Below are 112,773 nucleotides of genomic sequence, written 5' to 3'. Positions count from 1 at the left end.
CTCAGCGCGTGGTGTTCGCGGCCGGGGACTCGCCCGTCGCCGTGGCGGCGGAGGTCGAGGCACTCGGCGGTTCCAAGGTCATGCTGATCGCGTCGGACCGCGAGAAGGAGCTGGCCGACCCGATCGCCAAGGAGATCCCGGTCGTACTGCGTCACGAGGAGGTCGTGATGCACGTACCGGTCGAGGTCGCGGCGCGCGCCCTCCGGGTGGCGGCAGACGCGGGAGCGGACGTCCTGGTCAGCGTCGGGGGCGGCTCGACCACGGGTCTGGCCAAGGCGGTGGCGTTGACCACCGGGCTGCCGATCGTCGCGGTACCCACCACCTACGCCGGCTCCGAGGCGACCAATGTGTGGGGTCTGACCGAGGGGGAGACCAAGACCACCGGCGTGGACGACAAGGTGCTGCCCGCGTCGGTCGTCTACGACGCCGCTCTGCTGACCACGCTGCCCGGCGAGATGACGGTGGCCAGCGGCCTGAACGCGATGGCGCACTGCGTGGACTCGATGTGGGGCCCGCGTGCCGACCCGATCGACCGGGCGCTGGCACAGGAGGGCATCCGCGCGCTGGCGACCGGCCTGCCCGCGGTGGCCGACGACTCGACCAGCGTCGAGGGCATCGAGCAGACGCTCTACGGCGCCTACCTCGCCGCTGTCGCGTTCGCCTCGGCCGGCTCCGGGATGCATCACAAGATCTGCCACGTCCTCGGCGGCATGTTCAACCTCCCCCATGCCCAGACCCACGCGGTCGTGCTGCCCTACGTGCTGGCCTTCAACGCCCCGCACGCCCCCGAGGCGGAGACCCGCATCGCCCAGGCCTTCGGCTCACGGAAGGCGAGCGCCGGCCTCGCCGCCCTGCGCGAGGTGCTGGACGCGCCGAGGGCGTTGCGCGACTACGGCATGCCGCAGGAGGGCATCGCCAAGGCGCTGGGGCCGGTCATGAAGGCGATCCCGGCCAACAATCCCACCCCCGTCACCTACGCGAACCTGACCCTGCTGCTGGAGGCGGCGTGGGCCGGCGACCCGATCAACTGAAGGAAGAGGCCGTCATGCCTACCTACGTCAACCCCGGTTCGGCCCAGCCCGGTACCCACGGCGCGATCTACCGCGAGGTGTCGCCGGAGCAGCAGGCGGTCGAGGAGCGGCTCGTCGACAACGTCGTTGCTTCCTTCGACCTCTGCGAGGACCCGCGGCTGCAGGAACTCATGACCTCCCTGGTCAAGCATGTGCACTCCTTCATCCGCGAAGTCCGGCTGACCGAGGAGGAGTGGGGGACGGCGATCGACTTCCTCACCAAGGCCGGGCACATCACCGACGAGGTCCGCCAGGAGTTCATCCTGCTTTCCGACACCCTCGGCGCGAGCATGCAGACCATCAACGTCAACAACCAGGCCTACAAGGGCGCCACCGAGGCGACCGTCTTCGGGCCGTTCTTCGTCGAGGACTCCCCCGCGATCGAACTGGGCGAGGACCTGGCCTTCGGCGCCCCCGGCGAGCCCTGCTGGGTCGAGGGCACCGTCACCGACACCGACGGCACCCCGCTCGCCGGCGCGCGGATCGAGGTCTGGGAGGCCGACGAGGACGGGCTCTACGACGTGCAGTACGAGGCCGGCAAGCGCGCAGGCCGGGCACACCTGTTCTCCGCGGCCGACGGGGGTTACCGCTTCTGGGGCCTCACTCCGACGCCGTACCCCATCCCGAACGACGGACCCGTCGGCAAGATGCTCGACGCGGTCGGCCGATCACCGCTGCGCGCCGCCCACCTGCACTTCATGGTGTCCCACGCGGGGGCACGCACGCTGGTGACGCACATCTTCCCCGAGGGCGACCCGATCGGCCGCAAGGACACCGTCTTCGGCGTGAAGGACTCACTGATCAAGCGGTTCGAGCGGCAGCCCGCCGGTACGCCGACGCCCGACGGCCGCGTCATCGACGGCACGTGGAGTCGGGTGCGCTTCGACATCGTCCTCGCCCCTACGGGCGTATGACACATCGTCCTCGCCCCTACGGGCGTATGTCAGGCCCTGCCTCCCCGGTCGGGGAGACAGGGCCTGCCGTCTTTCACACTGACGACCGGCACTTCGCGTCGCCCGGGGCCAGCAGGCCGTCCACCACCAGTCCGGCCAGGGCATCCGCCCTGGCGAGACGTTCCGCCTGCGACAGGTGCTCGGGACGGCCCAGGCGCCGGGCGAAAGGCTCCTGCACCAGTCCGGCCACGGGAGCGATGATGGCGAAGAACAGGACGTCCATCGGGACCCGTGTCATGCGCCCGGACGCCATCAGCCTCTCGATACTGGGCACGACGAAGGCCAGCGTCGGCTCGATGTAACGCAGGTAGAGGTAGTCCAGCCGCTCGGTGTCCCGTCCGGATTCGTCCGCCATCAGCAAGGCCAGGTGCGGTTCGCCGATGTTGACGCGGTAGAACTCCCTGACGAACTGCCGCATCACGTCCTCGTCGCCGCTCCCGGGAGCGGCGGGTGCCATGCGCGTGAGCTGAGCCCCGAGCGCGGCGTCCACCACGGCACGCCAGAAGGCGGCCTTGGACCCGTAGCGGTCGTTGATGAAGGTATGGCTGACCCCGAGACGGCGCGCGAGTTCCCGCGCCGAGGCACGGTCGTAGCCCAGCTCCGAGAACGCCTCCAGGCCCCGCAGCAGGACGTCCCGATCTGCGGGCACCGCTACGGAATCCGCGCCGGGGCGCCCCGCGCGGCGAGTGGTACTCGACCTGCCTCCCACGCGTCCTCCTCAGTCGGCCGTAGGGCGTGCTCGCCTGTCTGACCAGCGTAGCTGCCCACATCGACGCATCTGAGCACGGGTTGACACCTGCCCGGCAGCAGATAAACTGACAGCTGTCGGATATTGCAGGGGGTCGTTCATACGGCACACCCCTGGACATGACCCACACCATCGGGCAGCCATCTACCGACCACCCCACCTCCCCGCACAACAGGTTCCCAAACACCTGATCGCATCCATCGAGAGTACGAAACCGTTTCGTTCACAAAAGGGTTCTGTGCACCGTGCGGAACCTCCGCGCAAGGAGCCACCATGCGTAAGACCACCATCGGCGCGGCGGCCATCGCCTCCGCGCTGATTGCCTCACTCACCCTCGCCTCAGGAGGACCGGCCACTGCGACGACCGCGGCCGGCTCGACCGCAGCACACCGCACCGCCTTCACGAAGGGGCTGACTCAGACAGACCTCCCAGTCCTCATCGACCCCGCTGCAGACCTCAGCTACCACCCCGGCCAGTCCAACGAGTCCTGGTACGTGACAGCGCACGTGACCGCCGGAGGCCACCGGTACGGGTTCCTGGCCCACTACCTGAACTCCAATTTCGGCGAGCAGGGAGGCGCCATCTCCAGGGTGTCGATCGTCAACGAGGACACCGGCTGGTACACGAAGTCGGAGATCCCCCTCCCCGCCGGGACAGGCCTTTCCGACAAGCAGGGCGTGGACATCCACACCGACAACATCACCTGGACCGGCGACGCCAAGGAGCAGAAGCTGCGCGCCAAGGTCCCCGAGGGGATCATCGACGTCACGCTGCGCCCCCGCGGAAGCACCCTCTACAACATGGGAACGGGATACTTCCCCATGTTCGGCGACGCGAAGTACGGGAACTACGAGTACGCCCTGCCCACCGTGGACACCTCCGGGACCCTGACCCTGGGCGGCCACACCGAGAAGGTCCGCGGGCAATCCTGGGTGGACCGCCAATGGGGACCCCTCCCCAACCTCACCGCAGGCGAGGGCTCCTGGTCCTGGATGAACCTCAACCTGTCCAACGGCGACAAGATCAGCGTCTGGAACCAGAAGCGCGGCGACAAGAAGAACAACTTCGCGACCATCCTGAAGCCCGACGGCACCCAGACCATTGCCGAGGCGACCCTCACACCCGACGAGTCCACCCTCTGGACCAGCCCGACCACCGGCAAGAAGTACCCCACCCGCTGGAAGGTCACCATCCCCGGCGAGGACGCCAAGCTGAACGTCACCGTCTACGCCGAGAACCAGGAACTGACGGTCCCCGCACCCGGCTACGAAGGCAGCGCCGCCGTCACCGGCACCTACGACCACCGCCCGGTCACCGGCAACACCTACATCGAACTCACCAACGGACAGTAGCCCGCCAGGGCCTCTCAACATCGGCGAACGCTGTGGACGACCCCGGTCGTCCACAGCGTTCGCCTGTGCTTCGCGGGAAGGCGCATCGCGTCGCGACCACGAGGCCGGTGGCGGCACCGGCCCCGCGGTCAGGTCGGCAGCAACCCCGTCGCGCAGAGGCCCGCGCTCCGTCCCAGTCGACTGACCGCCAAAGGAAATCAAGATCTCACGTGATCCCGCTGTCCTGGACGAGTTCGACCATCCCCGGGGCGTCTTCACCGGTGCCCAGGAAGAAGACCCCACCCCCTGAGGCACGGTCGTGAAAAGGCACCGGCACTCCGCTCGCCTCGCGACGTTCGACCTCTTCAGATCGATAGCTCGTCGTCGAGAATCTGGACGAGCTGGACCATCATGTTGCCCCGAGAAGGCGAGGCCGATGGTGAACTCAGCCCTCCCCGGTAGGTCGAGTCCTCGCCGCCTATCCTCCCGTTCACGAACCGGGGCCCAACGCCGAGTTCGTCAGTCACCAACGCATCCCGGCAGCGAGGTCCGGGACCGCGTACGCGACCTGGATGACGGCGCCGGTCGGCGGGCCGAACAGACACTCCGTGCGGGTTGTCCCCGCTCGGCTCCGGTGGTGCGGGTGGTGATCGACGGCGGCCGTCTCCGCTATGTCGGCGGGCGGGTGAAGCCGGTGGCGCCACCGTCCACCGGGAGCGCCGCGCCGGTGATGTAACCGGCTTCGGACGAGGCCAGGAAGAGCACGGCGTCGGCAAGCTCGTCCGGTTCGCCTTGTCGGAGCATGGGGGTGCTGGCCCTGACCCGCTCCCGGAAGGCCTCGGCTCCGCTGGACGGAAAGCCCGTCGTGCGGGCGGCGATGTCGGTGTTCATGCCGCCCGGAATGAGGATGTTGACCCGGATTCCCTCGCCGCTGACTTCGGCGGCGAGGATGCGTGTCAGGTGCTCCAGCGCGGCCTTGCTTGCTCCGTAGGCGGCGATTCCCGCGCTGGCCCTTCGGCCGGCTGCCGAGCCGCAGAAGACGACGGCCCCGCCTGGTGCGAGCAAGGGCCTCAGACCCTGCACGAGGAAGAACGAGCCCTTGACGTTGGTGTCGAACACCGTGTCCCAGGTCGCTTCGTCCATGTCGTCGAGGGGCTTGACGCCCCCCTGCCCGGCGTTGAGGAAGGCGGCATCGACGTGATCGACCCGCGCGGCGACCTCCGTGACCGCGGCTTTGATGCCGGCCGACGATGAAAGATCGGCTGCCACGGCGATCGTGCCGTCGCCGATCAGATCGCTCGCGGTCTTCAGCTGGTCCGGGTCCAGCGCGATGATGATCACGCGCGCGCCCTCGCGTGCGAACGCCCGTGCGACTGCCAGGCCCAGCCCCCTGCTGCCGCCGGTGACGAGGCAGGTCTTCCCGAGGAAACGCTGACGCCGGTCCTCGACGGCCAGGTCGTGGGTTCCGGCGTCAGTCGTGTCCTTCATGGCCTTCCTTCGTGGGGGTCAGGAGTGGCGGCTCAGGCGTCGATCTCGATGCCGCCGAACGGAGCTCCGCCGTTCAGGACACGCTCCTCCGGCGGAATGGGCGCGAGGCTCACGCGTACGTCGATGCAGGTCGGTCGGCGTGCCGCGAGGGCGGCCTCGATCGCCGGGCGGAGCTGGTCGAGTTGTGTGACGTCGACTCCGTCCGCACCGAGAGCTCGTGCCACCCCGCTGTAGGAGCCGTTCTCCAGGCGGTTGTTGGTGACACGGTCCTGTCCGTAGAAGAACTGCTGCGTGTGCAGTGTGGCGCCCCAGGCCTGGTTGTTGAGGACGATCACGACGACCGGGAGTCCCGCCCGGACGAGGGAGTCGAATTCGGCCAGGCTGTAGCCGACAGCACCGTCACCGGTGACCAGGATCGTCGCCTTGTCCTGGGCGGCGTACTGCGCTCCCAGGGCCACACCGAGGTTGCTCCCCATCGCGCTGAGGTAGCCGTGCCCGAGGTAGTGGGCCAGCGGGGCGAGGGCGATCGTCTCGGAAAGCCACAGCTCGGTCAGGGCGCCGTCGACGAGCACGGTGGCCTGGTCGGGGACACTCTCGGCGATCGTGCGGACCGCGAGGTACGGGTGGATCGCGTCGTCCTCGTGCTCCTCGGTCTCGGCGGCGAGTGCCGAGCGCCGGGTGGCCGAGACGTCCCGCAGGGTCGCCAGCCAGTCACCGCGCCCAGAGGGCACGGGGCTGTCGCCCAGGCGCTCGTTCAGCAGACCGACCGTGCCGATCGGATCGGCCTGAATACCGAGTTCCACATCCTGCAGACGGCCCAGTTCACGACCGTCGGGGTCGATCTGGAAGATCCGCGCGCTCTTCGGGAGCAGTCGGCCGGTGCCGAACTGTGTCGTCATCCCGAAGCGCAGCCCGAGCAGAAGGACCAGGTCGGGCCGCTCGTCCTCGGGGACGGTGGCCAGGGTCTGGACGAGACCGACGTGCTGCTCGGAGCCAACGATCGCGCCGAGCCCCTCCCAGTCGGCGAAGAGGGGCACTCCGGTACGGGCGGCGAACTCGTGCAGCTGCGCCCGTGCCTCGGCAGTGACGAAGGACTTGCCGACCAGCGCGATCGGCCGCTGGGCGGTGCCGATCGCCTCGATGATCCGGTCGACACCGCCGGCGGGGGCGATGCCAGTGCCGTCGATCTCGACGCGGTAGTCCTCGAACTCGTCGATGTCGACCGTCTGGCGCAGGACGTCCCAGGGGATGTCGAGGAGCACCGGTCCCTTGGGCTCCGACTGCGCGGTGCGGATCGCCTGGGCGACCAGGCGAGGGATCAGCTCGGTACGGGTGACGCGGTGAGCGAACTTGGTCACCGGGGCAGCCATGGCGACCTGGTTGAATCCGGCCTGCTGGTCGTTGACCTCGTCCGTCTCGAGAGGACCGGAGCCTGCGATGTAGAGCACGGGGGTGCGGTCCAGATAGGCGTTGGCGATCGAGGTCAGCACGTTGGTGAAACCGCCACCGGCCGTGACGACGGCGACCCCCAGGTCCCCGGTGACCCGTGCATAGCCCTCGGCCGCGTGACCGGCGTTCATCTCGTGGCGCACGTCGACGACCCGGAGCTTGGCGTCCTTGGCCTCCTGAAGAACGGGGTCGATGTGTGCTCCGGGCAGGCCGAAGGCGACGTTGACTCCGGCTCGCTGCAAAGTTCGCACGACGAGCCCACTACCGGTTGCGGGTGCCATTCGATGATCCGCCCTTCGGACGTACTCAGGTTTCGACAAAATCGCTGAGGACACGCCCGCATCTCGGGCCGTCCGCGCCGAATTCTCGGATGTGGCCAGGGTGACGACAACGGCTGTGTTCATTGGATGGCCAATGCCTTGTTCGGTATCGAAGATCAAGACATTGCCAAACGGGCTGTTCACAGAAGCGATGTCAGGTTTCCGGCTTCCCGAGCACGGCCGACTGAAGCCGGACGCCTCAGCCGAACGTCGTGTACTGCTCGTCGACATGTCGTTCCAGGCATTGGCAGCTCAGCCGGTCGCACATCCGCTTGGACGACCGGTCAGTACTGGGACACTGCCGCGAGGACGGTGTGATGCGGCGGCTTCAGCCCTTCCGCGGCGATCGCCTCGTTTCGACCAGACTCCGGCCATGCGTCGCTACCCGTCCAGCCGGCCAGCACGGCCGCCAGGCCGAAATCGAGACCGCGGCGGTCCGCAGCCATGGCAGGGGCACCCGGTCATCAACCGGTCCGCGGGCTACGTCTCGCGCTCGACGATCCGGCGTTGAACCTCGGCGAAGCCTTCGCCCAAGGCCTCCAGTTGCTGTGGGGTGAGGGCATCGATCACCAGTTCGCGGACCAGGCGGGCGTGACCGGATGCCGCGCGGCCCATGACCTCCATGCCGAGCGGAGTGATGGTGGCGATCACTCCGCGGTCGTCAGTGGAGCTGGCTCTGCGACTGACCAGGCCCTCTCTCTCCAGCTGCACGATCTGGTAGGTCAGGCCGCTCTTGGTGAGCCCCAACGCTTCGGCAAGCGCCAGCATCCGCATCGACAGGTCGGGGATGTCGGCGAGGCGGGTCAAGATGCCGTACTGCACGTGGGAGAGCCCGGCATCGGTGCGCAACTGCTGGTCGAGCACACGGCTGAGCAGGGTGCTGGCGGTGATGAACGTGCGCCACGCCTGATGCTCGCGCTGGTTCAGCCACTTGGAGCCACCATCGCCTCCGATGCCCAATACCGCGATCGGCTGTCCGGCCCCAGGAGGCGCATGTGCCTCCCGGGGCTGGTTCACACCGAGGCCGAGACGGCGACCTCGGGGTCGTACTCGTAGATCCAGCCGTTCGCCCTGAGCGGGTCGGCCTGCGAGTACGCCAGGTCGCGGGCCTCCTGCTCAGGGCCGTCCGGAAGGTGGTTGATGTGGGACCTTCCGTGCGACACCTCCTGCAGGCGTGCCGTGCGGCGTCGACGGAGTTCTTCGTAGCGCCCCAGCGCCGCGAACGGGTTGTCCGGGGCCTCCGCGAGACATAGGGCCAGGACGGCGCCGTCCTCGATCGCCTGGGCAGCACCCTGGGCGAAGAACGGGAACATCGGGTGGGCCGCGTCGCCCAACAAAGTCGCGTTGCCGCAGTTCCAGTGGTCGAGAGGCTCGCGGTCGAGCAACGCCCAGCGCCCTGGCGTGTCGGCCGACCTGATCAACTCCACCAGACGCGGATCCCAGCCGTCGAACTCATCGAGCAGTTCCTCGAGCGTCGCGGTGGCCGTCCACGACTCGACACTGCTCGCCCCGGCCGGTGCGAAGGCGACGAGGTTGACGTACTCCTCGCCGGAGACCGGGTAGTGCACGAGGTGGTGGTCAGGGCCGATCCAGAGGGTCTGGGCGGGCCGTCTGGCGAACTCGGGTGCCTTCTCCGCCGGCACAAGGGCCCGGAAGGCGCAGATGCCCGACTCCCTGGCCTGAGTCGGGCCGACGATGGCGCCACGCACGCGTGAGTGGACTCCGTCGGCTCCGATGAGGATGTCCGGGCGCACGGTTTCGCCGTCCTCGAACCGCAGAACCGCTTGGTCGCCTTCGAACTCGACCGAGACGCAGCGCCTGCCAAGATGAAGCGAGTGCTCGGGGACAGCCGACCTCAGGGCGGCCAGCAGGTCGGCGCGGTGGGCGGTATAGGTGTGCTCGCCGTACAGGCGTTTGCACCCGTCCCGAAGATTCTCCGCGGAGAGGACGGCACCGTTCTCCCAGCGCCGGAACTCCCAGCCGATCTCCATCTGCACCGCCCGCTCGACGAACCGGTCCAGCACGCCGAGACGCCGGAGCAGGCGGGCGGCGTTGGGTGCGATCACCAGGCCGGCGCCGACCTCGGTCAGAGCGGCGGCCTGCTCGTAGACGTCACTGTGGAAGCCCTTGTCGCGGAGGAAGGCCGCGGCAGCGAGGCCTCCGATGCCGCCACCGAGGATCGCGATCCTGGGGCCTGCTTCCGTACTCATCATGCTCTTTCACTCCCGTGGGCCTCTGGCGAGGGGTAACTGACTGCCTGCAAGAGTTCGGCAAAGTACGCACTGAAAGAACTGGTTCATCCATCCAACGAACATAGAAGGTAGAGTGGCCGGGGCCGTACATGATGAAGGAGAGGCTCATGCCTCGCGCGAACGAGCCAGGACGCACCGTCAGCTCCCGACTCTGGGATCTGCTGTTCGCCTTTGACCCCGACAACACCGAGCTGACCCTCGCCGACCTGGTCAGGCGCACCGGCATGCCGCACGCCACCGCCAGGCGCCTCGCCCTCGAACTCGTGGAGGCAGGCGCTCTGGAGCGCACCAGCGACAATCGCTTCGCGATCGGTCTTGCACTGTGGCGCCTCGGGACCCTCGCCCCACGCACCGAGACGCTGCGCAGCGCCGCCCAGCCGTTCGTGGAGGACCTGTACACGGCACTTCGCCAGCATGTGCAGTTGGCTGTTCTCCAAGGCGACCAGGCCGTGATCATCGAGCGGCTCTCGGCGGTCAACGCAGTCGGTCTGACCTCGCAGGTCGGCGGCCTTCTGCCCTTGCACTGCTCAGGCGTCGGCAAGGTGCTTCTGAGCCACAGCAGTCCGGCCTTCATCGATGAGGTGCTGGCGGGCAGGCTGCGGCGCTTCACTCCAAAGACGATCGTGGACCCGACCGAACTCCGTGACGAACTGGCGTCCTGTCGCTCGACCGGAACGGTGGTCGTCAAGGAAGAGCTGAGCGAAGGGGCCGAGTCGGTCGCGACGCGCATCGTCGACGGCCGTGGCAAGGTCGTCGCGGCTCTCTCCGTCGTGGTGGCCGCGGGCTCGATCAAGCTGCAAGCGGCCGTTCCGTCGCTGGTCGCGAGCGGACTGGGATTGTCAAGGAGTCTTGGCTGGCGGCCGGGCATCCCTATTCGCACCTCGTGACTTCTCGCACGGCGAGGAAAGCGGCACGTCATGCCGACGTCTGCCGCCTGGAGACCTGCATGTGGCCGAGTCGCCAGCCTTCGTCGGTCGAGAATCACACCCTGATGGCCGCAGCCTTCACCGGGAACGGCGGCAGTTCGGGCAGGCGCCGGATGTGCATCTTCTGGAATCACGTCATGATGCCCGTCCGCCTCGCTCCGGACAGGTCACCTCGCTGGTCTGCGCCTGGACCATGGCTTCCATGGACACCTTGTAGCCAAGGAAACGCTCCCGTTCATGGACATTCCCGACCGGGCCGCGAACGATCACGCAGTCGGGGAGCATGAGTTCACGCCTTTCCTCGTCGCCGTTCGTGATCGCGACGAGCCACGCGGTCTCCGCCTCGGCGACCGTGGCCGGTATGTGAATGTCGTTCCCGCTCGTCTCCGGGCGTGTCGCGGTCACTGTTCGACTCCTGTCCGAGCGTGTGTGTTGATCCTTGTCTCCTGTACGCCGTGGCCCGCCGCAACAGCTCGTTGTGAGGTGTCGCAGCGGGCGCTCCAGCTGTCTTGACCGGCCCGTCGGTTCCCGCGCCGACGCGTTCGTCAGTGGTCAGCCGTCGAGGGTGTGTGGGTCGTCGTCGAGATGGGCCTGGTCCACGCCGCCGGGCCCGCCCACGAGGGTGAGTGCGGCCGCCACCAGAGCGGCCACGCCACCGAGGACGAACGCCAGGGAGTAGCTGCTGCTGAGGGCGTGGAAAGCGACGTCCTTGAGCGGGTTGAAGGGGATGACGTGACCGTCCGGCGAAGTGATGCTGCCCGGCACCGAGTTGGCGCCGAGCGGGCCCGAGCCCACGGCGTGCACCGCCGCCTCCAGCTGCGGCTTCTGATCCGCGGGAGCATGGGCCGGAGCGGCCTGGAAAGCCGCGTAGGCCTTGCTCAGGGTCGGATTGTCCGCCAGGTTGCGGGAGATCTCCTTGGCGGCCTGGCTCAGTGCGACAGCGCCCATGATCGCGGGGCCGAGCGCGAACCCGAGGTCCCGGAACGTGCTCGTGGCACCGCTTGCCATGCCGGCGAGGTGGTTGGGCAACGTGTTGACCGCGACCGCGCTGATGGCGGCGAAGGCCAGTGCCGAGCCGACGCCGGCGAGGATCAGCGGCCCGAAGATGGAGGACAGTGCCCGGTTGCTGGTCGGAATGGCGGCGAACCACAGCCCACTGGCGCCGATGAGGGTCAGGCCAGTGAAGAGCACCCACCGGGGGTTGTACCGCTCGAGCAGCTTGGAGGTGAGGGGCAGCTGCACGAGGCCGATGCCTCCGAAGAAGAGGTAGGCGACGGAGGCCTTCAGCGGGCTGATTCCCTGGATGATGGTGAGGCGGATACTGGTCGAGTACATGATCGCGAGGAAGCCGAACATCCCGATCACGGTGACCACCGAGTTCACGGCGAACGCCCGGTTCTTGAACACGCTCAGGAGAAGGAGCGGAGCGTCCGCGCGGTTCTCCACGAAGACGAACAGCCCGAGGAGCACGGCCGCGGCGAGGAAAGCGATGATGATCTGCGGGCTCGCCCAGCCGCTCTCGGAGCCCTGGATCACGGCGTACAGCAGAGCGAACAGACCGAGTGCGGAAGTGATCTGCCCCGGCCAGTCGAGGGATCGGCCCTCGGGCGAGGAGGAGTTGCGGGCGATGGCCAGCGACAGGATCGCGCTCACCGCGGCGATGACGAGGACACCGACGTAGGCCCAGCGCCAGTTCGCGTTCCCGGCCCAGCCGCTGTGGATCTTGGTGGAGAGGCCTGCCAGCAGCGGACCGAGGAAGCCGCCGATCGACAGCGCGGCAGCCCAGATCGCCACGCCACGTGCGCGGGTGGCGGTGGTGTGCGTGCCGGCCGCCACCATGGCGAGGCTCGTCGGGAAGATGGCCGCGGCCCCGATGCCACTGAGGAGTTGGGCAACAATCAGCAACGTCACCCGGGTGTCACTCGTGTATCCCGAACCCGGCACCAGGACCGCGAGGGTCGAGCCGAGCGCGATGAACGCGGCGCCCCCGACGAGCAGACGCTTACGGCCGAACAGGTCACCGAACACGCCGAAGCCCAGCTCCAGCGCCGCCACGGGAAGCATGAAGGCGTCGGTGATCCACGTCAGTTGGGCCGAGGAGGGCGCGAGATCCTGCTGGATCAGCCCGTTGATGAGTGATGGGACGGCGAGGGCCATCTGTGCGAGGCAGACGGCGAGAACCACCGCGACCAGGGTGCCCGAGGTCAGGGTGTATCTGCCGCCCTCTCCCTCTGCCGCCTTGGGCGACTCGATCTGAACCATGGACGACTCCTTGGCGCAAAGCGCTGCTGTCGGAACCGGCGTCCGCTGCCGGAACCTTTGTGGGTGCTTTTGTCGCGGTCATCCCGGCAACACCGCTGCCGTGCCGCCCCTGAGCCTTGCGGAGTACCTCCGCGCCGCCCTTCCACCTGACCCGATTCAGGACGCTCGGCGCGGTGGCCGACCGTCGAGCAGCGTCAAGGTAGGAATGACCCCCGCCCAGCTCAACGGTCATGTTCATTAGACGAACAATCCGCCGCTGTTCCGCCGTCTCGAAGCGCACCATCCCTGGAGGACGGCCTTGTCGCGGCCGCCCGGAAGCACCGGAAGGAGCAGTGACCCATGACTGGGAAGCTGACGGGCAGGACCGCCGTCGTGACCGGGGGCAGTACGGGCATCGGGCAGGAGATCGCCCGCAGGCTCGCGGCGGAGGGAGCGGACATCGCGGTCGCGGACATCGATCCGGCCGACGAGACGCGGGACCTCGTCGCGGAGACCGGTCAGCGATTCTTCAGCGACAAGGTCGACGTCTCGGACGAGGACGCGATCCACGGGTTCGCCGCCCGGGTCCGACGTGAGCTCGGCGCCGCCGACATCCTGGTGAACAACGCGGCGGTCGTCCTGCTGGCCGATTTCGACCACGTGACCTTCGACGAATGGCGTCGCACCTTCGCCGTCAACGTGGACGGCCCCTTCCTGGCCTCCAGGGCGTTCCTGCCCGACCTGAAGGAGTCCGGGTCGGGACGGATCATCAACATCACGTCCTCGAGCTACTGGACTCCGCCGCCTCCGTTCGTCTCCTATGTCTCCGCCAAGGGCGCGCTGAACGGGTTCACCTCTGTCCTGGCCGCCAACCTCGCCGCTCACGACATCACCGTCAACGGCGTCGCGGCGAGCCTGGTCCGCACGGCCACGGCGGCGGAGAAGACGAGCGAGTTCTTCTTCGAGCAGACCGTGCAAATGCAGAACATCAAGCGTGTGCAGATGCCGGCCGACGTCTCGGGCGTCGTGGCGTTCCTCGCCTCCGACGACGCCTCGTTCATCACGGGACAGATCATTGTCGCGGACGGCGGAAGCACGCGGCGCTGAGTAGGTGATCTTGGATGCACTCCTCGTGTTTCATCCCAGGATGCGCCGTTCTACTCCGTTCGCTTCGCGGGCCTGATGCATGCACCTGGGCCTGGCCGGCGGCACCCGGTACTCCAGGAGACATGGCTGAGCGTCGTCACTATCCCAGCGATTTATCCGATGCCCGCTGGGAGTTGGTCGAACCGATCCTGCCCGCCTGGCGGGCCGAACGCCGCGGCCGTGGACCGCGTCCAGGAGACTGCGCAGGTCATGGTTTGGCGGGCGGCCGATGTCCAGATAGTGCCAGGGGATCCCGGTGCGGTTCATGTAGGGGATCCAGCCTCTCCCCGCCGCGCACCACACCGTCGACGACATCACCGACGCCATCAAATTCCTGCTCAACGAAACCCCGGAGTAGCACTGTGAACCAGCCCACCGTCGGCATCCTCCACCCCGGCAGCATGGGCGCCGCAGTCGCAGCGTGCGCCGCGACCAACTCCACCGCGGTCCTGTGGAGCACGGACGGGCGCAGCCCGGCCAGCAGGGCCCGGGCAGAGCGGTTCGGCCTGGAGCCGGTGCCCACGCTGCATGAGCTGTTGGACCGCTGCGACGTCGTGATCAGCCTGTGCCCGCCGGCCGCGGCCGAGGACCTGGCCCGCGAAGTCGCCGAGCACGCGTACGCAGGCCTGTACCTGGAAGCGAACGCCATCAACCCCGAACGCGCCGTACGCATCGCCGGGCTGCTCGGACCGATGACGACCGTCGTCGACGGTGGCGTCGTCGGCGCCCCACCCGTAAAGGGCGAGACACCGACGCTGTACCTGTCCGGCGCGGCCGGCGCGACCGAGCGAGTCGAGGCACTCTTCGCCGGGACCGCGGTCCGTACGAAGGTGTTGGGCACCGGCATCGGGCAGGCGTCTGCTCTGAAACTCGCGTACGCAAGCTTCCAGAAGACCTCGCGCGTGCTGGTGGCGCTCGCGATCGGGTTGGCGCGCGAGCACGGCGTGGACCAGGAGCTCATCGACGTCGCCTCCCGGCGCACAACCTCGCACCTCGCCGAACCCGAGTACATCGTCATGACGGCGGCACGCGCCTGGAGATGGGGACCGGAACTTGAGGAAGCCGCCGACATGCTTGCGGCTGCTGGCCTCCCCTCGGAGATGCTGCGCGCGGCCGCGTCGACCCTGGCGCGGTGGCACGACGCAAAGGACGACGGCGAGCTCACGCTTACCGACGCCCTCAACCAGCTCGCCAAGCCGTAGCCCATGGTCATGCCGGCGCCGCTCCTGCCTGCTGCACCAGCAACTGGTCGATGAGCCGAGCCGACTCCCGCGGCGACGTCGCCGCAGAGCCCCCGCCAGGTGTGAAGGCCCACACACAGTGAGGCGCTTGGAGGGGGCAGATCAGTGGTCATTGCAATCGGCGCACTGCCGTACGGCAGCCGCGAGGCCATGGCCTGGATGGACTTGCGGCGACCGTCCATAATCAGTCCCCGCAGGTAACAGTCGCTCTTGGCCCACTGTTCCTTGCGCGGCACCGAGGCGAACACATCCGCCACGAATAACGCCAACGTCGCCCGAACACGATTGACTTCATGTGCGTCCACACACTCCGCATGCTCCTGAACACGGTCAACTGACAGACCCGACGGAGTCCTACTAATGGTGTTTGTCGAGCCGTCAGGGCGATGGGGGGAGTGTGTTGGTAGCACCGTCCATCGCGCAGGAGAGGCCAGACGACGGTGACACGGCGGCGGGCGAGGGCGAGGACGGCTTGAGTGTGACGCTCGCCTCGGCGCGCTTGCGGTCGTAATAGCGGCGCGACTCTTCGCGGTAGCGGATGCTGAACAACGCAGAGGTGCAGAAGACGCGCTGGAGGCGCGGTTGTATCGCTGGGGATGTCGCAGATTCCCGCTGATCTTGCCCGAGTCGCGGGGAACGGGCGCGACACCCCCGAAGCCGGCAAGGCGGTCAGGGGTGCCGAAGGCAGCCATGTCGCCGCCGGTGGCAGCTAGGAACTCTGCACCGAGGATGGCACCCAGGCCGGGCATGCTGGTGATCACTTCGAAGCTCTGGTGGTCGCGAAATCGGGCCTCGATGAGCTTGTCGACCTCGGCGATGTGCTGGTTGAGGACCATCACCTCCTTCGCCAGCGTGTGCACCAGCTCGGCGGTCAGCTTCTCCCCAAGAAGGCTCGGGTTCTGGCGCTCGGCGGCCTCGACAGCGGTTTCGGCAAGCCGGTCAGCGCGGGGTGACCTTGCGGTTGCGCAGCCACGTCTCCAGCCGTTTGGCGCCGATCCGGCGGAGGACTGCAGGAGTCTGATAACCCGTCAGCAAGGTCAGCGGGCCTGTGTTGGCGAGGTCTAGGCTCTTTTGGTCGACCTGACCGTGCCGACCAGGCCGCTGGTGGCGGAGAGCAGGATGTCGTACGAGACCGGCTCGCCGCCGACCACGACCGTGGACGCCTGCGGCTGGTAGCCCTCGGCAGAAGCGATGAGTACGTAGCTTCCCGCGCCCGGCGCGTCCACCGCGTAGGCACCGTCCGCGTGGGCCACCATGCGGCTCACCTGCCGCCCGCCCAGCGAGATCAGGGTGATGACCGCCCGCGGCATGGGTGCCGACTCGACGCCGATGACGTGCCCGCTGACCGGGACGCCGGTGGAGGACCGGACGGCGGCCGCAGCCTGGACGCCTGGCCTCGGGAAGCCGGTCGATGGCGCCATGGTGGTCGCGGCCGACGTGCTCGCCGGCGGCTCTCCGACACAGACGGCACCTTCGGCTTCGCCGAGCTGGTGCCCGGTCAGCTGACCCTGGCGGTGACCGCGGCCGGCTACCGGCCGATCGCGCTGCCTGTCGAGATCGCCGCGCAGGGCGTCACCAGGACCGAGCTCGAACTCTCCCTCGGCCTGCACGTGCGGGGCTTGGTCCAAGCCGCGGGCCGGCCGCTGAACGACGCGCGGGTCACGCTCATCGACACGGCGGCAACGTGGTGGCCACCGCGACCACCCGCGAGGACGGCGGCTATGCCTTCACCGACCTCGACGGCGGCGAGTACACGGTCACGGCGGCCGGCTACCCGCCGAAGGCCACCCATCTGACCGTGCACGGCCCGGCGGTGAACAACCCCGGACCCGGTGAAGCCGGGACCGGTGGCGATGGCCTGCCTCCACCGGTCCCGGCTTCACCACGAAAGTCCCTCCGGCTCGGACCCGGCCTCAGCGAGGTCGGGTACCTGAGCGTCCGGGACACTCTGGGAGACGGTACGGTCCCTCAGGACCAGTACAGACGAAGCGGCAAGGACTGCAGATGCCTGACGCTGAGGATGCGCTGGTAGTCGAGCCGCTCCGGTGGGACCGTCAACTCGAAGCGTCGCACCGTGCCCAGCAGCACCTCCAGGGCGACGCGCACCTCCAGGCGGGCGAGGGCGTGTCCCAGGCATGTGTGCGCTCCCCGGCCGAACGCGAAGTGCGAGTGCGGCGAGACACGATCGAGGTCCAGTTCATCGGGCCGTTCGACCAGCTTCGGGTCACGGTTGCCGGCTCCGAAACCCACCAGGAGGCGGGCGCCGGCCGGAATCGGGCTGCCGCCGAGTTCGGTGTCACGGGTCGCGGTCCGGAACAGCCCCTGAACAGGCGATTCCAGGCGCAGTGACTCCTCGACGAACGGCGCCAGCCGCGACGGCTCCCGCCGCAACCGGTCGGCCAGCCGCACATCCTCGGCCAGGAACCTGGTGCTGCTGCTGATGGCATCGGCGGTCGTCACGTTGCCGGCGAACAGCAACTCGATGACGAACCGCATGGCGTCCTCCGCGCCGATCTCAGAGGCTGCGATCGTGTGCAGGATGGTGGTCTCCTGCTCCACGCCGGCCGCGGCCTCCAACGCCGGCGCCAGGAGCGCACCGAACTCCTCACAGGCCCGCGCGAAGCCGACCGGGTCGGGGGCGTCTCCGAGGACGGAAAGCACCTTCTCCGACAGCCGCCGCATCGCAGCGGTGTCCGCTTCCTCGACGCCCAGCACCGTGGCGATGGCAGCGATGGGCAGCTTCACGGCGAAGTCAGCCACGAAATCGACCTCGTCCCGCCCGCGCAGGCCCTCGATCAGCTCCGCGCCCATCGCCCGGATCTCCGGCTCGAAGCGGGCGACCCGGCCGGACGTGAACGCCCTGGCCGCCAACCGCCTGCGCCGGCTGTGTTCCGGCGCATCCGTGTCGACCAGGTAGAACCCGGGCCCCGTCGGCTCACCCCCCGGCTCGGCCGGCGGAAGACCAATGGTGTCGCGCGACGAGAACGTCTCGACGTCACGCAGCACCGTGTCGACGTCCTCGGCCCGAGTGACCATGAAGGCTCCCGCCTCCTCGACGAAGGTCACGCCTCGCTCTCGCAGTTCGGTGTACAGCGGATAAGGGCAGTACGAGGCCTCGGGCTCGACCTGGATATTCCTGTCATGGCTGGACATGGCTTGCTCCCTGTCCGTTCAGCGGCTCACTGACCTGGGGAAGACCTGACCGGCCATGCTGCAGGGACGCCGCTCGCGTCGACAGGAGCGGCACCGTTGAATGAACAACGCCTGTGCCGCCCGACATCGACTTCCAGCCACCCATGCCCGCGAGCTGTGAGCAAGCAGCCGTAACCGCTCCCCTGATGTAATGCTCCATGCCCGGGACGCGTCCCTCGTTCGCCCAGAACCCCGATTGACTGCGGAACCCGGGCGGACCACTTGGGCCGGAACGACGACGTGACCGGCGACCGCATCGCGACGCATGCCCGAGACGCTGTTGCAGAACCTGCGGGACGGCCTGAACCGTGTCGGCCGCGCGGGACCAGAGGCCATTACTCACTCTGGGTGCAGAGCCTTGGTGCGACGTCGTCCGCCCAAGTCTCGGCGCCAAGACCCCACGTCAGTTCGCGGTGCGCTCCATCGGCCGGCCCGTCTCCCAGTTCCAGCTGGTCATGTCGAATGTCTCCACGACAGTACGGAAGGTGTCACGCAACCAGCGGTGCGCCTGGTCATTGTCATGCCGTGGCAGCCAAAGCATCGCTTCTGTCACAGGTGCCAGGTCAACCGGCGGATCAAGGAGCCGAATGTCGACCTGCGCGGCGGCGTACTGCGCCAGATGCTCGGGGAGCAAAGTCAGCAGCGAGGTTCCGCGGATGAGGAAGGGAGCGAGAACGCAGCTGGCCACGATGACCTGGTTGGTCTTGATGCCGAGATTCTCCAGCTGCACGTCGCCGTAGGCGGCTCTGTTGGCGATCGTTGTCGCGAGGAAGGGTCGTGAGGTCAGATCCGAAGGCGCCAACCCCACGTCGAAGTGCGAAGACATCCCGTCGGTCACGGCAACATAGCGATCGCGAAACAGCGCCACGCGTCTGAACCGCTCGGCGCTTGGCAGCGTCTCGAGCGGATGGATGAGCAGATCCACCTCGCGAAGCCACAGCTGATCGGACGCGTCAGAGCTGACCGGGAAGAGCTTCAAGGACACGTGCGGGGCTTCGCGCGAAAGCTGATCGAGGAGCGGGTAGAGGTAGATCAGCGTCACATAGTCGGTCGCCATGATCGAGAACGTCCTGTGCGTCGTCCGGGGGTCGAACGGACGACTGCTGTTGACAACCTGATCGACCTGGGCGAGAGCTTCGCGCAGGGGGCCGAGAATGGACTCGGCGAAGGGTGTCGCCTGCAGTTGTCGACCTTCGCGTACGAGGAGAGGGTCATCGAAGAGGCGACGCAGACGGCCAAGCGTTGAGCTCATGGCCGACTGGCCGACCGACAGGCGCGCGGCAGCCCGAGTCACGTTTCGTTCCGCCAGGAGAGCGTCGAGCGCGACCAGCAGATTCAAGTCGATGCGGCTGAGATCCATAGCCAACCCTTCATCCGTTGTGACGCGCTCGCGTTGGGGCGCGGTGGGCGACCGGTTCATCAACCTTCGGCGCCGACCATTGATGTCGTCAATGACTGGCAGTCAAAAGAATCTGCTGCACTCCGCTTTCGGAGCACGAGGCCTGGGCGGTTAACTCACCCCGGCACCTACTGTGGCTGTGATCACATCGCTGTCCCCGGCCGCATTCGAGCGTTGTCTGAGGAGACCCACTGCCATGAGCGAACCTCGCGTCCAGAGCGATGTCGATCTATTCAGTCCGGACGTCGTTGCCGATCCTTTCCCTGTGCTTGCCGAACTCCGGGAGAAGTCTGCGGCGGTGTACATGTCGAAGTACGAGTTCTGGCTCCTCTCCCGGTATGAAGACGTGCGGGAGGCCACGGGCGATTGGGAAGCATTCACCTCTGCGCGCGGTGTCGCTCTGCGACAGGACTTCAATGACTTCCTCAAGGGCGGCGTTCTGGCCAACGACCCACCGGAACACGACCGCCTGCGAGCAATCCTGTCGGACAAGCTGGCGCCACGAGCACTCAAGGACGTTCGCAACGAGATTCAGGCATACGCCGCAGCCGTGGCCGCCGAACACACTGCGAAGGGGAGCTTCGACGGTTACAAGGACATCGCCGCGGTCTATCCCATCAATGTCATCTCGGACTTGATCGGCCTCCCCGTCGAAGATCGGGAGAAGTTCCATCCAGGAGCAGACGCGACCTTTGCCGGCTTCGGGCCGATCACTCAGTACCTCCAGGAACACTTCCAGGAGATGGTGACCTACCAGCAGTGGATTCCCACCATGGCGGACCGCAGCAAGCTCACCCCGGGAAAATGGGGCGACGTCATGATGGACGCGGTCGACGAAGGCCGAATCGGGCTCGATGACGCAGTGGCGAGCCTTAACGCCTACCTGACCGCGGGCATGGACACGACTGTCAATGCATTGAGCGCGACCTTTGCCCTCTTCGCGGAGCGTCCCGAGATCTGGAGCGCGGTGCGCGAGGACCGGGGATTGCTGCGACAGGTCCTTGAGGAGGTCCTGCGTCTGGAGAGCCCAGTCACCGGATTCTTCAGAATCGCGACGCAGGACATCCAGATCGGCGGGACGCCGATCCCGGCCGGCGGGAGGGTCATGCTGCACTGGGCGGCGGCGAACCGCGACCCGCGGCACTACCCGGATCCGGACACGTTCGACCTCCATCGAAACCCTCTCGACCACCTCGCATTCGGGTATGGAGCTCACGGCTGCCCAGGACGCGGCATTGCGATCCTTGAGATGACGGCGCTCTTCGAGGCGTTCATCCCTCTCGTCGAGGCATTCGAACTCTCCGGGCCAATTGTCCGCGGAAAGAACCCCGTCGTCCGAAGCCTCGATGCAGTCCCGCTGACCGTCAAGGCGAACTAGCCAAGAGGACAAGGAATGAAAATCGAGATCAAACTTCCCACGTGTGAGGGCTACGGGCTGTGCGCCGAGACGGCACCCGAAGTCTATGAGTTGGACGATGAGGGCTACGTGCGTCTCAAGGTTGAAGAACCGATCAGTCCCGAGCTTGAACAACTCGCGGGTGCGGGCGCCCGTGTCTGTCCTGTCGCCGCACTCGCGGTTCGGGACTAATGCGCCGGATCGTCATCGTTGGTGGCTCAATTGCCGCCGTAACCGCTGCTGGGGCGCTTCGGGCCCAAGGCTGGGACGGTGAACTCACCGTCATCTCCAAAGAACATGAAGATCCGTACTCGAGGGTTCCGCTGTCGAAAGGGATACTCGCCGGCACGAGTGATCCGCAGAGTGCCGCGTTGTCCAAGCTACCAGACGACGTGGTGCTGATCCGTGGCGCGTCTGCTACTGGCCTGGACGTCTCCAACCGCACGGTAAGTCTCAGCGATGGACGCGCGGTCGTATTCGACGGCACGGTCATCGCAACCGGATCCCACGCGCGACGATTGGCGCAGCGCGGCCAGCGAGGCGAGTTCGTTCTTCGGACGCTGGCAGATGCCAGAGATATTTGTACGCGCCTTCTCAATGTCAAGTGCGTAATCGTCGTGGGCTCGGGCTTCCTTGCAATGGAGGTGGCTTCGACGCTGATCTCCCGCGGCGTTCGCGTTTCCCTCATTGCCCAGACATTGCCGCAACAGCGACAGCTCGGTGAATGGCTTGCAGGCCTCGTCACCCGCCGGGCAGTGGCCTGTGGCCTCGAGGTCATCGTGTCTCCCAACGGCGCGACCCTGGTCGGGGATCCTGTTCACGGCGTGAGCGTCGATGGGCGAGGCGTCATGAACGCCGACCTCGTCGTTACCGCTGTCGGCGACATACCCGCTGTCGAATGGCTCACGACGTCGCGGCTACCGGTTCAGAACGGACTGGTCGTGGACGAGCGCTGCCGCACCGCAGCCGCATGGGTGACCGCGGCCGGAGACGTGACGGTCCGAAGGAGCACCGACGGTACGTATGCGCGGCTCCCTCACTGGACGAATGCCATCGTGCAAGCGAAGACAGCAGCCTGCAGTCTTCTCGACGCCGACAGCGCGGCCTATGAGGACCAGCACTACTTCTGGACTGAACAGTTCGGCGTCGACCTCAAGATCGCCGGCACGATTCCCAGGTCCGGGGAACCACGGGTCCTGGCCGGCGACCCGCATTCCGGTCCCGCGCTCTTGCAGTGGGCTGACCACGACAGACCGGTAGCCGCCGCCGCACTCAACTACCGCATCCCCGTTGCCAAGTTGCGGAAGCTTGCCACGGAGGGATAGCGGTCGCTGGGCCCTGTCTCTCAGTCCGCTTGTTCTCCCCGACCCTCCCCGAACCCCCAGACGAACATGTGGAAAGCGTGCTGGGGGCAACCCCTCACGAGTTCGATTCTCGTCTCCGTCAGTCCGTCACCGGGCACGATGTCGAAGGGCCCTTGCGGTGGGCCCCTTCGTCGTTGTCCGTCTCATTGGGCGATTAACGCCGGGTTCAGTCCGAGACAGGCCCCTTTGCTGCGCGCCGGGAAGGCCGCGATCCAGGCTCGACCCGGCGGACGAGACGGCCACCAGCCGTCACCGACAAGCGTTGGCACACCTTCACCCTCTCTGCGCCAAGATCCGGACCATACACGGACCAGCTCCCGCCAACGCTCTACAAACCCCGCATTCGCTGAGGCCGGCGCCATACGTACGATGTACCACCAAGCAGACGAAGAACGTTCTTGTTTCATACAGTCCGAAGAAACTTGGGTTCTTCTAGAGCCTCAAGTCGGCTGCCTGGGGGCGCCGTTACCCTCCAGGCAGTCCGACACCGGAGACACTCTGGGTAAGCAACAGACTGCCTCAGGTCGATGGTCAACCTGCACGAGGACTGTCCCCGGACCAGACTCCCTCCCGGGGTGAGGCAGGCGACAACCCTCTGACACGTGTGGTGGCACGACCTAGCGGGACCGCTCAGGCTCTGCAGCACGCTCCGCGGGCGTGGGAACACGCTTCGAGCCCGGCCGCTTTCATCACATGGTCTCCATGACCATCGTGCTGGCGGCCGTGTGCCGAGCAATGCTCAGGACTTGTGGATCAGCCCTGGGAGGGACGCAGAGGGCGTACCTTCCCGAATGATCCTGTGATGGTCACCGAGTAGGCCCGCGTTCGCAGCGCGGGTCGGGAAGGCACGCCCGATGCTCAGCGTAGTGAACGCCGATGGTTCGACCGAGTCCGACTCCCTGATCGACGAGATTGTGCGCGAGGGCGCCCGCCGGATGCTCGCCGCCGCGCTGGAGGCCGAAGTCAACCACTACATAGCCGAGTTGGCCGCCGAGACGGACGCGGCCGGGCGGCGCAGGGTGGTCCGCAACGGCCACCACCGGCCCCGCACCGTGACCACCGCAGCAGGTCCCGTCGAGGTCACGGCCCCGCGCGTGAACGACCAGCGGGTCGATGTGGCCACCGGCGAGCGGATACGGTTCTCCTCCAAGATCCTGCCGCCCTGGTGCCGCACGTCGCCCAAGGTCAGCGAGGTGCTGCCGCTGCTCTACCTGCACGGACTGTCCTCGGGGGACTTCGTGCCCGCTCTGGAGCAGTTCCTCGGCTCGGCGGCCGGCCTGTCGCCGGCCACGGTGACCCGCCTGACCAGTCAGTGGCAGGACGACCACGCCGCCTTCCAGCAGCGCGACCTCGCGGACAACGATTACGTGTACGTGTGGGCGGACGGTGTGCACCCTAAGGTGCGGCTCGGGCAGGCGCACTCCTGTGTCCTGGTGCTGATGGGTGTGCGCCTGGACGGCACCAAGGAACTGATTGCGCCGGCCGAGGGGCTGCGTGAGTCGACCGAGTCGTGGGCCGACCTGCTGCGCGACTGCCGCAGGCGCGGCATGCGCGATCCCGAGCTGGTCGTCGGCGACAGCGCAATGGGGCTGTGGAAGGCCCTGGCCGAGGTGTTCCCGGCTGCCCGCCACCAGCGGTGCTGGGTCCACAAGGCCCGCAATGTCACGAACGCCCTGCCGAAGTCCGCACAGCCAGGCGCGACGAAGGCGATGCAGGAGATCTACAACGCCGAGGACCGCGCGCACGCCGCGAAGGCCATCGAGGCGTTCGCAAAGACCTACGGCGCCAAGTTCCCCAAGGCCATCGCGAAGATCACCGACGACGCCGAGGAACTGCTGGCGTTCTACGACTTCCCGGCCGAGCACTGGATCCACCTGCGGACCACGAACCCGATTGAGTCGACCTTCTCCACGGTCAAGCTCCACACCAAGGTCACCCGCGGCGCCGGCAGCCCGGCCGCAGCCCTCGCGATGGTGTTCAAGCTCGTCGAGTCCGCCCAGGCCCGCTGGCGCGCGGTCACCGGCGCCCACCTCGTCCCGCTCGTCCGCGCCGGCGCCCGCTTCGAACACGGACTGCTGGTGGAACGCGACGAGACCCTCGCAGCCTGAGGAGCACACCCCATCATGACCGCCTTCGACACGTACGGCACGAGCACCCACACCGCCAAGCAGCTTGCCGACCTGCTGGCCGATCGCCTTGGCGCAGTCTTCGTCGAACGGGACAGCGACTACCTGGGCATCTACCTGCTCGCCACCCTCAACGACGCCACTCGCATCCAGGTCCAGCCGAACGCCCTACCCGGCGACGACGGCGACAACGACCTCTACGACGAGCAGCACCCCGAGCTGCCCGTGCTCCTCCTGGTCACCGCCCCGGGTCCAGACCCCGCCCTCCACGACCAACTCGCAGGCATCGAAGGACTCGCCAGACTCACCCCAACGCGAAGCTGAAGTCAGAACTCAACCACAGGCATTGACGATTGCTCGCCTCGTCGCCGGGCGGTGAGCGTGACACTCACCGCCCGGCGCGATGCCCGCGACCGCGTCGGGGATCTGCGCGTGTCGAAGTGCCTGCCTGTCAGTTGTTCCGGGATCCGCCGGTCAAGCTTTCGGCTGTGCGGTGCTCCTGCGTGCCCGGAACCGGCAGCCCCAGATGTGGCTACTCGACCTGGGTACGGTGGGACCTACCAATTCCAGTACCAGTTCTGGTAGTTACCGCCGTTGCAGCCGAGGGTGTAGACGTTACCGGCGTAGTTGCTGTCCAGGCATCGACCGGTTTGGGCGTTTACGATCCGGTCTCCGCTGGTGTACCAGTTCTGGTAGTTGCCGCCGTTGCAGCCGAGCGGGTAGACACTGCCAGCAGTGTTGCTGTCCAGGCAGACGTTCGTGTTTTGGTTCCGGATCCGGAAGCGGCCGGAGCCCACGTTGGATACCACCCAGATCTGGTTGCCGTACCCGGTCGATCCAGCGTCCTTGAGCGCGTAGATGGCCGTCCCGTTGGTGTCGAGGTAGAGGCCGGTCTGTTCGCTGTTGACCCGGTGGATGCCATCACCGATCGCCGACGCGGGGGAAACGGTTAAGGCGATCAGGGCTGTGACAGTGGCGCCGAGCGTCGCGATGGCACGGAGGGTGCGCAGAGGGTGTCTGCCGGACTTGTGACTCATCCTGTACTCCTAGGGGTGAGGAGCTGTGGAAACCCTTCCGCCCGTCCGTGTGCGGCCGGTACTCCCCACCCGGACGAACAGGAGGCCAACGGGACCAGAAACGGGGACCCATCTGCCGACGTAGGCGCTATCGACGGGCGTACAGAGGGCGAACGTAGGGTGCGGGCCCCTGCGTGGTCGTGAGGCACCCATTTGACGATCGCGTGAACTCCTGGCCGTCCCCCGCTGATCGCTCCCGATGCCGTCTACTGGTTCTCCGACGGATCGCACCGGGGTCGCGAAGCTGTCCTCTCCGCCATCGCCGAGACCTTCGCCACCATCCGCGACGACATCTACCAGATCGACGCCCTGGAGTGGATCACCCACAGCAATGGCCGCGCGGTTTGCCGCTACCGGTTCACCTGGACCGGAACCGTCGACGGCCAGCCGCGATCAGGAACCGGCTGCGGCGCCAACGTGCTCGTCAACAACGCCGGAGCCTGGCAGTTGCTTCACGGACACCTCAGCGCATAACCAGGCGGCAGGACCGATCCACAGGAATTGACAATTACTCGACGCCGGCCAGGCGGGCCACCTGTTCCTGCGTGATTCCGGAGGGTTGGCGCCGACGGGGTCTGTCGTGCAACCGACCGCATGCGCACCGCGCCGAGAGCGACAACTTGGCACGGTGCGTTGCTCTGCCGGGTCAGGTCACCCGGCATTGAAGCGGAAGGACCCTGCACGGGCACGGTAGACCTTGTAGGCCGCGCCGCCGGAGACGTCCTCGCGGACGAAGGCGACGCCCCGGGGCGCGGTAACGGGCTTCTCTTGGGTGGGGACCCAGATCTCGGCCTCGGTGTTGTACGGGACGGCCACCGCAAGGGCAATTATGCCGTCTGGGCGGCGGCGCCATTCCGAGAACACCGTGCCGCGCGCAGTGTCGATCGAGGCGCTGACGTGGTCGAGGGTGGCCGGTGCCAAGTCAGTGTCCTCGGTGCCCTTCGGGACCCGGCTGTTCACCGCGGACGAGGGGATGTAAGGGCGGATACGCAGCGTCTCGTAGGCGGTCCAGGTCGGCTTGATGCCGGCCAGGCTCTGGTAGAACCAGGTCGCCACGTTGGAACGATAATGGTGGTCGACCGAGAGCCGGTCGGTCCACTGCTCCCAAAGCGAAGTGGCGCCCTTGGCGATCTGGTAGACGTAGCCGGGGATTCCGGTCTGCGTAACAGCCTTCAACGCGACATCCGTGTAGCCGTACTCGCTGAGGATGTTGAACTCGTAGCGCGAGCCGTACATGTCGTTCTGGATGTGCTGGTCCGCGGCTACGATCCGGTCGGCCAGCAACTTCGCGAGAGCCTTCTTGTTCTCCGCCAGCTTCTTCGTTCCGGAGAGGAAGCGGGGGTCGTCGGACTTCAGGTCCGAACCGGGGACCAGGTCGAAGGCGATGGCGAGTGCGTTCTCGCTGGAGACGCTGCCCTGGGTGAAGTAGCCCAGGGAGGGGTCCCAGTAGTTCGCGATGAACGCCTTGCGGAGCCTGCGTGCCAACTTCGCGTAGTGGGCGGCGCGTTCGGTGCGGCCCAGCTTGTGGCCCACCTCGTCCATGTAGTCGCAGAAGTGGATGTAGAACGCGAGGCTGATCACGGCGTTGCTGCCGGGTGCCTCGGCTCCTGAGTAGGCGCCGAGAGACGCCTCGAACTTGTAGTCGTTGTCGGCGGTGAACAGCGTCTCGTAGTACTTCAGAAGCGTGTCCTGGTGCTCGTACAGCTCGGCGAACAGGGTGCTGTTGCCGTAGTAGGTGTACAGCTCCCTCGGAATGACGAAGTACGCCGAGTCCCAGGCGGGCACAGCCTTCCACGCGGCGTTCCAGCCGGGGGTGTGGTCGTAGCCGTAGCCGCCCTTGGCGATGGGGACGAACATGGGGAGCTGGCCGGTGGAGATCTGTGTGTCGGGGAAGTGGCGCAGGTAGTTGGTGAGTACGGCGTTGACGTCCCAGGTCAGCGACTCGGACTCGGAGCTTGCCATGGCGTCGCCTGTCCAGCCGTTCTTCTCCCGGGAGGGGGTGTCGGTGGGTTTCTGGACGAGGTTGTTCTGTTCGGCCCATTCCAGGTTGCGCTGGAGGCGGTTGAGGAGGGCGTTGTCGGTGGTGAAGGTGCCGGTGCGGGCGAAGCCGGTGCGGGCTACGCCGACGGTCAGTACGTTCGCGTCGCGGTGGAGATCGGGGGCTCGGCCGAGGACGGCCTCAAGGTTCATCACTTCCAGGTAGCGGAAGCCGAAGTGGCTGAACTGCTGTTCCCAAGTCTGCGTCGGCCGCTTGCCGAGGGTGTAGTAGTGCGTCTGGAGGTTGGCGTCGTGCTGGAAGTTCTCCTCCTCGACGGAGAGGGGGGAGCCGGTCGTGCCGTCACCGCTGACGATGCGGTTCCCGCCGCGGATGCGCAGGGTGAGACCCTCCTTGTCGGAGCGTATGCCGGTGAGTTGTAGGTGGACGAGGCCCGTCAGGATCTGGCCGTAGTCCAGGACCCAGGTCCCCGAGCCGGGCGCCGTCTCGGTGATCGAGACCGGGCGCAGCGTCTGGTTGACCAGCACGGGCTCCGCCTCATGGGCGCGCAGGACGGCGGGCTTGAAGCCGTCCGGGATGGTCGTGGCGGGGAGCGCGCCATGGTACTTGGGCGAAGGGTCGGAGCAACTGCCGGGCGGGATCAGGACGGTGGCCGGGCGCCAGTCGCGGCCGGTGCGGTAGCCGGGCGAGCGCCACTCCCCCAGCCGGTCCGCTCGCCGGGCGTCGTACTTCTCGCCCGAGTAGACGGAGTCGAACGTCGTGGGCCCGTCCGTGCTGAGCCAGTCCCGGTCAGTGACGAGTGTGGTGCGGGAGCCGTCGGCGTAGGTAACGACGAGCTTCGCGCGCAGGCGGGGCTGGCCGACGTAGGGGGCGAGTTGCCAGTACCACTCCTGGGGTGTGGTGACGCCGTACCAGCCGCGACCCAGTTCGGCGGCGAGTACGTTCCGCCCGCCTGCCTCCAGTTGGGCGGTGACGTCGAAGGTGTCGTAGAGGACCGTGCGGTCGTAGGTGCTCTGGTCGGTCAGCAGGCGGGGCACGTTGGTGCGGTCCCGGGCCGCACGCCTGCCGTCGACGGTGATCGGGGCGCCGTTGACGGTGAAGGTCACGTTGCCGGCAGCACTCAGGTGCAGACGGGCCTTCGCGATACGGCGGCCTCGGGGCAGGGTGAACGCGCGGCGCAGCACCGGGGCCGGGTTGGCGATCGGCAGCACACTGTTCTTGGACGGGATGTAGGGGTTCTTCGGCGGGAAGGTCAGACCGGCGAGGGTGCCGATGCCGTTCTCGAACGGGTTGGCGCCCGTGGTCAGGTCGACGGAGAAGTCGCGGGCACCGGTTCCGGTCACCTCGACGCTGCGGACGGTGGCGGAAGTGCCGCCGCCGAAGCCGAAGCTTCCGTGGCGGCGGATCTGGTCCCCGGTGAGCGTACGGCTGTCGACCAGGACGCCGTTGACGGTGATGGTCACGGTGAGCCCGCCGACGGCCACCGCCACCGTGTGGTCGCGGGTGGCCCAGGTCTCCTTGGTCAGCCCGGTTGAGGCGGGGAGGGCGACCGTGCCGACCGGGACGCTGCGGGTGCCCGCGGTAGTGGGGTTGGTCTCGCTCTGGGGGTCGTAGTGGTCGACGCCCCCGTTCGGCTCGGACGTGCCGTCGTCTACCCAGGTGTTACCGGCGTAGTGGCTGGTCCGCATCACCAGCTGCATGTCGTCGCCGCTCTGCCGGATGGTCCAGTCGAGGCCCTCGCCCCAGGTCTTGCCGACGGGTTCGGCGCGCAGCAGCAGGGCCAGCCCGCCGGCGGCGTCGGGACCGCCGCGGAAGACGACGGTCGCGGTCAGGTCCTTCCAGTCGTGGTCCTGCGCCTCACGGCCGCCGATCCACCGCGCGCCCGCCCAGTCCTTCTCACCCTTCAGCAAGCCGGTCTCCCATGTCGCCGGTTCGCTCCAGGGGCCGGGTGCGCCCTTCTCGTCCCAGATCCGCACCTGCCAGAAGTACGCCTGCTCCGACCTCAACGCCCCTCCCCCGTAGGCCACTTCGGTGGAGTTCGAACTCGCCACCTTGCCGCTGCGCCAGACGTCCGCCCTGCCCGGCCCGGTGCCGACCTGGATCTCGTACGCGGTCTGCCTGGCCACCGGGGGCAGCCAGCTGAACGCCGGCGCGGTCTCCGTGCCCAGGGGCCGGGTCCGGGAGCTGACCTGCAGCCTCGCGGATACGGCAGCGTGTCCGCCGGACGCCCAGGCGTTCGGCGCGGTGGCCGGCTGGAGCGAGGCCCCGGCTGCCGCGGCCGTCATGATGCCGAGCATGTGTCGGCGGCTCAACGCACTTCTGTTCTCCTCGGCCACGGCTCGTATTCCTTTCGTAAGCGCACCGCGCTGGAACAGGGGTGTCCCTCCCCCGTCAGGTACTGAAACGATTCAATACCTTCCAAGCGGAAAGCTTACGAACAATCTCGACCGGAGCACAACGGTCTGAGTCGGTGGCTCATGCAGCGATACCGCCGTCGGGCAGGTCATCGAAGATCACGACTTCCCGAGTGACGAGGAAGAAGGACAGCGAGGGCCGAAGGAGCGCCCCGTGCTTCTCCGCGCGGTCGGTCAAGGCCTGCTGACAGGCGCGGAAGCCGGTCAGGGCGTCCGCCTCGTCGAACCAGAGGGCGGAGTAGGCGTCGTACGCGGGCTGTTCCGATGCGCTTCCGAAGTACGCGGATGCCGTCCCCGGGAAGGGGCGTGTTCCACTGGTGGCCGCGCAGGTACCGGGCGGGCCCGGACGAGTCGGCGAGCACCTCCTCGTAAGCCCGTCGCAGGCCTTTCCGGAAGGCCTCCGGCGTGATCCCGTCGGCGGCCTTGAGGAAGTGGAGGACCTTCACCCTGCCGTCGCCGGGTCGGGGTGCCTCTGCCTCGCTCTCTTCGACGAGCAGGCTGAGCGCGGACGGCTGGTCGCTGAAGTTGACCGCGTCGGGGCCGATGACCTCGCGCGCGTACGGGTCGAAGGTTCGTCCCATGGAGGCGAGGTCGTCGAAGTACAGCTCGGTCACGGAGTCACGGGGCAGTGTCGCCTGGTAGCCCGTGTCCCCGAGCATGCCGTAGGCGCCGTCCAGGACGTGGTTCTGGACGTACTTGCGCACGGTGAGTCTGTCGGCGAGGGCTATCCCGCCGTGCACCTTCTCGACGTACTCGACGTACTCGGCGTACTCGGCGTACTCGGCGTGCGTAATACCGGGGCGTCGCCGTACGGCGGCCACCAACTTGATCATTTCCTTCTCCTGGCGTGGGCGATGTGCGGGAGTTGTCCGTGGGGTTCAAGGTCAGGGCGCGAGGGTTCCCTTCAGGGCATCCGTGAGGAGGGCGCGGAGGGCTTGGGCGGTGACCGGTCGCGGGTTGGCGTAGGGCCGGGCCTGTGCCTGGGCGATGATCTCGTCGAAGTCGCCCTCGGTGACGCCGAGTTCGGCGAGGGAACGGGGAACACCGAGTCCGGCGGATGCTCGCGCGAGATGCTTCGCCACGTCGTCCGTGGCCAGCGCACGGAGCAGGGCCTGCCCGGCGGCCGGCGCCGCGGGGAGGTTGAAGGCGGCGGTGTACGGAAGGACGACCGCGTGTACGGTGGCGTGCGGGAGGTCGAAGGTGCCGCCGAGGATGTGGCACAGCTTGTGGTGCAGCGACATGGTCGTCGCCCCCAGGCACGCCCCGCACAGCCAGGCTCCGCGCAGCGCGTCGGTGCGGGCCCCCATGTCGGCGGGGTCGGTGGCGATGACCGGTAGGGCGGTGGCCAGCGAGCGCACCCCCTCCTCCGCCATGAGGGACACGATCGGCGAGGCGTCGGGCGCGTACTGGGCTTCCACGGCATGGGCGATGGCGTTGAACCCGCTGGTGACCGACACGTCGGCGGGGAGGCCGACGGTGAGTTCGGGGTCGTAGACCACGCTGCGGGGCAGGACGGCCCGGTCACGACCGGTGCGTTTGCGCCCGTTCTCGGTGAGTCCCCACACGGTGGTCATCTCCGAGCCCGAGTAGGTCGTCGGCACGCTGATCACGGGCAGGCCGGACGTCAGGGCGACCGCCTTGGCCAGACCGACGGTGGAGCCGCCGCCGACGGCCAGGCAGCCGTCCGCGCCGGCCTCGCGCGCGGCGTCGCGGGCCGCTTCGGCCATCTCGACCGGTACGTGCATCCGGGCTTCGGTGAAGAGACCGGCACTCGCTTCGTCCAACAGGGTGGCCGCGTGCTCGGCGAGAGCGCGCTGACCGGGGGTGGACAGCACCAGCAGCCGCCGTAGGCCCAACCACCTTACCTCCAGGGGTAGTTGGCGCAGGCTGCCGGCACCGAAGACCACCCGCATCGGCAGGGCCTCGTAGGCGAAGGTCATCCCGTCGTCTCCGCTTGCGGAGCCAGGACGATGTCGAACTCGGCGTGGGTGAAAGGCACGGTCACGCCAAGGCGTTCGGCGTCCCGCGCGTCGTACGACTCGGTGAAGTCGGTGATCAGACCCCGCTTGACCGCGAAGACGGCGTCCGAATCGACGTAGGGGCTGCCCGCGACGAACACATGCGTGGTGACCGGACGGTGGTGCTCGGCGCTCGCGATGAAATGGACATGGGCGGGCCGGTAGGGGTGCCGGCCGGCGGCTTCGAGCAAGCGGCCGACCGGGCCGTCGGTGGGGATCGGGTAAGGGGAGGGGACGACGGTACGGAACCAGTAACGGCCCTCGCCATCCGTGCGGAACAGCCCGCGTCCGTTGCCCGGCGGCTGTACGTCGGGCTGCTGCACGTCGTAGAAACCGTCCTCCGAGCACTGCCACACGTCGAGTTCGGTGTTCGGCGGCGAGGACGCGGCCGGAGACCACGCAGGGGCGGCCGGTGCCGAGGAGGTCGATGGAGTCGCCGAGTTCGCGGCGGGGCGACTCGGTCATGTGGAAGGGACCGAGGACGGTGCTCGCGGTCCCTTCCACAGACCCGTTCAGGGTCTCGGTGAGGAAATCGCTCGCGGCCTCCCACTCCTCGATCGTGGGTTCGATGTCCCGCACGAAGTCGTGCAGGTGACGGGTCAGGCTCTCCATGACCTGCCGCAGCCGCCGGTCCTTGGTCTCCCGGAAGCTCTCCACCACCGCGTCGGTGGCGGTCTCGACCGTGAAGTCCACTTGGTCTCCCTAACTCTTCGGGGCGGCCCGGGCGGTGAGGTGGTCGGCGAACCAGTCACCGGTCAGCGCGTCGCGTTCGGCGGCGTGGTTGTAGAGGGTGTGCTCACCGTCGGGCCAGATCCGCACCGTGGAGGTCGCTGGGTCGGCCGCGTGGAGGAACGGCTCCTGGTCCTCGTAGGTGGCGAGGGGGTCGCGGCCCCCGTGCAGCAGGAGCAGCGGGCAGCGGATGCGGTCCTTGTCCGGATCGAAGCGCAGACCGTCCATGACCTCGGCCACCCGGCCCAGGTCGTCCGTACCGACCACGGCGGCCATCTGCTCGCGGGCGGTGCGGAATTCAGGGACGGTCGGAACCGCCGGAGCACCGTTGACGACCACCGCGGCGACGCGCGGATCCGCGGCGGCCAGATGGGCGGCGAACAGGCCGCCGAAGCTGACGCCCTGGACGCCGATGGCGCCGCCGAGGCGGGGATCGGCCTCGACCAGGTCGACGAAGCGGGCGAAGCCGTCGGTGACGCGTTCGTCGACGTACAGCCCGTGGCGCAGCCGTGACTCGCCCTGGCCGGGCCCTTCCGCGAGCAGACAGGCCAGGCCGCGCGCGGTGTAGGCGTCGGCGACCGGCAGATACGCCGCGCCCCAGCCGCTGAGCCCGCCCCACACGATCACTGTGGCGCGGGGCGGGCCGGCAGGCAGGCACAGCCACCCGCCGAGGATGCCGTCGCGGTGCGGGATCTCCACGCGCTCCACGTCGGGTACGAGGGCGGCGGTCACGGCCGTGTGCCGGGCGTAGAGCTCCCGCTTCTCCGCGGTGTCGGTCTGGTACGCCATCTGCGCGAACATCAGGGCCGCGGCTGCGTATCGGCGCGCCTGTCGGGCGGTGACGTCGTGGCCGCTCGTCTCGGCGAGGCGGGCACGCTCCAGTTGGGTGTCGGCGAGTATCGCTGCCGCGTCCTGCCACGGGAGTCCGACGCCGGCACCGGTGAGCAGCCGGCGGGCGTCCGCATGGTCCATGCCACAGTCGATGAGCCGGGTGAAGGGCATGGCCCTGTGCTGAGCCGCTATCAGCGGAGGCAGCGCGTCCCCCGCCCCGGGATCCCCGGTCGTCATACGGCGGCTCCGACCGTTCCGGAGAGCGCGGCGTCGAGATCGTCGACCAGCGCGGCCAGGTCCGTGCGGTCGTTCGCCGTACCGAACAGCACGAAGTCGGGACGCGCCAAGTAGGCGACGGCGCCGAGCAGTTGGAGGTACTCCTGGTGCCGGCCGTCGAGGTCGTCGACCGTGTCGAGGGCGACCACGGCGCAGCCCAGGCGCTCCAGCCGGGCGAGCCGCTCGGGGCCGAGGGCGGTGGCGGGGTCCTCGGCGGCGACCAGGGTGAAGCCGTATCCGGTCAGGTCGTCGAACCGTCCGGTGCGTCCGTCGGCCAGACGGATGCGGCCCTGCGGAGTGAGGGTGCCGACCGGCGCGTCCGTACCCTGGCGCAGCACTCCCTGGGTAAGGGACGGGAACGGGGGCGGCGGAGGCACCTTGCCCGCGAAGAACGCCGCGTCCCTGGCGGTCGCGGCCCCGGCGTCGTGCGTGTTGGCTACCTTGCCGAGGCCGATCGCAGCATGGGTGATGGCGGTGACGTGCGGGCGGCGCTCGCTCTCGTAGGTGTCCAGCAGGGTGTCGGGCGCCCGGTCGCCGAGGACGAGGTGGAGTTTCCAGGCGAGGTTGGTGGCGTCCCGCAGGCCGCTGCACGCGCCCTGACCGAGGTAGGGGGGCATGGTGTGGGCGGCGTCACCGGCCAGGAAGACCCTCCCGGTGCGCCAGCGGTTGGCGATGCGCGCCTCGAAGCCGTAGACCAGCTGACGGGTGATCCGTACGTCGTCCGGGCCCAGACCGTGGTACTCGCGCAGGAGCCGCCAGGCGGTCTCCGGGGTGGTCATCTGCTCGCGGGTCTCGCCGGGCAGCAGGGCGAACTCGAAGCGCTGGCGGGTGCTGCCGATGTTGATGGTCATGTGCCCGCGCGCGGGGTCGCAGTACTGGGTGCCGTACGCGAATTCCGGAGGTTGGGGGCGCAGCCACTCGGTGTCGATGTTGACCCACTGCTCGTTGAACCCGAGATCCTCGCGGTCCACGCCGAGCAGTTCCCGTACCCCGCTGCGGCTGCCGTCCGCGGCGATCACATAGCGGGCCCGGACCTCGTCGTGCGGGCCGTCCGCACAGCTTGTCTCGGCGTTCCAGCCGCCCAGGCGGAGGGTGACACCGTCGTCGTCCTGGTCGAGGCCGGTGACCGCCCAGCCCTGGCGGACGTCGACCGAGCGGTAACCGCGCAACCGCTTGTCCATAGCCTGCTCCACGTCCGGCTGGTACATGGAGATGTGATCCGGATATCCCATCGGGCCGGCAGGGTTCGCCGGGATGCGCACGAGCGTCTCGTCCTTGCCGTTGACCCACAGGTACTCGCACGGGGACGAGTCCCGCAGCGCCTCGTCGACGTCAGCCGCCGCCTGGACGGTACGTGCGGTCTCGTCGTCGATGTGGGTGAGCCGGGGCAGCCCGTAGAGAGCCGGCCAGCGCTCACAGACCACCACCCGGTGGCCGAGCCGACCGAGCAGGGACGCCGCGGCAAGTCCGGTCGGACCATAGCCGACAACGGCAATGTCGTAACGCGGAGCCATCGGACACCTCCAGAGACAGCCCCGCGCCGTTGCGAGGGGTCGTGGTGGATGGGAGAGGGGGACGGCTCGACCGTGCGGTGCGTGCCGCAGCTTGGTGTGAATCTAGATTCACAGTTGATGTGAAGCGAGATTCACACAACGGCAACATGGACGTCAAGAGCCCGGTCGATAAACTGCGCGGATGACCGAGTCCCCCACCCGCAGGCCCGCGGCCCTCCGTGAAGGCAGTCGCCGTTCGCAGCAGGACCTCATGCAGGCCGGGTACGCGCTGCTCGAAGAGGGTGGAGTGGACGCGCTGACCGTGGCCGCGGTCGCCGAGCGGGCCGGCATGGCGGTCGGCAGCATCTACCGCCGGTTCGGCGACAAGGAAGGGCTTCTGCTGGCCATCCAGCACGCCTTCACCGAGAATCTCCAGGCCGAGATCACGGAACGCATGTCGATGGAACGGTTGCGTCTCCTGCGCGATCCCGCCGTGGCAATCGCCGAAGCGGTCGGCGCGATCACGGACGCCTTCCGCGCGCACGAGGCCCTGTTGCGCGTCTTCCTGCTGCTCGGCACCCGGCACGAAGCGGTACGGGTCGAGGGCTCGCGCGTCAGCGTCGAGGGCAACCGCCACTTCGCCGACGCACTGCGCCACCTACCCGTCGCACACCCGGATCCCCCGGCCGCGCTGGACTTCGCCTTCCGCCTGGTCTACGCCGCGATCGCGCACCGTATCACCCAGGGCGAGTTCCTTGAGTCCGAGCGTCCACTGCCCTGGACCGAGCTGCGCAGCCACCTTCAGACCGCGATCGTCCGCTACCTGCTCGACACCCCGGAATACCGCTGAGCCCCCGGCCCATCGCTCGTCGCATCAGCAGCGACCCGGCAGGGCCTCGTCGAAGAGGGACTGTGCTCTGGTGGACCACTGGTCGCGAGACCGGCCGGTCAGTCGGGCATGGTCGCCCACGCCTTCTCGACCGCGTCCGCCAGTGCCTCCCCCTTCGCGAAGCCGTAGTACGCGGCGAACTGCAGCACGATCTCGTCCATCTCCTCCTTGGAGAGGTCGCCGGAGTGGAGCGCGGCCCTGACGTGCGTCTGCAAGGGGACGGGCGAATCGTCGAGGGCGACGCTGGCGACGGTGATGATCCGGCGTTCGCGGCGGGCCAGTCCGGGGCGCTGCCAGACGTGCCCGAAGACGAAGCCCAGGATGCCTGCGTGCCGGTACGGCGAGTTCGCGGGCGGTGCGGGCGTGAGGTTGACGTCGATGAACTCCTCGACGCCGCGCTTGAGTCGCTCGTCCCACGCGCCGGGACCGAGCGTGTCGTTGGTCAACTGCGGCCAGGGAGGCGTCTGTTCGCCGCGTTCGCGGTGGATGCGGTCCCACTGGCGGGCGATGGCTCCCTCCAGGTGGGACGCCTTGGGCCAGCCGCAGTACACCGCGAAGTGCAGGACGAGCTCCAGCATGGCCTCCAGGCCGATGTCGCCGCTCGCGAGCGCCGCGTGGACGTGATCCTCGATGGGCTGCGGGGAGTCGGCGGCGGCCACGCACGTCAGCGTGACCCAGCGGCGGTCCCGGCGGCTCAGTCCGGGGCGTGACCAGACCTCGCCGTAGAGGAAGTCACGTGCGGCGCGGCCGAACGGCGTGGCCGGCGAGGGTGGTTCATGGGCGGGCAGGACTTCTGCCAGGGTGCGGACCGCCGGGGTGTCGTCCATGAGGTCTCCTGGGGCGAGGGGGTGGGGCGGCAGCTCATGCGCGGATGAACACGTTCTTGGTCTGGAGGAACTCGTAGAGGCCCTCCTTGCCGCCTTCGCGGCCGTAGCCGCTCTGCTTGTAGCCGCCGAAGGGCGCGCCCGGCGGCTGGCCCGAGGCGCCGTTGACGAGGACGGTGCCCGACTGGAGCTGTGGGACGAGGCGTTGGACCCTGGTCACGTCGTGGGTGTGCATGACGGTTCCGAGGCCGTAGGGGGTGGAGTTGGCCAGTTCGACCGCCTCGTCCTCGTTCTCGAAGGGGATCAGGGACAGGACGGGGCCGAAGACCTCGTGCGTGCCCACCTCGCTGTGCGGGTCGACGTCGGCGAGGACCGTCGGGTCGATGAAGTAGCCGTCGCGGTTGTCCGGGGGCAGCGTCGAGGAGTCGGTCGCGTGGCCGCCGACGACCAACCGGCTGTCCTTGGCCGCGCGTTCGAGCATCCCCAGGATGCGTTCGTGGGCCGTCCTGCCGACGACCGGGCCGAGGGCGGTCGCCTGGTCGAAGGGGTCTCCGACGCGCAGTGCGGCGGCTGCCTCACCGGTGGCGGCGACCACCCTGTCGTACACCTCGCGGTGGACCAGCATGCGGGTGGTGAGGTTGCAGCCCTGGCCGGAGAGGGTGTAGCAGGAGCGGACGGTCTCGGCCACGGCCTCGTCGAGGTCGGCGTCGGGGAAGACGATGTCGGCTGTCTTGCCGCCGAGTTCGAGCAGCACGGGCTTGAGGGTGTGGCGGGCCGCGTCGAGGATCTTCTTCGCGGTCGGGATGCCGCCGGTGAAGGAGATCTTCGCGACGTCGGGGTGGCGGACCAGCCGCTCGCCCGCCTCCGGACCGCCGGGCAGGACGTGCAGCACGCCCGGGGGCAGCCCGGCCTCCAGGGCGATCTCCGCGAACCGGGCCACGGTGAACGGGGCCAGGTCGGGGGACTTGACGACGACGCAGTTCCCGGCGGCGAGCGCGGGGGCGATCTTCATGCCGACCGACATGATCGGGCCGTTCCAGGTGAGGATGACGCCGATCACGCCGTACGGCTCGGGGACGGTGTAGTCGAGACCCGGCACCATGCGCGGGCTGGGCGGGATGGTGGCGCCCTCCAGCTTGTCGGCCCAGCCGGCGTAGTAGCCGAACCAGCCCGCGGACAGGTGGGCCAGTCCCGCCGACACACGGAAGGGGACACCGAGTTCGAGGGTGTTCAGCCGGGCGAGTTCGGGCACGCGCTCCAGCATGAGCTCCTCCACGCGTTGGAGGATGCGGCGGCGCTGGTCCGGGGACATCGCCCGCCACTCGGGGAAGGCGTTCTTCGCCGCCGCGACGGCGACGTCGACCTCCTTCGGTCCGGCGAGCAGGACGGTGCCGTTGGCGCGGGCGGTCGCGGGGTTGATGTGGTCCTGCCGGCCCGCGGACGTGGTGTCGAGCCAGGTGCCGTCGACGAGGGGACCGGTGGTGCCGAGGTCGTGGGTCAGGGACGTGGTCATGTCGGTGCCGCCTTGGGGTCGTCCGGGTGGGGAGGTGGTCAGGGCGCCGGACTCCGGCCCAGCGTCGACAGGGTGTGCGCGGTGAGGTCCGCGAGCGTCCGGGGCCGGGAAGCCCGGGCCGTGTCGGCGACGTCGAGCAGGAGGCCGACGTCCTTGCGCAGCAGCGGCAGGGCCCGGCGCAGCCCGTCGGTGTTGAAGCCGGAAGCGGCGAGGACGGCCGCGGCGCGGCTGCCGCCGGTGCCGTGCGCGAGCACCTGTGCGACCGCGGTGCGGTCCATGCCGAGCCCGTCGGCGAGGGAGAAGGTGTCCAGTGCCAGGCCGACCTGGGCGGTGAACACGAAGTTGTTGAGCAGCTTGGCGAGTTGGCCGCTGCCCAGCGGTCCGAGGTGGATGACCGGGTCGGCGAAGGTGTCGAACACCGGGCGGCAGCGGGCGACGTCCGCCTCCTGTCCACCGGCCATGACCAGGAGTCTGCGTTCGGCGGCTGCCGCGCCTCCGCCGCTGACCGGCGCGTCCACCACCGCGATCTCCCGCTTGGCGGCCTCCTCGGCGACGCGTCGGCAGGTGTCGGGATGGATGGTGGAGTGGAGGGCGACGATCCCGCCGGGAGCCATGCCGTTCAGTACGCCGTCGGGGCGCAGGAGTACGTCCTCGACGTCCGCGTCCGCGACGACGCAGAGGCACACGATGTCGCTGGCTGCCCCCAGTTCGGCCGGTGTGGCCGCCACGGTGGCGGCCGTATCGGCGAAGGCGTCCGTGGACGTACGGCGACGCGCCCACAGCGTCAGGGGGAACGGCTCCTCGGCGATGCGGCGGGCCATCGGTGCGCCCTGGCTGCCCAGTCCGATGAAGCCGACCCGTGTCCCGGGGGTCCCGGTGCCGGTCACAGCCGGGTGACCCAGCCGCCGTCGACGCTGATGGCCTGGCCGTTGATCCACTCGCCGGCCGGGGAGGCGAGCAGCAGCAGCGTGCCGAGCAGGTCTTCGGCAGGCGCGGATTTCTTGCCCGGGATGGCGGCCGTGAGGGCGGCGCGTGCGGGGTGGTCGGCGGGGAGGCTGCGCAGGCCGGGTTCGTTCTCGACCAGGCCCGGGGCGATGGCGTTGACGTTGATGCCGAGTGGGCCGAGTGAGCGGGCGAGGCCGACGGTGATGTTGACCAGGGCGAGTTTGCTGACGCCGTAGATGCCGCCGCCCATGAAGGCGCCTGCGGAGACCTGGTTGATGATGCGTCCGCCGCCGCGCTCGACCATGGACGCCTTGACCGCGCCGACGCAGATCACGGCGCCGAGGACGTTGACGCGCATGACCCGGTCGAACCAGTCGTTGGGCAGGTCCAGGATGTCGACCTGGGGGATCTCGGCCATCAACGCGGCGTTGTTCACCAGGATGTCGATGCCGCCGAAGGCCGCGGTGGTCCTCGCGGCCATGTCGGCGGCGGAGGCGCGGTCGGTGATGTCGGCCTGCACGCCGAGCGCGCGCAGGCCGTCCGCGGCCAGTGTCCCGGCGGCCCGCTCGGCGCCTTCGCCGTCGAGGTCCGCGAGGACGACGGCGGCGCCGGCCTCGGCCAGTGCCCGGCCGTAGACCTGGCCGATGGCGCCGGCGCCGCCGGTGACGACGGCGACCTTGCCGTCCAGGCGGAGCCTGTCGAGTGTGCTGCTCATGAGGCGTCCTTCGTCAGACGGGACAGGTAGGCGTCGACATCGGCACCGTGCTCGCGCAGTTCGTCGGCGGCCTGGGGTGCGGTGAGGATGAGGAAGCGGTCGTGGGTGACTCCCTCGGCGACGAGTTCGCCGACCGAATCGGCGTCCAGGACGGGGAAGTCGGGGCCTCGGGGCGGTGCAGGCTTCCCGTAGAAGCTGATCTGCTCGACGATGTTGGTGGCGACGCCCGCCGGGCACAGGCAGGAGACGCCGATGCCGCGTGGGCGCAGGTAGAGCGCGAGCGCCTCGGACAGGCCTACGACCGCGTGCTTGGTCGCGGTGTACGGCAGGCGGTCGAATCCGTAGGGCAACAGACCTGCCGTGGAAGCGGTGTTGACGACATGGCCCGACCCCTGCTCCAACAGGTGCGGCAGGAACACGAGGTTGCTGCGTACGACACCCAACAGGTTGACGTCCACGACGCGTTGCCACGCGTCCAGCGGGATGTCCTCGACGGGGCCGACGGCCAGGATGCCGACGTTGTTCATGACCAGGTCGAGGCGGCCGAAGCGGTCGAGGGCCAGCTTCCGCACCGCTTGCAGGGCGTCCAGACTGGTCACGTCGCATTCCGCGGCGATGCCCCGGGCACCGAGTTCACCGGCGACGGTGTGCGCCCGCTCGCCGACGAGGTCGGTGACCACGACACGTGCTCCGCGCCGGGCGAAGGCGTGGGCGGCGGCGCGGCCGATCCCGCTGCCGGCGCCGGTGACCACGGCCACGGCGTTGTGCAGATCGATACTCATCGCGGCGTCGTTCCTCCGCTCACGGATGGAAGGGCGGCTGTTCAGGGATGAAACGGCAGGACCGGTTCACTCGGCACCGTCTCGCCGAGCACGGACGAGGTCGTCGAGGACACGGGGGCCTGGAGGAAGCCGACCAGGCCGTCCAGCAGGTCGCCGACGTGGACGGCGAAGGGCAGCACGTGCCCGCCCCTGGCCCGGGTGCGTTCGCGTTCGGACGCGGCGTGCACGCCGAAGGCCAGGGCCTGCGCGATGCGGTGCCTGCGCAACGGCTCGGGAATGTGCGGCAGCAGGGTGCCGATCCGCTCGACGAAGTCGGTGGTGGGCCTGCTCAGTTCGGCTGAAAGGCGTTCGAAGACGTCCCGGCGGCCGTACTGCTGGAGCATCGCGACGAAGCTGAGATAGTGGCTGCCCTCCTGCTCGCCCTGCTCCAGGACAGGCAGGAGGTGACATTCCACCCATGACCTGAGATCGTCCGGGCGCCGACGCGCGACCAGCAGCCCGCGCCGTTCGTTCAGCTCCGGCAGGCGGTACTCGAAGATCTCCTGGACAAGGTGCTGCTTCGTGCCGAAGTGGTACTGCACCGCCGTGTTGTTGCCGTTCCCGGCCGCCGTGCTGATCTGGCGCAGAGACACCCCGTCGAGGCCGTGCTCGGCGAACAGCCGCTCGGCGGCCAGGACGATCTGTTCCTTCACGGACGGTTGGACCACGACACCAGACTCCTCGGAGAGCAGTGTTACGCAGATTCGAGAACATCATTTCCGCATGACAGGAATCTAGTTTCGTCGTGGCGTGAAGTCAACTGCCTTAGCAGTCAGTCAGTTGAAGAAATGTTCAGGTGCCCGACGGCGGGAAGACCCGCTCGCCGCTGTCCGCGTCCCTGATGCCGATGGCCTCGATCGGGCACGACTCGGCCACCTCCAGCACCTCTTCGGACGCCGGCAGGGTGGCGGACCTCGCGTGCCCCTGGCCGTTCTCGTCGAGCTCGAACCGCTCGGGCGCGGAGGCGGCGCACAGCCCGGTGCGGACGCACAGCCGCGTATCGACGGTGACGTTCCACCGCTCGGTCGTCATCGGGCTCCTTCGATGACGAGCGGCAGCGTCTTCCAGCCGCGGACGGTCGAGGTCTGCGCCAGCTCGGCGTGGTCCCAGTCCACGTCCCAGCCGGGGAACCGCTTGAGGATCTCCTCGGCCGCGATCCTGCCCTCCAGCCGGGCCAGGGCCGCGCCCAGGCAGTAGTGGGCGCCGACACCGAAGCTCATGTGCTGGGTGACCCGGTGGATGTCGAAGCGGTCCGGGTCGTCGAAGCGCCGGGGGTCGCGGTTGGCGGCGGCCTGGATGAAGAGGATGGCGCTGCCGGCCGGCACCGTGCGGCCGTACAACTCGACATCCTTGGTGACGTGGCGCCCGGTGAACGGTCCGGTGGGCTCGAAGCGCAGGACCTCCTCGATGGCGTTGGGGATGAGGCCCGGGTCGGCCGCCAACTCCCGTCGTGCCGCCGGGTATCGGGCCATGAGGGCGCCGAACCACCCGATGAGACGCCCCGTCGTCTCGTTGCCGGCTCCGGCGACCACGGAGCAGTAGGTCAGGACCTCCTCGACGGTGAGGGTGCGGGTGACGCCCCTCTCGTCCTCGAACTCGGCTGTCATCAGCTCGGTCATGAGGTCGTCGGAGGGGTGTTGCTTGCGCCACTCGATGTATTCCTTGAAGGCGTCCGTACTGAGGATGTCCTCGTGGTTGATCTTTCCGCCGTCCTCGGTGCCCAGCGTCTCGTCGGTGAGGTCGCGGATGGCGGGCTGGTCGGCCTCCGGAATGCCCAGGAGCATCCCGATCACCCGCATCGGCATCTCGGCGCCGACGGCCTCCACGAGGTCGAACCGCTCGGCGCCGATGACCGGTTCGAGCGCGCGCCGGCAGAACGCCCGCACCCGTGGCTCCAGCGTGGCGATACGGCGAGGGGTGAACACCCGGGCGAGCAGGCGGCGGTGGATGTCGTGGACGGGCGGGTCCTCGAAGATGAGGGTGCCGGGCGGGAGTTCGACGTCTGCCTGGATGATCTCCAGGATGTCGCCGCGGGACGAGGAGTAGGTCTGCCAGTCGGCGAGACCCCGCTGGACATCGGCGTGGCGACTGACGGCGTAGAAGTCGTGCCGGTCGTTGTAGTAGAGCGGAGACTCCTCGCGCATGCGCGCGTAGAGGGGGTAGGGGTCTCGGGCGAGGGCGGGGTCGTAGGGGTCCCAGTAGATGGTGTCGGCAGTGGTCACGGACGCATCTCCCTGTGGTGTGCGGCTCACTTGAGCAGGGCTCCGGCGTCGATCGGCAGCGTCACGCCGGTGACGAAACGGGACTCGTCGGAGGCGAGGAAGAGCACGGCGTTGCTGATGTCCAGCGACTCGACCCAGGGTGTGGGCAGCATGTGCATGCTCTGCGACACCGCGGCGAAGTCGTCGGCGGTGGGGTTCTCCAGGTCGGGGCGGAACATGCGGTAGGTGCCCTCGTGCATCACCATCGGTGTGTTGACCTGGGTGGGGTGCAGCGTGTTGACGCGGATGCCGTGCTGACCCAGCTCCCCTGCCATCGTGCGCATCAGCCCGACCACCCCGTGCTTGGCGGCGATGTAGTGGCCGATGTTCGCGTAGCCCTTCAGGCCGCCGACGGAGCTGGTCAGGATGATGGATCCGCCCCGTCCGCCCGCGACGATGTGCGGGATGGAGACCTTGGCGGACAACCAGACGCCCGTCAGGTTGACGTCGATCATGTCGCGCCAGGTCTTCTCCTCCATCACGTCGAGCGTGGCACCGTCGCTGCCCAGACCCGCGTTGGCCGCGACGATGTCCAGGCGGCCGAACTCGGCGACGCCGTCGTCCACGGCGGCCTTGAGGGCGTCGTGGTCACGGACGTCCGCCTGCACGGCGTGGATACGGCGGCCCAGCTTCTGGACCTGGTTGACCGTCTCCTCCAGATCTTCGGGGGTCGACATCGGGAACGTGACGCCGTCGAGCTGCTTGCACACGTCGACGGCGATGATGTCGGCGCCCTCTTCGGCCAGCCGTACGGCATGGCTGCGGCCCTGGCCGCGGGCGGCACCGGTGATGAAGGCGACCTTGCCTTCCACTCGTCCGGGCATGAGTGACCTCTTTTCCTGGGACGGTTGAGTTGGTCGCGGTGACGGTGGCGGGGAGGCCTGGTCACCGGTCGGTGCGTCGGAGGCCTCGCACGAGGAGCGCGAGGAGGAGCAGCACGGCGAGCGCGGTGGCCGCCGGTGCGAGGCGTTCGAGGGCGCCTACGCCGGCGGCGTCGATGAGGTCGACGGGTTCGGCGACATCCGGGGCCGGGGCGGGTACGGCAGCGGAAGCCGGGGCGGGTACGTCGAGTTCGGCAGCGAGGTTCTCGGCGAACCGCCCGATCAGGGCGCCCGCGACCTCGGCGAGGGTGCCATGCCCGAATGGGCCGGCTTGCACTTCAGCGCGGCGGGCTGCTCGGCGGCGGCGAGCATCACGCGCCTGTCCTCGCGCTGCGACAGCACCTTCTGCCCGAACGCGCCACGGGTGTCGCGCATCACCAGGCGAGCCCGGCGCTCGTCGACGCCGAGCAGCCGGGCGCGGAAGGAACGGATCTCGTGCGGGGACTGCGTCGCCGCCCAGTTCATCGTCTCCCCGGCGGGTGCGGACCATTCGGCGACGATGCCCCGGGTCCCCATCGGCACCGGGCAGTACGCCTGTTGACGGACGGTCACGCCGACCACCTGCGGCGCGGCTTCGAAGACCGGCGCGAGGTCCTCCATCGGGCGTCCGGTGCGTTCACCGACCAGGTCGCCGGGACGGGACGCGTGGACGGAGTGGGTGAACTCCAGGGCGGTGGCGTAGTCGGCGACCGGAGGCAGTTCGTCATGCTCGACGACGACCTGTTCCGCCGCGTCCTCGGCCGGCGGCGGGCGCGGCGTGTCGGGGTCGTCGCGCCCGTCCCGGGTGTACCACTGCCCCCGCACGCCGGGATTGAGGTCCTGTGCGACGAATTCAGCGTGCACACCGTCCAGTTGGAGTGCCGCCGGCACGTCGATCGCGGTGATGCGGGCCCGTGCCACGGGGCTGCGCACGAAGCAGACGTGCAGCATGCCGAGCCGTACGACGTCTTCGACGCGCAGGTCGCGGGTGCCCGTGCAGCGGTGGTCCGGTGTCGCCTCGCCTGTGGTCCGTGCCATCGGCCCGGCCCTCCGTTCACGCGTTGAACGAGTGTTTAACACGAGTGCTGAACAACTGTTTAACACCGCGCCTCGGCACCGTCAAGGACGACGTCGACGACAATGAGGCGCATGACTGCGCCTCGCCGTATGGGCACCGAGAACTCCAAGACGCGCCAGGTCCTTCTCGACGTCACCGAGCGGCTGATGCTCAAAGAGGGATACGCCTCGGTCGGCGTCCGCCGGGTGGCTCGCGAGGCCGAAGTCGCCCCGGCACTGGTGCTGTACTACTTCCGTACGCTCGACGACCTGTTCCTTGCCGTGCTGCGGCGACGCGGCGACGAGGAGTTGGAGCGGGTGGCCCGCAGATTGGACGGCCCACAGCCGCTGCGCGCTCTGTGGCAGCTCACCAGCCACCCGGGAAACGCGCTGACCACGGAGTTCACGGCACTGGCCAATCACCGCAAGGCGATCCGCGCCGAACTCGCCGACCGGGCCGAGCGCTACCGCGAGGCGCAGTTGGAGACACTCACCCGGCGCCTCACGGAGACCGGTGCGCAGCTGCCGCCCGAGGTGTCGCCGGCCGTGCTGCTCATGCTGATGAACGCGCTGGGCCGGATCATCATGATGGAGGACACGATGGGCATGACGACCCGGCACACGGAGGCCCTCGCGTTCGTGGAGCAGTTCCTCCAGCATTACGAGGGCGCCCCCACCGACGGCTGAAACGGACGGTCAACTCCGCCTGGCGGCATTGGGGTTGCCGCTCTCCGCACGGCACGGCGGCGTGACCCCGCACCGGAACAACCCGGGGACGGTTGAGCCATCGTCGGCTCCCCTGCTCGATCAGTGGACCCATCCGGACGCCGGCACCCGTAAGGCCGACCGCCGAACGCCGCCGCTCCGCACACCACCACCCGTGAGCACGCCCCCTCCGGCGACCCTGGAGGAGCGACGGCGCCAACTCTTACCATCCGGTTAATTTCTGATTGGACGTTAGGTTCCGCACGGCAGGCACGGGAAGAGTGCGGTCGACCTTCGTGACCAGAGCGTTATCCATCGAACGCCCATCGCCCGAGACGAAGAGGGCAAGGCAAATCCCAACCGGTGGTAAGTTTTGAGGGCTTAGCCGCTGCGTTGAACCGTCCCGGACCGGCTTCGTCGAGGAGAGTGAGCACACCGTGGGCCAGGCCAAAGCGCGCGGACCGTATGCCAAGACACCAGCCCGCAAGGCGGAGATCGTACGAGCGGCACGTGACAGTTTCGCCGAGAACGGCTACGCCAAAGCCTCCCTGCGCGACATCGCGGAACGAGCGGGCATCACCCACGCCGGCCTCCTGCACCACTTCCGCAACAAGGACGAACTTCTCGCCGAGGTGCTCGCGGACCGCGACGCGGAGGAATGGCAGCAAGGCTTGGAGGCAGTGGACAACCCCAGCCGGCTCGCCCCCTATCTGGGCGAGCTCATCCACCACCACCAGAAGGCGCCCGAACTGATGCGCCTGTGGATCGAGCTCGCCGCCGCGGCCTCTCGGCCGGATCATCCCGCCCACGCCTACTTCGTCGAGCGCTACGAGCGCGGGCGCACCCAGTTCGCCGACGGATTCCGCGACGAGGCCGCTCGCAGCAGGCTGCGTGCAGACGTCAGCCCGGAGAGCGCGGCAGTCCTCTTCCATGCCGTGCTCAACGGGCTCCAGTTGCAGTGGGTGCTGGACCAGGAGCTCGATATCGTCGGGCCCGTAACCGACTTCGTACGACTGCTCTTCGACCACGACAGCGCCAACGACTGAAACTGCCGCCGCCCCCTTCGGAGCGGTGCCACTCATGGATGAATCCGCACCGCTTCGGCCCGCCCCGCCCAGGCCGGCGGGGGCCCTGGACAACCGGGAACCGACGGCGACCAGCACGGCCCGAACGGTCACGCGAAGCCGTGCCGCGGCGGGCTGCCGCCGCCCTCGAACTCCATCGAACGGGCGGCCCGCCCCCACCCCGCCCTGAAGCCTACGATCCGTCTCCACGAGACCGGCGCCATTCATCGATCCGGCTGCCGACGACGCCACCTCGGGCTTGGCACCGCGCGGTAGGCCACGCCCCACCGGCACTCCGGATGCGCCCCGTGGCGACCAAAGGGCTGCTGCAACACGGGCCGATCTCGCCCCTGTCGGCCACAAGCGCCAAGCAGTACGCACCCTTCCCGCCGCATTGCCGCAGCGGGCCCTCGTGGGGTGCCGCCTCCGCATACGGGCCGCCGGTGCCAGACGCGCTCACAGCGCACCCGCTGCCCCACCGGCCGAGACACCGCCGCATAACGTTCTGATCACGAAGCCGAGCGGCAGGCTTCCCGCCTTTGGTCATCCCGGTCTACCGTCCCAACGAAAACTAACCACACGGTAGGGGTTGGACATCGCGCGTCGCTCACATGCGAACTGCGCTCGGCCCGTTCGTCACCCACCGCGTGAAGGTCCGCATCGAGGCCGTCGCCGACCACGCCCGAAACGCCGGATCTTGACGCAAGCGCCACGAGACGCACACACCACGGACACTCAGGAAAGCAGTCGATGATGACCGAATTCCCGCCCGGGTTCCTCTGGGGAGCCTCCACCGCACCGCACCAGATCGAAGGCAACAACCTCAACAGCGACTTCTGGGCGAACGAGGGACGCATCCCCGGCATGGAGCGCAGCGGCGACGCCTGCGACAGCTACCACCGCTACCGCGAGGACATGCGTCTGCTCGCCGACGCCGGGCTCAACGCATACCGCTTCGGGATCGAGTGGGCACGGATCGAGCCGATCCCCGGCATGGTCTCGCGCGCCGAACTGGCCCACTACCGGCGCATGATCGAAACGGCCTTCGAACTCGGCCTGACACCGGTCGTCACCCTGCACCACTTCACCAGTCCGCTCTGGTTCGCGCAGGAAGGTGGCTGGCTGGGCGACCGTGCGGTGGACCGGTTCCGGTCGTATGTCGAGACCGTCGCGCCGATCCTCGAAGGCGTGGAGTGGGTCGTCACCATGAACGAGCCGAACATGCTGGCCATCATGGTCGGCATGGCGCGGGCCTTCCAGAACCCGCAGGTCGCCGAGGAGTGGCAGAGCCCCACTGTCGACAACGAGGGCCTGCGCCCGCCGCTGCCGGCCCCCGACGTGGTGATCGGCGAACGGCTCGTCGAGGCACACCGGGCCGCGCGAAAGGTGCTGCACGAGCGGACCGACGCCAAAGTCGGCTGGACGGTCGCCAACCGCGCCTTCGTGGCCCGTCCCGGAGCGGAGAACAACAAGCGGGATCTGGAATACGTCTGGGAGGACCTCTACCTGGCCGGGTCGCGCGGCGACGATTTCGTGGGCGTGCAGTCGTACTCCAGCCAGTGGGTCGATCTGGACGGCATCGAGCCCCACCCGCCGCACCCGGACAACACGCTCGTGGGCACCGCCTACCGGCCCGACGCGCTGAGCATCGCGGTACGTCACACCGCCGAGGTCACCGACGGTCTGCCGATCCTGGTCACCGAGAACGGCATCGCCACCGGCGACGACACCCGCCGTATCGCCTACACGGGCGAAGCCCTTGAGCACCTCGGCAAGACGATCGCCGACGGCGTGGACGTACGCGGCTATCTGCACTGGAGCCTGCTCGACAACTACGAGTGGGGCCACTGGGCGCCGACGTTCGGCCTGGTCGCGGTCGACCGCGAGACGTTCGAGCGCCGTCCCAAGCCCTCTCTGGCATGGCTGGGCGAGACCGCCCGGCGCGGCCGGATCTGACCACGTCTTCGCGCGGAGGATTCACTGTGCAGACATCTGTACCCGACGTCTCGTCCAAGTCTCTGGCCGAACTCGTGTCGCTCTCCGGGCGGCGTGCCGTCGTCACCGGTGCGGGCCGAGGCCTCGGCCGGGCCGTCGCCGAGCGGCTGGCCGAAGCGGGAGCGGACGTGCTCGTCGCGGACATCCGGGACGAGCTCACCACCGCCGTCGCCGCAGAGCTCGGCGCCCGAGGTCCCGGCCGCGTGCTCGCCGCCCATCTGGACGTCACCGACCCCGACAGCATCACGGCCGCGGCCGACCTCGCGGTCCGGGAACTCGGCGGGGTCGACATCTGGGTGAACAACGCCGGGGTCTTCCCCGACGCGCCCGCGCTGGAGATGTCCGGCGAGGCCTTCGACAGAGTGTTCGCCGTGAACACTCGCGGGGTCTTCCTCGGCTCACGGGAGGCCGCACGCCGGATGAGCGCGGCCGGACACGGCGGTGTCATCGTCAACGTCGTCTCCACGGCCGGGTTCCGGGGCACGGCGCCCGGTCTCGCCGCGTATGTCGGCTCCAAGCACGCGGCACGTGGCCTCACCCGGCAACTCGCCCTGGAATTCGCCCCATTGGGCATTCGTGTACTGGGCGTCGCGCCGACGTTCGTGCCCACGGAAGGAAACCTGGAGGCAGCCGCCGCGGCCGGGGTGTCGCTGGACTCCGAGGCACTCCTGTCCGTGATGCGGCCCGGTCCGCTCGGCAGGCTCGGCGTGCCCGACGACATCGCCCGGGTGGTGCTGTTCTGCGCCAGCGACCTCTCGGCCTTCATGACAGGCAGCACGCTCCTCGCGGACGCCGGTGAAACGGCTTGACGCGCGCCGCCCCGACCGCCACGACCACCCCGAACACCCGGTAGGAACCTCATGCTGTCGCCCCGTACCACCCCCACCCGCGATGTCGTCGGCCTGGACGGCCTGTGGCGGTTCGCTCTCGATACCCGGGCCGGCGTCGCCCCCTGGGCCTCGCGGCTCGTCCCACCCCTCGAAGTCCCGGTGCCCGCCAGCTACAACGACCTGTTCGTGGACCCGGAGATCCGTGACCATGTCGGAGTCGTCTGGTACCAGCGTGACGTACGTGTGCCGCGCGGCTGGACCGACGAACGCGTGATCCTGCGCTTCGGTTCCGTGACCCATGCCGCGCAGGTCTACGTGGACGAGCGGCTCGTGGCCGAGCACACCGGCGGCTACACACCGTTCGAGGCGGACCTCACCGGCGTTGTCGAACCCGGCGACGAGTTCCGGCTGACGGTCGGCGTCGACAACCGGCTGACGAATGTGACCATCCCGCCCGGCACCGTCTCGACCGGCCCCGACGGTCGCGAACGGCAGTCGTATCTGCACGACTTCTACAACTACGCGGGCATCGCACGCCCGGTCCGCCTGTACAGCACGCCGAAGACCTTCGTCGACGATGTCACCGTCGTCACCGGGCGGGACGGCACGACCGGCACCGTCGGCTACCGGGTCCAGATCGCCGGCGCCCATGCCGACACGGCTGCTGTGCGGGTGCGCGCGGTCGACGAAGCCGGCCGGACCGTGGCCGAGGGACACGGCGCCGAGGGCGTCCTGTACATCGCGGACGTCACCCTCTGGCAGCCGGGCGCGGCCTATCTCTACAGCCTCGTGGTGGAGCCGGAAGTCGACGGCGTGACCGCGGACAGCTACACCCAGTCCTTCGGCGTCCGTACCGTCGAGGTGCGAGGCACCGAGTTCCTCATCAACGGCGAGCCGTTCTACTTCACCGGCTTCGGCAAGCACGAGGACACTCCCGTACGAGGGAAGGGCCACGACGACGCCTACCTCGTCCACGACTTCCAGCTCATGGACTGGACCGGCGCCAACTCCTTCCGCACCTCCCACTACCCCTACGCCGAGGAGGTGCTCGATTTCGCCGACCGTCACGGCATCGTCGTCATCGACGAGACCGCCGCTGTCGGCCTCAACCTGGGAGTCCAGGGCGGTCTCACCGGCATTCCGCCGACCCCCACCTTCGCCCCGGAGAACTTCGGTGGGCCCACGAAGGACGTACACGCCCAGCATCTGCGGGAGTTGATCGAGCGGGACAAGAACCACCCGAGCGTGGTGATGTGGTGCCTCGCCAACGAGCCCGCGTCCAACGAGGACGGCGCACGCGAGTACTTCGAGCCGTTGGTCGAACTGGCCCGCAAACTCGACCCGACCCGCCCCCTCACCTACGCCGCCGTCATGTTCGCGACACCGCAGAACGACCAGATCGGCGACCTCTTCGACGTCCTGAGCATCAACCGGTACTACGGCTGGTACATCTTCACGGGCGACCTCGCGACCGCCGAGAGGTACCTGGAGCTGGACCTGCGCGGGTGGGTCCAGCGCTTCGGCAAACCGGTCATGATGTCCGAGTACGGCGCCGACACCCAGCCCGGCCTGCACTCCGTCTGGGACGCTCCGTGGAGCGAGGAGTACCAGAACGACTTCCTCGCCATGTACCACCGGGTCTTCGACCGCATACCCGAGTTCGTCGGCGAGCACGTGTGGAACTTCGCCGACTTCCAGACCAGCCACGGCATCCACCGCGTCGACGGCAACAAAAAGGGTGTGTTCACCCGCGAACGCAAACCAAAGTCCGCCGCGTTCGCCCTGCGCGGTCGCTGGCACGGGCTGGACGGCCGCAAGCCCGGCGCCACCCGCGCCGACTGACGCCGAAGGCACTCCGGCCCCCGCTCTCCTCCTTACGTTCCGCGGCATCGAAGTGATGCCGGACCCGCACCGGACCCGTGGTGTCCGCCGCGGCCCGGGCAGTCCCCCGCCGGCGCACCCTGACGGGCGCCATGGGGGACTGCCGGGGTCGCGGCGGACACCACGGCACCCCCATCCACTTGATCGGCGACCTCGCAGCAGCCGGTTCTCCTCCCCCCACAACAGGTCCCGGCACCGCCGTCCCCACAACACACCGACATCTCGCGATCTCACACGCTCATGCGACAAAGGAGTCCTGATGCCTCACGATGACCGGGACGCCAGGGCAGTCGTACCCCGTCCGACAGCGTCACCGCAGAAGGCGGACAGGAGTCCCGCCCAGCCACCCGCCGTTCCCGCGACAGAGTCACCGCCGATGCAGGAGGTCGGCAGGAGCTACCTGCTCTGGCTGATGATCGCCAGCTTCGGCGGCTCCCTGGCCCTGATGGTTCCCCTCTCCTACTCGCTGGCCGTGCGGATCTCGGACCTCGCCCCCGGGCACGAGGAACAGCTCGGTTACGTCACTGGGTCCGCACAGTTCGTCTACCTGGCACTCAGCCCGCTGATCGGTCTCTGGAGCGACCGGACCCGGTCCCGACTCGGCCGCCGGACCCCCTTCATGATCGGCGGCACTCTGCTCGGCACCGTCGCGCTCGTCGGGGTCGCCCTCGCTCCGTCCGTCCTTCTGCTGGGCCTGGCGTGGGCGGTCGGCATGGTCGGCTGGTCGACAACTGGTCAGGCCGTTCAGAGCGTTCAGGCGGATCGGGTACCCGAGCAGCAGCGCGGCCGGGTCTCGGCGCTGACCAGCGTCATGACCCAGATCGCCCCGGTGATCGGCATCGGTCTCGCCTACGGGGTGGCCTCCAGCACGTTCCTGGTGTTCCTGGTCCCGGGCGCCCTCGGCGCCGTCCTGGTGGTGCTGTTCCCGGTGTTCAACCCTGAGGGCGACTCCCGCGCGCTCGTGCGCACCGGCGGCGTGACCCCGCGGAGCATGGTCGCCAGTTACGGCTTCAGCCCGCGCAGGTACCCGGACTTCGGCTGGAACTGGCTCGGCCGTTTCGTCTTCTTCATGGGCCTGTACTTCAGCACCACCTTCGGCACCTTCTTCTACGCGCAGCGGCTCGACCTGCCGGTCAAGGAGGTCGCCGGGATCGTGGCGGTCATCGGGACCATCGGCGTGGTGGCCGCGGCGGGCGGCGCCATCGGGGGCGGCTTCCTCTCCGACAAGCTCGGCAGGCGCAAGCTGTTCGCCCTGATCGGCTCCACGGTGTTCGTCGCCGGGGCCGTCACCGAGGCGTTCGCCCACTCACTGCCCCAGCTGGTCGTCGGCGCGGTGCTGATGCAGTTCGGCATCGCGGTGTTCAGCGCCGTCGACCAGGCGATCGTTTTCGCCGTCCTGCCGGACCGGGCCGAGGCAGGCCGCTACCTGGCGGTCATCGGCTTCGCGCAGAAGGTCCCCAGCGCCGTCGCCCCGCTCATCGCCCCGCTCATCGTCACCCTCGGCGTCGGCGACGGCGGCGAGAAGAACTACACCCAGCTCTTCCTGCTCGGCGCGGTCCTGGCACTGGTCGGTGGCCTCATCGTCAAGCTCAAGATCAAGTCGGTCCGGTAGCGCCTCCTCCCGGCCAGCCTCCCGACAAGCCTCACATTCCACCGAGTTCCGAGAAGGCACAGCATGCGCAACGCACCGTACGACCTGGGCATCGACAGCGGCGGGGACGCCTTCCCCGTTTCGGGACCCACGCCCCGGCTCTCGTGGAAACCGCCGTCCGACGCGGTGCGCCCGGTGGCGTACGAGGTCGAGTGCACCGTCGACGGCGAGCCGCGGCCGACCGTGACCACCGCTGCGGGCGGACACCGGTTCGCCCCCTGGCCGTGGGCGGCGCTGGACAGCGGGCGGCGGGTGGCGTGGCGGGTCCGGGCGCTGGGCACCGACGGCGACTCCCCCTGGTCACGGTGGCACGCCTTCGAGTCCGGTCTGCTCGCCGCCGACTGGCGGGCACACTGGATCAGCCCGGCCGCGTCCGACGATCCTGGATACGGCAGACGGCCCGCCCACGTCCTGTCGACCCGTTTCGAGGCACGGGCCGGAGTGCGCTCGGCGCGGCTGTACGCAACGGCCCTCGGGGTGTACGAGGCGTACGTCAACGGCGAACGGGCCGGCACCGCCGAACTCTCACCCGGTGCGACGTCGTACGACCGAACTCTCCACGCCCAGGCGTCGGACGTGGCGGACGCACTGCGGCAAGGCGACGGCAACCGGATCGAGATCGTGCTGTCCGACGGCTGGTACCGGGGACAGGTGGGTGCCTTCCGCCTCCCGGCCGGCTGGGGCACACTGCCCGGCGCGCGGGCCGAACTGCACATCGTCTACGAGGACGACGCACGTCAGGTCGTCCGCACCGACGGGACCTGGACGAGCGCGAACTCGGTCATCGTCCGGGCCGACCTCATGGACGGGCAGACCACTGACTTCCGCCTGCGGCCCGGGGCCGGGCGGCCCGTCCTCGTCGACCAGGTGCAGGCACCCCCGGTCGACTGGTCGCCGGCGCCGCCGGTACGCGTGGTCGAGTCGCGCCCCGCACGCTCCGTCGAACAGCTCACGGACGGCATCTGGATCGCCGACTTCGGCCAGAACGCCTCCGGTTGGATCGCCCTCGGCGATCTCGGCCCGGCCGGCACCCGCACGGTCGTCGACTACGGCGAGCATCTCGGCCCCGACGGCGACCTGACGACCGCCCATCTGGACTCCGCGCGCCCCGGACAGTCGCCGATCCCCTTCGTCCAGCGCGACGAGGCTGTCTCCGCCGGGGGTGGTGAGACCTTCGAACCGCGCCACACCGTGCATGGTTTCCGGTACGCGCGCGTGTGCCGCGAGGGCGCTCCGCTCTCCTCCGCGAGTCTCGTCATGCGGGTCGTCCACTCCGACCTGCGCCGCACCGGCACCTTCGCGTGCGGCCACGACGATCTCAACCGCCTCCACGAGATCGCCGAGTGGAGTTTTCGCGGCAACGCCGTCGACGTGCCCACCGACTGCCCGACCCGCGAACGTCTCGCGTGGACCGGCGACTTCCAGATCTTCGCACCCACCGCCACCCGTCTCTACGACGTCCTGGGCTTCAGCCGCAAGTGGCTGCGCTCGGTCCGCGACGACCAGCTGCCCGACGGGCGGATCGCCAACTTCTCGCCCGACGGACGCCGTATCAAACACCACCTCGACGACCAGTTCGCCATGATGACGGGCTCGGCCGGCTGGGGAGACGCCGTCGTCGCCGTCCCGTGGGAGCTGTACGAGTCGTACGGCGACCGGGAGGTCCTCGCCGAGAACTGGGAGGCGATGGTCCGCTGGGTGGAGTGGGCGCTCACGACCGCCCGCACCGCCCGCCACCCCAGCCGTGTCGAACGGTCGCCCGAGCCTCTCGCGCACGAACAGTACGTGTGGGACGGCTCCTTCCACTGGGGCGAATGGACCGAGCCCAGAGCGAAGGCTGCCGACGGCACCCGTGTCGACCCGGTCAAGGACGATCCCGTCGCCTGGTTCCTGTCCGACAAGGGCGAGATCGGCACGGCCTTCCTGTACCGCTCGACGGCGACCCTGGCCCGCGCAGCACGGGTGCTGGACCGCGCCGAGGACGCGGACCGCTACGCCGTGATCGCCGAGCGGGTCCGCGACGCCTGGCGGACCGAGTTCCTCTCCGCAGACGGACGTACCACCGGCGACACCCAGGCCGGCTATGTGCGCGCGCTGTCCCTGGGACTCGTACCCGGCGCACTGCGCCAGGCCGCCGCCGCACGCCTCGTCGAGCTGATCCGCGCGGCCGGCACCCACCTCGGCACCGGCTTTCTCGCGACCGGTGACCTGCTCCCCGTCCTCGCCGACACCGGACACGCAGACGTCGCCTACGAGTTGCTCCTCCAGCGCACCGCACCGTCCTGGCTGTACATGCTCGACCGCGGCGCGACCACGGTCTGGGAGGACTGGGAGGGCGTCGACGACACCGGCACCGCCCACGACTCCCTCAACCACTACAGCAAAGGTGCGGTGATCCGCTTCCTGCACACCCACACCCTGGGCCTGCGTCAGACGTCCGGGTCGATCGCCTGGGAGTCCTTCGAGGTCGCGCCCGTCCCACACCCCTGCGTGCCCTGGGCCCGCGGCACGCACGAGTCCCCGCAGGGCACGATCGCCGTCGAGTGGCGGACGGACGGCGACGAACTCACCGTCACGGTCGACCTCCCACCGGCCACCACCGCACGCGTCGTCTTCCCCGACGGCACCACCGTGGAACACCTCACTCCCGGCACGTTCAGCGCCACCCGCCGCGTGGGGAAGGCGGGTTGAGACGACCGCAGGTGGCCGTCGACGGTGCCACCGCGGGCGTTTCGCGCCGACCGGCGCAGGACGCGTAAGACCCGCCGCGCCGATGCGACGGCCGCCTCCTGTCCTCGGAGGACAACGGCTCCTGACCGGGTGTCAGGGCGTGGTCAAGCCACCCTCCAGGAGCGCTTGCCGGTTGGCGGCCAGGAGTTCGAAACGGTCGGCTTCGGTCCGGTCGATCTCCGTGATGTGCCAGCGCAGATGGGTTCCCGCGCGCAACGCGGCCGGAATGTCGACGTCACCGGTGCCGATGGGCGTCTGCGGTGCTTCGGGTTTGGCGGGGCCGTCCTTGAGGTGGGCCGCCACGGCGCGTTCTCCGAGGCGCTCCAGGACCTCGGCCGGGTCCTGGCCGGCCACGGCGGCCCAGTAGACGTCGACCTCGGCGAGGATCTCGGGGTCGAGCAGCTCCCACAGCACGTCGAAGGCGCGGGCACCGTCCGGCAGCCGCACCCATTCGAAGTGGTGGTTGTGATAGCCGAACCGGATCCCCGCCCCGGCCAGCTCCCGCGCCGCCGCGTTGAGACGGTCGGCAAAGGCACGTACGCCGTCGTGGGTCTCCAGGGCCCGCTCGTCGAAGCCGTCGACGAGCCACGGAATCGGCACGAACGCGGTGTCCGTGCCGAGGATGCGGCAGGTCTCGATCGCGGATGCCTGGCTGTCGGCCGAGACGGCGATGTGCACGGAACAGACACCGAGGCCGGCCTCGTCCAGGTCCGCGCGCAACGCACGTGCGGAAGCGGCCAGTTCGTCGGGGTGCGTGTTCCACAGACCCAGCGCGAACGGCTCCACATGGCGGAAGCCGAGTGCGGCGAGGCGCGCGAACGTGCCGGGACGGTCGGCCTGCAACGCGTCGATCACGCTGTACAGCTGGACGGCGAGGGTGCCTGTTCTCATTCTTCGTCCTCCGGTTGCACGGCCTGCGGGAAGGTCATGCGCATAAAGGCCCGGACCGGTCCGACGATGTCGAGATCCTGGTCGAGGAGCCATTGCAGCTGCAGGCCGTTGAGCATGGCCTGCAGCAGGGTGGCAGCGTGTTCGGGGGTGAGCGCCTCGTGCAGTTCACCGCGCTGTGCCTTGCCGCGCATGCCTCGCGCGAACTGATCGCTTCCCCATGTGTAGCGATGCACGAAGTAGCCGTGCGCGGGATGCTCGGGACGTGAGGCGGCCACCGCGAGCTCGATCCACAGGCGTATCAGCTCGGGCGACTTCTGGTGGTGGCGCAGCAGGTCGCCGAGGTATGGCGTCAGGTGATCCATGTCCGGGACCCTCGACTCGGCGTACCGCCGCTCCTCGGTGTCGCGTTCGGCGAGCACGGCGGCGAGCAGGTCGTCCTTGTTGCGGAAGTGGTGCAGCAGTCCGGCGTGAGTGATGCCGGCCCGTTCGGCGATGTCCCGCAGCGAGGCCATCGTGAACCCGTGTTCCGCGAAGCTCTCACGCGCCGCCCGGACGATCTCCGCCCGCCTGACGCGAGTCTTGGTGTATGGGCCGCGAGCCCTCGCCTGGGTCACAGTGCGCTTCCTCTTCCCGGGTCCCGTCTCACGACTCCGAAAACCTTCCAAAGCTTTAATTTTCACAGCCTGACCGGATTCTGAGTCGCGATCACGGGGAGCGCAAGAGGCGGGACGCGACGATTTCACGCCAGATAACGCTCTGGTTACGAACGCGGCCTCCACCCTTCCCGCACGTCCCGCCGGGGGCTTACCTTCCGAATGAAATTCGACCACGTGGTAACTGTTCGAGTGACGGGACGCACCGGCGGATCCGCAACCGCCGCCAGGACCCCGCCCACCACCGCACGCCTGTCTCGCTCAGGGCTGCGCCGCACGCCCCACCCGTGCGTCGGCCCACGCGTCCACCCGTGCATGTCCGCACAGACACGCCGACGAAGGCCTCGGCTCTCCAGGTTCCAGGACGAAGGAATCCACCCATGCGCATCGGCTTCTCACATTCCCGGCCCACGCCACGGCCGCGGCAGCGCTCACAGACCCTGGCCGCCGTCGCCGCCACAGCCGTGCTGGCGGCGACCACGGCGGCGTGCGACAGCGCCCCCGCCACGTCGGGTTCCGGCACCGGCACGACCCTGGCGATGTCCATCCTCAGCACCCCCAACTCGTTCGACCCCGCCCAGCTCATCGAGGGCCAGTCGACCTACGTCTGGGACTCGATCTTCGACACCCTCGTGCTCCAGGACAACAAGGGCGAGCTCCACCCCGGCGCCGCGCAGAGCTGGTCGTACTCCAAGGACGGCCGCGCCCTGACGCTGAAGATCCGCCAGGGCATGAAGTTCAGTTCCGGGGACCCGGTGGACGCGAACGCGGTCAGGGCCACCTTGGACCGGATCCGCTCGACGCCCGGCCAGAGCCAGCTGTCCCTGGCCTCGGTCTCCTCGGTCGAGACCCCCGACGCCTCGACGGTCGTCATCAGGCTCAAGCAGCCGGACGCCACACTGCTCGCCTCGCTGTCCACGGCCCCCGGCGTGATCGGCGACCCGAAGACGATGGCGGCCAAGTCCGCCACCCTGAACCCGGTCGGCTCCGGCCCGTACACCCTCGACACGAAGGCCACGGTCAACGGCTCGGTGTACGTCCTCAACCGGCGCGACGACTACTGGAACAACAAGGCGTACCCCTTCAAGACGGTCAAGATCCGCGTGATCACCGACCCCACCGCGGCGGCCAACGCTCTCAAGGCGGGCGAGACCAACGCCGGCACCCTCGACCCCTCGCAGGTCTCCACGATCAAGGCGGCGGGCTTCCAGATCACGCATGTGCAGGCGACCGCGGGCGCCTACCTCGTCCTCGGCGACCGCGCGGGCAGCAAGTTGAAGCCGCTCGGCGACCTGCGCGTCCGCAAGGCGATCAACATGGCCTTCGACCGGCAGAAGATCGTCACACAGATCCTGCGCGGCTCCGGCAAGGCCACCGACCAGCTCTTCAACCCGAAGGGGAAGGCCTACGACGAGACGCTCAACGCCAAGTACCCCTATGACGTCGCCGGCGCCAAGAAGCTGCTCACCGAGGCGGGCTACCCCAAGGGCTTCTCGGTCACGATGCCGAGCCTCGTCTTCACCAAGAGTTTCGAGCCGATCTTCACGCAGGCACTCGCGGACATCGGCGTCAAGGTGACCTGGGAGCCGGTGCCCGCGCAACAGACCACCACTGCCGTGGCCTCGGGCAAGTACCCGATGTTCCTGCTCGTGGAGGGTCTCGCCTCCGACCCGATCATGACCCGCAGCTTCTACACCCCGACCGGTTTCCGCAACGTCTTCCACTCCACCGACCCGAAGCTGACCAAGCTCCTCGGCCAGGCCTCGGGCGAACTCGACCCGGCGAAGGCCGCAGGGATCTACCGGGAGATCAACGAGTTCGGCGTCGAGAACGCCTGGCTGGCACCCGTCTTCTACATCGGCACCGACTGGGCCACCAAGAAGGGCATCACCTACCTCGGCGACGGCACCTCCACGATGGCCACCATCCGGCAGTTCGGCGAGGCCGGATCGTCGCAGCAGTCCGGAAGGTGAGCAGCCGCCCATGACGGTCTTCGTGCTGCGTCGCCTGACCGCGGGCCTCGTGCTCGCGGTCCTGGTGACCCTGATCACCTACCTGTTGCTCAGCACGTCCTTCGACGACGTGGCGAGCAGCGTCCTCGGCAACGGCGCCACGCCTCAGCAGATCGCCGCCCAGAAGGTCCAGATGGGCCTCGACCGGCCCGTCGCGGTCCAGTACGCGGACTGGCTCTCGCACGCCGTCCGCGGTGACCTCGGCGCCTCGTACTTCACCAGCGAACCGGTCCGCTCCGCCATCACCGCCCGGCTCGGCGTCACCCTGTCGATCGTCGTCGTCGCGCTGCTCGCCACCTCGGTCGTCAGCGTCGCCCTCGGTGTGGCCGCCGCCGCGCGCGGCGGCGCCGTCGACCGGTTCGCGCAGGGCGCCGCGATGATCGGCTACCTCGTCCCGAGCCTGCTGGTCGCCATCGCGCTGGTCTACGTGTTCGCCATCAAGCTGCGTGTGTTCCCGGCCACCGGCTACACGGACTTCAGCGAGAGCCCGGCCCGCTGGGCCGGTTCGATCGCCATCCCCGTGGTCGCCCTGATGATGGGCGGGGTCGCAAGCCTGACCTCACAGATCCGCGGCGCCATGATCGGCGAACTGCGCAAGGACTATGTGCGCACCCTGCGCACCCGGGGCATCCCCACCCGCTCCATCGTGCTGCGGCACGCCCTGCGCAACGCCGCGGGACCGGCCCTGACGGTGCTGTCCCTGGAGTTCATCCAGATGCTCGGCGGTGCGCTGATCATCGAGCAGATCTTCGCCCTGCCCGGCTTCGGTCAGTACGCGTTCAACGCCTCCCTCCAGGGCGACGTGCCGATCATCATGGGCATCAGCCTGTTCGGCGTGCTGCTCGTCGTGGCCGTCAACCTCGTCGTCGACCTCCTGGGCGGCTGGCTCAATCCGAAGGCGAGGACGGTCAGTTGAGCACAACGAGTGCGGAGCCGCGCCGCAGGTCGACCCTGCGTCGCCTGCTCGCCGACCCTCAGGCCGTCGTCAGCGCGGGACTGCTCATCGTCGTCGTCCTGCTCGGCCTGCTCGCCCCCGTCCTCACCGACCACGGTGCCAACCAGACGAACCTGGACGCGGTCAACGCCGGCCCGGGCGACCACGGTTACCTGCTCGGCGGGGACAAGAACGGTCGCGACACCTACGCCAGGCTCCTCTTCTCCATCAACACGAGCACGGTGTCGGCGCTCATCGGCGCGAGCATCGCCCTGGCGATCGGGATCACGTCCGGGCTGATCGGCGGTTACTTCGGGCGCCGCGTGCGCGGGGCCACCGAGTGGCTGTTCAGCCTGATCATGACGTTCCCCGGGCTGCTCCTGCTCATCGTCCTGATGCCGGTGACCAAGGGCGACTACAAGGCCACCATGCTGATCTTCGGGGTACTGCTCTCCCCCAGCATCTACCGCCTCGTACGCAACCTCGTCCTCGGCGTGAAGAACGAACTGTTCGTGGATGCCGCCCGGGTCTCGGGCCTCCCCGACCGTCGCATCATGCGCCGGCACGTGTTCACCGTGGTGCGCGGACCGGTGATCATCGCCACCGCGTTCCTCGCCGGGTCGTCCATCGCGGTCCAGTCGGGCCTCGCCTTCCTCGGCGTGGGCTCCAGTACGGTGCCGAGCTTCGGCGCGATGATCTCCGACGGCTTCACCAACCTGTACGAGGAGCCGCTGCAGTTCCTCTGGCCCAGCCTCGTACTCGGAATCATCACCGCCTCACTCGTGCTCCTCGGCAACGCACTGCGGGACGCCCTGGAAGGCGGGCGTCCGAAGCCGTCCCGGATCGTCACGGCCACCGCGTACCAGCCGCCGCCGACCGCCGAGCACGCCGTGTCCGCGCTTCTCACCGTCGAGGATCTGGCGATCGCCTACCCGACACCGACCGGCGAACTGAAGGAGGTCGTCAGCGGTGTCACCCTGAGTGTCGCCGCCGGAGAGACCTTGGGCCTGGTCGGCGAGTCCGGGTCCGGCAAGACACAGACCGCGTTCGCCGCGCTCGGAGTGCTGCCCTCGGAGGCCGTCGTCACGCGCGGTTCGATCCGGCTCGACGGCCGCGAGCTGCTCGGCCTCAGCGAGCGCGAACTGCGGGCGGTGCGGGGAACGTCCATCGCCTACGTCCCCCAGGAGCCGATGTCCAACCTGGACCCGTCCTCCACGGTGGGCGCCCAGCTCGTCGAGGGCATACGCGCGGCGACACCGATGGCGCGCGGCGAAGCCTGCGAGCAGGTGCTCGCACTGCTGGGCAGGGTCGGCATCCCCGACCCCGAGCGCACCTTCCGCTCCTACCCGCACCAGATCTCCGGCGGCATGGCACAACGCGTCCTCATCGCGGGCGCCGTCGCCGGCAAACCCCTGCTGCTGATCGCCGACGAACCGACCACCGCCCTCGACGTCACCGTCCAGGCGGAGATCCTCGACCTGTTGCGCGACCTGCAGAAGGACCTGAACATGGCGGTCCTGCTCGTGACCCACAACTTCGGCGTGGTCGCGGACATCTGCGGCCGTGTGTCCGTCATGCGGGAGGGAACCGTGGTCGAGACCGGCCCGACGGACGAGTTGTTCGCCGCGCCCGAGCACCCGTACACACGCAAGCTCCTGGACTCGATCCTCGACGACACCACGCTGCGCACCGACCCGCCGGGCATCCCCGCGGGCGCGCTCGAAACGGAGACCCGATGACCACACTGCTGGAGGTGAGCGACCTGCGCATCACCTACCCCGGGCGGGGCTTCCGGGCCCGCCCCCACGAAGTGCTCCACGGCGTGTCCCTCACCGTGGGACAGGGCGAGACCCTGGGCGTCGTCGGCGAGTCGGGGTCCGGCAAGACCACCATCGGCCGGTCCGTACTCGGCCTCGTCCCGCCCAGCGCCGGCGCGGTCCGTTTCCAGGGCAACGACATCACCCACGCCGGCCGCAAACAGCGCCGCGCCCTGGCCCGGGACATCCAGGTCGTCTTCCAGGACCCCTACTCCTCCCTCAACCCGGCCCTCACCATCGGCGACATCCTCAGCGAACCACTGGTCGTACAGGGCACCGCGCCCGGTGAGGCCCGCCACCGGGTCTCGGAACTGCTCGACCAGGTGGGACTGCCCAAGGACGCGTCGCAGCGGCTGCCGCGGGAATTCAGCGGCGGCCAGCGGCAACGCGTCGCCATCGCCCGCGCCCTCGCGCCGGCCCCACGGCTCATCGTCTGCGACGAACCCGTGTCCGCACTCGATCTCACCACCCAGGCCCGTGTCCTCGACCTCCTCGTCGACATCCAGCGGCGCACCGGCGTCGCCTACTTGTTCATCTCGCACGACCTCGCGGTCATCCGGCACGTCAGCCACCGCGTGAGTGTGATCCACCGCGGCGAGTTCGTCGAGACCGGACCCGCGGGCACTGTCACCGCGGCACCCGAACACCCCTACACGCAAAGGCTGTTGCTCGCAGCGCCAGTCGCAGACCCGGCAGAACAACGCCGCCGACGCGAGGCACGACAACGCCTGTGACGTGCGGTCGCACCACCGCGAAGGCGTCTTCACCCGCGACCGCGAGCTGTCGTCCAGCCGGAGCCGAAGACCTCGGAACCCGTTGATCGGAAACCCTCAAGTGACCTCTTCAGAACGCACCTTCTGCAATCCGCTCGACATCTCCTACCGCTATCAGGACATTCGGTTCTCCGGCACGGTCCGAGGCATCAAGCTCGGCGAGCCACGACGCAGCGTGCACCGGGAGGCCGCGGATCCGTCGATCGTGCTCTACCGGGACCGCTTCTACATGTTCGTCTCGATGTCCGCGGGGTTCTGGCACTCGGCGGACCTCGTGCGGTGGGAGTACCGGGCGACGTCCAAGCTGCCGGCCCTCGACTACGCGCCGGACGTCCGGGAGATCGACGGCGCGCTCCACATCAGCGCGTCCCGCAAGGAGGACAACTGCCCCTTCTTCCGGAGCGTCGACCCTCTGTCCGACGACTTCGTCGAGGTCACGCCGGGCACTTTTCCCTTCTGGGACCCGAACCTGTTCCAGGACACCGACCACTCCGTTTACCTCTACTGGGGGTGTGACAACAAGACACCCCTCTACGGGGTCCGGCTCTCGGACACCTTCAGTCCGGTCGGCGAGCCTTCGCCTCTGATCACCTCCGATGTCCTCGCCCACGGCTGGGAGCAACCCGGCGAGGACCACGTCGTCGTACCGCCGCAGACCGAGCGGGAGAAACTGCTCGGTCAGGTCGTCGGCACCACCCCCTACATCGAGGGCGCGTGGATGACCGAGCGCGACGGTACGTACTACCTGCAGTACTCGGCGCCCGGCACGCAGTTCAACACCTATGCCGACGGGTACTGCACGGCCACCTCACCCCTGGGGCCCTTCACCTACTCCCCCGACAGTCCGTTCTCGTCCAAGCCGGGCGGATTCATCACCGGCGCGGGACACGGCAGCACGTTCCAGGACCGGCACGGAAACTGGTGGCACGCGGCGACCATGCGTATCTCGGTGAACGACGTGTTCGAGCGCCGCGTCGGGATCTTCCCGGCCGGCTTCGACGACGACGGTGTGCTGTTCTGCAACCAGAACTTCGCCGACTACCCGATGACGGTCCCCGACGGCCCGTTCGATCCGTGGACGCCCCCCGCCTGGATGCTGCTCTCCTACAAGGCGGACGCCGTCGCCTCGTCCTCGGCTCCCGGCCACGATCCCGCATCGGCCGTCGACGAGGACGTCCGCACCTGGTGGGCCGCCGCGAACCGGGAGCCGGGCGAGTCCCTGACCCTCGACCTGGGCGCGGGCAGGACCGTCCACGCCCTGCAGATCAATCTGGCCGATCACGAGCTGGCCGACGGCACGCCGTACGCTCCCGACGGAGTGGACATGGGTCATTCCTCGCGAGCCATCTTCCCGAGCCACCAGCCGGCGGAGATCGTGGTCGAGACCTCGCGGGACGGGCAGGAGTGGATCGTCGTACGCGATTCCCGCGGGACGGACCTCGACGCTCCCCACGCGTACATCGTCCTGGACGCGCCGTGGCGGACCCGGTTCGTCCGCGTGACGAGCGGCCGGCTGCCGTTCGACGGCGTCTTCGCGGTCAGCGGGGTGCGGGTCTTCGGGACCGGCGACGGCGACGCCCCGCCTCCGGTTCGCGCGCGGGCCACCCGCGTGGACGACCGCACCGCAAGGATCGAGTGGGACTCCGCCCCCGGAACCGTCGGCTACAACATCCGCTACGGCCGTCACCCGCGAAAGCTCTACCACAGCTGGCTGATGTACGAGCGCACGGCCCTCGACCTGCGTTCCCTCAACGCGGGAGCGGAGTACTGGGTGGCCGTCGACGCGTTCGGCGAAGCAGGCGTCACCTCCGGCGAACCGGTACCCGCGGCATGGGCCGAACGCGCTACGGACCACGACGACGCCTAACGACCTGCAACAACATCAACGGTGGCCGGCTGTGCCTTGCCTCAGTTGCCTTTGCCCGGCAGTGCGGCGCCCGTGGGCGCGGGCGTGGTCCTACTCTGCTGGGCGCGGCGGAAGTCGCCGGGGGTGCTGCCGGTGTGGCGGGTGAAGAACTTGCCGAAGTCGGTGGGTTCGGAGAAGCCGAGGCGGCGGGCGATGGAGGCGATGGGCTCGTCGGTGTGGGCGAGGAGGCGCTGGGCCTGGAGGGCGACGCGGGCGTCGATGACCTGTTTGACGGACTGGCCGGTGGCGGCCTGGCAGGCGCGGGTGAGGGTCTTGACGGTGTGGCCCAGGCGGTCGGCGTAGTCCTCGGCGCGCCGGGTGATGGCGTAGGAGCGTTCCAGTTCGGCGTGGAAGCGGGCGTATACCTCGCCGCCTGCGTGGGGGTCGGTGTGTGCGCCGGGGCGGGGCACGGCGCCGTACGATCCTCGTCCTCGCCGTGGTGTTCTTCGTCGGCGCACTCGGCTGCACGCTCGCGCCGAACACCGCCGTCATGGTGGTGGCCCGCTTCGTGCTCGGGCTCGCGGTCGGCGGCGCGTCGGTGACCGTGCCGGTCTACCTCGCCGAGATCTCGCCCGCCGAGCGGCGCGGGGCGCTCGTCACGCGCAACGAACTCATGATCGTCAGCGGGCAGTTGCTCGCGTTCACCTCCAACGCGGTCATCGCGCGGGTCGGCGCTGAGTCGGGCGGGGTGTGGCGCTACATGCTCGTGCTGGCCACGATCCCGGCCGTCGTGCTCTGGTTCGGCATGCTGGTCATGCCGGAGAGCCCACGCTGGCTCGCTTCCAAGACCCGCTTCAACGAGGCCCTCGACGTGCTCAAGCAGGTCCGGTCCCAGCAGCGGGCCGAGGCCGAACTCGCCGAAGTCTCCGCGCTCGCGGTCAGGGAGGACCAGCAAAAGCTCGGCGGTTGGCAGGACATGAAGTCCACCCCGTGGCTGCGCAGGCTGATGTTCGTCGGCTTCGGCATCGCGATCGTGCAGCAGATCACCGGCGTCAACACGATCATGTACTACGGCACCCAGATCCTCACCGACGCCGGCTTCACCGCCGACAGCGCCCTGACCGCGAACATCGCCAACGGCATCATCTCCGTACTGGCCACCTTCGTCGGCATCTGGCTGCTGGGCCGCGTCAATCGCCGCCCGATGCTGATGACCGGTCAGATCGGCACGACAGCAGCCCTGTTGCTGATCGGCGTTTTCTCCCTGCTGCTGCCCTCGGGTGATGGCCGGGCGTTCGCCGTGCTCGCCATGACGGTCACCTTCCTCGCCTTCCAGCAGGGCGCGATCTCGCCGGTGACCTGGCTGATGCTCTCGGAGATCTTCCCGATGCGGATGCGCGGATTCGGCATGGGTGTCGCGGCCGTGGTGCTGTGGCTGACCAACTTCGCCATCGGCCTGGTCTTCCCGACGCTTGTCTCCGCGATCGGGATCTCCAACACCTTCTTCCTCTTCGTGGTGGCGGGCGCCTTCTCGCTCACCTTCGTCAAGCTCTACGTCCCCGAGACCAAGGGCCGCACCCTCGAAACCCTCGAAGCCGAACTCCGGGCGCGCTTCTCCTGACCTCACCTCAAGGAATACGACCATGACCGTACGTATCGGCGTCATCGGCGCCGGCTGGATCGGCAAAGAACACATCCACCGACTCACCCACACCGTCACCGGCGCTCAGGTCACCGCGGTCACCGACATCGACCCCGCCCGCGCCGAGGAGGCCGCAGCGCCGGTCGGCGCCCGGGTACTGCCCGACGGCGCAGCCGTGGTCGCGGCCGACGACGTCGACGCCGTACTCGTGACGTCGTGGGGACCCACCCACGCCGAACACGTCCTGAACGCGATCGCCGCCGGCAAGCCGGTCTTCTGCGAGAAGCCACTGGCCACCACCGCCGAGGACTGCTTGAGGATCGTCGAGACCGAGCAGGCGCACGGCCGCCGCCTGGTCCAGGTCGGCTTCATGCGCCGCTACGACACCGGATACCGGCAGTTGAAGGACGTCATCGACTCGGGCCGGATCGGCACACCGCTGATCGTGCACTGCGCACACCGCAACCCGACCGTCCCGGAGTCGTACACCTCCGACATGGCCGCCCTGGACACGGCCGTGCACGAGGTGGACGTACTGCGCTGGCTGCTCGACGACGAGATCGTCTCCACCCAGGTGATCACCCCGCGCGCCACGAGCAAGCGGTTCGCCCACCTCAAGGACCCGCAGATCATGCTCTTCGAGACCGCCAAGGGCGTCCGCATCGACCTGGAGGTCTTCGTCAACTGCCAGTACGGCTACGACATCCAGTGCGAGGCGGTCGGCGAGGAGGGGCTCGTCCGGCTGCCCGACCCGGCCGCGGTCGGCGTCCGCACAGCCGGTCAGCACAGCACCGAGGTCCTCACGGACTGGGTGGGCCGCTTCAAGGACGCCTTCGACACCGAGTTCCGCGAGTGGATCGCGGGCCTCGCGGCCGGCGACGAGCCGACCGGACCTTCCGCCTGGGACGGCTACGCCGCCACCGTCATCACCGCCGCGACCGTCGAAGCCCTGGAAACAGGCACTGTCGTCGCCACCGACCTCAAGCCCCGACCCGCCTTCTACGGAGGTGCCGCGTGAAGATCGCCCTCGACCCCTACATGTTCCGCGCCCTGCCCATCCACGAGATGGTGCGCACGGTCGCCGAACTCGGCTACGACTACACCGAGTTGTCGCCCCGCGACGACTTCATGCCGTTCTTCCTGCACCCACGCGCCGACGACGACCGCGTGGCCGAGCTGAAGAACTCCCTGCGCACACACGGGGTGAAGCTGTCCTCCGTGCTCCCGCTGTACAAGTGGTCCTCCCCGGACGAGACCGAGCGACAGACCGCCGTCCGCTACTGGAAGCGGATAATCGAGATCACCGCCGACCTCGAATGCCCCCTGATGAACTCGGAGTTCAACGGCCGTCCCGAACGCGCCGCCGAGAGCGAGGCCGCCTTCTGGCGCTCACTGGAGGAACTCCTCCCGGTCTTCGAGCGCGAGGGCATCGCCCTCAACCTGGAGGCCCACCCGGACGACTTCTGCGAAGAGAACACCCCCGCCGTCGACTTCGTCCGCGCCATCAACAAACCCTGGGTGAACTACCTCTACTGCGCCCCGCACTCCTTCCACCTCTCCGGCGCCGACCCGACCGCTGACATCGCCGCGATGATGCGCTACGCCGGCGACAAGCTCCAACACGTACACATCGCCGACTCCTTCAACCACAAGGGCTCCAGCGGCCTGCGCTACATCCTCAACCCACCCGGCACCACCGCCCGCATCCACCAACACCTCGACATCGACCAGGGCAAAGTCGACTGGAACGCCTTCTTCGGCACCTTCCGCGAACTCGGCTTCGACGGCGTGGCCACCGCCTGCGTCTTCGCCTGGGAGGAACGCGCCCACGAGTCCTCCACCTTCATGCTCGACCGCATCACCAAGGAACTCACCGTGTAACCGACCATCGGACCAATGATCCACCAAGGGCCACCCCCGCACCCACGGAGACAGTCCCGATGCCGGGGACTTCCGACGCACTGAAGCGCAGGTTCTCCGGCTCTGGACGAAGGTCCTCGCCCACCAAGATCCGGACCAGGAACGGACCAACTTCGCTCTCAGCCAGACAACCTCACTCATTTCTGCAGCTCAGGAGCAGTTGGACTCGTGTACCACCAGCAGACCAAGAACCTCCTGGTGTCCTACTCGCCGAAGAAGCTGGGCTTCTTCTAGACACGAAAAAGGGCGCCTGAACAGGGCAGATGCCCGTCAGGCGCCTTTTTCGGCGCACACCTGAGCAGGGATGCGAAAGATGCCGACGTGGCGCAGGTCGTAGGGGCGTCCCCAGCGCAAGGGCGTGCTCTTCAAAGGTAAGAGGGGTGCTCGTGAAGGGTAGGAACAGCCTCAGGCGGCACCTTCACCAGTCACCGCGGACGTCGCCAAGCTCTCCCTGCTGCGCCGGCTGAAGACACAGCGAGCCGGTCAAGACCCTGCACGGATCGACCGGCGTCGGGCTGAAGCACACGCTCTGTGGCTGCCGTGCCCGTTGCCGAAGGTTCCGGCGAGCAAGTGTGTGACATATGTGGCATATGTGACAATATGGCATGTGCGGCATTTGGTGCTGCCGGGAACTTCTCGGCTGAACCCTCGGCTGGGAGGTCTCAGACAGGCGAGAGGAGTGCATCATGATCGCCAAGTTGCTCGGCAAACTGTCCTTCACCCGCCACTACGGTGCGTATGGGGAACACGAATGGGACGGGTACGCCGGGGACGACCGGGTCTGACCGCACTGCCGACGGGCGCCCCCGGGCACCCGTCGGCTCCCGGCCAAGCTGCCGACGGTATCGGCCTGGACAGGCACCAGCGTCAGGGACGATCTCATGGGCCGAATGAATGAGCCGCCGCGGTTGCCCGAAACCAGCTTCGCGGCCTGGAGCCGCGACCGGCTGGCAGTGGCGCGCCGTGGCGCTGACGAGTGCGGGGACGTCTGGCAACTGGACTCGGGTGTCTACGTAGCCGCTACGGCCGGGCCGTGTGAAGCAGTCCTGCGCCACGCGCAGGACTTCCCCAAGGCACCCTCGCCTCTCTTCCCGCCGTTGAAGCGGCGGTCGAGCGGAGCACCGACGCCTGAGGAGCGTGCGCGTGCTCACGCCGCTCGCATGCGCGGACTGCGCCCGCAGGCGGTTGCAACCCGGATCGGTGAGATTGCGCCCAGTGCCGCTCGATTTGCCGACCAGTGGCCCACGGGCCAGGACGTCGAAATTCTGCCCCCGGTCCGGCACGCCCTGGCGGAGATCGGCGTGCACTACCTCTTCTCCGAAGACGCTCCCACCCTGCTGCCCTATGCCTCACGGCTCTTCCTGGCCCGGGAGGTGCTCGTACGCCCCTCGCGCTGGGTATGGCCGCGCTGGATGCCCACACCGGCACGGCGGTTCCGCACACGGCAGCAAGTCGCCTTCACCGACGCCTTGCGGCCCATCGTCCGCCGGCGTCGTTCATCGGGGCGGCTCGGTGACGACATGCTGGGACAGATGCTCCGGCCCTCCCCCCGCTACGGCCTACTGCCGGAAGAGGCCATCCTCGACACCCTCCCCGGAATCACCGTCGCCACCTTCGAGACACCTTCCCGGGCAGCCGGATGGATCCTGCTCCACCTGGCCCGGTATCCCCAGGCAGCGGACCGCGTCGCGGCCGAAGCCGCCTTGCTGCCCGCGGACCCGGCCGCCACGACCAGCACCCACCTCGACCGCCTGCAATACACCCAGGCACTGGTGCGCGAGGTGCTCCGACTGCACCCCCCGAGCTGGCTACTGACCCGGCGCGCCACGCGACAGACTCAGCTCGCCGGCTACACCATCGACGCCGGGTCCACCGTTCTCGTCTGCCCCTACACCGCCCACCGCGACGCACGGGAACACCCCGAGCCGGACCAGTTCCAACCCGAGCGCTGGCTCGATGATTCGTGCTCGCGGGCGAAACCCGGGGTCTTCCTCTCCTTCGGTACCGGGCCGCACGGCTGCGAGGGAGCCGCTCTGGCCATGGCGATGCTGACGCTCCTGACTGCCCAGACCGCCTGGCGCTACCACTTGAGCGAGCCGCCCGGACCGGAACCCAGTCACCAGGTCACCACCTTCGAAGGTCTGACAACTGTCGGCCTGCGCCTGCGTGCCACCTTGCGCAGCTGAGGGCAGTCCTGCTTTCAGTGACAGGCCGCCTGCACCTTCAACGACAGGCCGCCTCCACCGCGAACAGCGAACGTTGACCAAGTTCGCGTGCCGTTCCGCACACGCTTGGATGACCCGCTCATGGTTCGCCCATCGCGTGTCGCTGGTCGAACTCGTTGGCGGGCATGCCCATCATGGCGAGGTCGCGGTGCCGACCTGCGAGGAACACGTCGCGGTACGCCTGCATGATCTGCCCGCGCCTGCCGTGACAGACGTCCCGGGCGAGCCTGTGACGGAACTCCTGCACCGTGAGCTGCCGGTTCATCAGAAGCCGGGGGCGGAGCCGGTGAAGAACCACAAGGCGGCTGTGTACCACATCAGTGCGATGGCGGCGACCAGGACGCCGCCGGCGGCCGGAAGCGCCCAACCGGGCAGTCGGCGGCTGTGTACCACCAGCACCTTGGCGACGAACGCGCCGTACAGGACGCAGCCCGTAATGGAGTGCACCGCTGCTCGGCTGCTCGCGAAATCAACTCCGTAGGCGGTGATGCAGTGGTAGGAGATGGGCAGCGAGAGCAGAAAGGCAAGGAGGCCGATGAGCCGGTGTGTGGGGTGCACCCGGTGCGGCGCGGCCCCCGCTCCCGGTAGGCGTCGGTACATCCACAGCCCGAGCAGCAGTTGGACGATCGCGAGTGCCATCAGAGCGCTGCCCAAGCGCGCCTTGAGTTCGTAGACGCCGACGCCGTGCTGCCCGAACAGGCCGCTGGTGTAGTCGGGTGTGTGCGTGCGGCCGAACGCATACACCCCCACCGCGACCGCGACCGGCAGCAAAGCAGCCAAAAAGCCCGCCACCGCTCGTGTGGGACGCCGCATGCGCGCGCCCGTGTGCCCGGTCATCAGTCCCCCATCAATCGGGTTCGACCTTGCTGCCGGATGCGTTTACGACGTACCACTGTGGCGCCGGACGCGCTGCCGGGTGCGGCCGAGCCGATGTGTACGGGGATGCCCGCCGACAGCGCTCCAGAGGTGGGCCTGGCGCAGGCGGACGAGATCGTCCGGCTGGGACAGCCGCATGCAGCAGCAAGCGGCATGGCGGAAACCGCCGGCACTGTCGCCGCGGCCATTCCTTTCATGAGCGCTCCATGGTGTCGGGCGACGCATCCAGGCAGCCGCGGGAAACGACCCCGGCGGACCTCTTCTCCCAGTTGGCCCCGGGTGCTCGGGTCCTGTCCACTCCAACTGGTCCGCCCGGGCAGTCGCTGCTCCACTGGTGGGATCCCCGTTTACCCGACTTCGGCTCGTCAGGGTGACGTCGAGTCGTCGAGGGCCAGGCCGGTTCCGGCGATGAAGCCGTCGATCGGAGCGATGAAGTCGCGCTCACCCATGCTGCGGCGCTTGTCCTTGCCCGCGGGATGGGTGCGCAGGCGGTGGCACAGCCGGGTGCGGGACCGGGGCCGCATGGCGATCAGCCCGGCGACCGACAGCCGCCCCGAGCGCCGCCCGCTCACCGTCACGACCGGGGGTGTGCCCACGCCTGCACTTTGATCCGCTCGGGCCACGGGAGGCCAGGGCCTGAACTCCGCCGTCCCGCCACAGCTGGTGCCACTGACAGGGCGATTTCCGGCTCACCCGCAGGCACCGTGGGACCTCCGGTGGCTTGATCTGCTGCTCGAACAGCTCGGCCGACTGCATCCGTACCGCTTCCCGGCGCTGACGTCCCGCCGCGGTCAGCCCGCCCCCCTCCGCATGCCTCACCCACCAGGGAACTCCAGCGTCGGCAGCCTCGTCGGGAACCCCGACCCAGGCACTACGCGATCGCGCGTACCGCGGCCTCGGTCAAGGTGGTGGCGGTCCGTACGGCGCTGGTGATGGCCTCGTCGGGGTCGAGCCCGCACAGATCGGTGAGGGTGAAGAGCGACTCGGCGCTCACGACCACCGCGAGGTCCCGCTTGAGCTGGGCGAACGCGTCCGGGTCCGTCGCGCCGAGCGTGTCCTCCAAGGGGAGGAGCGCATGGTCGATGAGTCCGAAGCGAATGCCCGGTCGCGTGGTCACCGTCTCGGGCCGGGTGATGGTGGCGGCGATCATCGCGCGTACCGAGCCCTGCCGGGCGAGGATGCCGCGAAGGAGGAACTCGCAGGCGAAGGCGACGCGTTCGACGGGGTCGGCGGAGTCCGCGACCGGCGCGAGCGCCTCGGCGGGGGGCGGCCAGACGCCGGCCAGGGCCTCACTGATCAGCGACGCCAGGTCAGGGAAGTACCGATAGGCGGTGGCCTCGGAGACCAGGGCCGCGCGGGCGATCGCGGGCATGGTCACCTCGGCGCCCGTGCCGGTGAGATCCCGGGCGGCCGCCACGATCGCCGACCGCGTGCGCTGCTTCTGGTTGGTGCGGCCGGTGCCCGCCTGCGCCGTCATGGTGGGACTCCTCCTGTTGACTCACCCGCATTTTAGCAGTCACCACTCGTTGTGAGAGTCGACTTGCATTATGCCAGCCGACTTCTCTACTCTCATGAGAGTCAGCTCTCACGAAGGAGAAGCAATGAGCACGGTTTCCGTGGTCGGCCCGGACGACGGCGAGACGATTCAGCTGGGCCCCACACAGATGCGCATCCTCGAGGACGGGAGCACCACCGGGCACCGCCTCGGAATCGGAGAGATCACGATCGCCCCGCACACCCAGGGCCCGCCGCAGCACCGCCACGCCCAGCACGACGAGGGCTTCTACGTCGTCTCCGGCACCGTGCACTTCACCATCGGGGAGACGACCCATGTGGCCCCGGCCGGCACGCTCGCCATGATCCCGCCCGGCGCCCCGCACACCTTCGCCAACCTCGGCGACACGCCCGCGGTGATGCTCAACACCTTCACGCCCGACCTGTACGTGCAGTACTTCCGCGACCTGCGGAACATGATCGCGGGCGGCCAGGAGCTGACCCCGGAGTCGACCGTCGCGGTGATGAGCCGCTACGCCACCGTCCCCGCGACCGATTTCGCCTGACGGCAACCCACTTCCCTCTCGACTTCCCTCTCGACGCAGCCCACTTGAGGAGCACCGAATGACCCGCAGCACCCACACCCTCACACTCGACCAAGGCACCCTCGACATCACCGTCGACCTCTTCGGGCAGGAGGGGCGCCCCTTCCTGCTGCTGCACGGAGGCGGCGGCCCGCAGACCGTCAGCCCGTTCGCCGGCCTGCTGGCCGAGCAGCGCCCGGCCAGGGTGTTCACGCCCGTCCACCCCGGCTTCGACGGCACTGCCCGCCCCGAGTGGCTGACCGACGTCACGACCCTGGCCCAGGTCTACGCCCAACTGCTCGACGCTCTCGACCTGCGGGACGTCGCCGTTGTCGGCAACTCGATCGGCGGCTGGATCGCCGCCGAACTCGCGGCCCTCGGCAGCCCTCGCATCAGCAGCGTCACCCTCGTCAACGCCGTCGGCATCCCCGTCCCCGGCCACCCGATAGCCGACACCTTCTCCCTGACGCCCGTCGAGCTGTCCCGACTCTCCTTCCACGACCCCTCGAAGTTCCGCTTCGACCCCAGCGCACTGACCGAGGCGCAGCGCGCGGTCATGGCCGCCAACCGTGCCACCCTGCAGATCTATTCGGGCCCGCACGCCATGACCGACTCCACCCTGCCCCACCGCCTCGCCAAGGTCACCCACCCGACCCTGGTCGCATGGGGCGCAAGCGACCAGGTCGTGGACGCCGGCTACGGACGCGCGTACGCGCAGGCCATCCCCGAAGCGGAGTTCCGTCTGCTGGAAGGCACCGGCCACATGCCCCAGACCGAGACGCCCGAGGAATTCCTCCCGGTGCTCTGGGACTTCGCCGAGGCCCACACCACCGACCGGCCGCGGCACTGACCCCGGAAAGGGCGGCCGACGTGTCTCGACCCGACCGCAGCAGACCCTCGTTGGTCCTGGCCGTCTGCTGCCTGAGCGTGCTGCTGGTCAGCCTCGACACCACCATCCTCAACGTCGCCCTGCCCTCGATACAGGAAGACCTGCACAGCTCCGTGTCGGGCCTGCAGTGGACCCTCGACGCGTACACCATCGTGCTGGCCTCGCTGCTCATCCTGGCCGGCTCCACGGCCGACCGCGTCGGGAGACGACGTGTCTTCCTCCTCGGGCTCGTGTTGTTCACCGGCGGATCGGCGCTGTGCAGCCTGGCACCGTCGCTGGGCTGGCTGATCGTCTTCCGCATGGCGCAGGCGGTGGGCGGCTGCATGCTCACCCCGGTCGCCATGGCCATCCTCGCCAACGCCTTCCCCGGGCCGAGGGAGCGGGCAAGGGCCATCGGCGTGTGGGGCGGGGTGGTGGGCATCAGCATGGCGGCCGGCCCGATCCTCGGCGGCGTACTGGTGCAGACGGCCGGGTGGCGGTCGGTGTTCTGGCTGAACGTGCCGATCGGGCTGGCCGCGCTCCTGCTCACGGCCCTGTTCGTCCCGGAGTCACGCGCGCCACGGCCCCGCAGGCTGGACCCGGTGGGGCAACTGCTGGTGATCACCGCGCTCGGCACACTGACATACGCCATCATCGAGGCACCGGGCCGGGGCTGGACCTCCCCCGCCATCGTGACCTGCCTGATCACCGCGGCCGGCGCGCTGGCCGCCTTCATCCCCTACGAGAGGAGGCGCGACGAGCCGCTCGTCGACCCGCGCCTCTTCCGCAGCGTGCCCTTCAGCGGGGCGACGGTGATGGCGGTGTGCGCCTTCACCGCGCTCGGCGGCTTCCTCTTCGCCAACACCCTCTATCTGCAACAGGTGTTGGGGCTCAGCGCCCTGAGTACCGGGGTGCACCTGCTGCCGATGGCGGCGCTGTCCCTGGTGTGCCCGCCACTGGCCGGGCGGATCGTGGGCAGCCGCGGCCCGCGTATCCCGCTGCTGCTCGCCGGGGCCGGCATCACCGCCGGCGGCCTGCTGGCCGTCCCCGCCACCCGATCCGCCGAGCGCTCGGACATCCTGCTCTACGCGGCGTACGCACTGTTCGGACTGGGCTTCGGCTTCGTCAACGCGCCCATCACCCACACAGCGGTCTCGGGCCTGCCACGCGCCCAGGCCGGGGTGGCCGCCGCGATCGCCGCGACCAGCCGCCAGGTCGGCGCCGCGCTCGGCATCGCGGTGACCGGCGCCGCGATCGCCGCCGGGGCACGCCCGGCCGCCTGGTGGATCATCGCCGGCTGCGGTCTGGCCATCCTCGCCCTGGGCATCCTGACCACTGGACCCTGGGCGGCCCGCACGGCCCAAGGGATCGATCCGTCCGAACGCGTCCGAGTACCGCGTGATCTCCAGGACGCCCACCTCGAAGAACATCGGTCACCAAAGGCCCCTCACCGCCTGCGAGTTGACGACATGTGACCACGATGCGCTCCGCTATGCTCGGCCCCGAACGAACGACGACGGAACGAACGAACGACGACTGATCGAACGACGGCCGGCGGGCGCCCAGTCCACCGGGAAGGAAACGTGAGAGAGCGCGTGATATCCGGAGATGGCGATCACCAGGCGGCGACGCGTTCGGAACACGGCTCAGGGCGGCTGATCGCCGGTCGGTATCTGCTGCACGACGTTCTCGGCAGAGGCGGGATGGGCACGGTCTGGCGCGCCCATGACCAGCTGCTGGACCGCCCGGTCGCGGCCAAGGAACTGCACGTCCCCACCCAGGGCGACGAGGAGCAGCGCATACGGGTGCGCCGCGCGGTCCGTGAGGCGCGCGCGGTCGCCCGGGTGTCGCATCCCCATGTGGTGGGTGTCCACGACCTGGTCGAGTCCGAGGACCGGCTGTGGATCGTCATGGAACTCGTCGAGGGGCCCTCGCTGGCCCATGGGATCGCCGAGAGCGGACCGCTCACGCCGCAGCACACCGCCGCCCTGGGCGTGCAACTGCTCGACGCGCTGGAGGCCGTGCACGCGGCCGGCACCCTGCACCGTGATGTCAAGCCCGCCAACGTCCTGCTGCGCCGCGACGGCAACGCCGTCCTCACCGACTTCGGAATCGCGGTCCTGGACGACGGCGAATTCCTGACGACCACCGGCGAACTGATCGGCTCCCTCGAGTACATGGCTCCCGAGCGGGTGATGGGATCGCCGGTCGGCCCGGCCTCCGACCTGTGGTCCCTGGGCGCGACCCTCGCCACGGTCTGCGGCGGGCAGTCCCCGTTCCGCAGGCCGGCACGGCCCGCGACGCTGCACGCGGTGGCGTACGAGGAACCCGTCCTGTCGGAGCGGCTCGGCCCGCTGCGCCCGGTCGTCGAGGCACTGCTGCGCAAGTCCCCCGACGAGCGCCCTTCGGCGGCCACTGCGCGTTCCGCGCTGTGGCGCGTCGCGGCGGGGGAGGCCGACGCCGGGCCACTGCCGTCACCGACCGTGCGCGTGTTCGGGCCTTCAGCCGCATTGACCGACGCGGACACCGTGACCGGCGGCCAGGGGCGACTCGTCCCGGCCGGGGAGCCCGTACCGACTGCCTTGCACACCACGTCACTCGAGCCACCGCCCCCGCAGTCGTCCCGCCCGAGTGGCCCGAAGCGGCTGTGGTGGGCACTGGCCGGTACGGCGGTGCTGGTGGCGGGCGTCAGCGGCGGTCTGTTCCTCACCGGGGTGCTGCCGTTCAAGGAGGACCCGAAGACGACGACCACCACTCAGGTCGTCCGGTCGACGACCGGCTGGCAGTCGGTGACCAGACTGACCGTCCGGCAGGGAGACCGGGTCACCGTGCGGTTCGTTTCCGGAGAATGGACGGTCGACTACCGGAACAAACCCGTGACCGGGCCGACCGGCTACGACGCGCTCACGGACCAGTCACTGGACGGGGCGAAGAGCTGCAAGATCAAGCCTGCGGCGCCGTTCGGCACCCTGCTGGCACGCCTCTCCGACAGTCAGGACGCCCCCGTCCACACCGTCGGGCGCAAACTGGCTTTCCGGGCAGCTCAAAACGGCCCCCTGCAACTGGGGATCAACGACGCCGCCGGGTCCTGCTCCGAGGACAACAGGGGCACGCTGACCGTAGCAGTGAGCGTCACACACCAGCCTTGACGGGCGGCCGCCGCGCACCGAGCGCACGTGGCTCCTCCCTCGCCGTGCCACCTGACCCTCCCCTCGACGTCATGCAACCTGTCTGCAACCAAGCCAGGAGTTGACTGGGCCGGACCGACCGACCCTCGCGCGAAGCGGTCGCATCCGTTTCCGCGCATCAAGGCAGGGACACGCCATGGACCAGCAGGAGACGACGGACGCCGCCCCGCGCGTGGAGCTGACGCCCTCGGCCGCCGAGTTGCTGCGGCGGCTGCGGGCGGTCCACGGACCGTTGATGTTCCACCAGTCCGGCGGCTGCTGCGACGGCAGTGCGCCCATGTGCTACCCGGAGGGCGAGTTCCGCACCGGCGGCTCCGACGTACTGCTCGCCGAGTTGGACGTCGAGGGGCTCGACGAGCCGGTGACGTTCTGGATGTCGAAGAGCCAGTACGAGCTGTGGAGCCACACGCGACTGATCGTCGACGTCGTGGCGGGCCGCGGCAGCGGATTCTCCCTGGAAGCACCCGAAGGAGTGCGTTTTCTCATCCGTTCCCGCGTCGTAGGCGCCTAGGCCCTGCGGAGGTCGCCACGGTCTGCTGCAATCCCCCTGAGTCCGAAGACAGTTGACGAGACCTCAGGGGGCACCGTGACACCTCGCGACGGACGACTCAGAACAGCACTGACGGTTCTCACGGCATGGAGCGCGCTGGCCGGTGCGGCCCTGGCGGGGGCGGCACCGGCCAGCGGCGTGCAAGGCACCCACACCTGGCACGGCACGGTCGCGGATGCGAAGGCCCTCACCGGCAAGGCCGTCGCCCCGGGCATCACGTACAAGGAGTTCGACCTCCCGGCGGCCCAGGGCGTGGCGCGCGCACACGTACTGAGCGTCGATCTGAGCAACCGTCATGTGCGCGTCGATCTCCTCCACTCCGCGGCCGTGGCCTCCCGGGCGGCCGTCTCCCGGCTGGCCGAGGCGCAGGGCGCCGTCGCCGGTGTCAACGGTGACTTCTTCGACATCTCCGAGGCCCAGCATCCGGGGGTCGAGGCCACGGGCGCGACCGTGGGTCCGGCGATCGCGAACGGCCGCACCCTGAAGGCGGCGGTCCCGGACGGTCAGCGCTTCGGCCCCACCCTCCCGCCCGGCACGACCACGAAGAACGTGCTCGGCGTGGGCCTGGACGGCCGGGCCCGGCTGGACAGTCTGGCCCTCGACGGTTCCGTACGCAGCTCCCGCGGGCGGTGGGCGCTCGGTGGGCTCAACCAGTACGCGCTGCCGCAGGATTCGATCGGCGCGTTCACCTCGGCCTGGGGCGGTGTCTCCCGCAAGCGGGCCGTCTGCGGCACCGACATCGACCGCGCCGCGCCCTGCAGCGGGGACACCTACGAGGTGACGGTCCGCCGCGGCCGGGTCGTGTCGACGGCCACCACACCGGGCGGCGGTCCCATCGCGTCCGGCACCACCGTGCTGGTGGGGCGCGAGGCGGGCGCGCAGCAGTTGCGCGAGCTGGCGAAGGGGCAGGCGGTCCGCATTCAGCACTGGCTCGTCGCGGCCCGCAGCCGGATCCGGTACCGCTTCGCCATCGGCGGCTATCCGGTCCTCGCTCACGGGCAGCCGCTGCCCGGTCTGAACAACACCACCTCGGCCGTACGGACCGCCGTGGGCATCGCGAACAAGGGGCGGCGCCTGCTTCTGCTCGCCCTCGACGGCGCGGCCGCCTACCGCGGCGGACTGACCATCGCCGAAGTGGCGCACACCATGCGGTCGTTGGGCTCAGTCGACGCGTTCAGTCTGGACGGCGGCGGCTCCACGACCATGGTCGCGCGGATGCCGGGAGCGGACGCGGTGAGCGTCCTCAACCACCCCTCCGGCGGCGCCGAACGCCCGGTCCCCAACGGCATCGGCGTGTTCTCACACAGCTGACGCACGGCTACACACGCCTGGACCCGCACCTCAGGGGCGCAGGCTGCTCACGATGTCCGCCGTCGCGGTGAGCCCGTTCTGAATGGTCGGCGCCATGCTGGTGGTCGACAGATAGAAGCCGAGCAGTACGCAGACCACCGCGTGCGAGGGTTTCAGCGCGCCGTTGCGCAGGAAGACCACCGCGAGGATCAGGAGCAGTACCACCACAGAGATGGAAATGGCCATCGTCAACCTCCTCCGCCACGTCGACACCGCGGCTTTCGGCCGCAAGTGTCGCGTAGCGGAGGGTTCGTCCGGGCGGCTGACGTGTCCTCCGAACGTGTGATGTCTACGCCCGATCGCACATCAGCGCGTACGCCTGCCAGTGTGCGTCCACTCGCGTGCGTCTGACGCGCACGCGCCTACTCGTGCGCGTCGAGGAAGGCTTCGAGCCCGGCGAGGTCGTCGGTGTTGAAGTAGTCGAGGCCGGCGGCCAGCAGTTCGCCCCACAGCGCCTCGCGTGCCGGGCCCGCCAGGTCGGGCGTGGCCCAGAACCGCACCTTCTGGTGCCGCCGGTGCGCCGCCGTGATGATGCCGCGCAGCTTCGCACGCTCGGCGTCGGGGAACGGGCCGTCACCCAGCCAGGTGAAGTTGAGCGCCCAGTTGTCCGAGATCAGCGGGATGAAGGAGGCGGGGGCCGCGCTGCCGAGGTCGGTCAGCCGGCCGTCGTAGAAGGCGCGCCGCACGCTCTGTGCCTCCATGGGCGTACGGGCGGCGCGGTCGCCAGAGATCACCGCGGTGATCGGCCCCGGGCGCACCCGGCCGTGCGCGTAGGTGGTGAACAGGTGCGGGTAGCGGCTCAGATGGCGGTCGAGTTCGAGGTACGTCGACGAGCCCTCGGTCTTGATGTCGATGAGGAGTTGCAGGGGCCCCCGGTAACCCCGATAGACCGAACCGTGGTTGGCCTTCACGCGGGCGGCGAGCGGGGCGAGGTAGAGGGATTCGAGGGTGCGGGTCGGGTCGAGGTCGACCGGGTCGTGGGCGACGAGGAGTTGGTCGCCGACGAGGTAGATGTCGGCCTCGACGCTGCCGAAGCGGTGGTCGAGGGCGTCGAACAGGGGTCGCGGGTGCTCGTAGTCGTTGTGCGCGTGGGCGCGCCACAGAGGGCGCGTGCGGTGCTTCTCCTCCCCCGCCAGTGCTCGCGAGGCGGGCAGGGCGACCGAGCCCGCCAGGGCGGCGCCGAGGGTGGTGAGGGCTCTGCGACGGGTGGTGAGGGCCATGCTCTGCCTCCCTTGAAGGGTGCGCTTCGGACCTCAGCGAGTATGCGGTCCTTGGCGGCCCAACAAACCTTGTCGTGAAGGGAGTTGGCCGGACTGCCGCTGTCCGTTCACTTCACCCGCGGTGCGCACGCCAAGAGGCCCGCCCCTGGTGGGGCGGGCCTCCGGTAGATGTACGTCAGGGGGCTTGCAGGTCCACCAGCTCGGCCAGCGCCGCGCGGTGGGCTCCCGCCGTGCCGTACGCGATCGAGTCCGCCTTGGCCCGCTTCAGATACAGGTGAACCGGGTGCTCCCAGGTCATCCCGATGCCCCCGTGCAGTTGGAGGGCCTCCTCGGCGGTGTGGACGGCGACGGGCGCCGCGTACGCCTGGGCGACTGCGACCGACACGTCGGTGTCCGCGCTGCCGGTCGCGAGCGCGTCGGCGGCGGCGCGGGCGGCGGCGCGGGTGTTGACGACCTCCAGCCACAGCTGCGCGAGCCGGTGCTTGAGCGCCTGGAATCCGCCGACGGGCCGGTTGAACTGCTTGCGTTCCTTGAGGTAGCGGACCGTCTCGGTCAAGCACCAGTCGGCGAGGCCGAGTTGTTCGGAGGCGAGCAGTCCGGCGCCGCTGCGCAGGGCCCGTCGTACGGCGGGTTCGGCGGCGCCGAGGGGACGTGCCCGTACCCCGTCGAAGGCGACCGTGGCGAGCGGCCGGGTGAGGTCGAGGGACACCTGCGGGGTGACCGTCACGGCGTCCCCGTCCACCGCGTACAGCCCGCCGTCGTCCGCCGGAACCAGCAGCACGTCGGCCACCGCCGCGTCCGCGATCCCCGTCAGCTCCCCGTACAGGAAGCCGCCCTCGTTCCGTACGGCCTTGTGGGCGCCGCCCGGAGGCACGGACAGCGCGACGGCGAGCGCGCCGATCGTCCGGCCCGACGCCAGCGCCGAAAGCAGCCCGGCGGCCTCCTCGCCCTCGCAGGCCAGCAGCGCCTCGGTGGCGACGACGGCACTGGTCAGATACGGCACCGGCGCGACCGCGCGCCCCAGCTCCTCCAGCACCACGGCGACTTCGCGGTGGGTGGCGCCCTGGCCGCCCAGCGACTCGGGCACGAGCAGGCCCGCCAGGCCCATCCCGTCCGAGAGCGCCTTCCACAGCTCGGGGTCGTGCGGGGTGTCCGACTCGGTGCGGGCGATGACGCCCGCCGCGTCGCAGTGGTCGGAGAGGAGGCCGCGGACGACGGCGCGCAGCGCCTCTTCCTCCTCCGAGTACAGCAGATCGGGCTGGGTGCTCTGTGTTGTCGTCATCATCATCGGGTCAGGTCCTTCCACGCGACGTCCTTGTCGGTGCGCGGCTCGGACGGCAGGCCCAGCACGCGTTCGGCGACGATGTTCAGCAGGACCTCGCTGGTCCCGCCCTCGATGCTGTTGCCCTTGGAGCGCAGATAGCGGTAGCCGGCGTCGCGGCCGGTGAAGTCGACCAGTTCCGGCCGGCGCATCGTCCAGTCCTCGTACAGCAGGCCTTCCTCGCCGAGGAGTTCGACCTCCAGGCCGCTGATCTCCTGGTTGAGGCGGGCGAATCCGAGCTTCATCCCGGAGCCCTCGTGGCCGGGCTGGCCCGCGGCGAGCTGCTGGCGCAGCCGTTCGCCGGAGAGCCGGGCGACCTCGGCCTCCACCCACAGCTTCAGCAGCCGCTGGTGCAGATCGTGGGTGCGCAGTTCGGGACGCTCGCGCCAGGTCTTGGAGACCGGGCCGATCATGCCGCCCTCGCGCGGGATGCGCATACCGCCGATGGAGACGCGCTCGTTCATGAGCGTGGTCTGCGCGACCCGCCAGCCGTCACCGACCTCGCCCAGCCGGTGCGCGTCGGGAATGCGGACGTCGGTGAGGAAGACCTCGTTGAACTCGGCCTCGCCGGTGATCTGGCGCAGCGGCCGCACCTCGACACCCGGGTCGGTCATGTCGCAGATGAAGTAGGTGATGCCGCGGTGCTTGGGCACGTCCGGGTCGGTGCGGGCGATGAGGATGGCCCAGCGGGCGAGGTGGGCACTGGAGGTCCACACCTTCTGCCCGTTGACCACCCAGTTGTCGCCCTCCCGGACGGCACGGGTACCGAGCGCGGCCAGGTCGGACCCGGCGCCGGGCTCGCTGAAGAGCTGGCACCAGACCTCCTCGCCGACCCACAACGGCCTGAGGAAGTCGCGCTTCTGCTCCTGCGTACCGAATCCGAGGATGGTCGGCGCGGCCATGCCGAGGCCGATGCCGATGCGCCGCGGGTCGTTGTCGGGGGCGCCGGCGGCCTCCAGTTCGGCGTCCACGACGGCCTGGAGGGTGCGCGGGGCACCGAGCCCGCCGAGGCCCTCGGGGTAGTGCACCCAGGCGAGTCCCGCGTCGAAACGGGCCTTGAGGAAGTCGAGCCGGTCCGTGGTCGCGGGCGGGTGCGCCGCCAGCAACTCCTTCGTACGGGTGCGCAGTTCGGCCTCGTCGGTCATGCGGCTGCTCCGTTCTCGAGAGAGGGCACCACGACGACCCGGCCGGTGGTGACACCGTCGCCGACCCGCTGCACGGCGGCCGCACCGCCGCCCAGCGGCACGCGCTCGCTGACCAGCGGCTTGATGGCACCGCGCGCGGCCAGCTCGGTGAGCTGCTCGTGACAGTGCTGGATCAGCTTGGGGCTCTTGGTGCCGTACAGGCCCCAGTGCAGGCCGAGGATCGCGTAGTTCTTCACCAGGGCGTGGTTGAGCGCCGGGCTGGGGATCGAGCCGCTGGCGAAGCCCACGACGACGATCCGGCCCTCGAAGGCGACGACCTTGGTGGACTGGGTGTACGCCTCACCGCCGACGGGGTCGTAGATCACGTCGGCACCCCGGCCGCCGGTGGCTTCCTTCACGGCTGCGATGACGTCCTGGGTACGTCGGTCGATGACGACGTCGCATCCCAGCTCGCGCGCCACGGCCACCTTGTCGGCCCCGCCGACCACGCCGATGACGGTGGCGCCCGCCGCCTTCCCCAGCTGCACGGCCGCGCTGCCGACCCCTCCGGCGGCGGCGTGGACGAGCAGTGTCTCGCCGGCTTCGAGACGGGCCCGGCGGTGCAGACCGAACCACCCCGTCTGGTAGCCGATGTGCAGGGCGGCCGCCTCGGCGTCGTCAAGGGTGTCGGGCGCGGGCAGCAGGGCGGCGGCGTCCGCGACGGCGTACTCGGCGAAACCGCCGTGCGGCAGCGCGGGGTTGGCCAGCACGCGGCGCCCGTCCTCGGTCTCGCCGCAGATCTCCACACCGGGCGTGAACGGCAATGGCGGCCTGACCTGGTAGTGCCCGCGGCACATCAGCACGTCCGGGAAGTTGATGTTCGCCGCGCGCACCTTGAGCAGGACCTGCCCCTCACCGGGCACCGGTCGCTCCACGTCCTGGAGCTGCATCACCTGGCTCGGTTCGCCGAGCTGATGTACTTGCCATGCCTGCATGCGGGGCCTCCACGGGACTGCTCTGTCTGACCGGGCTCGACCGCATACTAAGCGGTCGCTTGCCGATCAGGGAACAGTCGTGTGCGTCACGCCCTCACGAGCGGGCCGGACGCGCCCTCACGTGCATCCGCTCCCCCTGCGGCCCGAACAGGCTCAGGAACTCCACGGGCCCCTCTCCCGTCGACCCGAACCAGTGCGGCACCCGCGTGTCGAACTCGGCGGCCTCCCCCGGACCGAGCACCACGTCATGGTCGGCCAGCACGAGCCTCAGCCGCCCCGACATCACGTACAGCCACTCATAGCCCTCGTGGGTCCGGGGTTCCGGCTCGAGCTTGCGCTGCGGTTCGAGCACCTTGTACGCCTGGAGTCCGCCGGGCTGCCGGGTGAGCGGCCAGTGGGTGCGGCCGCCGCGCACGATCGGCTGGGCGCGTACGCGCGGGTCGCGCACCGGTGGCGCGCCGACCAGCTCGTCCAGCGGCACCTCGTGGGCCCGGGCGATCGGCAGCAGGAGCTCCAGGCTGGGCTTGCGCAGCCCCGACTCCAGCCGCGACAGCGTGCTCACGGAGATGCCGGTCGCCTCGGACAGGCCGGCGAGGGTCGCGCCCCGCTCCTTGCGGATGCGCCGCAGCCTCGGCCCGACCTCGGCCAGCACCTCGTCCGTCTGTGCATCGTCATCCATGCCCTTGCTCATGCCTCTATTGCAGATTCGGCAAAGCCATTTGTCAATGCGGCACCGGTGAGGCGACCGTCTGCGGTGGAGGTGGTCACCATGACCGACATGACCGAGAGGTACGAGGCCGTCGTCGTCGGAGGCGGCGCGGCCGGCCTGTCCGCCGCACTGGTCCTCGGCCGGGCCCGGCGCCGCACGCTCGTCGTCGACGCGGGAGAGCCGCGCAACGCGCCCGCCGCGCATCTGCAGGGCTATCTGACCCGGGACGGCATGCCGCCCGCGGAGTTCCTTGCCGCGGGGCGCGAGGAGATCGCGCGGTACGGCGTCGAGCTGGTCCGGGACCGGGCGGTGGACGTGTCCCGGCACGGCAGCGGCGAGTTCCTTGTGACGCTCGCGGCCGGACGGACCGTGCACGCGCGGCGGCTGATCCTCGCCACCGGGCTGGCGGACGAGCTCCCGACGGTCCCGGGTGTCGCCGAGCGCTTCGGGCGGGACGTGCTGCACTGCCCGTACTGCCACGGCTGGGAGGTCCGCGACAAGTCCTTCGGGGTGCTGGCCACCACGCCGATGAGCGTCCACCAGGCGCTGATGGTCTCCCAGTGGTCGAAGGACGTCACCCTGTTCCTGCACACGGTCGCCGAGGAGGAGCTGACGGCCGACGACACGAGGCGGCTCGCCGCGGCCGGGGTCGCCGTGGAGCCCGGTGAGGTCGCGGGGCTCGTCGTCGAGGACGACCGGCTCACAGGGGTCCGGCTCGCGGACGGCACCGTCCACGACCGCTCGACGCTCTTCGTGGCGCCGCGCGCGGTCCCCCGCAACGACCTGTTCCAGCGGCTGGGCGCCGAGCTGCGCGAGACCCCGTTCGGCACGTACCCGGTGGTCGACGAGACGGGCCTGACGACCGTGCCCGGCGTCTGGGCGGCGGGCAACGCGGTGGGCTTCGCCGAGCAGGTCGTGAACGCCGCGGGCGCGGGCTACCGGGCGGCGGCCACGCTCAACGGCGAGCTGCTCTTCGCCGACCTCGACGCGCCCCGGCCCCGGAGCTGAACCGCCCGGGTGTGGACGGCGTCCCTCCGTAGCACCATGGCTCCATGCTGCTCGCCCGGCTCGCCCGTGTGTCCCAGGAGGTCGCCGCCACCTCGGCGCGGTCCCGGAAGACCGCCCTGCTCGCCGAGCTGTTCCGGGACGCCGACGCGGACGACGTGCCGATCGTGATCCCGTATCTGGCGGGCCGTCTCCCGCAGGGGCGCCTCGGCATCGGCTGGAAGCTGCTGAGCGCGCCGGTGCCGCCCGCGCCCGAGCCCTCGCTCACGGTGCGGGACGTGGACGCCCGGCTGACGGAGGTCGGCGCGGTCACGGGCACCGGCTCCCAGGCAGAGCGCAGGCGGCTGATGGACGAACTGCGCGCGGCGGCCACCGAGGACGAGCAGCGGTTCCTGTTCGGGCTGCTCACCGGCGAGGTGCGGCAGGGCGCGCTGGACGCGGTCGCGGTCGAGGGGCTCGCCGAGGCGACCGGCGCGCCCGCCGCGGACGTACGGCGGGCGGTGATGCTCGCCGGATCGCTGCAGACGGTGGCGCAGGCGCTGCTGACGGACGGCCCCGGGGCCCTGGACGAATTCCGGCTCACGGTGGGCCGCCCGGTGCTGCCCATGCTCGCCCACAGCGCCACGTCCGTGGCCGAGGCCGTGGAGAAGCTGGGCGCGTGTGCCGTCGAGGAGAAGCTCGACGGCATCCGCGTACAGCTGCACCGCGACGGCGACGACGTACGGATCTACACCCGCACGCTCGACGACATCACCGACCGGCTGCCCGAACTCACCTCCGCCGCGATGGAGTTGCGGGGCACCCGGTTCATCCTGGACGGCGAGGTGATCGCACTGGACGAGGTCGGGCGGCCGCGCTCCTTCCAGGAGACGGCCGGGCGGGTGGGCTCGCGGGTGGATGTGGCCACGGCCGCCAAGAGCGTGCCGGTCTCTCCCGTCTTCTTCGACGCGCTGTCGGTCGACGGGCGGGATCTGCTGGATCTGCCGTTCGCCGAACGGCACGCGGAGCTGGCGCGGCTGGTGCCCGAGCCGATGCGGGTGCGGCGCGCCCTCGCCCACGGCCCCGCGGACATCCCCTCGGCGGAGAGATTCCTCGCCGAGACGCTGGAGCGCGGTCACGAAGGTGTCGTGGTGAAGGCCCTGGACGCCCCCTACAGCGCGGGCCGGCGCGGGGCGTCGTGGCTGAAGGTCAAGCCCGTGCACACCCTCGACCTGGTGGTCCTGGCGGCCGAGTGGGGTCACGGGCGGCGCACCGGCAGGCTCTCCAACCTGCACCTCGGGGCCCGCGCCGCGGACGGCTCCTTCGCGATGCTCGGCAAGACCTTCAAGGGCATGACGGACGCGATGCTGGCCTGGCAGACCGAGCGCCTCCAGGAGCTGGCCGTCGAGGACAGCGGCCACGTGGTCACCGTACGGCCCGAACTCGTCGTGGAGATCGCCTACGACGGTCTGCAGAAGTCCACCCGCTACCCGGCCGGGGTCACCCTCCGCTTCGCCCGCGTGGTGCGCTACCGCGAGGACAAGACGCCCGCGCAGGCCGACACGGTCGAGACCCTGCTCGCCGCACACCCGGAGGTGGCCCCGTGAAGGGGAAGCGCAGTGCGGGACTGCTGCTGTACCGGCACGCCGACGACGGCCCTCAGGTGCTGCTCGGCCATATGGGCGGCCCGTTCTTCGCGCGGCGGGACGCCGGAGCATGGACCGTGCCCAAGGGCGAGTACGAGCCCGACGAGACCGCCTGGGACGCGGCGCGCCGGGAGTTCCAGGAGGAACTGGGACTGCCGCCGCCCGACGGCGAGGCCGTCCCGCTCGGCGAGGTCGAGCAGAAGAACGGCAAGGTCGTCACGGCCTGGGCGATCGAGGCGGACCTCGATCCGGCGACCGTGGTCCCGGGCACCTTCGAGATGGAGTGGCCGCCGAAGTCGGGGCGGCGGCAGGAGTTTCCCGAGCTGGACCGGGTGGAATGGTTCGGCCTTGACCGGGCCGGGGAGCTGATCGTGTCGGCGCAGGCGGCGTTTCTCGACCGGCTGGCGGAGCACTCGGACTTATAGAGACTTGGCTCATAGAGACTTATGGAGAACTGCCCGCTCGAAGAAGAGCCCGCTTCAGGAGGTCGGCCATGCCCATCGCGACGGTGAACCCGGCGAACGGCGAGACGCTCAAGACGTACGACGCGCTCGGCGCCGAGGAGATCGAGCGCAGGCTCGCCAGGGCCGAAGCCACGTTCCGTGAATATCGCACCACGTCCTTCGCCGAGCGGGCACGGCTGCTGCACAGGGCCGCCGACCTCCTCGACGAGGAACGGGACGACATCGGCCGGGTGATGACCACGGAGATGGGCAAGCCCGTCAAGCAGGCCCGCGCGGAGGCCGCCAAGTGCGCGAAGTCGATGCGCTGGTACGCCGACCACGCCGAGGAGCTGCTCGCCGACGAGGAGCCCGCCGACTCCGACGTCAAGGACTCCGGCGCGTCCCGCGTCCTGGTGCGCTACCGGCCGCTGGGCCCGGTGCTGGCCGTCATGCCGTGGAACTTCCCGCTCTGGCAGGTGGTCCGGTTCGCCGCGCCCGCCCTGATGGCGGGCAACGTCGGCCTGCTCAAGCATGCCTCGAACGTGCCGCAGACCGCCCTCTACCTGGAGGACCTGTTCCGCCGGGCGGGCTTCCCCGAGGGCTGTTTCCAGACGCTGCTGATCGGCTCGGGCGCCGTGGAGGACGTCCTGCGCGACCCCCGGGTCAAGGCGGCGACGCTGACCGGGAGTGAACCGGCGGGGCGCGCGGTGGCCTCGGTCGCCGGGGACGAGGTCAAGAAGACGGTGCTGGAGCTGGGCGGCAGCGACCCGTTCGTCGTCATGCCGTCCGCCGACGTGGACCGGGCGGCGAGAACCGCGGTGACGGCCCGGGCGCAGAACAACGGGCAGTCGTGCATCGCCGCCAAGCGGTTCATCGTGCACACGGACGTGTTCGACGCCTTCGCCGAACGCTTCACGGCCGGCATGAAGGCGCTGAAGGTCGGCGATCCGCTGGACGAGGACACCGACATCGGCCCGCTCTCCACCGAACAGGGCCGCGGTGACCTGGAGGAACTCGTCGACGACGCGGTGGAGAGCGGCGCGACCGTGCTGTGTGGCGGCGAGCGCCCCGAAGGCTTCACGGAGCGCGGCTGGTACTACGCGCCGACCGTCCTCACCGACATCACCCCCGAGATGCGCGTCCACCAGGAGGAGACCTTCGGGCCGGTCGCCACGCTCTACCGCGCCGCCGATCTGGACGAGGCGGTGGCCCTCGCGAACGACACGCCGTTCGGGCTGAGCTCGAACGTCTGGACGAATGACGAGGCAGAAGTGGACCGGTTCGTGCGCGACCTGGAGGCGGGCGGCGTGTTCTTCAACGGCATGACCGCCTCCCACCCGGCGTTCCCGTTCGGCGGGGTCGAGCGGTCCGGCTACGGACGTGAGCTGTCGGGGCACGGAATCCGCGAGTTCTGCAACATCACCACGGTATGGCACGGAGCGTAAGCGTTCCGCAGCTACGATCCCCCTGTGAACCGCGAAGTGACCCTGCCTCTGATCGTCGACGACCGCGGCACGTTGCAGGTGGCGGCCGCCGACGTCAGCAAACTGCTGCGCACGGTGGGCGGCCGGTGGCTGCACCTGGTGGAGGCCGGCCAGGACGGACTCGACGAGGACACGGTGGCGACGCTGACCATCGAACTCGCCAAGCTCGCCGACCGCATCGACGTGGCCTGCATCGCGCACAGCAGCGGGACGACGTCCGACTGACGGCGCGCGTCCGCCCGGTCCGCGCGGCGGGCCGACGCGCCCTCAGGCCGGCCGCTGGTCGAGTTCCCACAGGGCGTGCCAGAACTGCGCCTCGTAGCTCTGCAGCAGCCGCCCGTACCGGAGGACCTCGGTCTCCCCGATCCGCCCCGCGTCCAGCCCCGCCTGTACAGCCGTGAGCGCCTTCCGCTCCAGCTCCGGGGCGGGTGCCGCGAAGAAGTCGAAGAAGCCGCACACCTCGCCGCCGAAGCCGTAGTGGCGGCGCAGGGCTTTGGCGATCACCGAGCAATAGCCGCCCCATGTCGCGAAGTTGGCGCTCAGGGCGAGCACCACGTCGGCCGGTGAGCCGTTCAGGGCAAGCCACGCGACGTAGGCGGGATAGGCCTGGCAGTCCGCGAGCGGCTCGTAGGCCGCCGTCCGCGCCTCGTCCACCCCGCAGGCGTCAGCGAACGCACCCAGCCGGTCCTGGGCCAGCGCCTCACCCTCCGCGAGGAGGGCGAAGAAGGCGGCACTCTGCGGCTCGACGTCCGGACGCTCGGCCAGATGCAGGAACGCACGGCGGTCCGCGGCCATCACATGGCGCTGTTCGAGGGCGAGGGCGGCGAGCGTGGAACGCTGGGCCGCGCCCCGGGCGATGAGGGGCAACAGCCGGTTGGCGTGGGGGTCCGGGGCGAGCTTCCCCGTGGCGTCCTCCAGCAGTTCCCTGGCCGTGCGCACCATGGCGTACTCCTTCGGTTCGGCCGTCCCGGGGCCTCTTCCCGCGTGCTCCCACGCCCTCCCAAAAATCCCCGGAATGGAGTAACCCGACGCGAGATCCCCACGCTTCCGGGTGATCGTGGGTGGACCACCCCGGTGGGTGAACCGCCCCCGTGGGTGACCACCCTTCCGCCGGGGCACGAGAGTTCCCCGGAAGGCGAAAGAAGGCGCGTGTCATGGCGACTTTGTGCAGACCTTCGGTCTCCGTGCCGGAATACGTGATCACCATGGAGGAGACGCTGGAACTGGCCCGCTCCCGTCATGAGGACCACCCCCAGCTGCCGTTGGCACTCCGACTGATCGAGAACACCGGTGTCCAAACCCGGCACATCGTGCAGCCCATCGAGGAGACGCTGAAACACCCGGGCTTCGAGGAACGCAACAAGGTCTACGAGAGTGAGGCCAAGGCCCGCGTCCCCGCCGTCATACAGCGGGCACTGGACGACGCCGAGCTGCTCACCACCGACATCGACATGATCATCTACGTCTCGTGCACCGGGTTCATGATGCCCTCGCTCACGGCCTGGCTGATCAACTCGATGGACTTCAGCAGCGACACCCGGCAGATACCCATAGCCCAGCTGGGCTGCGCGGCCGGCGGCGCCGCGATCAACCGGGCCCACGACTTCTGCACGGCGTACCCCGACGCCAACGCGCTCATCGTGGCCTGCGAGTTCTGCTCGCTCTGCTACCAGCCGACCGACCTCAGCGTCGGCTCGCTGCTCTGCAACGGCCTGTTCGGCGACGGCATCGCCGCCGCCGTCGTCCGCGGCAACGGCGGCACCGGCATCCATCTGGAGCGCAACGGCTCCTACCTGGTCCCCAAGACCGAGGACTGGATCATGTACGACGTCCGCGCCACGGGCTTCCACTTCCTACTGGACAAGCGGGTTCCCGGGACGATGGAACCGCTCGCTCCCGCCCTCCACGCCCTCGCGCGACAGCACGACTGGGACGCCTCCGACCTGGACTTCTACATCATCCACGCGGGCGGCCCCAGGATCCTCGACGACCTCAGCAAGTACCTCGAGGTCGCGCCGGAGGCCTTCCGGTTCAGCCGGGCCACCCTCACCGAGTACGGGAACATCGCCAGCGCCGTCGTCCTGGACGCGCTGCGCCGGCTGTTCGACGAGGGCGGCGCCGAGCACTCCGCACGCGGACTGCTCGCGGGCTTCGGCCCCGGCATCACCGCGGAAATGGCCCTGGGCCGCTGGCGCAACGCCAACGACGAGATGGTGTGAACCGAATGACCGAGAAGACGATCACCGGGCCACTGCCGCCTGTCCGGCACTGGCCCGCCCTCGACCTGAAAGGCGTGGACTTCGACCCGGTCCTGACCGAGCTGATGCGCGAGGGACCGGTCACCCGGATCCAGCTGCCCAACGGCGAGGGCTGGGCCTGGCTGGTGACCCGCCACGACGATGTGCGCATGGTCGCCAACGACCCACGGTTCGGCCGCGAGGCGGTCCTGGACCAGCCGGTCACCCGGCTCGCCCCGCACTTCATCCCGGCCCGGGGCGCGGTGGGCTTCCTGGACCCGCCCGACCACACCCGGCTGCGCCGCTCGGTGGCCGCGGCCTTCACGGCGCGCGGGGTGGAGCGGGTCCGCGTCTGGGCCCGGCGCACACTCGACGAGATGGTCGACGAGCTGCTGCGGGTCGGACCGCCCGCCGATCTCACCGAGGCGGTCCTCAGCCCCTTCCCCATCGCGGTCATCTGCGAGCTGATGGGCGTCCCCGCCGACGACCGGCAGGGCATGCACTCCTGGACGCAGGTGATCCTGTCCTCCTCGCACGGCGCCGAGGTCAGCGAGAAGGCCAAGGAAGAGATGGGCGCCTACTTCAGGAAGCTCATCGGCGCCCGGAGCGGCAGCAGGGACGAGGACGTCACCTCGCTGCTGGGCGCCGCCGTGGGCCGGGACGAGATCGTTCTGGAGGAGGCCGTCGGACTCGCCGTCCTCCTCCAGATCGGCGGCGAGGCGGTCACGAACAACAGCGGGCAGATGTTCTACCTGCTCATGACCCGCCCGGCGCTGGCCGACCGGCTGCGCTCCGACCCGGAGATCCGCCCCCAGGCCATCGACGAGCTGTTGCGCTACATCCCGCACCGCAACACGGTCGGCCTGTCGCGGATCGCGAGGCAGGACGTCGAGATCAGGGGCGTACTGATCCGGGCCGGCGACCCGGTCTACGTCTCGTACCTGGCCGCCAACCGCGATCCGGAGGTCTTCCCGGACCCGGAGCACATCGACTTCGAGCGCAGCCCCAATCCGCACGTGGCGTTCGGCTTCGGCCCGCACTACTGCCCGGGCGGGATGCTGGCCAGGCTGGAGTCGGAACTCCTGGTCGACGCGCTTCTGGAACGGATGCCGGGGCTGCGGCTCGCCGTCCCCCCGAGTCAGGTCCCGTTCAGGAAAGGCGCGTTGATCCGTGGCCCCGAGGCCCTGCCCGTGACGTGGTGAGCGACCGATGACCATGACCGAAGGACTCCTCGTACCGCCCGGTCACGGCCGGATCGTACAAACCCCGGCCCAGCACGTGACGTTCAAGGTGACCGGCTCGCACTCGCGCACCGCGTCCACCTTCGAGGTGCTGGTACCGCCCGGATTCGACGTGGGCGCCCATGTGCACACGCGCAGCGAGGAGCTGTTCTACGTGCTCGAGGGCGAGCTGGACGTGCTCGCCTTCGAGCCCCGGATCCGGACCCCCGACAACTGGCAGAAGTGGGAGTCGAGTTCGGGCAGCCGGGTGGTACGGGCGACCCCGGGCACGGTCATCGTCGTGCCCCCGGGCTGCCCCCACGCTTTCTCCAACCCCACCGAGACCCAGGCGAAGATGTTCTTCCAGGCCGCCCCGCCCCCGGACCACGAACGCTACTTCGAGGAGCTGCTCGAGATCCTGGGTTCGGGCGGTCCACCCGACCATGCGGCGATCGAGGAACTGAGGGCGAGGTACGACATCGAGCAACTCACCCCGCTGAAACTCCGGTGAGGGTGGGTGGCGCCCTGTCTCCAGGGGCGCGGGGCCGTGCCGAACACCTCTAGCGAATCGGCATTCCCGACAGCGTCCGCGCAATCACGAGCCGCTGAATCTCACTCGTACCCTCAAAAATGGTGTAAATGGCCGCATCTCGGTGCATCCGCTCCACCGGATACTCACGGGTGTAGCCATTTCCACCCAGGATCTGGATCGCCTGCCCGGTGACCTTCTTCGCCGTCTCGCTGGCGAACAGCTTGGACATCGACCCCTCGGCCGCGGTGAACGGCTTCCCGTTGACCGCCATCCACGAAGCCCGCCAGACCAGCAGACGCGCAGCGTCGATCGACGTACGCATGTCGGCGAGCTGGAACGCGACACCCTGATTGTCGATGATCGGACGCCCGAACTGCTCACGCGTCATCGCATAGTCGAGGGCGACCTCGTACGCGGCGCGGGCCGTGCCCACCGCCATGGCCCCGACGGCCGGACGCGACGCCTCGAACGTGGCCATCGCGGCGTTCTTCACCCGCTCGCCGCCACCCGCCTTGGCGCGCTCCCGGGCGCGGGCCAGGCGCTCGTCCAGCTTCGCCTTGCCGCCGAGCAGGCAGGAGGCGGGGATGCGAACGTTGTCGAGGACGACCTCGGCGGTGTGCGAGGCACGAATGCCGTGCTTCTTGAACTTCTGGCCCTGGGAGAGGCCCGGCGTGTTCGGCGGCACGATGAAGGAGGCGTGACCCTTGGAGCCGAGGTCCGGGTCGACGACCGCGACGACGACATGGACATTGGCGATGCCACCGTTGGTCGCCCAGGTCTTGGTGCCGTTGAGCACCCACTCGTCCTTGGCCTCGTCGTAGACGGCACGCGTACGCATCGAGGCGACGTCGGAGCCGGCGTCGGGCTCGGAGGAGCAGAAGGCCGCGACCTTGACATCGTTGGCGTCGCCGTACATCTGCGGGATCCAGGTGCCGATCTGCTCCTCGGTGCCGTTGGCGAGGACGCCCACGGCGGCGAGGCCGGTGCCGACGATCGACAGGGCGATGCCCGCGTCACCCCAGAACAGCTCCTCCATGGCCATGGGTATGCCGAGACCGGTCGGGTCGAAGTACTGCTGGGCGTAGAAGTCCAGGGAGTAGATGCCGACCTTCGCGGCCTCCTGGATGACCGGCCAGGGAGTCTCCTCGCGCTCGTCCCACTCGGCGGCCGCGGGGCGGATCACATCGGCGGCGAACCCGTGGAGCCAGTCGCGGACCTCCCTCTGTTCGTCGTTGAGCTCCATGGTGAACTCGGCCATGTCCCCTCCAGCACTGCACTAAAGTGTTACTTGCGGTAACTGGAGTCTGTTACTGATCAGTAGTAAAAGTCAACTCCCACGTTCAGCTCGGCAGCCCGTTCGATACGCATGGGCCGATGAGTGTTACTTTGCGCAGGCGTCACCGAATCACCACGGGTGGGGAGAGATCATGGACACCACACAGCGGACCGATCAGCAGAGGTCGGCCGACCGCCGCCGGCGCGAGCTGCTGGAGGCCGCCGACAGAGTGGTGCTCCGCGACGGCCCCGGCGCCTCGATGAACGCCATCGCCGCCGAGGCGGGCATCACCAAGCCGATCCTGTACCGCCACTTCGGCGACAAGGGCGGACTTTACGCGGCCCTGGCCAAGCGGCACACCGACGCCCTCCTCGGAGCGCTGCGGGCCGCGCTGGACGCGCCCGCGGAGCGCCGGGAGCGGGTGGAGGCCACGCTCGACACGTATCTCGCGGCCATCGAGGCGCACCCTCAGGTCTACCGCTTCCTGATGCACCCCACGGAGGGCGCCTCGTCCGCCGACCAGGGCTTCGACCTGGGCAAGCACTCCGCGCCGCTGCTGCGCCGCATGGGCGAGGAGTTGGCCGAGGTCATCGAGGAACGGGTGGATCTCGGACCGGGCAGTCAGCAGCTGGCGCGGGTGTGGGGGCACGGGATCGTCGGCATGATGCATGCCGCCGGGGACTGGTGGCTCGGTGAGCAGCCCTGCTCCCGGGCCGAGTTGGTACGGAGTCTGGCCGACCTGCTGTGGGGCCGGCTGGCCGCGGCCGGCGATCGTGCCGGGGGTCCTGGGTTCTGAGGTCGGGTGTCGGCCGCGGGTTCAGCCACGAACAGCCCGCAGCCGCCCGACAGAGCTCAGCGCCCCCAAGACGCCCGCGCCGCCTGCCTCATCACCCGGCGCCGGCGCCAACCGCTCAGCCGGTCCACGTACAGACCACCCTCCAGGTGGTCGTACTCGTGCTGCAGACACCGGGCGAACCAACCGGTGCCATGCACCGACACCGGCTCCCCGTCCACCGTGAAACCCTCGACCACGGCGTGGTCGTACCGCTCTGTCCCCGCTTCCAGGCCGGGCAGGGACAGACAGCCCTCCGGCCCGCGCAGGACCACTCCGTCCGCCTCGACGAGACGGGGGTTCACCACGTGTCCCAGATGGCGGACGTCCTCGTCGTCCGGGCAGTCGTACACGAAGACCCGCGCGGCGACGCCTACCTGGTTCGCGGCGAGGCCGACGCCCTGGGCGGCGTACATCGTCGCGAACATGTCCTCGACGAGTCGGGCGAGTTCGGGACCGAAGTCCGTGACGTCTTCACACGGTGTGTGCAGAACGGGGTCGCCGAGCAGAGTCACCGGCCGGACGCGCCCTCGGGTGCCGGGGATGGAGCCGTGTCGCATGGCGGCAAGGGTACGGTCCTCATGGGCGCGCGAATGTCGCGCGGGCACCGTGGAGGTGCCGCGATTCGGGCACGTGAGTGGATCTCGATAGGCTGAGGCCCACACGGTGCCGGGGGCTCAGGCGCGGCGCGTACGCAAGGAGGATCGAGAAACGATGTCAGGCAACTCGGACCCGCTGACGCCGCGGGCCAAGCTGGCCGTGACGGCGGGCAAGGCGGCGGCGGCCGTCTCGCGGGCCGCCGGACGCGGCAGCGGATCGGTGATCGGCGGCCGGGTGGCACTCAAGCTCGACCCCGATCTGCTGGCCAGGCTCGCCACCCACCTGGACGTGATCCTGGTGTCGGCGACCAACGGCAAGACCACGACCACCCGGCTGATCGCGGAGGCGCTGCGTGCCGCGGGCCCGGTCGTGTCCAACGCGCTGGGCGCCAACATGCCGGCCGGTATCACCTCGGCTCTCGCCGGGGGGTCGGACGCGAAGTTCGCGGTCATCGAGGTCGACGAGAAGTACCTCGCGGGTGTCGCCCGCGACACCGACCCGAAGTGCATCGCCCTGCTCAACCTGTCCCGCGACCAGCTCGACCGGGCCGCCGAGACCCGGATGATGGCCGAGCACTGGCGCGAGGGCCTGGCCGGTTCCAAGGCCGTCGTGGTCGCCAACGCCGACGACCCGCTCGTCGTGTGGGCCGCTTCCTCCTCGCCGAACGTCATGTGGGTGGCGGCCGGTCAGATGTGGAAGGACGACGCCTGGTCCTGCCCGTCCTGCGGCGGTGTGATGCAGCGCCCCGGCGACGACTGGTTCTGCGGCGACTGCGGCTTCCGCCGTCCGACGCCGACCTGGGCGCTGTCCGGGGACCACGTCCTCGACCCGCACGGCTCCGCGTGGCCGATCCACCTCCAGCTGCCCGGCCGGGCCAACAAGGCGAACGCCGCCTCGTCGGCCGCCGTCGCCGCGGTCTTCGGGGTGCCCCCGCAGGTCGCCCTGGAGCGCATGTACCAGGTGCAGGCGGTCGCCGGACGCTATGACGTGGTGCAGTTCATGCAGCGCGACCTGCGTCTGCTGCTCGCCAAGAACCCCGCGGGCTGGCTCGAGACGTTCTCCCTCATCGACCCGCCGCCGACCCCGGTCATCCTGTCCGTGAACGCACGCGGCGCCGACGGTACCGACACCTCCTGGCTGTGGGACGTCGACTACACCCGTCTGACCGGGCACCCGATCTTCGTGCTCGGCGACCGCAAGCTCGACCTCGCCGTGCGTCTCGAGGTCGCCAACCAGTCCTTCCAGGTCTGCGAGAACCTCGACCAGGCGGTGCAGCTCGCCCCGCCCGGTCGCATCGAGGTCATCGCGAACTACACCGCATTCCAGGATTTGAGGCGTCGTGTCGGCAACTGAGCAGCCACGGAGGACCAAGAGAATGAGTGACAACAGCCTGCGCCTGGTGTGGATCTACCCGGACCTGCTGAGCACCTACGGCGACCAGGGCAACGCCCTCGTCGTGGAGCGCCGGGCCCGCCAGCGCGGTCTCGACGTCGCCCGTCTCGACGTCCGCAGCGACCAGCCGATCCCGACCTCCGGCGACATCTATCTGATCGGCGGCGGCGAGGACCGGCCGCAGCGCCTCGCGGCGGAGCGCCTGCGCCGCGACGGCGGTCTGCACCGCGCGGTGGGCAACGGCGCGATCGTGTTCTCGGTCTGCGCCGGCTACCAGATCCTCGGCCACGAGTTCATCAACGACCTCGGGCAGCGCGAGCCGGGCCTCGGCCTGCTCGACGTGGTCTCGGTGCGCGGCGAGGGCGAGCGGTGCGTCGGCGACGTACTCGGAGACATCGACCCGCGCCTCGGCCTGCCGCAGCTGACCGGCTTCGAGAACCACCAGGGCGTCACCCACCTCGGCCCCACCGCGCGTCCGTTCGCGCAGGTGCGGCTCGGCAAGGGCAACGGCACCGGCGACGGCACCGAGGGCGCGTACAACGACACGGTGTTCGGCACGTACATGCACGGGCCCGTGCTCGCCCGCAACCCGCAGATCGCGGACCTGCTGCTGAAGCTGGCGCTCGACGTGAACGCGCTGCCGCCGATCGACGACCGCTGGTACGAGGCGCTCCGGGGCGAGCGCATCTCCGCGGCGCAGCAGCCCGCCTGAACGGTCGGCCAACAACGGACAAACGGTGCGGGATGTCCGCAGGGCGCGCTCGAGGGATACCTCAAGCGCGCCCGAGGCGTATCCGGCACGGTGGACCCAGGTCGGGCCCGCCTGACCGGGTGCCCGCTCACTTGTGCGGCCGCGTCCACCAGGCGGACGCCCGCTACGGCACCACCCCGTCCCGCCGGTAGGGTGACCGGGATTCCAGCCGGACAGCGTGGTCCGGTACCCGGCCCACGTTGAGAAGGTATTTCGGGCTATGCGCATTGGTGTCCTCACGTCCGGCGGCGACTGCCCCGGCCTGAACGCCGTCATCCGGTCCGTCGTGCACCGCGCCGTCGTCGACCACGGCGACGAGGTCATCGGCTTCCGGGACGGCTGGAAGGGGCTTCTGGAGTGCGACTACCTGAAGCTCGACCTCGACGCGGTGAGCGGCATCCTGGCTCGCGGCGGCACGATCCTCGGTTCCTCCCGGGTCCAGCCCGCGCAGCTGCGTGACGGCGTGGAGCGGGCCAAGGGCCATGTCGAGGAGCTCGGCCTCGACGCGATCATCCCGATCGGCGGCGAGGGCACGCTGAAGGCGGCCCGGCTGCTCTCGGACGGCGGCCTGCCGATCGTCGGCGTGCCGAAGACCATCGACAACGACATCGCCGTCACGGACGTGACCTTCGGCTTCGACACGGCCGTAGGCGTCGCGACCGAGGCTCTGGACCGGCTGAAGACCACCGCCGAGTCCCACCAGCGGGTGCTGATCGTGGAGGTCATGGGCCGCCACACGGGCTGGATCGCCCTGCACTCCGGCATGGCCGCGGGCGCGCACGCCATCGTCGTCCCCGAACGCCCCTTCGACATCGAGGAGTTGGCCGCGCGGGTCGGCGAGCGCTTCGAGGCGGGCAAGCGGTTCGCGATCGTGGTCGCCGCGGAGGGGGCGAAGCCTCGCCCGGGCACCATGGAGTTCGACGAGGGCGGCAAGGACGTCTACGGGCACGAGCGCTTCGCCGGTATCGCCCGGCAGCTCTCCCTGGAGCTCGAGGAGCGCCTCGGCAAGGAGGCCCGGCCGGTGATCCTCGGGCACGTCCAGCGGGGCGGTACGCCGACGGCGTACGACCGGGTGCTGGCGACGCGGTTCGGGTGGCATGCGGTGGAGGCCGCGCATCGCGGCGACTTCGGGAAGATGACCGCGCTGCGGGGGACCGACATCGTCATGGTCTCGCTCGCGGAGGCGGTGGAGAGCCTGAAGACGGTTCCCGAGGAGCGGTACGCCGAGGCGGAGTGCGTGCTCTGAGGGTTCGTTCGCGCTGCACTGACCCCGGTCACAGTTGTGGCCGGGGTCAGTTCTACTCTGGTTCGGACAGACAGCGCACAACGTACGAATCAGGAGCCGGCGGATGGATCACAGCGGGCACGGCATGACCATGGATCTGCCGCCGTTCACGCTGGAGCGGGGGCTCGTGTGGTCCGCGGACCCGTTCTTCCTCGTCGCCTGCCTGGTGGGACTCGGCCTGTACGGCTGGGGGGTCGTGCGGCTCGCGCGGCGCGGTGACAAGTGGTCGGTCGGGCGGACCATCGCCTTCGTGCTCGGCGTGCTGACCGTGATGCTCGTGATGTGCACCAAGCTGAACGACTACGGCATGGTCATGTTCAGCGTGCACATGGTGCAGCACATGGTGATCAGCATGCTCTCGCCGATCCTGATCCTGCTCGGAGCGCCGATCACGCTGGCGCTGCGCGCACTGCCGGTGGCCGCCACGCGAGGCAACAAGGGTCCGCGTGAACTGCTGCTGATGTTCCTGCACAGCCGTTACATGCGGATCATCACGCATCCGGCGTTCACGATCCCGCTGTTCATCGCGAGCCTGTACGCGCTGTACTTCTCCCCCATCTTCGACTTCCTGATGGGCTCCAAGACCGGACACATCGCGATGATGTGCCACTTCCTCGCCGTCGGCCTGGTCTTCTTCTGGCCGATCATGGGCGTCGACCCCGGACCGCACCGGCCGGGCTATCTGATGCGGATGCTGGAGCTGTTCGCGGGCATGCCGTTCCACGCCTTCTTCGGCATCGCGCTGATGATGGCGTCCGCGCCGATGGTCGACACGTACAAGAACCCGCCCGCCTCGCTCGGCATCGACGCGCTCGCCGACCAGAGCGCCGCGGGCGGTATCGCCTGGGCGTTCAGCGAGATCCCCTCCGTCCTCGTGCTGATCGCGCTGCTCTTCCAGTGGTACGCCTCCGAGAAGCGGCAGGCCCGCCGCACGGACCGGGCCGCCGACCGCGACGGCGACAAGGAACTCGAGGCGTACAACGCCTATCTGGCCTCACTCAACGCACGCGGTCGCTGAATTAACTTTGCAATTCACCTTGCGTGAAAGGCTTTTCGGTTCAGTAGCATGGGGGGACATCGGGGGAAACCGCAGGGGGAGCGGTCATGTCAATTCGTGCGTCCATGCAAAGGGCTGGGATTTCCGCCGCCCGAAGGCTCGCTCTACTGCTGGTTTCGGTACTGATAGTCAGCGGGTGCAGCAAATCCGATCAGTTGTTCGTCGTGCGGGCCGTGGCGGCGGGGGTTTCCTCGGTCTCCCCCTTCTTCAAGGAGGACCGACAGCTCGGCACGGACATCCAGTTGCCCGAGGCCCGGCCCAGCGGTGGTGTGCAGGCCAGTAACAGCCCCGGACTGTACGGCGGGGCCCCAGACGGCAGCGCCGGAAGCGGCTCACCGGCGCCCGCACCCAGTACCGCCCCAGGCACCGGCACCGACCCGGGCACCGGCGTGTGGGGCGGCAGCACGAAACCCGGCACCTGCGCCGTGGCGAAGTTGAAGAAATTCCTCACCGACCCCAAGAACTCGGCGAAGGCCCAGGAATGGGCGCGGGTCCTGCATATAAGCACCGATCAGATCCCGAGTTATATCGATCAACTCACACCCGTCGTACTGCGTCACGACACTCTCGTGACGAATCACGACTACAAGAACGGCAAGGCGGTTTCGTACGCCGCGCTGCTGCAGGCCGGAATCGCTATTCTGATCGACCAACAGGGACTGCCCGCGGTGAAGTGCTCCTGCGGCAATCCGCTGCTCCCCTTCGAGGGAAAGGCCTCGAAGACCGACGTGCGGTTCAAGGACGGCAACAAGAAGTGGGCCGACTACCGGCAGGACCGTGTCGTGGTGGTCGAGCCGCCGCCCGGGGCGCAGGAGATCCACAAGCTCCAGCTCGTCGACGTGCACAACCCCGACCGGGGGATCGCCCGCCCGGTGGGCAGCGACGGCAGCCAGGACCAGTCCTTCAACACCCGGCAGAAGCACGCCGTGCCACCTGTCACCGGCATGACCTTCGCCGAGGCGACCCGGCGGCTGACCGACGCGGGGCTGGGAATGTCGTACGCCGGTGACACCCTGCCGGCCGACGACGCCCAGGTGACGGCGTCCCGGCCGACCGAGGGCAGCCAGGTCGCCTGGGGCACGTCGGTCCTCCTGTCGGCGCGGTCCGACAGCCCGTCCGGCAGCGGAGGTGGCCCGGGCACGCCATCGGATTCCGGCACGAGCACGGGCAGCACGAACGGAACGAACGGAACGAACGGAACGGGCTCGGATACCGGGACGACCCCGCCGACACCGTCCGGGGGATCGTCCGGCCTCTCGTCCGGCGGCGCGTCGTCCGGCAGCGCCTCGCCGTCCGACAGCGGCACCGGGTCGGGTGCCCCTACGGACACCGCCACCTCCACCCCCACGAAAACCGCCACGCCCACAGACACGCCCACAGACACCCCCACGGACACGAGCGGCGGCACGGGCGGCGGCACGACGTCGACCCCGTCGCACGCCTCTCCGACCGGCACACCGACGAGCAGTGCCCCGACCACCCCCTCGGCCACTGCCCCGACCGTGCCGACGACCGAACCGACCTCGCACGAACCGACCTCGGCCAAACCCACCGTCAGCAGCGCGCAGCCGACGAGTGAGCCCGTGTCGAGCACACCGCCCGCCCCGGTCGACCCGGGTACGAGCGCCTCCGCGCCCGGTGCGCCCACCGAGAGCGCGGTCTGACCCGCGTACGACAACGCAGAACCCGGGGGCAACCGGATGACAGCAGGATCAGCGCAGTCGGGAGTGGGCCGGATCATCGACGGCCGGTATCTGCTTCTGCAGCAGGTCGGCTCCGGCGGGATGGGCCATGTCTGGCTCGCCCACGACCAGCGGCTCGACTGTGACGTGGCGCTCAAGGAGATCAGGTTCCGCGATGTCCGGGAAGGGAGTGAGGAGCACGAGTCGCGGATCGCGCGCGCCCGCGCCGAGGCCCGGCACGCGGCGGTGCTGCGCGGCCATCCGCACGTGGTGACGGTCCACGACGTCCTGGAGCACGACGGCCTGCCGTGGATCGTGATGGAGTACGTGGCGGGCGCGGAGGACCTGCGGGCCTGGCTCGCCCGGCGCGGCCCGCTGGCCCCGGACGAATGCGCCCGCGTCGGTCTCGCGGTGCTGGACGCGCTGACCGCCGGGCACGAGCGCGGCATCATGCACCGGGACGTCAAACCGGCCAACATCCTGCTCGCCCCGGACCGCGCGGGCACCCCCGGCGCGCGCATCCTCCTCACCGACTACGGCGTCTCGGTCCAGCCGGACTCCCCCGAGACCCGCTGGACCCGTACCGCCGTCCTGGTCGGCACGGCCGGCTATCTGGCACCGGAGCGGGCGCAGGGCGGGCAGCCGACCGCGGCGTCCGACCTGTTCTCGCTGGGCTGCACCCTGTACTTCGGTGTGGAGGGCCACGGCCCCTTCGACCGCGACAGCCACCTCGGAGCGCTCGCCGCGGTGGTCGCGGAGGAGGCGCCGCCGTCCCGGCGAGCCGGCGCGCTGGGGCCGATCATCGACGCGCTGCTGGTCAAAGACCCCGCTCTGCGGATCTCCGCGGAGCGGACGGCGGCCGCCCTGGCCCGGATCATCCTGCCCGAGCCCCATCCGCCGACCCAGGTCGACATCGGCTCGCAGCCGGCGTGGGCGGGGCTCGTCACCTCCGACGGGCCCGGGGGTCCGGCGCCACCGGGACGGCCCCCCGGCGGCCTGTCCCGGGACCACGACTACGCGCCGCCCGCACACGACCAGAGCCCGTCCCCCGCCCGGGGCCAGGGCCTGGCCCCGCCCGCCCAGGATCCGGGGCCTGCCGCCCCCGGCCGGGAGCAGAGCTCGGTGGGACAGGACCGGGACCAGGGTTTCGCGGCGCCGGGATCGTACGTCCCCACGGCCCAGGCCTCTACCGCCCCGGCGCAGCACGCGGCGTACGCACCCATGGCACAGGCGGCCGGCAGCCGTGCCGGTGCCCCGGCCGCGTACGCCCCTCGCCCGGGCCAGGGTTTCGGTCCGCCGACCCCGCACCCCCCACAGCCCGGCGCCGGTTTCGGTCCGCCCGGTTACATGGGACCCGCCGCACCCGCCCCGGACCCCGGTGGGCGGCGCGGCAAGCGGACGCTGCTTCTCCAGGTGGGCGCGGCGCTGCTCCTCGCGCTGTCGCTGACGGCGGGAGTGCTCTGGGGCATGGCCCGGTACGGCAGGACGCAGACGCCCGTGGCCCCGTACGGCGCCCAGGTCGGGCTCTCCGCACCCCTCAAGAAGGGCGACTGCGTACTGAGCGACCCCTCCCCCGCACCGTCCTCGGGTACCCCGCGTCTGCAACTGGATCCGAGCTGCGGAGCGCTGCGCCCCGACGGGCAGGTGATGGAGCTGTACAAGGCCCGATCCTTCGAGGAGGCCGACAGCGACGGAGCGGACCGGTGCGCGGAGCGGACGAAGGCGACCGCCGACAAACTCGCCTGGCACGTCCAGAGCCTGGCCGTCGTGCCCACCCGCGAGGGCTTCGACGCCACCGGCGGGAACGTCGCATGCCTGCTGGTCGGGAAGCACGGTCCGGTGTACGGCAGGCTCGGTGGCCTCCGCCCGTACGGGATGGTGTTCGAGGACGCGACCCAGATGCAGCAGGGCGACTGCCTCGGCCATGCCCGTGGGGACGCGAGCGAATACACCCACTACGAGCTCGTCTCCTGCGACAAGGACCATGTGGGCCAGGTCTTCCGGATCACGCACCTCACCACCCTCACACCCAAGAAGGAGGCCGATGAGCAGGCGAACGCGCGGTGCATGGCCGACGCCCCGCCGCAGCAACTCGGCTATCCCGCCGACACCTATGTGAGTCATGGCCTGCGCAGCACAGGACTGTGGAGGAAGGGGTACTACCTGGTGGTCTGCAGCATCGAGCGTCTGGACAAGGCCCTCATGCACGGAGGCGAGTAGCCCACCCGGCCCTGGCGAACCTCGTCCCTTCGGGTGAAAATGGGCGCAGGCCACGGCCCGCGTCGCGGACCCCGCCGGGAGAAGGGTGTACTGCGATGCCCGGTTCGACGAAGGCGATGGGGGTGCTCACCGTCGGCGGACTCGTCATGGTGACGGCCTACACGGTGGCGCTCGGCAGCAACGGCTGGCTGTGGTTCGGCTGGGTGGTGCTCGGTCTGCTCACGATCGGGATGGTGGCCTCGCGGGGCGCCTGACGCGCGCGGGCCACTGTCACTCCCTGGGCAGCGGTCCCGCCGAGTGCACCCCCGGCTGGTACTTCGGCAGCCGGGCGGTGATCTTCATGCCCGCTCCCACCGCGGTCTCGATGACGAGGCCGTACTCGTCCCCGTACACCTGGCGGAGCCGGTCGTCGACGTTGGACAGCCCGATGCCGCCGGAGGGGCTCACCTCCCCGGCGAGGATGCGGCGCAGCCGGTCGGGGTCCATTCCGGTGCCGTTGTCCTCGATCACGACCAGCGCCTCGGCACCCGCGTCCTGGGCGGTGATGCTGATGTGGCTCTTGTCGGTCTTGCCCTCCAGTCCGTGTTTGACGGCGTTCTCCACGAGCGGTTGGAGGCACAGGAAGGGCAGCGCGACCGGCAGCACCTCGGGGGCGATCTGCAGGGTGACCGAGAGGCGGTCGCCGAAGCGGGCTCTGACCAGTGCCAAGTAGTGGTCAATGGCATGCAGTTCGTCGGCGAGGGTGGTGAAGTCGCCGTGCCTGCGGAACGAGTAGCGGGTGAAATCGGCGAATTCCAGGAGCAGTTCGCGGGCGCGCTCGGGGTCGGTGCGGACGAACGAGGCGATCACCGCGAGCGAGTTGAAGATGAAGTGCGGGGATATCTGTGCGCGCAATGCCTTGATCTCGGCCTCGATCAGACGGGTGCGGGACTGGTCGAGGTCGGCGAGCTCCAGTTGCACGGAGACCCAGCGGGCGACCTCGCCCGCGGCCCGGACGAGGACGGCGGACTCGCGGGGCGCGCAGGCGACGAGCGCTCCGTGGACGCGGTCGTCGACGGTGAGCGGTGCGACGACGGCCCAGCGCAGGGAGCAGTCGGGCTCGTCGCACCTCAGCCGGAAGGCCTCGCCGCGGCCGGTCTCCAAGGGGCCGCCGAGCCGTTCCATGATCTCGGTGCGGTGGTGCTCCCCCAGGCCGTCCCAGGCGAGGACGGTGTCCTGGTCGGTGAGGCACAGGGCGTCCGTGCCGAGCAGGGTGCGCAGTCGGCGGGCGGACTTGCGGGCGGTCTCCCCGGTGAGACCCGCGCGCAGTGGGGGCGCGGCCAGCGAGGCGGTGTGCAGGGTCTCGAAGGTGGCGTGTTCGACGGGGGTGCCGAGGCCGCCGAGGTTCTCGGGCCGCGCGGTGCGCCTGCCGAGCCAGAAGCCGGCGGCGAGCAGCGGGAGCACGGCGACGCACAGGCCCGCCAGGAATCCGCTCACGCCGTCACCGCCCCGCTCACGCCTCGGCCTCCCCGCTCGACGATCCGCTCACGCCTTGGCCTCCCCGCGTGCGTCGGCGTCCGCGCGCCTGTCCCCTCCGGCCAGTTCTTCCGGCAGGTGGAACCGGGCCAGGATCGCCGCCGTCCCGGCCGGCACCCGTCCGGCCGTGGCCAGCGACACCAGGATCATGGTGAGGAACCCGAGCGGCACCGACCAGAGCGCGGGCCAGGCGAGCAGTGCGTGCAGCGCGCCCGAGCCCGGGTAGCCCGCCATGGTCGCCGCGACGGCGACGAAGGCCGCGCCGCCACCGACGAGCATTCCGGCGGCCGCGCCCGGCGGGGTCAGCCGCCGCCACCAGATGCCGAGGACGAGCAGCGGGCAGAAGGAGGACGCGGACACGGCGAAGGCGAGTCCGACGGCGTCGGCGACGGGCAGTCCGCCGACGATCACGCTCGCCGCGAGCGGCACCGCCATGGCGAGTACGGTGCCCAGCCGGAAGTGGCGTACACCGCGCGAGGGCAGCACGTCCTGGGTGAGCACCCCGGCCACCGCCATGGTCAGTCCGGACGCGGTCGACAGGAACGCCGCGAAGGCTCCGCCCGCCACCAGCGCGCCCAGCAGATCCGCGCCGAGCCCGCCGATCACACGGTCGGGCAGCAGCAGGACGGCGGCGTCGGCGTTCCCGGTCAGGCTCAGTTCGGGGGCGTACAGGCGGCCGAGCGCCCCGTAGACGGGCGGCAGCAGGTAGAACGCGCCGATCAGGCCGAGGACGGCGACCGTGGTGCGGCGGGCCGCGACGCCGTGCGGGCTGGTGTAGAAGCGGACGACGACGTGCGGCAGTCCCATCGTGCCGAGGAAGGTGGCGAGGATCAGTCCGTACGTGGCGTACAGCGGGCGTTCCTCGCGGCCCGCCGCCAGCGAGGTCGACATGCCGCCGTTGCTGCCCCGGTCGGCGGCCGGGACGGGGTCGCCCTTGGCGAAGGTCAGCCGGGTGCCGCGCTCGATGTGGTGGACGCCCGCGGGGAGTCGAAGCCGCTCGCCGTCGTAGCGACGGCCGTCGACCGTGCCGGTGGCCGTGACGCCCAGGGGGTCCGAGAGCTTCAGGTCGAGGCTGTCGTCGACGCGGACGACGCGCTGCTCGCGGAAGGTCGCGGGTTCGGCGAAGGCCTGGCGCGGGGCGCCGTCGGCCTGCCAGGCGAGGACCAGGAAGAGTGCGGGGACCAGCAGGGCGGTGAGTTTGAGCCAGTACTGGAAGGCCTGCACGAAGGTGATGCTGCGCATGCCTCCGGCGGCGACGGTGGCGACCACGACGACCGCGACGAGCACCCCGCCGAACCAGTCGGGCGCGTCGGTCAGGACGGCCAACGTCAGCCCGGCGCCCTGCAGTTGGGGCAGCAGGTACAGCCAGCCGACCCCGACCACGAAGGCACCGGCGAGGCGTCGCACGGCCGGTGAGCCGAGGCGTGCCTCCGCGAAGTCGGGCAGGGTGTACGCGCCGGAGCGGCGCAGCGGGGCCGCGACGAACAGGAGCAGTACGAGATAGCCGGCCGTGTAGCCGACGGGGTACCAGAGCATGTCGGGGCCCTGGACGAGGACGAGGCCCGCGATGCCGAGGAAGGAGGCGGCGGAGAGGTACTCGCCGCTGATCGCGGCCGCGTTGAGCCGGGGGCCCACGGTGCGTGAGGCGACGTAGAAGTCGGAGGTGGTCCGGGAGATGCGCAGGCCGAACGCGCCGACCAGGACGGTCGCCACGACGACGAGGGCGACGGCGGGGACGGCGTAGTTCTGATTCACGGCTCAGCGGTCCTCGACCAGGCGCACGAAGTCCTTCTCGTTGCGCTCCACGCGCCGCACGTACCAGCGGGCGAGCAGGACCAGGGGCGGGTAGACGCAGAAGCCGAGCACGGCCCACTCCAGGCTCGCGCCGTCCGGCATCGCGGCGAAGACCAGGGGAAGTGGCCCGACCAGCAGGACGAGCACGGCGAACACCACCAGCGCCGCACGGAGTTGACTGCGCATCAGGGAGCGGACGTAAGTGTGGCCGAGCGTGGTCTGTTCGTCGATCTCGGTCCTGGGCCGGTAGTAGCCGGAGGTGCGGCGGGTGCGCCGGGGCACTCCCGTGACGACCACCCGGCGTTCGGTCGGGTCCTGCGGCACGCCGTTTCCCCCTCTCAGCTCGTGGTCCGGCGCATCAGCAGATCGCGCAGTTCGCGGGCGTGCCGGCGGCTGACCTGGAGTTCGACGGAGTCGACGAGGACGCTCACGGTGCCCGCGTCCAGGCGGAGTTCGCCGATGTGGCGCAGGGCGACGAGATGGCGCCGGTGGATGCGGACGAAGCCGCGTGAACGCCAGCGTTCCTCCAGGGTGGAGAGCGGGATGCGGACGAGATGGCTGCCCTGGGCGGTGTGCAGGCGTGCGTAGTCGCCGTGCGCTTCGACGTGGGTGATGTCCTCGACGGCCACGAAGCGGGTGACGCCGCCGAGTTCGACGGATATGTGGTCCGGGTCGGGCTCGTGGACGGGTATCCGCGGTGTGGCGTCCTGGAGTTGGGCGGCCCGCCGGACGGCTTCGGCCAGCCGCTCCCGCCGTACCGGCTTGAGGACGTAGTCGACGGCCTTGAGGTCGAAGGCCTGGACGGCGAAGCCCTCGTGGGCGGTGACGAACACGACGAGCGGCGGCGAGGCGAAGCCGGTGAGCAGCCGGGCGAGGTCGAGTCCGTCGAGTCCGGGCATGTGGATGTCGAGGAAGACGACATCGATGGCTTCGGGCCCGTCGGGTCCGGATTCCAGGGCCCGGTTGATCCGGCGCAGCGCCTCGGTCGCGTCGCTCGCGCCCTCGGCGCTGGAGATCCGGGGATCGGTGTTCAGGAGGTAGAGGAGTTCCTCGAGGGACGGTTGTTCGTCGTCGACGGCGAGCGCGCGCAGCATGAGAGTGGAGTGTAGGAGCGATCGGCATGCCTGGACATGTGCGGGACGTGGACGTCGTCGCCGGACATGCGGACGTTCTCGCTGGTTGCGTGGACGTTGTCGCTGGATACAGTGCCGCCATGAACAGCAAGCCCGCGATGTTCGACGAACTCGACCGCAAGATCATCACGGCCCTCATGGCCAACGCCCGGACGAGCTTCGCCGAGATCGGCACGGCGATCGGGCTGTCGGCCACCGCGGTCAAGCGCCGTGTCGACCGGCTGCGCGAGACCGGGGTGATCACCGGGTTCACGGCCACGGTGAAGCCGACGGCGCTCGGCTGGCGCACGGAGGCGTACGTCGAGGTGTACTGCGAGGGCGCGGCGCCACCCCGGCGGCTCGCGGAGGTGGTCCGCAACCATCCGGAGATCACCGCGGCCATGACGGTGACAGGCGGCGCGGACGCGCTGCTCCATGTGCGGGCCACGGATGTGGACCATTTCGAGGAGGTGCTGGAGCGGATCCGCACCGAGCCCTTCATCCGGAAGACGATCAGCTACATGGTGCTGTCGCATCTGCTGCCGGAGGCCCCGGAGGCGGGCGCCACCCACGCGGCCCCACAGGATGCGCTGGACGCATCAAACCTGCGTTGACCTGAGTGATTACGCAGCGATGCTGCGCACACACGCAGCTCTCGTCTCTTGTCGCCCGTATCCCCCGTTTCCTACCTTGGAGGCACCCCCAGTCGACACCGCAGGAAGCGGAGGTACCTCTCTGTGCCCGACAGCCGTGTGCCGCGCCCTCGGCGCTTTCTCGTCTGTGAACCCAGACACTTCGCCGTGCAGTACGCGATCAATCCCTGGATGCGTCCCGACGCCCAAGTGGACGTCGATCTGGCCCGTGACCAGTGGGCGGCGCTGATCAGCGCCTACCGGGCCCACGGCCACACCGTGGACACCGTGGAGCCCGTGGCGGATCTCCCGGACATGGTGTTCGCGGCGAACTCCGCGCTCGTCCTGGCGGGCCGGGTCTTCGGCTCGTACTTCCACGCGCCGCAGCGCCGCCCCGAGTCCACCGCGTACGAGACCTGGTTCAAGGCGGCCGGTTTCGATGTCTACCGTCCCGAATCCGTCTGCGAGGGCGAGGGCGACCTCGTCCCGGTGGGCCGGTACGTACTGGCCGGCACCGGATTCCGGACGACCCCCGAGGCGCACCGCGAGGTGCAGGAGTTCTTCGGCGTCCCGGTGGTCAGCCTCCAACTGGTGGACCCGCGCTTCTACCATCTGGACACGGCACTCTTCGTCCTGGACGACGGGCCCGAGGCGAACATCGCGTACTACCCGGAGGCGTTCTCGCCCGGCAGTCGCGAGGTCTTGACCCGGCTCTTCCCGGACGCGGTGCTCGCGACCCGTGAGGACGCGTTCACCTTCGGCCTGAACTCCGTCTCCGACGGCCGCCACGTGTTCATCGCGCCGCGCGCCGAGGCCCTCGCCGACCGGCTCGCCCGCCACGGCTACGTCCCCGTCCCCGTCGACCTCTCCGAGTTCCACAAGGCCGGCGGTGGCATCAAGTGCTGCACCCAGGAGATCCGCTCATGACCGCTCCCGCCCGTACGCTCGCGTCCTCCGCCGCCGGTCCGCGCTCCTCCGCCGACCTGATCCGCGCCGAGGAGCCCGTCCTCGCGCACAACTACCACCCGCTTCCCGTGGTCGTCGCCCACGCCGAGGGCACCTGGGTCGAGGACGTCGAGGGGCGCCGCTACCTCGACATGCTGGCGGGCTACTCGGCCCTCAACTTCGGCCACCGCAACCCGGTGCTGATCGACGCGGCCCACCGTCAGCTGGACCGGCTGACGCTCACCTCGCGCGCCTTCCACAACGACCGGCTGGCCCAGTTCGCCGAGTCGCTGGCCGAGTTGACCGGCCAGGACATGGTCCTGCCCATGAACACGGGCGCGGAGGCGGTGGAGAGCGCCATCAAGGTGGCCCGCAAGTGGGCGTACGAGGTGAAGGGCGTCGCACCGGACCGGGCGACGATCGTGGTGGCCGCGGACAACTTCCACGGCCGTACGACGACGATCGTGAGCTTCTCGACGGACGAGACGGCCCGCGCCGGATTCGGCCCCTTCACCCCTGGCTTCCGTGTCGTCCCGTACAACGACCTCGCCGCGCTGGAAGCGGCCGTCGACGAGACGACCGCGGCCGTGCTGATCGAGCCCATCCAGGGCGAGGCAGGCGTCGTCATCCCGGACGACGGTTACCTGACCGGTGTCCGCGAGCTGACCCGGCGCGCCGGCTGTCTGTTCATCGCGGACGAGATCCAGTCGGGCCTGGGCCGCACGGGCACCACGCTCGCCGTGGAACACGAGGAGGTCGTCCCCGACCTGCTCCTCCTGGGCAAGGCGCTCGGCGGCGGCATCGTGCCGGTGTCGGCGGTGGTCGGCCGCCGGGACGTGCTCGGGGTGCTGCGGCCCGGTGAGCACGGCTCGACCTTCGGCGGCAATCCGCTGGCCGCGGCGGTCGGCTCCGCGGTCGTCGGACTCCTGGAGACCGGCGAATACCAGAGCAGGGCGGCCGAGTTGGGCGTGGTCCTGCGGGGCGGTCTGACGGCGCTCGTGGGCCGGGGCGTGGAGGGCTTCCGCTCTCGGGGGCTGTGGGCGGGCGTCGACATCGACCCGGCCATCGGCACCGGGCGCGAGATCAGCGAGGGCCTGATGCGCGAGGGAGTTCTGGTCAAGGACACCCACGGATCGACGATCCGACTGGCCCCGCCGCTGACCATCACCGGCGAGGAACTCCAGTCCGCCCTGGGCGCCTTGGAGAAGGTGCTGACACAGGGGGTCTGACACCGGCGCCGGCAGCCGCCGACGCCTTGGTGGGCACGCCGCGCTCCCCTCGCCCGGCCGCACCACCGACGGGCGCCTGCCCCGGAACACCGGGGCAGGCGCCCGCGCCGCTCTGCCATCGACCTGTTGAGGAGTGCAGACAGGCGATCACTCGGCGGCGGGCTCTGCGAGTTGCTCGGCCGCGGTCGTGTTGCCCTGCTCGGCGAGGCGTCGCAGCTCGTCCATGTTGTCCTGCTCCGTGGCGAGTTCGATCAGCTGGTCGGTGGCCGTGACATTGCCGCTGCCCGATAGGCGGCGCAGTTCTTCGAGGTCGCCTTGCTCTGCGGCGAGTTGGATGAGCTCGACGGTTGCGGTGGGGTTGTCCGCGTCCGCGAGGCGGCGCAGTTCGTTCGGGTCGCCGAGTTCGGCGGCGAGTTCGACACGGGTAGGGAACTGGGCTGCGTCCACCCCATGGGCCCGCTGAAGCCGGCCGACCTGATCGGCCTTGACACCGTCGCCTCGATCGCGGAGTCCCTGTACGACGAGTTCAAGGAACCCCTCTACGCGCCGCCCCCGCTGCTCCAGCGGATGGTGGAGGCAGGGCTGCTGGGCCGCAAGACCGGCCGCGGTTTCCACGTGTACGGCCAGGAGTGAGCATCCTGGCGCGACCGGGCCGAGGGGCCCTGACCGCGTGTCCCAGCTCACCGTCCGAATGCCG

100 protein-coding genes and 10 pseudogenes (1 of these 110 only partly in view) are annotated in these 112,773 nt (G+C 69.5%); 57 read left to right on the top strand and 53 right to left on the bottom strand.

The window, feature by feature from the left end; all coding sequences use genetic code 11:
• Both ACFZDJ_RS13315 and ACFZDJ_RS13310 read left to right on the top strand, forming a co-directional pair.
• Positions 1-1,031, top strand: partial view of an iron-containing alcohol dehydrogenase gene (locus ACFZDJ_RS13315; RefSeq protein WP_391058548.1) — the 3' portion only. Its footprint begins 25 nt before the window's first position; the window shows 1,031 of its 1,056 coding nt (coding positions 26-1,056); the start codon falls outside the window, past its left edge; the stop codon is at positions 1,029-1,031.
• Positions 1,032-1,045: 14 nt separating this feature from the next.
• Positions 1,046-1,984, top strand: a complete 939-nt coding sequence (locus ACFZDJ_RS13310) for a dioxygenase (protein WP_391058545.1) — start codon at positions 1,046-1,048, stop codon at positions 1,982-1,984.
• A 73-nt stretch (positions 1,985-2,057) separates the two neighbouring features.
• On the opposite strand, the gene ACFZDJ_RS13305 is transcribed toward ACFZDJ_RS13310, so the two are convergent.
• Positions 2,058-2,672, bottom strand: coding sequence for a TetR family transcriptional regulator (locus ACFZDJ_RS13305; RefSeq protein WP_391058543.1), 615 nt, complete (start codon positions 2,670-2,672; stop codon positions 2,058-2,060).
• A 372-nt stretch (positions 2,673-3,044) separates the two neighbouring features.
• On the opposite strand from ACFZDJ_RS13305, the gene ACFZDJ_RS13300 reads away from it, so the two are divergent.
• The gene (locus tag ACFZDJ_RS13300; protein WP_391058540.1) at positions 3,045-4,124 is read left to right on the top strand and encodes a lipocalin family protein; all 1,080 of its coding nucleotides are present in this window, start codon (positions 3,045-3,047) and stop codon (positions 4,122-4,124) included.
• A gap of 344 nt (positions 4,125-4,468) precedes the next feature.
• On the opposite strand, the gene ACFZDJ_RS13295 is transcribed toward ACFZDJ_RS13300, so the two are convergent.
• The 6 genes from ACFZDJ_RS13295 to ACFZDJ_RS13270 form a co-directional block, all read right to left on the bottom strand.
• Positions 4,469-4,630 carry a hypothetical protein gene (locus ACFZDJ_RS13295; RefSeq protein ID WP_391058538.1) on the bottom strand — a complete coding sequence of 54 codons (162 nt, stop codon included), beginning with the start codon at positions 4,628-4,630 and terminating at the stop codon, positions 4,469-4,471.
• A gap of 142 nt (positions 4,631-4,772) precedes the next feature.
• On the bottom strand, positions 4,773-5,591 hold the full coding sequence (locus tag ACFZDJ_RS13290) for an SDR family oxidoreductase (protein ID WP_391058535.1): 819 nt from the start codon (positions 5,589-5,591) through the stop codon (positions 4,773-4,775).
• Positions 5,592-5,623: 32 nt separating this feature from the next.
• The gene (locus ACFZDJ_RS13285) at positions 5,624-7,321 is read right to left on the bottom strand and encodes a thiamine pyrophosphate-binding protein (protein WP_391058532.1); all 1,698 of its coding nucleotides are present in this window, start codon (positions 7,319-7,321) and stop codon (positions 5,624-5,626) included.
• A 323-nt stretch (positions 7,322-7,644) separates the two neighbouring features.
• The gene (locus tag ACFZDJ_RS13280; RefSeq protein WP_391058529.1) at positions 7,645-7,806 is read right to left on the bottom strand and encodes a hypothetical protein; all 162 of its coding nucleotides are present in this window, start codon (positions 7,804-7,806) and stop codon (positions 7,645-7,647) included.
• A gap of 34 nt (positions 7,807-7,840) precedes the next feature.
• Positions 7,841-8,320 (bottom strand): MarR family transcriptional regulator, encoded by a 480-nt coding sequence (locus tag ACFZDJ_RS13275; protein WP_391058527.1) that lies wholly within the window; start codon positions 8,318-8,320, stop codon positions 7,841-7,843.
• 53 nt (positions 8,321-8,373) lie between these two features.
• Positions 8,374-9,573 carry an FAD-dependent monooxygenase gene (locus ACFZDJ_RS13270; protein ID WP_391058524.1) on the bottom strand — a complete coding sequence of 400 codons (1,200 nt, stop codon included), beginning with the start codon at positions 9,571-9,573 and terminating at the stop codon, positions 8,374-8,376.
• 146 nt (positions 9,574-9,719) lie between these two features.
• On the opposite strand from ACFZDJ_RS13270, the gene ACFZDJ_RS13265 reads away from it, so the two are divergent.
• Positions 9,720-10,499 carry an IclR family transcriptional regulator C-terminal domain-containing protein gene (locus tag ACFZDJ_RS13265; protein WP_391058521.1) on the top strand — a complete coding sequence of 260 codons (780 nt, stop codon included), beginning with the start codon at positions 9,720-9,722 and terminating at the stop codon, positions 10,497-10,499.
• 174 nt (positions 10,500-10,673) lie between these two features.
• Here ACFZDJ_RS13265 and ACFZDJ_RS13260 read toward each other — a convergent pair whose 3' ends face one another.
• Positions 10,674-10,943 carry a hypothetical protein gene (locus ACFZDJ_RS13260; RefSeq protein ID WP_391058518.1) on the bottom strand — a complete coding sequence of 90 codons (270 nt, stop codon included), beginning with the start codon at positions 10,941-10,943 and terminating at the stop codon, positions 10,674-10,676.
• Between the two features lie 147 nt (positions 10,944-11,090).
• Positions 11,091-12,800: an MFS transporter gene (locus ACFZDJ_RS13255; RefSeq protein ID WP_391058516.1), complete on the bottom strand. Its 1,710-nt coding sequence runs from the start codon at positions 12,798-12,800 to the stop codon at positions 11,091-11,093.
• A 339-nt stretch (positions 12,801-13,139) separates the two neighbouring features.
• Here ACFZDJ_RS13255 and ACFZDJ_RS13250 point away from each other — a divergent pair, with 339 nt between their 5' ends.
• The 3 genes and pseudogenes from ACFZDJ_RS13250 to ACFZDJ_RS13240 all read left to right on the top strand — a co-directional run bounded on the left by ACFZDJ_RS13250 (position 13,140) and on the right by ACFZDJ_RS13240 (position 15,127).
• Entirely contained in the window at positions 13,140-13,886 is a 747-nt protein-coding gene (locus ACFZDJ_RS13250) for an SDR family oxidoreductase (protein WP_391058513.1), read from the top strand.
• 122 nt (positions 13,887-14,008) lie between these two features.
• Positions 14,009-14,143: pseudogene (locus ACFZDJ_RS13245) on the top strand (IS5/IS1182 family transposase); the annotation flags it as partial.
• A complete protein-coding gene (locus ACFZDJ_RS13240; RefSeq protein ID WP_391059145.1) occupies positions 14,141-15,127 on the top strand; it encodes a DUF1932 domain-containing protein in 987 nt (328 codons plus the stop codon). The pseudogene ACFZDJ_RS13245 and the gene ACFZDJ_RS13240, both read left to right, overlap by 3 nt.
• Before the next feature lie 164 nt (positions 15,128-15,291).
• Here the strand turns inward: ACFZDJ_RS13240 and ACFZDJ_RS13235 are convergent.
• The 3 pseudogenes from ACFZDJ_RS13235 to ACFZDJ_RS13225 form a co-directional block, all read right to left on the bottom strand.
• Positions 15,292-15,471 (bottom strand): annotated as a pseudogene (locus ACFZDJ_RS13235) (transposase); the annotation flags it as partial.
• A 68-nt stretch (positions 15,472-15,539) separates the two neighbouring features.
• Positions 15,540-16,240, bottom strand: a pseudogene (locus ACFZDJ_RS13230) (transposase); the annotation flags it as partial.
• Positions 16,237-16,527: pseudogene (locus ACFZDJ_RS13225) on the bottom strand (carboxypeptidase-like regulatory domain-containing protein); the annotation flags it as partial. The pseudogenes ACFZDJ_RS13225 and ACFZDJ_RS13230, both read right to left, overlap by 4 nt.
• A gap of 37 nt (positions 16,528-16,564) precedes the next feature.
• Here ACFZDJ_RS13225 and ACFZDJ_RS13220 point away from each other — a divergent pair.
• Positions 16,565-16,985: pseudogene (locus ACFZDJ_RS13220) on the top strand (collagen binding domain-containing protein); the annotation flags it as partial.
• Positions 16,986-17,134: 149 nt separating this feature from the next.
• Here ACFZDJ_RS13220 and ACFZDJ_RS13215 read toward each other — a convergent pair.
• Together ACFZDJ_RS13215 and ACFZDJ_RS13210 are read right to left on the bottom strand one after the other, a co-directional pair.
• Positions 17,135-18,319, bottom strand: coding sequence for a cytochrome P450 (locus ACFZDJ_RS13215; RefSeq protein WP_391058510.1), 1,185 nt, complete (start codon positions 18,317-18,319; stop codon positions 17,135-17,137).
• A gap of 442 nt (positions 18,320-18,761) precedes the next feature.
• Positions 18,762-19,718: a LysR family transcriptional regulator gene (locus ACFZDJ_RS13210; protein WP_391058507.1), complete on the bottom strand. Its 957-nt coding sequence runs from the start codon at positions 19,716-19,718 to the stop codon at positions 18,762-18,764.
• 235 nt (positions 19,719-19,953) lie between these two features.
• Here ACFZDJ_RS13210 and ACFZDJ_RS13205 point away from each other — a divergent pair, with 235 nt between their 5' ends.
• The 5 genes from ACFZDJ_RS13205 to ACFZDJ_RS13185 all read left to right on the top strand — a co-directional run bounded on the left by ACFZDJ_RS13205 (position 19,954) and on the right by ACFZDJ_RS13185 (position 24,967).
• Positions 19,954-21,135, top strand: a complete 1,182-nt coding sequence (locus ACFZDJ_RS13205; protein ID WP_391058504.1) for a cytochrome P450 — start codon at positions 19,954-19,956, stop codon at positions 21,133-21,135.
• A gap of 15 nt (positions 21,136-21,150) precedes the next feature.
• Positions 21,151-21,345, top strand: a complete 195-nt coding sequence (locus tag ACFZDJ_RS13200; protein WP_391058501.1) for a ferredoxin — start codon at positions 21,151-21,153, stop codon at positions 21,343-21,345.
• The gene (locus ACFZDJ_RS13195) at positions 21,345-22,478 is read left to right on the top strand and encodes an FAD-dependent oxidoreductase (protein WP_391058498.1); all 1,134 of its coding nucleotides are present in this window, start codon (positions 21,345-21,347) and stop codon (positions 22,476-22,478) included. Before ACFZDJ_RS13200 ends, ACFZDJ_RS13195 begins: the two co-directional genes overlap by 1 nt.
• 893 nt (positions 22,479-23,371) lie before the next feature.
• The gene (locus ACFZDJ_RS13190) at positions 23,372-24,625 is read left to right on the top strand and encodes an IS256 family transposase (protein WP_391058495.1); all 1,254 of its coding nucleotides are present in this window, start codon (positions 23,372-23,374) and stop codon (positions 24,623-24,625) included.
• A gap of 15 nt (positions 24,626-24,640) precedes the next feature.
• Positions 24,641-24,967, top strand: coding sequence for a hypothetical protein (locus ACFZDJ_RS13185; protein WP_391058493.1), 327 nt, complete (start codon positions 24,641-24,643; stop codon positions 24,965-24,967).
• Positions 24,968-25,200: 233 nt separating this feature from the next.
• Here the strand turns inward: ACFZDJ_RS13185 and ACFZDJ_RS13180 are convergent, their stop codons facing one another.
• A complete protein-coding gene (locus ACFZDJ_RS13180; RefSeq protein ID WP_391058490.1) occupies positions 25,201-25,680 on the bottom strand; it encodes an RICIN domain-containing protein in 480 nt (159 codons plus the stop codon).
• Positions 25,681-25,905: 225 nt separating this feature from the next.
• Here ACFZDJ_RS13180 and ACFZDJ_RS13175 point away from each other — a divergent pair, with 225 nt between their 5' ends.
• Positions 25,906-26,193, top strand: a complete 288-nt coding sequence (locus ACFZDJ_RS13175; protein WP_391059143.1) for a DUF4440 domain-containing protein — start codon at positions 25,906-25,908, stop codon at positions 26,191-26,193.
• Positions 26,194-26,370: 177 nt separating this feature from the next.
• Here the strand turns inward: ACFZDJ_RS13175 and ACFZDJ_RS13170 are convergent, their stop codons facing one another.
• The 6 genes and pseudogenes from ACFZDJ_RS13170 to ACFZDJ_RS13145 form a co-directional block, all read right to left on the bottom strand.
• The gene (locus ACFZDJ_RS13170; RefSeq protein ID WP_391058488.1) at positions 26,371-30,000 is read right to left on the bottom strand and encodes a family 78 glycoside hydrolase catalytic domain; all 3,630 of its coding nucleotides are present in this window, start codon (positions 29,998-30,000) and stop codon (positions 26,371-26,373) included.
• 218 nt (positions 30,001-30,218) lie between these two features.
• A complete protein-coding gene (locus tag ACFZDJ_RS13165) occupies positions 30,219-30,962 on the bottom strand; it encodes an EthD domain-containing protein (RefSeq protein WP_391058485.1) in 744 nt (247 codons plus the stop codon).
• A gap of 51 nt (positions 30,963-31,013) precedes the next feature.
• Positions 31,014-32,069 carry an iron-containing alcohol dehydrogenase gene (locus ACFZDJ_RS13160; RefSeq protein ID WP_391058481.1) on the bottom strand — a complete coding sequence of 352 codons (1,056 nt, stop codon included), beginning with the start codon at positions 32,067-32,069 and terminating at the stop codon, positions 31,014-31,016.
• Positions 32,066-32,840 (bottom strand): annotated as a pseudogene (locus tag ACFZDJ_RS13155) (dioxygenase). The gene ACFZDJ_RS13160 and the pseudogene ACFZDJ_RS13155 overlap by 4 nt, the downstream one beginning before the upstream one ends.
• Before the next feature lie 9 nt (positions 32,841-32,849).
• On the bottom strand, positions 32,850-33,944 hold the full coding sequence (locus tag ACFZDJ_RS13150) for a serine aminopeptidase domain-containing protein (RefSeq protein ID WP_391058478.1): 1,095 nt from the start codon (positions 33,942-33,944) through the stop codon (positions 32,850-32,852).
• Positions 33,941-35,497 carry a bifunctional 3-(3-hydroxy-phenyl)propionate/3-hydroxycinnamic acid hydroxylase gene (locus ACFZDJ_RS13145; protein WP_391058475.1) on the bottom strand — a complete coding sequence of 519 codons (1,557 nt, stop codon included), beginning with the start codon at positions 35,495-35,497 and terminating at the stop codon, positions 33,941-33,943. Before ACFZDJ_RS13145 ends, ACFZDJ_RS13150 begins: the two co-directional genes overlap by 4 nt.
• A gap of 181 nt (positions 35,498-35,678) precedes the next feature.
• On the opposite strand from ACFZDJ_RS13145, the gene ACFZDJ_RS13140 reads away from it, so the two are divergent.
• Positions 35,679-36,326, top strand: a complete 648-nt coding sequence (locus ACFZDJ_RS13140; RefSeq protein WP_391058473.1) for a TetR family transcriptional regulator — start codon at positions 35,679-35,681, stop codon at positions 36,324-36,326.
• Between the two features lie 98 nt (positions 36,327-36,424).
• On the opposite strand, the gene ACFZDJ_RS13135 is transcribed toward ACFZDJ_RS13140, so the two are convergent.
• The 11 genes from ACFZDJ_RS13135 to ACFZDJ_RS13085 form a co-directional block, all read right to left on the bottom strand.
• A complete protein-coding gene (locus tag ACFZDJ_RS13135) occupies positions 36,425-37,192 on the bottom strand; it encodes a carboxymuconolactone decarboxylase family protein (RefSeq protein WP_391058471.1) in 768 nt (255 codons plus the stop codon).
• A 34-nt stretch (positions 37,193-37,226) separates the two neighbouring features.
• The gene (locus ACFZDJ_RS13130; protein WP_391058468.1) at positions 37,227-38,702 is read right to left on the bottom strand and encodes an aldehyde dehydrogenase family protein; all 1,476 of its coding nucleotides are present in this window, start codon (positions 38,700-38,702) and stop codon (positions 37,227-37,229) included.
• 38 nt (positions 38,703-38,740) lie between these two features.
• Positions 38,741-39,589 (bottom strand): NAD(P)-binding domain-containing protein, encoded by an 849-nt coding sequence (locus tag ACFZDJ_RS13125; protein ID WP_391058466.1) that lies wholly within the window; start codon positions 39,587-39,589, stop codon positions 38,741-38,743.
• The gene (locus ACFZDJ_RS13120; protein WP_391058463.1) at positions 39,586-40,362 is read right to left on the bottom strand and encodes an SDR family oxidoreductase; all 777 of its coding nucleotides are present in this window, start codon (positions 40,360-40,362) and stop codon (positions 39,586-39,588) included. The genes ACFZDJ_RS13125 and ACFZDJ_RS13120 overlap by 4 nt, the downstream gene beginning before the upstream one ends.
• Complete coding sequence (locus ACFZDJ_RS13115) at positions 40,359-41,144, bottom strand: SDR family oxidoreductase (RefSeq protein ID WP_390161696.1); 786 nt, start codon at positions 41,142-41,144, stop codon at positions 40,359-40,361. Before ACFZDJ_RS13115 ends, ACFZDJ_RS13120 begins: the two co-directional genes overlap by 4 nt.
• A gap of 41 nt (positions 41,145-41,185) precedes the next feature.
• Positions 41,186-41,851: a TetR family transcriptional regulator gene (locus ACFZDJ_RS13110; RefSeq protein WP_391058459.1), complete on the bottom strand. Its 666-nt coding sequence runs from the start codon at positions 41,849-41,851 to the stop codon at positions 41,186-41,188.
• Positions 41,852-41,975: 124 nt separating this feature from the next.
• A complete protein-coding gene (locus ACFZDJ_RS13105) occupies positions 41,976-42,215 on the bottom strand; it encodes a 4Fe-4S domain-containing protein (RefSeq protein ID WP_391058456.1) in 240 nt (79 codons plus the stop codon).
• Positions 42,212-43,405: a cytochrome P450 gene (locus ACFZDJ_RS13100; protein ID WP_391058453.1), complete on the bottom strand. Its 1,194-nt coding sequence runs from the start codon at positions 43,403-43,405 to the stop codon at positions 42,212-42,214. Before ACFZDJ_RS13100 ends, ACFZDJ_RS13105 begins: the two co-directional genes overlap by 4 nt.
• 26 nt (positions 43,406-43,431) lie before the next feature.
• A complete protein-coding gene (locus ACFZDJ_RS13095) occupies positions 43,432-44,268 on the bottom strand; it encodes a mycofactocin-coupled SDR family oxidoreductase (protein ID WP_391058450.1) in 837 nt (278 codons plus the stop codon).
• A gap of 61 nt (positions 44,269-44,329) precedes the next feature.
• Complete coding sequence (locus ACFZDJ_RS13090) at positions 44,330-44,602, bottom strand: hypothetical protein (RefSeq protein WP_391058447.1); 273 nt, start codon at positions 44,600-44,602, stop codon at positions 44,330-44,332.
• A complete protein-coding gene (locus tag ACFZDJ_RS13085) occupies positions 44,548-45,342 on the bottom strand; it encodes a molybdopterin cofactor-binding domain-containing protein (protein WP_391058444.1) in 795 nt (264 codons plus the stop codon). The genes ACFZDJ_RS13090 and ACFZDJ_RS13085 overlap by 55 nt, the downstream gene beginning before the upstream one ends.
• Before the next feature lie 111 nt (positions 45,343-45,453).
• On the opposite strand from ACFZDJ_RS13085, the gene ACFZDJ_RS13080 reads away from it, so the two are divergent.
• The 7 genes from ACFZDJ_RS13080 (at position 45,454) to ACFZDJ_RS13050 (ending at position 56,177) form a co-directional block, all read left to right on the top strand.
• The gene (locus tag ACFZDJ_RS13080) at positions 45,454-46,047 is read left to right on the top strand and encodes a TetR family transcriptional regulator (protein WP_391058441.1); all 594 of its coding nucleotides are present in this window, start codon (positions 45,454-45,456) and stop codon (positions 46,045-46,047) included.
• 455 nt (positions 46,048-46,502) lie between these two features.
• Entirely contained in the window at positions 46,503-47,111 is a 609-nt protein-coding gene (locus ACFZDJ_RS13075) for a TetR family transcriptional regulator (RefSeq protein WP_391058438.1), read from the top strand.
• A 771-nt stretch (positions 47,112-47,882) separates the two neighbouring features.
• The gene (locus ACFZDJ_RS13070; RefSeq protein ID WP_391059140.1) at positions 47,883-49,085 is read left to right on the top strand and encodes a family 1 glycosylhydrolase; all 1,203 of its coding nucleotides are present in this window, start codon (positions 47,883-47,885) and stop codon (positions 49,083-49,085) included.
• A 26-nt stretch (positions 49,086-49,111) separates the two neighbouring features.
• Positions 49,112-49,933 (top strand): glucose 1-dehydrogenase, encoded by an 822-nt coding sequence (locus ACFZDJ_RS13065; RefSeq protein ID WP_391058434.1) that lies wholly within the window; start codon positions 49,112-49,114, stop codon positions 49,931-49,933.
• 51 nt (positions 49,934-49,984) lie between these two features.
• Positions 49,985-51,796, top strand: a complete 1,812-nt coding sequence (gene uidA, locus ACFZDJ_RS13060; RefSeq protein WP_391058431.1) for a beta-glucuronidase — start codon at positions 49,985-49,987, stop codon at positions 51,794-51,796.
• 415 nt (positions 51,797-52,211) lie between these two features.
• A complete protein-coding gene (locus tag ACFZDJ_RS13055) occupies positions 52,212-53,447 on the top strand; it encodes an MFS transporter (protein WP_391058428.1) in 1,236 nt (411 codons plus the stop codon).
• 63 nt (positions 53,448-53,510) lie between these two features.
• Positions 53,511-56,177 carry a family 78 glycoside hydrolase catalytic domain gene (locus tag ACFZDJ_RS13050; RefSeq protein WP_391058425.1) on the top strand — a complete coding sequence of 889 codons (2,667 nt, stop codon included), beginning with the start codon at positions 53,511-53,513 and terminating at the stop codon, positions 56,175-56,177.
• Positions 56,178-56,309: 132 nt separating this feature from the next.
• On the opposite strand, the gene ACFZDJ_RS13045 is transcribed toward ACFZDJ_RS13050, so the two are convergent.
• Together ACFZDJ_RS13045 and ACFZDJ_RS13040 are read right to left on the bottom strand one after the other, a co-directional pair.
• Positions 56,310-57,107 carry a TIM barrel protein gene (locus ACFZDJ_RS13045; protein WP_391058422.1) on the bottom strand — a complete coding sequence of 266 codons (798 nt, stop codon included), beginning with the start codon at positions 57,105-57,107 and terminating at the stop codon, positions 56,310-56,312.
• Positions 57,104-57,721 (bottom strand): TetR family transcriptional regulator, encoded by a 618-nt coding sequence (locus ACFZDJ_RS13040; protein ID WP_391058419.1) that lies wholly within the window; start codon positions 57,719-57,721, stop codon positions 57,104-57,106. Before ACFZDJ_RS13040 ends, ACFZDJ_RS13045 begins: the two co-directional genes overlap by 4 nt.
• Positions 57,722-58,140: 419 nt before the next feature.
• Here ACFZDJ_RS13040 and ACFZDJ_RS13035 point away from each other — a divergent pair, with 419 nt between their 5' ends.
• The 5 genes from ACFZDJ_RS13035 to ACFZDJ_RS13015 all read left to right on the top strand — a co-directional run bounded on the left by ACFZDJ_RS13035 (position 58,141) and on the right by ACFZDJ_RS13015 (position 65,163).
• Complete coding sequence (locus tag ACFZDJ_RS13035) at positions 58,141-59,733, top strand: ABC transporter substrate-binding protein (protein WP_391058415.1); 1,593 nt, start codon at positions 58,141-58,143, stop codon at positions 59,731-59,733.
• A 10-nt stretch (positions 59,734-59,743) separates the two neighbouring features.
• Positions 59,744-60,688 carry an ABC transporter permease subunit gene (locus ACFZDJ_RS13030; protein ID WP_391058412.1) on the top strand — a complete coding sequence of 315 codons (945 nt, stop codon included), beginning with the start codon at positions 59,744-59,746 and terminating at the stop codon, positions 60,686-60,688.
• Entirely contained in the window at positions 60,685-62,445 is a 1,761-nt protein-coding gene (locus tag ACFZDJ_RS13025) for an ATP-binding cassette domain-containing protein (protein WP_391058409.1), read from the top strand. Before ACFZDJ_RS13030 ends, ACFZDJ_RS13025 begins: the two co-directional genes overlap by 4 nt.
• Positions 62,442-63,257: an ATP-binding cassette domain-containing protein gene (locus tag ACFZDJ_RS13020; protein WP_391058407.1), complete on the top strand. Its 816-nt coding sequence runs from the start codon at positions 62,442-62,444 to the stop codon at positions 63,255-63,257. The genes ACFZDJ_RS13025 and ACFZDJ_RS13020 overlap by 4 nt, the downstream gene beginning before the upstream one ends.
• 100 nt (positions 63,258-63,357) lie before the next feature.
• On the top strand, positions 63,358-65,163 hold the full coding sequence (locus ACFZDJ_RS13015; protein ID WP_391058403.1) for a family 43 glycosylhydrolase: 1,806 nt from the start codon (positions 63,358-63,360) through the stop codon (positions 65,161-65,163).
• Positions 65,164-65,204: 41 nt separating this feature from the next.
• Here the strand turns inward: ACFZDJ_RS13015 and ACFZDJ_RS13010 are convergent.
• A pseudogene (locus ACFZDJ_RS13010) lies at positions 65,205-65,612 on the bottom strand (helix-turn-helix domain-containing protein); the annotation flags it as partial.
• Between ACFZDJ_RS13010 and ACFZDJ_RS13005 the strand changes: the two are divergent.
• From ACFZDJ_RS13005 to ACFZDJ_RS12990, 4 genes and pseudogenes are all read left to right on the top strand, one after another.
• Positions 65,612-66,763: pseudogene (locus ACFZDJ_RS13005) on the top strand (sugar porter family MFS transporter); the annotation flags it as partial. The pseudogenes ACFZDJ_RS13010 and ACFZDJ_RS13005 overlap by 1 nt on opposite strands.
• A 22-nt stretch (positions 66,764-66,785) precedes the next feature.
• Complete coding sequence (locus tag ACFZDJ_RS13000) at positions 66,786-67,802, top strand: Gfo/Idh/MocA family oxidoreductase (RefSeq protein WP_391058400.1); 1,017 nt, start codon at positions 66,786-66,788, stop codon at positions 67,800-67,802.
• On the top strand, positions 67,799-68,665 hold the full coding sequence (locus tag ACFZDJ_RS12995) for a TIM barrel protein (protein WP_391058397.1): 867 nt from the start codon (positions 67,799-67,801) through the stop codon (positions 68,663-68,665). Before ACFZDJ_RS13000 ends, ACFZDJ_RS12995 begins: the two co-directional genes overlap by 4 nt.
• A 1,199-nt stretch (positions 68,666-69,864) precedes the next feature.
• Positions 69,865-70,890 (top strand): cytochrome P450, encoded by a 1,026-nt coding sequence (locus tag ACFZDJ_RS12990; protein WP_391058395.1) that lies wholly within the window; start codon positions 69,865-69,867, stop codon positions 70,888-70,890.
• Between the two features lie 118 nt (positions 70,891-71,008).
• On the opposite strand, the gene ACFZDJ_RS12985 is transcribed toward ACFZDJ_RS12990, so the two are convergent.
• The 4 genes and pseudogenes from ACFZDJ_RS12985 to ACFZDJ_RS12970 form a co-directional block, all read right to left on the bottom strand.
• Entirely contained in the window at positions 71,009-71,194 is a 186-nt protein-coding gene (locus ACFZDJ_RS12985; RefSeq protein WP_391059194.1) for a hypothetical protein, read from the bottom strand.
• On the bottom strand, positions 71,194-71,766 hold the full coding sequence (locus ACFZDJ_RS12980; protein ID WP_391058393.1) for a DUF6529 family protein: 573 nt from the start codon (positions 71,764-71,766) through the stop codon (positions 71,194-71,196). The genes ACFZDJ_RS12985 and ACFZDJ_RS12980 overlap by 1 nt, the downstream gene beginning before the upstream one ends.
• A 452-nt stretch (positions 71,767-72,218) precedes the next feature.
• Positions 72,219-72,401 (bottom strand): annotated as a pseudogene (locus ACFZDJ_RS12975) (IS630 family transposase); the annotation flags it as partial.
• A gap of 275 nt (positions 72,402-72,676) precedes the next feature.
• The gene (locus tag ACFZDJ_RS12970; RefSeq protein ID WP_390931242.1) at positions 72,677-73,282 is read right to left on the bottom strand and encodes a TetR family transcriptional regulator; all 606 of its coding nucleotides are present in this window, start codon (positions 73,280-73,282) and stop codon (positions 72,677-72,679) included.
• Positions 73,283-73,406: 124 nt separating this feature from the next.
• On the opposite strand from ACFZDJ_RS12970, the gene ACFZDJ_RS12965 reads away from it, so the two are divergent.
• The 6 genes from ACFZDJ_RS12965 to ACFZDJ_RS12940 all read left to right on the top strand — a co-directional run bounded on the left by ACFZDJ_RS12965 (position 73,407) and on the right by ACFZDJ_RS12940 (position 79,800).
• Positions 73,407-73,865 carry a cupin domain-containing protein gene (locus ACFZDJ_RS12965; RefSeq protein ID WP_067378616.1) on the top strand — a complete coding sequence of 153 codons (459 nt, stop codon included), beginning with the start codon at positions 73,407-73,409 and terminating at the stop codon, positions 73,863-73,865.
• A 58-nt stretch (positions 73,866-73,923) separates the two neighbouring features.
• Positions 73,924-74,733: an alpha/beta fold hydrolase gene (locus ACFZDJ_RS12960; RefSeq protein WP_391058390.1), complete on the top strand. Its 810-nt coding sequence runs from the start codon at positions 73,924-73,926 to the stop codon at positions 74,731-74,733.
• 20 nt (positions 74,734-74,753) lie between these two features.
• Positions 74,754-76,226, top strand: a complete 1,473-nt coding sequence (locus ACFZDJ_RS12955) for a DHA2 family efflux MFS transporter permease subunit (RefSeq protein WP_391058387.1) — start codon at positions 74,754-74,756, stop codon at positions 76,224-76,226.
• A gap of 120 nt (positions 76,227-76,346) precedes the next feature.
• Positions 76,347-77,900, top strand: a complete 1,554-nt coding sequence (locus tag ACFZDJ_RS12950; RefSeq protein WP_391058385.1) for a protein kinase — start codon at positions 76,347-76,349, stop codon at positions 77,898-77,900.
• 175 nt (positions 77,901-78,075) lie between these two features.
• A complete protein-coding gene (locus ACFZDJ_RS12945; RefSeq protein WP_391058382.1) occupies positions 78,076-78,450 on the top strand; it encodes a DUF779 domain-containing protein in 375 nt (124 codons plus the stop codon).
• Between the two features lie 75 nt (positions 78,451-78,525).
• On the top strand, positions 78,526-79,800 hold the full coding sequence (locus ACFZDJ_RS12940; protein WP_391058379.1) for a phosphodiester glycosidase family protein: 1,275 nt from the start codon (positions 78,526-78,528) through the stop codon (positions 79,798-79,800).
• A 30-nt stretch (positions 79,801-79,830) separates the two neighbouring features.
• Here the strand turns inward: ACFZDJ_RS12940 and ACFZDJ_RS12935 are convergent, their stop codons facing one another.
• The 6 genes from ACFZDJ_RS12935 to ACFZDJ_RS12910 form a co-directional block, all read right to left on the bottom strand.
• Positions 79,831-80,025, bottom strand: coding sequence for a hypothetical protein (locus ACFZDJ_RS12935; RefSeq protein WP_054228939.1), 195 nt, complete (start codon positions 80,023-80,025; stop codon positions 79,831-79,833).
• A 176-nt stretch (positions 80,026-80,201) separates the two neighbouring features.
• Positions 80,202-81,059 carry a phosphatidylinositol-specific phospholipase C/glycerophosphodiester phosphodiesterase family protein gene (locus tag ACFZDJ_RS12930; RefSeq protein ID WP_391058376.1) on the bottom strand — a complete coding sequence of 286 codons (858 nt, stop codon included), beginning with the start codon at positions 81,057-81,059 and terminating at the stop codon, positions 80,202-80,204.
• 175 nt (positions 81,060-81,234) lie between these two features.
• Entirely contained in the window at positions 81,235-82,341 is a 1,107-nt protein-coding gene (locus ACFZDJ_RS12925) for an acyl-CoA dehydrogenase family protein (RefSeq protein WP_390931875.1), read from the bottom strand.
• A 2-nt stretch (positions 82,342-82,343) separates the two neighbouring features.
• A complete protein-coding gene (locus ACFZDJ_RS12920; protein WP_391058373.1) occupies positions 82,344-83,525 on the bottom strand; it encodes an acyl-CoA dehydrogenase family protein in 1,182 nt (393 codons plus the stop codon).
• Positions 83,522-84,499, bottom strand: a complete 978-nt coding sequence (locus tag ACFZDJ_RS12915) for an NADPH:quinone oxidoreductase family protein (protein WP_054228942.1) — start codon at positions 84,497-84,499, stop codon at positions 83,522-83,524. The genes ACFZDJ_RS12920 and ACFZDJ_RS12915 overlap by 4 nt, the downstream gene beginning before the upstream one ends.
• Positions 84,500-84,593: 94 nt before the next feature.
• Positions 84,594-85,178 carry an XRE family transcriptional regulator gene (locus ACFZDJ_RS12910; protein WP_355310320.1) on the bottom strand — a complete coding sequence of 195 codons (585 nt, stop codon included), beginning with the start codon at positions 85,176-85,178 and terminating at the stop codon, positions 84,594-84,596.
• A gap of 99 nt (positions 85,179-85,277) precedes the next feature.
• Between ACFZDJ_RS12910 and ACFZDJ_RS12905 the strand changes: the two genes are divergently transcribed.
• From ACFZDJ_RS12905 to ACFZDJ_RS12885, 5 genes are all read left to right on the top strand, one after another.
• On the top strand, positions 85,278-86,216 hold the full coding sequence (locus ACFZDJ_RS12905) for an FAD-dependent oxidoreductase (RefSeq protein ID WP_391059138.1): 939 nt from the start codon (positions 85,278-85,280) through the stop codon (positions 86,214-86,216).
• A gap of 44 nt (positions 86,217-86,260) precedes the next feature.
• On the top strand, positions 86,261-87,799 hold the full coding sequence (locus tag ACFZDJ_RS12900; RefSeq protein ID WP_391058370.1) for an ATP-dependent DNA ligase: 1,539 nt from the start codon (positions 86,261-86,263) through the stop codon (positions 87,797-87,799).
• Entirely contained in the window at positions 87,796-88,263 is a 468-nt protein-coding gene (locus tag ACFZDJ_RS12895) for an NUDIX domain-containing protein (protein ID WP_391058367.1), read from the top strand. The genes ACFZDJ_RS12900 and ACFZDJ_RS12895 overlap by 4 nt, the downstream gene beginning before the upstream one ends.
• A gap of 68 nt (positions 88,264-88,331) precedes the next feature.
• Complete coding sequence (locus tag ACFZDJ_RS12890; protein WP_390931223.1) at positions 88,332-89,726, top strand: NADP-dependent succinic semialdehyde dehydrogenase; 1,395 nt, start codon at positions 88,332-88,334, stop codon at positions 89,724-89,726.
• A gap of 24 nt (positions 89,727-89,750) precedes the next feature.
• Complete coding sequence (locus ACFZDJ_RS12885) at positions 89,751-89,990, top strand: DUF6213 family protein (RefSeq protein ID WP_054228947.1); 240 nt, start codon at positions 89,751-89,753, stop codon at positions 89,988-89,990.
• A 42-nt stretch (positions 89,991-90,032) separates the two neighbouring features.
• Here the strand turns inward: ACFZDJ_RS12885 and ACFZDJ_RS12880 are convergent, their stop codons facing one another.
• On the bottom strand, positions 90,033-90,707 hold the full coding sequence (locus ACFZDJ_RS12880) for a transcriptional regulator (RefSeq protein ID WP_391058364.1): 675 nt from the start codon (positions 90,705-90,707) through the stop codon (positions 90,033-90,035).
• 149 nt (positions 90,708-90,856) lie between these two features.
• On the opposite strand from ACFZDJ_RS12880, the gene ACFZDJ_RS12875 reads away from it, so the two are divergent.
• The 3 genes from ACFZDJ_RS12875 to ACFZDJ_RS12865 are packed head-to-tail and all read left to right on the top strand — an operon-like array spanning position 90,857 to position 93,733.
• The gene (locus tag ACFZDJ_RS12875) at positions 90,857-91,984 is read left to right on the top strand and encodes a 3-oxoacyl-[acyl-carrier-protein] synthase III C-terminal domain-containing protein (protein ID WP_390931219.1); all 1,128 of its coding nucleotides are present in this window, start codon (positions 90,857-90,859) and stop codon (positions 91,982-91,984) included.
• 5 nt (positions 91,985-91,989) lie between these two features.
• Complete coding sequence (locus ACFZDJ_RS12870; protein ID WP_391058362.1) at positions 91,990-93,204, top strand: cytochrome P450; 1,215 nt, start codon at positions 91,990-91,992, stop codon at positions 93,202-93,204.
• A gap of 7 nt (positions 93,205-93,211) precedes the next feature.
• Positions 93,212-93,733, top strand: coding sequence for a cupin domain-containing protein (locus tag ACFZDJ_RS12865; protein WP_168506664.1), 522 nt, complete (start codon positions 93,212-93,214; stop codon positions 93,731-93,733).
• Positions 93,734-93,782: 49 nt separating this feature from the next.
• Here ACFZDJ_RS12865 and ACFZDJ_RS12860 read toward each other — a convergent pair whose 3' ends face one another.
• On the bottom strand, positions 93,783-95,012 hold the full coding sequence (locus ACFZDJ_RS12860) for an acyl-CoA dehydrogenase family protein (protein WP_385371125.1): 1,230 nt from the start codon (positions 95,010-95,012) through the stop codon (positions 93,783-93,785).
• 169 nt (positions 95,013-95,181) lie between these two features.
• On the opposite strand from ACFZDJ_RS12860, the gene ACFZDJ_RS12855 reads away from it, so the two are divergent.
• Positions 95,182-95,826, top strand: a complete 645-nt coding sequence (locus ACFZDJ_RS12855) for a TetR family transcriptional regulator (RefSeq protein WP_381942264.1) — start codon at positions 95,182-95,184, stop codon at positions 95,824-95,826.
• Between the two features lie 56 nt (positions 95,827-95,882).
• Here the strand turns inward: ACFZDJ_RS12855 and def are convergent, their stop codons facing one another.
• A complete protein-coding gene (def, locus tag ACFZDJ_RS12850; RefSeq protein WP_390931214.1) occupies positions 95,883-96,422 on the bottom strand; it encodes a peptide deformylase in 540 nt (179 codons plus the stop codon).
• A gap of 154 nt (positions 96,423-96,576) precedes the next feature.
• Here def and ACFZDJ_RS12845 point away from each other — a divergent pair, with 154 nt between their 5' ends.
• The 7 genes from ACFZDJ_RS12845 to ACFZDJ_RS12815 all read left to right on the top strand — a co-directional run bounded on the left by ACFZDJ_RS12845 (position 96,577) and on the right by ACFZDJ_RS12815 (position 105,103).
• A complete protein-coding gene (locus ACFZDJ_RS12845) occupies positions 96,577-97,815 on the top strand; it encodes a MurT ligase domain-containing protein (RefSeq protein WP_054228954.1) in 1,239 nt (412 codons plus the stop codon).
• 22 nt (positions 97,816-97,837) lie between these two features.
• Positions 97,838-98,566 (top strand): type 1 glutamine amidotransferase, encoded by a 729-nt coding sequence (locus tag ACFZDJ_RS12840; RefSeq protein WP_054228955.1) that lies wholly within the window; start codon positions 97,838-97,840, stop codon positions 98,564-98,566.
• Positions 98,567-98,825: 259 nt separating this feature from the next.
• Positions 98,826-99,851, top strand: coding sequence for a 6-phosphofructokinase (locus ACFZDJ_RS12835; protein WP_075025354.1), 1,026 nt, complete (start codon positions 98,826-98,828; stop codon positions 99,849-99,851).
• 103 nt (positions 99,852-99,954) lie between these two features.
• Positions 99,955-100,908, top strand: coding sequence for a cytochrome c oxidase assembly protein (locus ACFZDJ_RS12830; protein WP_390931212.1), 954 nt, complete (start codon positions 99,955-99,957; stop codon positions 100,906-100,908).
• A gap of 203 nt (positions 100,909-101,111) precedes the next feature.
• Positions 101,112-102,611, top strand: coding sequence for a DUF6777 domain-containing protein (locus tag ACFZDJ_RS12825; RefSeq protein WP_391059135.1), 1,500 nt, complete (start codon positions 101,112-101,114; stop codon positions 102,609-102,611).
• 36 nt (positions 102,612-102,647) lie between these two features.
• Positions 102,648-104,849, top strand: a complete 2,202-nt coding sequence (locus ACFZDJ_RS12820) for a protein kinase (protein WP_391058358.1) — start codon at positions 102,648-102,650, stop codon at positions 104,847-104,849.
• Between the two features lie 95 nt (positions 104,850-104,944).
• Positions 104,945-105,103, top strand: coding sequence for a hypothetical protein (locus tag ACFZDJ_RS12815; RefSeq protein WP_167552139.1), 159 nt, complete (start codon positions 104,945-104,947; stop codon positions 105,101-105,103).
• Positions 105,104-105,119: 16 nt separating this feature from the next.
• On the opposite strand, the gene ACFZDJ_RS12810 is transcribed toward ACFZDJ_RS12815, so the two are convergent.
• Genes ACFZDJ_RS12810 through ACFZDJ_RS12795 form a run of 4 tightly spaced genes read right to left on the bottom strand, consistent with a single transcriptional unit; the run spans position 105,120 to position 109,252 of the window.
• The gene (locus ACFZDJ_RS12810) at positions 105,120-106,325 is read right to left on the bottom strand and encodes a sensor histidine kinase (protein ID WP_168506672.1); all 1,206 of its coding nucleotides are present in this window, start codon (positions 106,323-106,325) and stop codon (positions 105,120-105,122) included.
• Positions 106,326-106,373: 48 nt separating this feature from the next.
• Positions 106,374-108,119 carry a cation acetate symporter gene (locus ACFZDJ_RS12805; protein ID WP_391058355.1) on the bottom strand — a complete coding sequence of 582 codons (1,746 nt, stop codon included), beginning with the start codon at positions 108,117-108,119 and terminating at the stop codon, positions 106,374-106,376.
• A 3-nt stretch (positions 108,120-108,122) separates the two neighbouring features.
• Positions 108,123-108,482 carry a hypothetical protein gene (locus ACFZDJ_RS12800; RefSeq protein ID WP_212727789.1) on the bottom strand — a complete coding sequence of 120 codons (360 nt, stop codon included), beginning with the start codon at positions 108,480-108,482 and terminating at the stop codon, positions 108,123-108,125.
• A 14-nt stretch (positions 108,483-108,496) separates the two neighbouring features.
• Positions 108,497-109,252 carry a LytR/AlgR family response regulator transcription factor gene (locus ACFZDJ_RS12795; protein ID WP_384907582.1) on the bottom strand — a complete coding sequence of 252 codons (756 nt, stop codon included), beginning with the start codon at positions 109,250-109,252 and terminating at the stop codon, positions 108,497-108,499.
• Positions 109,253-109,371: 119 nt separating this feature from the next.
• Here ACFZDJ_RS12795 and ACFZDJ_RS12790 point away from each other — a divergent pair, with 119 nt between their 5' ends.
• The 3 genes from ACFZDJ_RS12790 to rocD all read left to right on the top strand — a co-directional run bounded on the left by ACFZDJ_RS12790 (position 109,372) and on the right by rocD (position 112,076).
• Positions 109,372-109,884 carry an Lrp/AsnC family transcriptional regulator gene (locus ACFZDJ_RS12790; protein WP_067378689.1) on the top strand — a complete coding sequence of 171 codons (513 nt, stop codon included), beginning with the start codon at positions 109,372-109,374 and terminating at the stop codon, positions 109,882-109,884.
• 123 nt (positions 109,885-110,007) lie between these two features.
• Positions 110,008-110,829, top strand: coding sequence for a dimethylargininase (gene ddaH, locus ACFZDJ_RS12785; protein ID WP_391058352.1), 822 nt, complete (start codon positions 110,008-110,010; stop codon positions 110,827-110,829).
• Positions 110,826-112,076: an ornithine--oxo-acid transaminase gene (gene rocD, locus ACFZDJ_RS12780; protein ID WP_389597549.1), complete on the top strand. Its 1,251-nt coding sequence runs from the start codon at positions 110,826-110,828 to the stop codon at positions 112,074-112,076. The genes ddaH and rocD overlap by 4 nt, the downstream gene beginning before the upstream one ends.
• Before the next feature lie 147 nt (positions 112,077-112,223).
• On the opposite strand, the gene ACFZDJ_RS12775 is transcribed toward rocD, so the two are convergent.
• Positions 112,224-112,523, bottom strand: a complete 300-nt coding sequence (locus ACFZDJ_RS12775) for a hypothetical protein (RefSeq protein WP_391059191.1) — start codon at positions 112,521-112,523, stop codon at positions 112,224-112,226.
• Between ACFZDJ_RS12775 and ACFZDJ_RS12770 the strand changes: the two are divergent.
• Positions 112,464-112,709: pseudogene (locus ACFZDJ_RS12770) on the top strand (3-hydroxyacyl-CoA dehydrogenase family protein); the annotation flags it as partial. The gene ACFZDJ_RS12775 and the pseudogene ACFZDJ_RS12770 overlap by 60 nt on opposite strands.
• Positions 112,710-112,773 lie beyond the last annotated feature (64 nt).

Origin of the sequence: Streptomyces sp. NPDC007896 (assembly GCF_042959425.1) — a bacterium.
Lineage (GTDB): Bacteria > Actinomycetota > Actinomycetes > Streptomycetales > Streptomycetaceae > Streptomyces.
This window is presented reverse-complemented; position numbering and strand designations above follow the sequence as displayed.

What these genes read in the sequence shown, in the direction of transcription:
- ACFZDJ_RS13310 (WP_391058545.1), top strand. Translation starts at nt 1,046, where the DNA reads ATGCCTACCTACGTCAACCCCGGTTCGGCCCAGCCCGGTACCCACGGC.
- uidA (WP_391058431.1), top strand. Translation starts at nt 49,985, where the DNA reads ATGCTGTCGCCCCGTACCACCCCCACCCGCGATGTCGTCGGCCTGGAC.
- ACFZDJ_RS12880 (WP_391058364.1), bottom strand. Translation starts at nt 90,707, where the DNA reads ATGGTGCGCACGGCCAGGGAACTGCTGGAGGACGCCACGGGGAAGCTC.
- ACFZDJ_RS12965 (WP_067378616.1), top strand. Translation starts at nt 73,407, where the DNA reads ATGAGCACGGTTTCCGTGGTCGGCCCGGACGACGGCGAGACGATTCAG.
- ACFZDJ_RS12890 (WP_390931223.1), top strand. Translation starts at nt 88,332, where the DNA reads ATGCCCATCGCGACGGTGAACCCGGCGAACGGCGAGACGCTCAAGACG.
- ACFZDJ_RS13020 (WP_391058407.1), top strand. Translation starts at nt 62,442, where the DNA reads ATGACCACACTGCTGGAGGTGAGCGACCTGCGCATCACCTACCCCGGG.
- ACFZDJ_RS12925 (WP_390931875.1), bottom strand. Translation starts at nt 82,341, where the DNA reads ATGACGACAACACAGAGCACCCAGCCCGATCTGCTGTACTCGGAGGAG.
- ACFZDJ_RS12795 (WP_384907582.1), bottom strand. Translation starts at nt 109,252, where the DNA reads ATGCTGCGCGCGCTCGCCGTCGACGACGAACAACCGTCCCTCGAGGAA.
- ACFZDJ_RS13130 (WP_391058468.1), bottom strand. Translation starts at nt 38,702, where the DNA reads ATGACCACGTCCCTGACCCACGACCTCGGCACCACCGGTCCCCTCGTC.
- ACFZDJ_RS13085 (WP_391058444.1), bottom strand. Translation starts at nt 45,342, where the DNA reads ATGGCACGGACCACAGGCGAGGCGACACCGGACCACCGCTGCACGGGC.
- ACFZDJ_RS13190 (WP_391058495.1), top strand. Translation starts at nt 23,372, where the DNA reads ATGCTCAGCGTAGTGAACGCCGATGGTTCGACCGAGTCCGACTCCCTG.
- ACFZDJ_RS13165 (WP_391058485.1), bottom strand. Translation starts at nt 30,962, where the DNA reads ATGATCAAGTTGGTGGCCGCCGTACGGCGACGCCCCGGTATTACGCAC.
- ACFZDJ_RS13115 (WP_390161696.1), bottom strand. Translation starts at nt 41,144, where the DNA reads ATGAGTATCGATCTGCACAACGCCGTGGCCGTGGTCACCGGCGCCGGC.
- ACFZDJ_RS12935 (WP_054228939.1), bottom strand. Translation starts at nt 80,025, where the DNA reads ATGGCCATTTCCATCTCTGTGGTGGTACTGCTCCTGATCCTCGCGGTG.
- ACFZDJ_RS12865 (WP_168506664.1), top strand. Translation starts at nt 93,212, where the DNA reads ATGACCATGACCGAAGGACTCCTCGTACCGCCCGGTCACGGCCGGATC.
- ACFZDJ_RS12860 (WP_385371125.1), bottom strand. Translation starts at nt 95,012, where the DNA reads ATGGCCGAGTTCACCATGGAGCTCAACGACGAACAGAGGGAGGTCCGC.
- ACFZDJ_RS12920 (WP_391058373.1), bottom strand. Translation starts at nt 83,525, where the DNA reads ATGACCGACGAGGCCGAACTGCGCACCCGTACGAAGGAGTTGCTGGCG.
- ACFZDJ_RS13045 (WP_391058422.1), bottom strand. Translation starts at nt 57,107, where the DNA reads ATGAGAACAGGCACCCTCGCCGTCCAGCTGTACAGCGTGATCGACGCG.
- ACFZDJ_RS13000 (WP_391058400.1), top strand. Translation starts at nt 66,786, where the DNA reads ATGACCGTACGTATCGGCGTCATCGGCGCCGGCTGGATCGGCAAAGAA.
- ACFZDJ_RS12835 (WP_075025354.1), top strand. Translation starts at nt 98,826, where the DNA reads ATGCGCATTGGTGTCCTCACGTCCGGCGGCGACTGCCCCGGCCTGAAC.
- ACFZDJ_RS12990 (WP_391058395.1), top strand. Translation starts at nt 69,865, where the DNA reads ATGCGCGGACTGCGCCCGCAGGCGGTTGCAACCCGGATCGGTGAGATT.
- ACFZDJ_RS13120 (WP_391058463.1), bottom strand. Translation starts at nt 40,362, where the DNA reads ATGAGCAGCACACTCGACAGGCTCCGCCTGGACGGCAAGGTCGCCGTC.
- ACFZDJ_RS13070 (WP_391059140.1), top strand. Translation starts at nt 47,883, where the DNA reads ATGACCGAATTCCCGCCCGGGTTCCTCTGGGGAGCCTCCACCGCACCG.
- ACFZDJ_RS12960 (WP_391058390.1), top strand. Translation starts at nt 73,924, where the DNA reads ATGACCCGCAGCACCCACACCCTCACACTCGACCAAGGCACCCTCGAC.
- ACFZDJ_RS13180 (WP_391058490.1), bottom strand. Translation starts at nt 25,680, where the DNA reads ATGAGTCACAAGTCCGGCAGACACCCTCTGCGCACCCTCCGTGCCATC.
- ACFZDJ_RS13200 (WP_391058501.1), top strand. Translation starts at nt 21,151, where the DNA reads ATGAAAATCGAGATCAAACTTCCCACGTGTGAGGGCTACGGGCTGTGC.
- ACFZDJ_RS13140 (WP_391058473.1), top strand. Translation starts at nt 35,679, where the DNA reads ATGACCGAGTCCCCCACCCGCAGGCCCGCGGCCCTCCGTGAAGGCAGT.
- ACFZDJ_RS13250 (WP_391058513.1), top strand. Translation starts at nt 13,140, where the DNA reads ATGACTGGGAAGCTGACGGGCAGGACCGCCGTCGTGACCGGGGGCAGT.
- ACFZDJ_RS12970 (WP_390931242.1), bottom strand. Translation starts at nt 73,282, where the DNA reads ATGACGGCGCAGGCGGGCACCGGCCGCACCAACCAGAAGCAGCGCACG.
- ACFZDJ_RS13035 (WP_391058415.1), top strand. Translation starts at nt 58,141, where the DNA reads ATGCGCATCGGCTTCTCACATTCCCGGCCCACGCCACGGCCGCGGCAG.
- ACFZDJ_RS12815 (WP_167552139.1), top strand. Translation starts at nt 104,945, where the DNA reads ATGCCCGGTTCGACGAAGGCGATGGGGGTGCTCACCGTCGGCGGACTC.
- ACFZDJ_RS12930 (WP_391058376.1), bottom strand. Translation starts at nt 81,059, where the DNA reads ATGGCCCTCACCACCCGTCGCAGAGCCCTCACCACCCTCGGCGCCGCC.
- ACFZDJ_RS12980 (WP_391058393.1), bottom strand. Translation starts at nt 71,766, where the DNA reads ATGACCGGGCACACGGGCGCGCGCATGCGGCGTCCCACACGAGCGGTG.
- ACFZDJ_RS12945 (WP_391058382.1), top strand. Translation starts at nt 78,076, where the DNA reads ATGGACCAGCAGGAGACGACGGACGCCGCCCCGCGCGTGGAGCTGACG.
- rocD (WP_389597549.1), top strand. Translation starts at nt 110,826, where the DNA reads ATGACCGCTCCCGCCCGTACGCTCGCGTCCTCCGCCGCCGGTCCGCGC.
- ACFZDJ_RS13145 (WP_391058475.1), bottom strand. Translation starts at nt 35,497, where the DNA reads ATGGCTCCGCGTTACGACATTGCCGTTGTCGGCTATGGTCCGACCGGA.
- ACFZDJ_RS13285 (WP_391058532.1), bottom strand. Translation starts at nt 7,321, where the DNA reads ATGGCACCCGCAACCGGTAGTGGGCTCGTCGTGCGAACTTTGCAGCGA.
- ACFZDJ_RS13150 (WP_391058478.1), bottom strand. Translation starts at nt 33,944, where the DNA reads ATGACGACCGGGGATCCCGGGGCGGGGGACGCGCTGCCTCCGCTGATA.
- ACFZDJ_RS13265 (WP_391058521.1), top strand. Translation starts at nt 9,720, where the DNA reads ATGCCTCGCGCGAACGAGCCAGGACGCACCGTCAGCTCCCGACTCTGG.
- ACFZDJ_RS13170 (WP_391058488.1), bottom strand. Translation starts at nt 30,000, where the DNA reads ATGACGGCCGCGGCAGCCGGGGCCTCGCTCCAGCCGGCCACCGCGCCG.
- ACFZDJ_RS13105 (WP_391058456.1), bottom strand. Translation starts at nt 42,215, where the DNA reads ATGACGACCGAGCGGTGGAACGTCACCGTCGATACGCGGCTGTGCGTC.
- ACFZDJ_RS12910 (WP_355310320.1), bottom strand. Translation starts at nt 85,178, where the DNA reads ATGGATGACGATGCACAGACGGACGAGGTGCTGGCCGAGGTCGGGCCG.
- ACFZDJ_RS13300 (WP_391058540.1), top strand. Translation starts at nt 3,045, where the DNA reads ATGCGTAAGACCACCATCGGCGCGGCGGCCATCGCCTCCGCGCTGATT.
- ACFZDJ_RS13095 (WP_391058450.1), bottom strand. Translation starts at nt 44,268, where the DNA reads ATGCCCGGACGAGTGGAAGGCAAGGTCGCCTTCATCACCGGTGCCGCC.
- ACFZDJ_RS13210 (WP_391058507.1), bottom strand. Translation starts at nt 19,718, where the DNA reads ATGGATCTCAGCCGCATCGACTTGAATCTGCTGGTCGCGCTCGACGCT.
- ACFZDJ_RS13050 (WP_391058425.1), top strand. Translation starts at nt 53,511, where the DNA reads ATGCGCAACGCACCGTACGACCTGGGCATCGACAGCGGCGGGGACGCC.
- ACFZDJ_RS12830 (WP_390931212.1), top strand. Translation starts at nt 99,955, where the DNA reads ATGGATCACAGCGGGCACGGCATGACCATGGATCTGCCGCCGTTCACG.
- ACFZDJ_RS13055 (WP_391058428.1), top strand. Translation starts at nt 52,212, where the DNA reads ATGCAGGAGGTCGGCAGGAGCTACCTGCTCTGGCTGATGATCGCCAGC.
- ACFZDJ_RS13205 (WP_391058504.1), top strand. Translation starts at nt 19,954, where the DNA reads ATGAGCGAACCTCGCGTCCAGAGCGATGTCGATCTATTCAGTCCGGAC.
- ACFZDJ_RS13280 (WP_391058529.1), bottom strand. Translation starts at nt 7,806, where the DNA reads ATGGCTGCGGACCGCCGCGGTCTCGATTTCGGCCTGGCGGCCGTGCTG.
- ACFZDJ_RS12845 (WP_054228954.1), top strand. Translation starts at nt 96,577, where the DNA reads ATGTCAGGCAACTCGGACCCGCTGACGCCGCGGGCCAAGCTGGCCGTG.
- ACFZDJ_RS13185 (WP_391058493.1), top strand. Translation starts at nt 24,641, where the DNA reads ATGACCGCCTTCGACACGTACGGCACGAGCACCCACACCGCCAAGCAG.
- ACFZDJ_RS12985 (WP_391059194.1), bottom strand. Translation starts at nt 71,194, where the DNA reads ATGAACCGGCAGCTCACGGTGCAGGAGTTCCGTCACAGGCTCGCCCGG.
- ACFZDJ_RS12870 (WP_391058362.1), top strand. Translation starts at nt 91,990, where the DNA reads ATGACCGAGAAGACGATCACCGGGCCACTGCCGCCTGTCCGGCACTGG.
- ACFZDJ_RS12820 (WP_391058358.1), top strand. Translation starts at nt 102,648, where the DNA reads ATGACAGCAGGATCAGCGCAGTCGGGAGTGGGCCGGATCATCGACGGC.
- ACFZDJ_RS13030 (WP_391058412.1), top strand. Translation starts at nt 59,744, where the DNA reads ATGACGGTCTTCGTGCTGCGTCGCCTGACCGCGGGCCTCGTGCTCGCG.
- ACFZDJ_RS13290 (WP_391058535.1), bottom strand. Translation starts at nt 5,591, where the DNA reads ATGAAGGACACGACTGACGCCGGAACCCACGACCTGGCCGTCGAGGAC.
- ACFZDJ_RS13255 (WP_391058516.1), bottom strand. Translation starts at nt 12,800, where the DNA reads ATGGTTCAGATCGAGTCGCCCAAGGCGGCAGAGGGAGAGGGCGGCAGA.
- ACFZDJ_RS13270 (WP_391058524.1), bottom strand. Translation starts at nt 9,573, where the DNA reads ATGATGAGTACGGAAGCAGGCCCCAGGATCGCGATCCTCGGTGGCGGC.
- ACFZDJ_RS13195 (WP_391058498.1), top strand. Translation starts at nt 21,345, where the DNA reads ATGCGCCGGATCGTCATCGTTGGTGGCTCAATTGCCGCCGTAACCGCT.
- ACFZDJ_RS13135 (WP_391058471.1), bottom strand. Translation starts at nt 37,192, where the DNA reads ATGGACGACACCCCGGCGGTCCGCACCCTGGCAGAAGTCCTGCCCGCC.
- ACFZDJ_RS12915 (WP_054228942.1), bottom strand. Translation starts at nt 84,499, where the DNA reads ATGCAGGCATGGCAAGTACATCAGCTCGGCGAACCGAGCCAGGTGATG.
- ACFZDJ_RS12905 (WP_391059138.1), top strand. Translation starts at nt 85,278, where the DNA reads ATGACCGAGAGGTACGAGGCCGTCGTCGTCGGAGGCGGCGCGGCCGGC.
- ACFZDJ_RS12855 (WP_381942264.1), top strand. Translation starts at nt 95,182, where the DNA reads ATGGACACCACACAGCGGACCGATCAGCAGAGGTCGGCCGACCGCCGC.
- ACFZDJ_RS13215 (WP_391058510.1), bottom strand. Translation starts at nt 18,319, where the DNA reads ATGTCCAGCCATGACAGGAATATCCAGGTCGAGCCCGAGGCCTCGTAC.
- ACFZDJ_RS12790 (WP_067378689.1), top strand. Translation starts at nt 109,372, where the DNA reads ATGAACAGCAAGCCCGCGATGTTCGACGAACTCGACCGCAAGATCATC.
- ACFZDJ_RS13160 (WP_391058481.1), bottom strand. Translation starts at nt 32,069, where the DNA reads ATGACCTTCGCCTACGAGGCCCTGCCGATGCGGGTGGTCTTCGGTGCC.
- ACFZDJ_RS13080 (WP_391058441.1), top strand. Translation starts at nt 45,454, where the DNA reads ATGACTGCGCCTCGCCGTATGGGCACCGAGAACTCCAAGACGCGCCAG.
- ACFZDJ_RS12900 (WP_391058370.1), top strand. Translation starts at nt 86,261, where the DNA reads ATGCTGCTCGCCCGGCTCGCCCGTGTGTCCCAGGAGGTCGCCGCCACC.
- ACFZDJ_RS12840 (WP_054228955.1), top strand. Translation starts at nt 97,838, where the DNA reads ATGAGTGACAACAGCCTGCGCCTGGTGTGGATCTACCCGGACCTGCTG.
- def (WP_390931214.1), bottom strand. Translation starts at nt 96,422, where the DNA reads ATGCGACACGGCTCCATCCCCGGCACCCGAGGGCGCGTCCGGCCGGTG.